93 protein-coding genes, 2 tRNA genes and 1 riboswitch (2 of these 96 cut by a window edge) are annotated in these 115,343 nt (G+C 53.4%); of the genes, 45 read left to right on the top strand and 50 right to left on the bottom strand.

What is annotated here, in order from left to right; genetic code table 11:
• The 3 genes from KO503_RS10500 to KO503_RS10510 form a co-directional block, all read right to left on the bottom strand.
• Window positions 1-414 carry the 5' portion of a hypothetical protein gene (locus tag KO503_RS10500; RefSeq protein ID WP_215991514.1) on the bottom strand. The gene continues 144 nt to the left of window position 1, outside the view, so the window shows 414 of its 558 coding nt (coding positions 1-414); it begins with the start codon at window positions 412-414; the stop codon falls past the left edge of the window.
• Window positions 415-423: 9 nt separating this feature from the next.
• Entirely contained in the window at window positions 424-1,464 is a 1,041-nt protein-coding gene (locus KO503_RS10505; protein ID WP_215991515.1) for a YHYH protein, read from the bottom strand.
• Window positions 1,465-1,845: 381 nt separating this feature from the next.
• On the bottom strand, window positions 1,846-2,322 hold the full coding sequence (locus tag KO503_RS10510; RefSeq protein ID WP_215991516.1) for a DinB/UmuC family translesion DNA polymerase: 477 nt from the start codon (window positions 2,320-2,322) through the stop codon (window positions 1,846-1,848).
• A gap of 351 nt (window positions 2,323-2,673) precedes the next feature.
• On the opposite strand from KO503_RS10510, the gene KO503_RS10515 reads away from it, so the two are divergent.
• From KO503_RS10515 to KO503_RS10540, 6 genes are all read left to right on the top strand, one after another.
• Window positions 2,674-3,948 carry a type II toxin-antitoxin system HipA family toxin gene (locus KO503_RS10515; RefSeq protein ID WP_215991517.1) on the top strand — a complete coding sequence of 425 codons (1,275 nt, stop codon included), beginning with the start codon at window positions 2,674-2,676 and terminating at the stop codon, window positions 3,946-3,948.
• A 464-nt stretch (window positions 3,949-4,412) separates the two neighbouring features.
• Window positions 4,413-6,281 (top strand): TniQ family protein, encoded by a 1,869-nt coding sequence (locus KO503_RS10520; RefSeq protein WP_215991518.1) that lies wholly within the window; start codon window positions 4,413-4,415, stop codon window positions 6,279-6,281.
• 253 nt (window positions 6,282-6,534) lie between these two features.
• Entirely contained in the window at window positions 6,535-7,818 is a 1,284-nt protein-coding gene (locus KO503_RS10525; protein WP_252731038.1) for a metallophosphoesterase family protein, read from the top strand.
• A complete protein-coding gene (locus KO503_RS10530; RefSeq protein ID WP_215991519.1) occupies window positions 7,818-11,252 on the top strand; it encodes a YhaN family protein in 3,435 nt (1,144 codons plus the stop codon). The genes KO503_RS10525 and KO503_RS10530 overlap by 1 nt, the downstream gene beginning before the upstream one ends.
• Window positions 11,253-11,316: 64 nt before the next feature.
• A complete protein-coding gene (locus tag KO503_RS10535) occupies window positions 11,317-13,257 on the top strand; it encodes an ATP-dependent nuclease (RefSeq protein WP_215991520.1) in 1,941 nt (646 codons plus the stop codon).
• Complete coding sequence (locus KO503_RS10540; protein WP_215991521.1) at window positions 13,254-14,996, top strand: UvrD-helicase domain-containing protein; 1,743 nt, start codon at window positions 13,254-13,256, stop codon at window positions 14,994-14,996. Before KO503_RS10535 ends, KO503_RS10540 begins: the two co-directional genes overlap by 4 nt.
• 223 nt (window positions 14,997-15,219) lie before the next feature.
• Here KO503_RS10540 and KO503_RS10545 read toward each other — a convergent pair.
• Both KO503_RS10545 and KO503_RS10550 read right to left on the bottom strand, forming a co-directional pair.
• Window positions 15,220-15,296: transfer RNA gene (locus KO503_RS10545), tRNA-Arg, on the bottom strand.
• 187 nt (window positions 15,297-15,483) lie between these two features.
• A complete protein-coding gene (locus tag KO503_RS10550) occupies window positions 15,484-15,795 on the bottom strand; it encodes an ETC complex I subunit (RefSeq protein ID WP_215991522.1) in 312 nt (103 codons plus the stop codon).
• A gap of 537 nt (window positions 15,796-16,332) precedes the next feature.
• On the opposite strand from KO503_RS10550, the gene uvrB reads away from it, so the two are divergent.
• Window positions 16,333-18,546: an excinuclease ABC subunit UvrB gene (gene uvrB, locus KO503_RS10555; RefSeq protein ID WP_215991523.1), complete on the top strand. Its 2,214-nt coding sequence runs from the start codon at window positions 16,333-16,335 to the stop codon at window positions 18,544-18,546.
• A gap of 2 nt (window positions 18,547-18,548) precedes the next feature.
• On the opposite strand, the gene KO503_RS10560 is transcribed toward uvrB, so the two are convergent.
• Window positions 18,549-19,517, bottom strand: coding sequence for an MrcB family domain-containing protein (locus tag KO503_RS10560; RefSeq protein ID WP_215991524.1), 969 nt, complete (start codon window positions 19,515-19,517; stop codon window positions 18,549-18,551).
• Between the two features lie 51 nt (window positions 19,518-19,568).
• Window positions 19,569-20,201, bottom strand: coding sequence for a rhodanese-like domain-containing protein (locus tag KO503_RS10565; protein ID WP_436836514.1), 633 nt, complete (start codon window positions 20,199-20,201; stop codon window positions 19,569-19,571).
• Between the two features lie 288 nt (window positions 20,202-20,489).
• Here KO503_RS10565 and KO503_RS10570 point away from each other — a divergent pair, with 288 nt between their 5' ends.
• Window positions 20,490-20,987: a HugZ family protein gene (locus tag KO503_RS10570; RefSeq protein WP_215991525.1), complete on the top strand. Its 498-nt coding sequence runs from the start codon at window positions 20,490-20,492 to the stop codon at window positions 20,985-20,987.
• A 50-nt stretch (window positions 20,988-21,037) separates the two neighbouring features.
• Here the strand turns inward: KO503_RS10570 and KO503_RS10575 are convergent, their stop codons facing one another.
• Entirely contained in the window at window positions 21,038-23,329 is a 2,292-nt protein-coding gene (locus KO503_RS10575) for a glycosyl hydrolase family 28-related protein (RefSeq protein WP_215991526.1), read from the bottom strand.
• A 322-nt stretch (window positions 23,330-23,651) separates the two neighbouring features.
• Entirely contained in the window at window positions 23,652-25,295 is a 1,644-nt protein-coding gene (locus KO503_RS10580) for a lysine--tRNA ligase (RefSeq protein WP_215991527.1), read from the bottom strand.
• A 206-nt stretch (window positions 25,296-25,501) separates the two neighbouring features.
• On the opposite strand from KO503_RS10580, the gene KO503_RS10585 reads away from it, so the two are divergent.
• Window positions 25,502-25,924 (top strand): tellurite resistance TerB family protein, encoded by a 423-nt coding sequence (locus KO503_RS10585; protein ID WP_215991528.1) that lies wholly within the window; start codon window positions 25,502-25,504, stop codon window positions 25,922-25,924.
• Between the two features lie 14 nt (window positions 25,925-25,938).
• Here the strand turns inward: KO503_RS10585 and dacB are convergent, their stop codons facing one another.
• The 3 genes from dacB to KO503_RS10600 all read right to left on the bottom strand — a co-directional run bounded on the left by dacB (window position 25,939) and on the right by KO503_RS10600 (window position 29,048).
• Window positions 25,939-27,468, bottom strand: a complete 1,530-nt coding sequence (gene dacB / locus KO503_RS10590; protein WP_215991529.1) for a D-alanyl-D-alanine carboxypeptidase/D-alanyl-D-alanine endopeptidase — start codon at window positions 27,466-27,468, stop codon at window positions 25,939-25,941.
• Window positions 27,469-27,585: 117 nt separating this feature from the next.
• A complete protein-coding gene (locus tag KO503_RS10595) occupies window positions 27,586-28,191 on the bottom strand; it encodes a nicotinate-nucleotide adenylyltransferase (RefSeq protein ID WP_215991530.1) in 606 nt (201 codons plus the stop codon).
• Between the two features lie 95 nt (window positions 28,192-28,286).
• Window positions 28,287-29,048, bottom strand: a complete 762-nt coding sequence (locus tag KO503_RS10600) for a hypothetical protein (protein WP_215991531.1) — start codon at window positions 29,046-29,048, stop codon at window positions 28,287-28,289.
• 105 nt (window positions 29,049-29,153) lie between these two features.
• Here KO503_RS10600 and ettA point away from each other — a divergent pair, with 105 nt between their 5' ends.
• Window positions 29,154-30,809 carry an energy-dependent translational throttle protein EttA gene (ettA, locus tag KO503_RS10605; protein WP_215991532.1) on the top strand — a complete coding sequence of 552 codons (1,656 nt, stop codon included), beginning with the start codon at window positions 29,154-29,156 and terminating at the stop codon, window positions 30,807-30,809.
• A gap of 88 nt (window positions 30,810-30,897) precedes the next feature.
• Window positions 30,898-31,839 (top strand): hypothetical protein, encoded by a 942-nt coding sequence (locus tag KO503_RS10610; protein ID WP_215991533.1) that lies wholly within the window; start codon window positions 30,898-30,900, stop codon window positions 31,837-31,839.
• A gap of 245 nt (window positions 31,840-32,084) precedes the next feature.
• On the opposite strand, the gene KO503_RS10615 is transcribed toward KO503_RS10610, so the two are convergent.
• On the bottom strand, window positions 32,085-32,423 hold the full coding sequence (locus KO503_RS10615; protein ID WP_215991534.1) for a hypothetical protein: 339 nt from the start codon (window positions 32,421-32,423) through the stop codon (window positions 32,085-32,087).
• A gap of 153 nt (window positions 32,424-32,576) precedes the next feature.
• Here KO503_RS10615 and KO503_RS10620 point away from each other — a divergent pair, with 153 nt between their 5' ends.
• Complete coding sequence (locus tag KO503_RS10620; RefSeq protein ID WP_215991535.1) at window positions 32,577-32,960, top strand: hypothetical protein; 384 nt, start codon at window positions 32,577-32,579, stop codon at window positions 32,958-32,960.
• A 24-nt stretch (window positions 32,961-32,984) separates the two neighbouring features.
• On the opposite strand, the gene KO503_RS10625 is transcribed toward KO503_RS10620, so the two are convergent.
• On the bottom strand, window positions 32,985-33,461 hold the full coding sequence (locus KO503_RS10625) for a DUF2938 domain-containing protein (RefSeq protein WP_215991536.1): 477 nt from the start codon (window positions 33,459-33,461) through the stop codon (window positions 32,985-32,987).
• A gap of 274 nt (window positions 33,462-33,735) precedes the next feature.
• Between KO503_RS10625 and KO503_RS10630 the strand changes: the two genes are divergently transcribed.
• Window positions 33,736-33,942 carry a cold-shock protein gene (locus tag KO503_RS10630; RefSeq protein WP_085848732.1) on the top strand — a complete coding sequence of 69 codons (207 nt, stop codon included), beginning with the start codon at window positions 33,736-33,738 and terminating at the stop codon, window positions 33,940-33,942.
• A gap of 144 nt (window positions 33,943-34,086) precedes the next feature.
• Here KO503_RS10630 and KO503_RS10635 read toward each other — a convergent pair whose 3' ends face one another.
• Window positions 34,087-34,596 (bottom strand): PhnA domain-containing protein, encoded by a 510-nt coding sequence (locus KO503_RS10635; RefSeq protein ID WP_215991537.1) that lies wholly within the window; start codon window positions 34,594-34,596, stop codon window positions 34,087-34,089.
• 149 nt (window positions 34,597-34,745) lie between these two features.
• On the opposite strand from KO503_RS10635, the gene KO503_RS10640 reads away from it, so the two are divergent.
• The gene (locus KO503_RS10640; RefSeq protein WP_215991538.1) at window positions 34,746-36,527 is read left to right on the top strand and encodes an autotransporter assembly complex protein TamA; all 1,782 of its coding nucleotides are present in this window, start codon (window positions 34,746-34,748) and stop codon (window positions 36,525-36,527) included.
• Window positions 36,524-39,862 carry a translocation/assembly module TamB domain-containing protein gene (locus KO503_RS10645; RefSeq protein WP_215991539.1) on the top strand — a complete coding sequence of 1,113 codons (3,339 nt, stop codon included), beginning with the start codon at window positions 36,524-36,526 and terminating at the stop codon, window positions 39,860-39,862. The genes KO503_RS10640 and KO503_RS10645 overlap by 4 nt, the downstream gene beginning before the upstream one ends.
• Before the next feature lie 20 nt (window positions 39,863-39,882).
• On the opposite strand, the gene KO503_RS10650 is transcribed toward KO503_RS10645, so the two are convergent.
• The 5 genes from KO503_RS10650 to gltX all read right to left on the bottom strand — a co-directional run bounded on the left by KO503_RS10650 (window position 39,883) and on the right by gltX (window position 46,570).
• On the bottom strand, window positions 39,883-40,329 hold the full coding sequence (locus KO503_RS10650; RefSeq protein WP_215991540.1) for a thioredoxin domain-containing protein: 447 nt from the start codon (window positions 40,327-40,329) through the stop codon (window positions 39,883-39,885).
• Window positions 40,330-40,423: 94 nt separating this feature from the next.
• Window positions 40,424-43,270, bottom strand: a complete 2,847-nt coding sequence (gene gcvP, locus KO503_RS10655) for an aminomethyl-transferring glycine dehydrogenase (RefSeq protein ID WP_215991541.1) — start codon at window positions 43,268-43,270, stop codon at window positions 40,424-40,426.
• 87 nt (window positions 43,271-43,357) lie between these two features.
• Window positions 43,358-43,717: a glycine cleavage system protein GcvH gene (gene gcvH, locus KO503_RS10660; protein ID WP_215991542.1), complete on the bottom strand. Its 360-nt coding sequence runs from the start codon at window positions 43,715-43,717 to the stop codon at window positions 43,358-43,360.
• Window positions 43,718-43,737: 20 nt separating this feature from the next.
• On the bottom strand, window positions 43,738-44,865 hold the full coding sequence (gene gcvT, locus KO503_RS10665; RefSeq protein ID WP_215991543.1) for a glycine cleavage system aminomethyltransferase GcvT: 1,128 nt from the start codon (window positions 44,863-44,865) through the stop codon (window positions 43,738-43,740).
• Window positions 44,866-45,022: 157 nt separating this feature from the next.
• Window positions 45,023-45,120: riboswitch (glycine riboswitch) on the bottom strand.
• A gap of 127 nt (window positions 45,121-45,247) precedes the next feature.
• Window positions 45,248-46,570, bottom strand: a complete 1,323-nt coding sequence (gene gltX / locus KO503_RS10670; RefSeq protein ID WP_215991544.1) for a glutamate--tRNA ligase — start codon at window positions 46,568-46,570, stop codon at window positions 45,248-45,250.
• Window positions 46,571-46,679: 109 nt separating this feature from the next.
• On the opposite strand from gltX, the gene KO503_RS10675 reads away from it, so the two are divergent.
• Window positions 46,680-47,093, top strand: coding sequence for a metallopeptidase family protein (locus KO503_RS10675; protein WP_215991545.1), 414 nt, complete (start codon window positions 46,680-46,682; stop codon window positions 47,091-47,093).
• 4 nt (window positions 47,094-47,097) lie between these two features.
• Here the strand turns inward: KO503_RS10675 and KO503_RS10680 are convergent, their stop codons facing one another.
• Both KO503_RS10680 and KO503_RS10685 read right to left on the bottom strand, forming a co-directional pair.
• A complete protein-coding gene (locus KO503_RS10680) occupies window positions 47,098-48,342 on the bottom strand; it encodes an Hsp70 family protein (protein WP_215991546.1) in 1,245 nt (414 codons plus the stop codon).
• A 120-nt stretch (window positions 48,343-48,462) separates the two neighbouring features.
• Complete coding sequence (locus KO503_RS10685; RefSeq protein ID WP_215991547.1) at window positions 48,463-50,121, bottom strand: NAD+ synthase; 1,659 nt, start codon at window positions 50,119-50,121, stop codon at window positions 48,463-48,465.
• 223 nt (window positions 50,122-50,344) lie between these two features.
• Here KO503_RS10685 and KO503_RS10690 point away from each other — a divergent pair, with 223 nt between their 5' ends.
• From KO503_RS10690 to KO503_RS10730, 9 genes are all read left to right on the top strand, one after another.
• Window positions 50,345-51,793 carry a 2-isopropylmalate synthase gene (locus tag KO503_RS10690; RefSeq protein ID WP_215991728.1) on the top strand — a complete coding sequence of 483 codons (1,449 nt, stop codon included), beginning with the start codon at window positions 50,345-50,347 and terminating at the stop codon, window positions 51,791-51,793.
• A 270-nt stretch (window positions 51,794-52,063) separates the two neighbouring features.
• A complete protein-coding gene (locus KO503_RS10695) occupies window positions 52,064-53,641 on the top strand; it encodes a 2-isopropylmalate synthase (RefSeq protein ID WP_215991548.1) in 1,578 nt (525 codons plus the stop codon).
• A gap of 181 nt (window positions 53,642-53,822) precedes the next feature.
• Window positions 53,823-54,800 carry a zinc-binding dehydrogenase gene (locus KO503_RS10700; protein WP_215991549.1) on the top strand — a complete coding sequence of 326 codons (978 nt, stop codon included), beginning with the start codon at window positions 53,823-53,825 and terminating at the stop codon, window positions 54,798-54,800.
• 210 nt (window positions 54,801-55,010) lie between these two features.
• Window positions 55,011-56,048 (top strand): rod shape-determining protein, encoded by a 1,038-nt coding sequence (locus KO503_RS10705; RefSeq protein WP_215991550.1) that lies wholly within the window; start codon window positions 55,011-55,013, stop codon window positions 56,046-56,048.
• A gap of 66 nt (window positions 56,049-56,114) precedes the next feature.
• The gene (mreC, locus tag KO503_RS10710) at window positions 56,115-57,020 is read left to right on the top strand and encodes a rod shape-determining protein MreC (protein WP_215991551.1); all 906 of its coding nucleotides are present in this window, start codon (window positions 56,115-56,117) and stop codon (window positions 57,018-57,020) included.
• On the top strand, window positions 57,013-57,552 hold the full coding sequence (locus KO503_RS10715) for a rod shape-determining protein MreD (protein WP_215991552.1): 540 nt from the start codon (window positions 57,013-57,015) through the stop codon (window positions 57,550-57,552). Before mreC ends, KO503_RS10715 begins: the two co-directional genes overlap by 8 nt.
• A complete protein-coding gene (gene mrdA, locus KO503_RS10720; protein WP_215991553.1) occupies window positions 57,549-59,474 on the top strand; it encodes a penicillin-binding protein 2 in 1,926 nt (641 codons plus the stop codon). The genes KO503_RS10715 and mrdA overlap by 4 nt, the downstream gene beginning before the upstream one ends.
• Window positions 59,471-60,619, top strand: a complete 1,149-nt coding sequence (gene rodA / locus KO503_RS10725) for a rod shape-determining protein RodA (RefSeq protein WP_215991554.1) — start codon at window positions 59,471-59,473, stop codon at window positions 60,617-60,619. The genes mrdA and rodA overlap by 4 nt, the downstream gene beginning before the upstream one ends.
• A gap of 18 nt (window positions 60,620-60,637) precedes the next feature.
• On the top strand, window positions 60,638-61,570 hold the full coding sequence (locus tag KO503_RS10730; RefSeq protein ID WP_215991555.1) for a 2-hydroxyacid dehydrogenase: 933 nt from the start codon (window positions 60,638-60,640) through the stop codon (window positions 61,568-61,570).
• 30 nt (window positions 61,571-61,600) lie between these two features.
• On the opposite strand, the gene KO503_RS10735 is transcribed toward KO503_RS10730, so the two are convergent.
• On the bottom strand, window positions 61,601-62,404 hold the full coding sequence (locus KO503_RS10735; protein WP_215991556.1) for an SseB family protein: 804 nt from the start codon (window positions 62,402-62,404) through the stop codon (window positions 61,601-61,603).
• Window positions 62,405-62,868: 464 nt separating this feature from the next.
• Between KO503_RS10735 and KO503_RS10740 the strand changes: the two genes are divergently transcribed.
• The 8 genes from KO503_RS10740 to KO503_RS10775 all read left to right on the top strand — a co-directional run bounded on the left by KO503_RS10740 (window position 62,869) and on the right by KO503_RS10775 (window position 73,652).
• Complete coding sequence (locus KO503_RS10740) at window positions 62,869-63,522, top strand: ABC transporter ATP-binding protein (protein ID WP_215943630.1); 654 nt, start codon at window positions 62,869-62,871, stop codon at window positions 63,520-63,522.
• A gap of 43 nt (window positions 63,523-63,565) precedes the next feature.
• Entirely contained in the window at window positions 63,566-65,320 is a 1,755-nt protein-coding gene (locus KO503_RS10745) for a capsule biosynthesis protein (RefSeq protein ID WP_252731039.1), read from the top strand.
• Window positions 65,321-65,607: 287 nt separating this feature from the next.
• Window positions 65,608-65,682: transfer RNA gene (locus KO503_RS10750), tRNA-Gln, on the top strand.
• Window positions 65,683-66,048: 366 nt separating this feature from the next.
• Window positions 66,049-66,627, top strand: a complete 579-nt coding sequence (locus KO503_RS10755; RefSeq protein WP_215991558.1) for an ImuA family protein — start codon at window positions 66,049-66,051, stop codon at window positions 66,625-66,627.
• Window positions 66,599-68,041 carry a Y-family DNA polymerase gene (locus KO503_RS10760; protein ID WP_215991559.1) on the top strand — a complete coding sequence of 481 codons (1,443 nt, stop codon included), beginning with the start codon at window positions 66,599-66,601 and terminating at the stop codon, window positions 68,039-68,041. Before KO503_RS10755 ends, KO503_RS10760 begins: the two co-directional genes overlap by 29 nt.
• Complete coding sequence (locus tag KO503_RS10765) at window positions 68,038-71,301, top strand: error-prone DNA polymerase (protein ID WP_215991560.1); 3,264 nt, start codon at window positions 68,038-68,040, stop codon at window positions 71,299-71,301. The genes KO503_RS10760 and KO503_RS10765 overlap by 4 nt, the downstream gene beginning before the upstream one ends.
• Window positions 71,302-71,945: 644 nt before the next feature.
• Complete coding sequence (locus KO503_RS10770) at window positions 71,946-72,932, top strand: hypothetical protein (protein WP_215991561.1); 987 nt, start codon at window positions 71,946-71,948, stop codon at window positions 72,930-72,932.
• Window positions 72,933-72,962: 30 nt separating this feature from the next.
• On the top strand, window positions 72,963-73,652 hold the full coding sequence (locus KO503_RS10775) for a hypothetical protein (protein WP_215991562.1): 690 nt from the start codon (window positions 72,963-72,965) through the stop codon (window positions 73,650-73,652).
• A 168-nt stretch (window positions 73,653-73,820) separates the two neighbouring features.
• Here the strand turns inward: KO503_RS10775 and KO503_RS10780 are convergent, their stop codons facing one another.
• The 4 genes from KO503_RS10780 to KO503_RS10795 are packed head-to-tail and all read right to left on the bottom strand — an operon-like array spanning window position 73,821 to window position 77,494.
• Complete coding sequence (locus tag KO503_RS10780; protein WP_215991563.1) at window positions 73,821-75,323, bottom strand: tripartite tricarboxylate transporter permease; 1,503 nt, start codon at window positions 75,321-75,323, stop codon at window positions 73,821-73,823.
• A 3-nt stretch (window positions 75,324-75,326) separates the two neighbouring features.
• On the bottom strand, window positions 75,327-75,776 hold the full coding sequence (locus KO503_RS10785) for a tripartite tricarboxylate transporter TctB family protein (protein WP_215991564.1): 450 nt from the start codon (window positions 75,774-75,776) through the stop codon (window positions 75,327-75,329).
• Window positions 75,776-76,732, bottom strand: a complete 957-nt coding sequence (locus KO503_RS10790) for a tripartite tricarboxylate transporter substrate binding protein (RefSeq protein WP_215991565.1) — start codon at window positions 76,730-76,732, stop codon at window positions 75,776-75,778. The genes KO503_RS10785 and KO503_RS10790 overlap by 1 nt, the downstream gene beginning before the upstream one ends.
• 27 nt (window positions 76,733-76,759) lie before the next feature.
• Complete coding sequence (locus tag KO503_RS10795; RefSeq protein ID WP_252731040.1) at window positions 76,760-77,494, bottom strand: GntR family transcriptional regulator; 735 nt, start codon at window positions 77,492-77,494, stop codon at window positions 76,760-76,762.
• A 77-nt stretch (window positions 77,495-77,571) separates the two neighbouring features.
• Between KO503_RS10795 and KO503_RS10800 the strand changes: the two genes are divergently transcribed.
• Together KO503_RS10800 and KO503_RS10805 are read left to right on the top strand one after the other, a co-directional pair.
• Entirely contained in the window at window positions 77,572-78,354 is a 783-nt protein-coding gene (locus KO503_RS10800) for an amidohydrolase family protein (protein ID WP_215991566.1), read from the top strand.
• A 457-nt stretch (window positions 78,355-78,811) separates the two neighbouring features.
• The gene (locus KO503_RS10805) at window positions 78,812-79,483 is read left to right on the top strand and encodes a YrbL family protein (protein WP_215991567.1); all 672 of its coding nucleotides are present in this window, start codon (window positions 78,812-78,814) and stop codon (window positions 79,481-79,483) included.
• Window positions 79,484-79,737: 254 nt separating this feature from the next.
• Here KO503_RS10805 and KO503_RS10810 read toward each other — a convergent pair whose 3' ends face one another.
• From KO503_RS10810 to KO503_RS10820, 3 genes are all read right to left on the bottom strand, one after another.
• On the bottom strand, window positions 79,738-80,724 hold the full coding sequence (locus tag KO503_RS10810) for a zinc-dependent alcohol dehydrogenase family protein (RefSeq protein ID WP_215991568.1): 987 nt from the start codon (window positions 80,722-80,724) through the stop codon (window positions 79,738-79,740).
• 82 nt (window positions 80,725-80,806) lie between these two features.
• On the bottom strand, window positions 80,807-81,715 hold the full coding sequence (locus tag KO503_RS10815; RefSeq protein ID WP_215991569.1) for a 2OG-Fe(II) oxygenase: 909 nt from the start codon (window positions 81,713-81,715) through the stop codon (window positions 80,807-80,809).
• Between the two features lie 64 nt (window positions 81,716-81,779).
• Window positions 81,780-82,568 carry an SDR family NAD(P)-dependent oxidoreductase gene (locus KO503_RS10820; protein WP_215991570.1) on the bottom strand — a complete coding sequence of 263 codons (789 nt, stop codon included), beginning with the start codon at window positions 82,566-82,568 and terminating at the stop codon, window positions 81,780-81,782.
• Between the two features lie 98 nt (window positions 82,569-82,666).
• On the opposite strand from KO503_RS10820, the gene KO503_RS10825 reads away from it, so the two are divergent.
• The gene (locus KO503_RS10825; protein WP_215991571.1) at window positions 82,667-83,578 is read left to right on the top strand and encodes a LysR family transcriptional regulator; all 912 of its coding nucleotides are present in this window, start codon (window positions 82,667-82,669) and stop codon (window positions 83,576-83,578) included.
• A 270-nt stretch (window positions 83,579-83,848) separates the two neighbouring features.
• On the opposite strand, the gene nadC is transcribed toward KO503_RS10825, so the two are convergent.
• Genes nadC through nadA form a run of 3 tightly spaced genes read right to left on the bottom strand, consistent with a single transcriptional unit; the run spans window position 83,849 to window position 87,329 of the window.
• Entirely contained in the window at window positions 83,849-84,697 is an 849-nt protein-coding gene (gene nadC, locus KO503_RS10830; RefSeq protein ID WP_215991572.1) for a carboxylating nicotinate-nucleotide diphosphorylase, read from the bottom strand.
• Complete coding sequence (locus tag KO503_RS10835; protein WP_215991573.1) at window positions 84,694-86,271, bottom strand: L-aspartate oxidase; 1,578 nt, start codon at window positions 86,269-86,271, stop codon at window positions 84,694-84,696. The genes nadC and KO503_RS10835 overlap by 4 nt, the downstream gene beginning before the upstream one ends.
• Before the next feature lie 8 nt (window positions 86,272-86,279).
• Window positions 86,280-87,329: a quinolinate synthase NadA gene (gene nadA / locus KO503_RS10840; RefSeq protein WP_215991574.1), complete on the bottom strand. Its 1,050-nt coding sequence runs from the start codon at window positions 87,327-87,329 to the stop codon at window positions 86,280-86,282.
• A 247-nt stretch (window positions 87,330-87,576) separates the two neighbouring features.
• Between nadA and KO503_RS10845 the strand changes: the two genes are divergently transcribed.
• Window positions 87,577-88,641 (top strand): AbrB family transcriptional regulator, encoded by a 1,065-nt coding sequence (locus KO503_RS10845; RefSeq protein WP_303504750.1) that lies wholly within the window; start codon window positions 87,577-87,579, stop codon window positions 88,639-88,641.
• 10 nt (window positions 88,642-88,651) lie between these two features.
• Here KO503_RS10845 and aroQ read toward each other — a convergent pair whose 3' ends face one another.
• The 5 genes from aroQ to KO503_RS10870 are packed head-to-tail and all read right to left on the bottom strand — an operon-like array spanning window position 88,652 to window position 92,586.
• Complete coding sequence (gene aroQ / locus KO503_RS10850; protein ID WP_215942502.1) at window positions 88,652-89,089, bottom strand: type II 3-dehydroquinate dehydratase; 438 nt, start codon at window positions 89,087-89,089, stop codon at window positions 88,652-88,654.
• Between the two features lie 45 nt (window positions 89,090-89,134).
• On the bottom strand, window positions 89,135-89,842 hold the full coding sequence (locus KO503_RS10855; protein ID WP_215991575.1) for a GntR family transcriptional regulator: 708 nt from the start codon (window positions 89,840-89,842) through the stop codon (window positions 89,135-89,137).
• 30 nt (window positions 89,843-89,872) lie between these two features.
• Entirely contained in the window at window positions 89,873-90,778 is a 906-nt protein-coding gene (locus tag KO503_RS10860) for a phosphoadenosine phosphosulfate reductase (protein WP_215991576.1), read from the bottom strand.
• Complete coding sequence (locus KO503_RS10865; RefSeq protein WP_215991577.1) at window positions 90,778-91,551, bottom strand: sulfotransferase family 2 domain-containing protein; 774 nt, start codon at window positions 91,549-91,551, stop codon at window positions 90,778-90,780. The genes KO503_RS10860 and KO503_RS10865 overlap by 1 nt, the downstream gene beginning before the upstream one ends.
• A gap of 6 nt (window positions 91,552-91,557) precedes the next feature.
• A complete protein-coding gene (locus KO503_RS10870; protein ID WP_252731041.1) occupies window positions 91,558-92,586 on the bottom strand; it encodes a hypothetical protein in 1,029 nt (342 codons plus the stop codon).
• 242 nt (window positions 92,587-92,828) lie between these two features.
• Between KO503_RS10870 and KO503_RS10875 the strand changes: the two genes are divergently transcribed.
• Genes KO503_RS10875 through KO503_RS10885 form a run of 3 tightly spaced genes read left to right on the top strand, consistent with a single transcriptional unit; the run spans window position 92,829 to window position 97,026 of the window.
• On the top strand, window positions 92,829-93,836 hold the full coding sequence (locus tag KO503_RS10875; RefSeq protein WP_303504745.1) for a glycosyltransferase family 2 protein: 1,008 nt from the start codon (window positions 92,829-92,831) through the stop codon (window positions 93,834-93,836).
• Window positions 93,829-96,057, top strand: coding sequence for a glycosyltransferase family 2 protein (locus tag KO503_RS10880; protein WP_215991578.1), 2,229 nt, complete (start codon window positions 93,829-93,831; stop codon window positions 96,055-96,057). The genes KO503_RS10875 and KO503_RS10880 overlap by 8 nt, the downstream gene beginning before the upstream one ends.
• Window positions 96,058-96,108: 51 nt before the next feature.
• Window positions 96,109-97,026 (top strand): hypothetical protein, encoded by a 918-nt coding sequence (locus KO503_RS10885; protein WP_215991579.1) that lies wholly within the window; start codon window positions 96,109-96,111, stop codon window positions 97,024-97,026.
• A gap of 56 nt (window positions 97,027-97,082) precedes the next feature.
• Here the strand turns inward: KO503_RS10885 and rpe are convergent, their stop codons facing one another.
• Window positions 97,083-97,784: a ribulose-phosphate 3-epimerase gene (gene rpe / locus KO503_RS10890; protein ID WP_215991580.1), complete on the bottom strand. Its 702-nt coding sequence runs from the start codon at window positions 97,782-97,784 to the stop codon at window positions 97,083-97,085.
• Between the two features lie 212 nt (window positions 97,785-97,996).
• On the opposite strand from rpe, the gene deoC reads away from it, so the two are divergent.
• From deoC to KO503_RS10905, 3 genes are all read left to right on the top strand, one after another.
• Entirely contained in the window at window positions 97,997-98,995 is a 999-nt protein-coding gene (gene deoC, locus KO503_RS10895) for a deoxyribose-phosphate aldolase (protein WP_215991581.1), read from the top strand.
• Between the two features lie 70 nt (window positions 98,996-99,065).
• On the top strand, window positions 99,066-101,399 hold the full coding sequence (locus tag KO503_RS10900; protein ID WP_215991582.1) for an aldehyde dehydrogenase family protein: 2,334 nt from the start codon (window positions 99,066-99,068) through the stop codon (window positions 101,397-101,399).
• Window positions 101,389-101,814, top strand: a complete 426-nt coding sequence (locus KO503_RS10905; RefSeq protein ID WP_215991583.1) for a DUF1801 domain-containing protein — start codon at window positions 101,389-101,391, stop codon at window positions 101,812-101,814. Before KO503_RS10900 ends, KO503_RS10905 begins: the two co-directional genes overlap by 11 nt.
• A 31-nt stretch (window positions 101,815-101,845) precedes the next feature.
• On the opposite strand, the gene KO503_RS10910 is transcribed toward KO503_RS10905, so the two are convergent.
• The 4 genes from KO503_RS10910 to KO503_RS10925 form a co-directional block, all read right to left on the bottom strand.
• Complete coding sequence (locus tag KO503_RS10910; protein ID WP_215991584.1) at window positions 101,846-102,490, bottom strand: DUF1523 family protein; 645 nt, start codon at window positions 102,488-102,490, stop codon at window positions 101,846-101,848.
• A gap of 9 nt (window positions 102,491-102,499) precedes the next feature.
• Entirely contained in the window at window positions 102,500-102,811 is a 312-nt protein-coding gene (locus tag KO503_RS10915; RefSeq protein WP_252731043.1) for a hypothetical protein, read from the bottom strand.
• A gap of 73 nt (window positions 102,812-102,884) precedes the next feature.
• Window positions 102,885-103,283 (bottom strand): hypothetical protein, encoded by a 399-nt coding sequence (locus KO503_RS10920; protein WP_215991585.1) that lies wholly within the window; start codon window positions 103,281-103,283, stop codon window positions 102,885-102,887.
• 74 nt (window positions 103,284-103,357) lie between these two features.
• Complete coding sequence (locus tag KO503_RS10925; RefSeq protein WP_215991586.1) at window positions 103,358-104,572, bottom strand: PLP-dependent aminotransferase family protein; 1,215 nt, start codon at window positions 104,570-104,572, stop codon at window positions 103,358-103,360.
• Between the two features lie 140 nt (window positions 104,573-104,712).
• On the opposite strand from KO503_RS10925, the gene KO503_RS10930 reads away from it, so the two are divergent.
• The gene (locus KO503_RS10930) at window positions 104,713-104,865 is read left to right on the top strand and encodes a hypothetical protein (protein WP_215991587.1); all 153 of its coding nucleotides are present in this window, start codon (window positions 104,713-104,715) and stop codon (window positions 104,863-104,865) included.
• An 80-nt stretch (window positions 104,866-104,945) separates the two neighbouring features.
• Here the strand turns inward: KO503_RS10930 and KO503_RS10935 are convergent, their stop codons facing one another.
• The 5 genes from KO503_RS10935 to KO503_RS10955 all read right to left on the bottom strand — a co-directional run bounded on the left by KO503_RS10935 (window position 104,946) and on the right by KO503_RS10955 (window position 110,261).
• Window positions 104,946-105,416: an Hsp20 family protein gene (locus tag KO503_RS10935; protein ID WP_215991588.1), complete on the bottom strand. Its 471-nt coding sequence runs from the start codon at window positions 105,414-105,416 to the stop codon at window positions 104,946-104,948.
• Between the two features lie 121 nt (window positions 105,417-105,537).
• On the bottom strand, window positions 105,538-106,341 hold the full coding sequence (locus KO503_RS10940) for a trypsin-like serine peptidase (protein ID WP_215991589.1): 804 nt from the start codon (window positions 106,339-106,341) through the stop codon (window positions 105,538-105,540).
• A gap of 55 nt (window positions 106,342-106,396) precedes the next feature.
• On the bottom strand, window positions 106,397-107,689 hold the full coding sequence (gene glcF / locus KO503_RS10945; protein ID WP_215991590.1) for a glycolate oxidase subunit GlcF: 1,293 nt from the start codon (window positions 107,687-107,689) through the stop codon (window positions 106,397-106,399).
• On the bottom strand, window positions 107,689-108,828 hold the full coding sequence (locus KO503_RS10950; RefSeq protein ID WP_215991591.1) for an FAD-binding protein: 1,140 nt from the start codon (window positions 108,826-108,828) through the stop codon (window positions 107,689-107,691). The genes glcF and KO503_RS10950 overlap by 1 nt, the downstream gene beginning before the upstream one ends.
• Window positions 108,825-110,261, bottom strand: coding sequence for an FAD-linked oxidase C-terminal domain-containing protein (locus KO503_RS10955; protein ID WP_215991592.1), 1,437 nt, complete (start codon window positions 110,259-110,261; stop codon window positions 108,825-108,827). The genes KO503_RS10950 and KO503_RS10955 overlap by 4 nt, the downstream gene beginning before the upstream one ends.
• A gap of 91 nt (window positions 110,262-110,352) precedes the next feature.
• Here KO503_RS10955 and KO503_RS10960 point away from each other — a divergent pair, with 91 nt between their 5' ends.
• Entirely contained in the window at window positions 110,353-111,048 is a 696-nt protein-coding gene (locus tag KO503_RS10960; RefSeq protein ID WP_215991593.1) for a DUF599 domain-containing protein, read from the top strand.
• A gap of 52 nt (window positions 111,049-111,100) precedes the next feature.
• Here the strand turns inward: KO503_RS10960 and KO503_RS10965 are convergent, their stop codons facing one another.
• Together KO503_RS10965 and KO503_RS10970 are read right to left on the bottom strand one after the other, a co-directional pair.
• Window positions 111,101-113,170 carry a hypothetical protein gene (locus KO503_RS10965; protein WP_215991594.1) on the bottom strand — a complete coding sequence of 690 codons (2,070 nt, stop codon included), beginning with the start codon at window positions 113,168-113,170 and terminating at the stop codon, window positions 111,101-111,103.
• Window positions 113,167-115,343, bottom strand: the 3' portion of a protein-coding gene (locus KO503_RS10970) for a DUF4159 domain-containing protein (protein ID WP_215991595.1). Its footprint extends 589 nt past the window's final position; only the last 2,177 of its 2,766 coding nucleotides appear in the window; its start codon lies off the right edge, out of view; the stop codon is at window positions 113,167-113,169. Before KO503_RS10970 ends, KO503_RS10965 begins: the two co-directional genes overlap by 4 nt.

Here is a 115,343-nt window from a genome sequence, read left to right on the forward strand (position 1 = left end):
CCAGTTTGAATAAACTCGCGAAATTTTAGTTCCGTTCACGTAGATATGTGCGTGGCCTTCGTTATCGACAGCCTCGCGGTTTATTGCGGCAGGGGTGAATTCATAGTTTTTGGTCAGAATTTGGATGTTGTAACCGTCCATCGCGTCTGGAAAGACAAGATGACTGACTGTCGGCACCGGCAGATTAGGTGACACGGATCGCAACGGGTGTTGGTGCATCGCGGCCATGTCGCTAATATTGGCGCTGCACATGTCCTCCATCATCATCCCTGACATCTCTTGGTCCGTCATCACAGTTTCACTCATGACCATGCCGTCAACCGGCTTGGTCATATCATGGGTGAACAACGGGATAAGTGTCATCACGACCACTGCAGCAGAGGCCCCGATGACGGCAAACGCTATTTTTTCCATGGTCTGGCCCTAATTTGGCGGCGCTGGCATTGCGGCGCGAATAGCATCTTCGCTGACGCCAAGGGCTGTGGCCGCTGCCGCAAAATCTGGAGGGCCACCACCGCCGAGGGCATCGAGTAATTCGGCCTCGGTGACGCCTAATGTTTCCGCCGCACTCGACAAGTCAGGACCGCCGCCATTCTCAGGGTTCTGCGCCCCGCCGGAGGCTGTCTCTGCGTCGACCTCCCCGTGGTAGCAATCGATCATATAAGGCGCATCATCTGCCGTCAGATGGTAGTGGTAAATGCCATCAGGGAATTCCGGTGTCGGCCCAAAGTGGCCGCTGCATTCATCCAATGCGTCATCGCCAATGATCTCACCGCCGGTGTCGTGGTTGGCATAAACAGGAAAGCCATCCACAAGAACCCCCAGCATGTAAGAATGCTCCCCCTCAACATCGAGCGCCTCTGTGATGCAAGTGGGAATGCCGTGATAATGATAGTTCGTGCCGTTGACCAAAGTGTGCCCGTTGCATTCATCAACGAACGCCACGTGATCATGGAAAACGATGTTGTCGTCCATCGCTGCGATTGTGCGGCCTGGGTCTTCGTAATCGTTGAAAATCTGCGCACCGCTTATGGCGACACCGATTTGACCAAGCGACGTGTCCGTTGTCGCGTCGATATAGATCGGCAAGGTCGTGATATCTTGGTCCAGCGGGGTTTCGGAAAAATACTCTGCCGAATATTCAACATCAAATTCATCCACTGTGTTGTCGCTGAACGGCATTGATCCGACGTTTTTAGGGATCAAGTAAGCCTCAGCGAACCCGTGACTCGGCATGCCATTGGATTGGTAGGTGAAGGTATCATCATCGTTGATGGTGATTGTGACGTTCTCACTCCAATTGGCGGCGGCGATGGCTTTAGCTGTATTGACGCTGTCATAGGCCGTCAGTTCACTGGTCTGTGCGTTTGCTGGCTGTGAGCCCAAGTGGGATGCACCATAAACGACTGCCAACGCAGTTATAGCAGATACCGCTGCGCTTCCGTAAAGTAGTCGATGGTTCATATTTTGGCCTTCAAGATGCTGTTGGGGATATGATCAATGTGAAGATAATGCCCTATTATATCTAACTTATCACTTTTACGGACGAACAACGCAAATCTGTCGCTCGAATTAGATAAAAATTCAGACACAAAAGCACATTTTCACGGAGCTGCGGCTTTTGGTTCTTACTTGGCCTCAGTATCCGTCCAAAAGCGGCAATTGGTGATATTCGCAGCATTGGCTACATTGGGCTCGAACCTGCCGTTAGCTGCGCTACGCCCCAAGGACCGGTTTGGGCCGATCACGTCGAGAAGGAAGATTACGGTTCCAGACTTTGCAAAGGTCGCTATCTGCGCATAGCTGACCTTGATGGCTGACGCAGCGAAGGTCTGGTTTCCGCCCTCACCCCCGATCAAAGAACCCCAAGTGCTCTTGCTGCTCACCATACTTTATGACGGTTTTGCCATACCGCAGATTAATACGGTCAATGGTGGCGGAGAGCGTTTCGCGTTTGCTGTTTTGCCCAGGGGCAAGCGGCAGGAAAAGGTCGCCGTTGCGTTCCGTTAACAGCACCAAGTTCGTGAGGTTAATTCCGATTGATGTGGCTTGGGTTCGACTGCTGGCAAACTGCGCCGTGAGGGCGTCAAAGATATCCAGAAAGTCACGCGTGTCTTGGCTTGGATTGAGCGTTTGTTGCCAATGATGCCCGTGCCGTTTCCAAAGCCCGATGTGAATGGAGATCCGCCCCGCGCAATAGCCGTCACGCCGCATGCGTGCTGCGGCCCGTTCGACCAGCCAGCGGCCAACGCGGGTGGCCATTGGGGCAGGGCGATACTTTGGCGCGAGCAAGGGCCCGCCAAAATAACCCATCGAATCCATTGATGTCAGTTGTGTCCACTATCCATTCTCGAGTCTGCTATCAACCTTGGCTCCTTGGAACCAGGGTTGCCGTTTTCCACCTCCGACTACAGATACTGCTTTAACTGCAATCGTAAAGGACAATCCAATGACCCTTTGCTTCCAAAAAAATTGAGCCGCAGCCCGAGGAAGTTCAGTTAAGTCAATAGGTTGAGCCTCAAAGTAGTAACTTAAAAAATCATAAGCCCCTGAAACTAATCAAAATTAGGCGTTGCGCGATCACTTCAGGCCCGATTACCGTAGCCGGAAATCACCGAGCTAGACTGCAGGCGGGATGCATCAATAGCCACAGACCTCTAGGACCGAACAGCTATGCCGAACTTCACAGGACGTATTGATGTCATGGCATGGTTGCCGGATCAAACCTCACCCGTCCTCGCGGGCCAAATCACGTTGGAAACGGCATCTACCCGACTTCTTTACGACACAGGTTATCTAAGTCGATCAAACGCGGTGTCGGTTTATGGCAGAGATATGGGAATCCACTCAGGTTCATTGGATGATAAAAGAAGTGACATCCTTCCAGCACCGATCCAGGACACACTTCCAGAGAGTTGGGGCCGCCGCGTGCTTGCGGCAAGTCTATATAGTCCGGACGGGGAACTGGTCCCGGCGGAAGAGCTCAGCGACGCATCCCTTCTGCTCAGCCCAGGTTCCGATCGTATTGGGGCTTTGAGTTATCATATCTCTGGTCAAACACCACACGCGCATGACGCTGAGGCTATTGAACTTGATCAACTCATGGCCGGTGCGGACCATGTCGAGAGAGGTGAAATGATCCCCCCTGACATGAGGCACATGATAGCGCCCCTTTCGTCTGTCGGCGGGAGCAGGCCCAAGGCTCTTTATACTGATGCTTCGGGTCGAAAATACATCGCCAAGTTTGGCTCTTTGGGCGACAGCTACCCTATCTTGCGTGGGGAATATATTGCTATGCGACTCGCTGATTTAGCAGGAATCGACGTGACCTCCGTCAAGTTGGTAAAGGTCGGCAGTCGCCCAGTTTTGCTTGTCGAGCGCTTCGACAGGGTTGAGGTTCAACAAAACGAATGGGCCCGCAAATCAATCGTATCAGCCCGGAACTGGCGACGTAAAAATGTGGCCAGAGCCGGCCAGATCTCTTACGTGGAGCTCGCAGATAACATCCGTGCCAATTTTGACGACGCAACTGCCGCGCAGGAGGAACTGTTCAAAAGGCTGGTCTTCAACATCCTTGTTGGCAACACTGATGATCATGCTGGCAACCACGCTGCATTTTGGGATGGACGCACGCTGAAGCTGACGCCGGCATACGATATCACCCCACAGCGGCGCACATTTTCAGAGGCGAACCAGGCTTTGCCTTTTACGGGCGGATCTCGGTCGGCGAAGTTAACCAATGCTGCATCCATTGCGCCCGCCTTCGGTATCACCAGCGCCCGCTTCGGACAGATTATGCATGAGTTGGTAGGAACGATTGTTGATCACTGGAATGACATTTGCGACGAGGCAAATCTATCTCGAAATGAGCGTCATAGGTTTGATGGCAATCAGTTTTTGAATGCCTATGCATTTTCGGGCTATGGCCGCCCGCCTATCCTGACCTGATATGTGGAGCTGCCGCCGAGATCACCAAAACAGTTGCTGCCTGACTCGCAGCAGCTCTAAGGAATTAATCTGGGTGATGAAAAGTAACACTGTTTTGATCTCGGTCAGTTGAAAACCAATCGATCAGGTCACCTGTTCCCAACACTATACTGTTTTGCTTACGGCCTTCGACTAGCTTATCAAATTCCCGCTGAGCAATCTGTCGCATTTTGGTGTAATCGGTCTTGAAGCGCTTAGAGTTTAAAACCTCCACGTCATCAAAGAAGAGTTCCTGTAAAACGCGGAGCAATAATGGGCCACAGAAGCGGCTGCGCATCGCAGTTGTAAGCTTGCGCCAGATCAGGCAGCTAGTTTACCCTAATAAGAACTTTGACTACGATAACAAAGGCTAACCTTTCAACAATAATGATCTTTCACTGAATCGTCTCGCATCCTCCTAAATTGAATTTGTATCGAAGTAGCTAATGACTGATCATATTTATAAATCTCCTCGACCCAAACCCCGTGAAACTCTTATATCCTTTCTATCACGGCTATCAGCGTCAAAAAGAGCAAGTGCGAAAGACTTTGCCTATGACATGGGCGGGTCCTTCAAACGAATTCTGAACCTTGACGAGGAGGCGTTGTCCCTGCTTTGCCAGTGGGGCAATCTTTCCAACTCAGATTTGAACGAACTTCTGTCGTGGACCGGTGAAGGCGTCGGTAACATCCGGATGCGGTTTCGCGGAGAGATCTTTGTCTCGCGGGCCTTGAGAAATCCAGTAATCCGAGGTTGTCCTGTCTGCCTTAGGGAAGATGTTCAAACCTATGGGATAAGCCCTCTCGAAGCGATGGCAATGCGGGGCGATTGGTTGCTGCGGGAGGTGGTTATTTGTGTCAAACACGAACATCCTCTAGTGCCCCTCTGGCGGGCTGACAAGGTCACGGACCGGGACGACATCGGCGCACGCCTGATGGAAATCTTAGACGAAATTTTAAAAGGTGGGTTTGACCGACCGAAAGAGAAAGCTTCGCCATATGACATATGGCTGGATGGGCGACTAGAGGACGGTCGGGATTCTACATGGTTGGTGGACCATTCCCTTTATGCAGCGTCAACATTTTGCCGGCTCCTGGGTGCGGCCATGCTGGACTTAACAATAGCCGATATTTCAAATAACGCACGCAATCTACGGACTGCCCAAGCGGAAGGATTCGAGATCGCAAGACAAGGAACACCACAAATTCGTGCTGCGCTAGATGCCCTTGTAGAACGAGCAACTGGAGTTCAGGATGGGCAGAGAAAGGTCTTTGGTCAGCTGTTCGTAAAACTAAGCCAAGATTATCTGGAAGAAGATACTTTTGCGATATTTCGTAAGTGCTTGCGTGATTGCATCCTCGCGAACTGGCCGATTAGTCGCGGCGAAATTGTGCTTGGAGAACTCGTTCCAGAACGCCTACTGCATTCCCTGCATACAGCTGCGAAAGAAACTGGGGTAGGCTTCAAAGTTATAAATCAGTTCCTAACAGAAGCAGGTGCTTTTGAGGACGACGACCGACGGGCGCCAAGTAAAAAGACTTTCGACGCCGGGCGGTATGCTACTCTTCTAGAAGAAATTCCGACATTGGTAGGTCCAATTGAGATGCAAACGTCCATGGGCGCAACCAGAGCAGAGTTCACTACACTTGAACGGGACGGTGTCCTTGCCCCCCGGACCCAAGTGTCAACGGTCAAATCGCCTTGGCGTTTGTCAGATGGATGCGCGCTGATTGAGGAACTTCAGTCTTTTGCAATTGGTGAAGTTATGGATGATTTACACTGGGAGAGTATCCAACAGTCCAGCAAACGAACCGGTAAGACTGTCGGCATGATTATTTCAGAAATCCGATCTAAAAATATCCAAGTCAGGCTCAAGAACAATATTCCTGGCTATCACGGAATTTGGATTCACAAGAGCGATGCGGGCAGCAGCCGCAGGTTGATGCTTGAGATGTCAGGCGAGTATACAACATCTCTTCGCGACACCATTTCGGCGTATGCTTTTGCGCGGTCAATAGGTTTAAGGGACAGAGGACTATTCAGGGCGTTCCTTGAAGAAGGGCACAGCCCGTCAATTCGAGTTCATAACCCCCGCAGCCAGTGTTCTCAGCTCCGGTTGACCGAGGACAATATTGCCACTTTCCATCGAAACTTCGTGACATTGAATACGCTTCAGGCTGAACTGGGGTTACACCGAAATACGATCTTCAGACGCTTAAAAGCTATTGGTGTCCCACAGTTCGCATTTAATGGTAAAAAATTTGGAGCAATCTGGTCGCGCCATACGATCTCGCCATTGTTCAAAGATGTCTGACGTTTTCTAAAGTTCTCTGCGTATGGATGCAGTAGTCCCACTAATTCGGACAGTTTGCGGCTTAGCTATGATGTAATCTGGTTGGTTTCATGCTACTCTTTGAGTTAAGTCCACTTCTGATTTTGCTTTGCCGACGAACAACGTGGAGAACCCTCACCTAATTCTTATATGTAGACCGCTTCTATTCTCGATTTTTGAGATAAGAAATCAGAAGCAGTTAGGAGGGAATTCACCATGAACTTAGACCTATGTCTTGAGCTTCGGTCCCGCGAATGCAAGTCTCTCACTTAGAGGAATTCCATTGATCCGTTTATTACACACCGCTGATATTCATTTAGATTCTCCATTAAGCTCCCTCGCGCTCAAGAATGAGGCGTTACGCGAAACAGTGGAAGCGGCCACGCGAGCGACCTTCTCGCGTCTGATCGATTTTGCCATCTCGGAGCAAGTGCTAGCTTTCCTGATTGCAGGAGATCTTTTTGATGGCAAGCAGCGCAGTGCCCGCACAGCTGCCTTTTTGACAGGCCAATTGGGTCGGCTCAGAGATGCGAAAATCCGTGTTTTCTACATCAAGGGCAACCATGATGCCGAAAACCCCATCACAGGGGCGATTGACCTGCCTGACAATGTCAAAGTGTTCGATGCTGGCGGCGGCAACGTGCAACTATCGGAGGATGTTTGGATACATGGCGTCAGCTTTGCAGATCGACATGCTCCGGAGAGTCTTCTTCCGAGATTTCCTAAACCTGTGTCAGGTGCCGTCAACATTGCCATGATGCACAGTTCGCTCGCCGGAACCTCAGGGCATGATGTATACGCCCCCTGTAGCGTCGCTGATATGGTTGGTATGGGTTTCGATTATTGGGCGCTAGGTCACGTCCATAAACGGCAAGTCCATTCAAAAGCGCCATGGATCGTGATGCCTGGTATGCCGCAAGGCCGTGATATCGGGGAAGCAGGTCCTAAATCTGCCAGTTTGCTGACGATTGAGAATGGTGAAATCACGGTTGAAGAAGTGCCTACCTCGGTCGTGGAATTTACCCAGACGTTGCTGGACGTAACAGGGGCAGACAGTGACGATACGTTGCGTAGCATCTTGCGGAATCATCTGGCGGAGGTTCAAACACAGAACACTGCTCCGACTGCCGTCTTACGTCTGACTCTTACTGGCCGCCCACCACGTTATTGGCAAATCCTGCGCGACAGAGATGTCTGGCAGGAACAGATCAATGACCTCGCGCAGATGGCCGGGGACCTTTGGATAGATAAACTTGTGTTCGATCTAGCGGCGCCTGTAGTCGAAACCGCCACGGCCAGTGCGACGGACGAGCTGGCGGCGACCATGTTGGATATCGTCACTGAGAGAGGTTTTACCTCTGTCGCACGGGCTGAGATTGACACCTTACTCCAAGACTTGCCGGTAGGCGTGCGTGCCCGGCTTATGCCGGATGAGGTTGCTGCAGACGCTCTGTCACACCGCTTGGCGAAATCGGGGGCTTACCGCGTTCTTGCACGGATGAAGGGGGTGGAAACCTGATGCGGATTAAAGAGCTTTCCCTTGACCGGTTCGGTCATTTCAATGACCGAAAGTTCGACTTTGGAACGTTGAGCGACAGGCCTGATTTTCATATTATTTATGGTCCAAACGAAGCGGGCAAGACCACAACAATGGAAGCGGTATTACGGCTTTTCTACGGATTTCCGAACAGGGAAGCGTTTGCATTCAAACATCAGCGCAACAACCTGCAAGTCTCAGCCAAGCTAAACATCGACGGGCAGTTGCGTGATTTTACGCGCCTTCCAAAGCGAAGCGGGGCCTTGGTGGATGCAAATGGCACAGCCCTGCCGGAGACTGCGCTGTCCGCCCATTTAGCGGGCTTGACCGAAGATGATTATCGCCAACTCCTATGTCTTGATGATGATACGATCGAACGCGGGGGCGAAGAAATCGCACAAGCGAAGGGTGATATCGGACGATTGCTATTTTCTGCAGCGGCAGGTGTCGCGGATCTGAGCACGGTTTTGGATGGTGTCCGTGAACAGTCAGACGGGATATGGAAGAAACGGGCGAGCAAAACCCGCATTGCGGAGCTGAAACGCGATCTTGCCGATGTAGAGAAAACTATCCGCGAGCGGGATATCTCGGCTAGCGCTTGGCGGTCCCTGAGAAAGGTGCTGTCAGAAGCGCAGGCGGCAGAGCGTATGGCTCGCGCAGCCCGTGATGCCCTGTTGATGAAAGCTTCCGAAGTTGACGCGCAGAAACGGGCGATTCCGATGATGGTTGAAGTAAACGGCCTCGAAGCCCAAATCGCTCCTTTTGCGGATTATCCGACGCGGCTGGATTTCGATCCGGAACGACTTGTTCAATTGCGCATCGACGATGCGACAACGCGTCTGGAAGTAGAACGTCTAACGGGTGAAATCGACAAACTGTCATCGGCACGCGATGGCATCACGCTTGACCCGAAACAGGAAAGTCTCGGCGGCAAACTGGATGCTTTGGAAGAATTGCGCATCCGTGATAGTGCGGCAGATATGGATTTGTCGCGCCGAGAAGATCAACAACGCAAGGCCGAAGAAGCCATGTCTTTCGCTGCACGCGATCTGGGTGTTCCGCCTAAAACAGACTTTAAATCCCTTGTTTTATCCCCCGTGGATATCATGCGTCTTGAAACTGCACGGGATGATCTGCGCAAAGCAGGTGATAGCGCGGTCGCAGAAGGCGAAGAGGTCGCGGCTTTGACTGATCGCCTAAACGCGGCGCAAGGTGATTACGATGTTCTTTCGGTAAAAGGGGCTGAGACGCCGAATGTAGGTGAAATCCTGTCGCGTTTTGATGTCGACCTCTTGGCCCCAGCCTTGGCCTCGGCCCGGCAAGCGCTGACCACAGCAGCACAAAGCGCCCGTGCGCATCTGCGTGGGCTGGCCGTGGGGTCTGTTGTGTTTGACAGCCTGCCAACCTGCCCCTCCAGCGTGATCAAAGCGCGGGACTGGGCGGAGCAGCATGCGGACCTGCGACATCAAATAATCAAAACAGCTGAGTCAAAGGCGGAGCATCGGGCGGAGCTGGCGGCGCGCGCAGCACAGGCTAAAGCGCTGACCATCAGCGGCACTCTCGTTTCCGATGCGACGACAGACGCCTTGCAAATGGAACGGGACAGCCTCTGGCAAGTGCATGAGGTCAAGTTGACTGGCGATACAGCAAAGACTTTCGCCTCAGCCATGCACGCATTTGATGACGCACTGAAATCCCGCGTTGCCCGCGCCAGAGATCTGGGCCAGTTGCGCCAGGTTGAGCAGGCTCGGGCAGAGGCACAGGCCCGCGCCGACCAGGCCGATACCCGTTTGAACGCGCTCCGCGACGATCTTGTCAAACTTGAGAACAGCGTGGACGCCGCGGCGTCCGGAGTAGGCCTTCCAAAGCCCATCACGCCGAGTGAGTGGCTGGACTGGGTCGAACGCCATACCAACGCAACCGATGCAGCAGAAACGCTAATCGCCCTGCAAGAGACCCATCAACCGGTTTTGGATCGGGCGCAAAAGCTGTTGGATATGCTAAAACCGCGGTTGCCTCTCGAAGACCCAGATTTCGAGGATGCCATTGCCGCCGCGCGCATGTTGGCAAAGGAGGAACGCGAAAGATCGGCTCAGCGGACCAAAGTGCATGAGGCCTTCAAACATGCAGAAAACGACCTTGCCGAGCGCCAGGGCAAACATCAGGCCGCGATGCAGGCCAAAGCTCAGGCTAATGGCGTATGGCAAGACTTGATACAGGATTTGCTGGGAGGTTCCATCGCATCGCACACAATGATGGCCTCGCTCGAACCTCTGCGCAACCTGCGCGAACAGGAGGAAAGGCGCGCCTCTGCGGCACAGCGTGTCGCAACCATGCAATCGGATCAACGTCGCTTCGCAGCAGAGGTTGTAACACTGGCGGCGACCCATGAGGTGACGCCGAAAGAGCCAGCAGCCACATGCTTTGAGGCCTTGCGCAGACTGTCGAGCGCAGCACAAGCAGCCCGTGAAAAACATGCTGAGGTGACCCAATCCATTGAGGCCGCCCAAGCCAGCCTAAATTCCAATGAAAAAATGCTGGCCGGCATCGTGCAAGAAGTTGCATCCATTGCCGCGATCTTCCCGGAAAGCACTCCGGTGGATAGCATCGACGCTATGCGCAGCGCGGCAGGGCAAGCGCAGCAAGTGATCACGGACCGCGCCGAAATCAACAAGCTGGAGCATAGGATATCATCAGAGCTGGGTGTTGCGGATATGAATGCAGCTCGTGAGGTGTTGGAGGATTTGACGATTATCAACCTCGAAGCTGCCGGGGAAACCGTCAAATTTGATCTTGCAACCGCTGAAAACGGTCTCACCAGCGCGACCGAAGCACGTGTGACAGCGGAGCAAGGGCTTGCACAGGTGACAGGCGATGCAGACATCGCAACCTTGACCGAACGTAAAACCACGCTTGAATTACAGTTGGAGGAGGCAGCCCTCGAACATCTGGAACTGTCTCTGGGCCATCAGTTGGCCTCTGAGGCCATCCGGCGGTATCGTGACAGTCACCGAAACGGAATGATGACAGCAACCGAGCGGTGTTTTGCGTCGCTCACGCAGGGCGCTTATCCGAAACTAACAACCTTGCCTGATGGGTCTGAGGAAATCTTACTCGCCGTTGATAGAGATGGCGCAACAAAGCGTGCGGCGGATATGTCCAAAGGCACTAGGTTCCAGCTCTATCTTGCGTTGCGCGCGGCTGCCCACGAGCAGCTGGTCACGCAAGGCACCTGTTTGCCGTTTTTCTGTGACGATATCTTTGAGACATTCGACGAAGAGAGGACCAGCGCGGCTTGCCGCATCATGGAGGATATTGGTCGGAAGGGGCAGGCGATTTACCTGACGCATCATCGCCATGTCGTCGAAATTGCAATGAAAGTCTGCGATACGCCACCGATACTACACGAAATATAATCAATTCTCTTGGAGGTTGTGAGCTCGAGAAAATTACGAAAAAATAGAATTTACGGGGAATTAAATGCACCTAAAGAAAGTCTTTCTAAAGAATTTCCGGTCTTTTGACACTGGGGAAGTTGGGCTTCAAGAAGATCTAACGATTTTCGTCGGAGAGAATAACGGTGGCAAAAGCAATGCGATTGATGCGATACGCCTTTTGACCCAGCCACTTGGGGGACGTCGCGAGATTTATTGCGAACCGACAGACGTGCGCTTCCAAAGCCCTAACGAAGGGTTCGAACTGGAGACCCTTTTCACTGGCCTAGACGCCGGGCAACAAGGGCGTTTGATAACAGCGGCAACCGATACCAGCATGACTGAAGCAAAGTTTGGGCTGCGGTTCAGCGGAACGATCGGAGATCGTCCTAGCCTCTGGGCTGGAAAGTTCGGTAACTCGCCAGAACCCGGATGCCACGACATGATCAAGCACGTGTATCTACCGCCGCTTCGTGACGCAAAACGGGCCTTGGCCTCTGGCAACCCAACCCGCGTCATGATGCTGCTCAAGCACTTTGTCGATGATCTAGGTGCAGCCGACCTCGAAGAGAAACTTGCACGCCCCACTTCGCATCCAGTCCTCGACAAGGTTGATGAAGCTGTCTCGCAAGGCTTGTCAGCGCTCACAGGCGGTGTCCGTCCACAAGCGGCCTCCCTCGGTTTTGCTTCGCAAGGGAATCTGGCCGAAATTGCCCGTGATCTTCGTTTCAAGCTTGCGGATCATGGTATTCTTCCGGAAGATCTTCGTTACTCGGGACACGGTTACGCCAACCTCCTCTTCATGGCGACGATCGCGGTAGAGCTGGAGAAAGCCCATCGATCGGACTTGACCCTGTTCTTGGTCGAGGAGCCGGAGGCGCATTTGCATCCGCAGCTGCAGGCTGCTGTTCTGTCCTTCCTGAGTGAACAGGCTGCAAAGTCTCGGAAGAATAAGCCAAAGCAGGGACCAGCTGGTCAGGTGCAAATAATTGTCGCCAGTCACTCCCCGAATCTTGCGGCTTGGGTTGGTAGCAAGCATCTCGTGGTGTTTAAGTCAGTCAAAGCGGGGCTATCGACGGTCGAAACATCAGAGGGAAAAAAGTCTCAGAATGTTCCAATGCCGGAAGATTTAGACGGAGGAATAATGGAAACATATTCGGATGAAGAGGCCGACATATCGGAAGCACCGATGATCGAGGCTCTTTCTCCGTCCCCGATAGCGTTGGCAGAGCGGCGTTCGACACGTTGCATTCCGCTCGCAGGGATTATTCTTGTCGAAAAGGATCGTCGGAAGATTGATCGCTATCTGGATGTCACCAAGTCAGCGCTTCTGTTTGGCGGTCGAGTGCTGCTCGTTGAAGGCATCGCCGAAGCGCTGCTCCTTCCGGTCATTGCCAAGCATCACACGCTAAAGGATGATCCCGACAAATTGCAAAAATTCCGTTCGACCGTTTTTTTTCCGATCGATGGCGTCGATTTTCTACCATACGTTAATTTGCTGACGACACCTATGAACGGCGCGCGGATCGCTGATCGAGTGGTTGTCATGACTGACGGCGACAAGGGTAAAGGCCAGAAAAATATCATTGAGACTGAGGTCACCGAAGACAAAGCAAATTCCTCGCTATTGCCAGGCGAGCTACGTAAGGCTGCGGTAGACAAACTTGCAGCGAAAAATGGTGCCTCCGATTGCATTGCAGCAATATCGTCAACCTACACTTTGGAAGCGGAGTTGTTGGATGTGGGTAACGCAGAAATTCTCCGCGAGGCGTTCCTTACTCTTCATACGCGTTCTGAGAAGAAGTGGGACGCTATGGTCAAACTGCAAGGGGACGATCGCGCCAAGGAGCTTGCGAAGGTCTTCGATACTACACGCAAGGGTGAGTTTGCCCATGTCCTGGCGGATCTAATCGCCTCTAAGGACCCCCACTATCCCTTTACCGTTCCTACTTACATTAATCGCGCGATTTTGGCGGTGGTCGAATGACAACATTGGCCTACGATCCGACGCCTGAGCAGATAGCGATCATCGAACATGAGGGCCATGCATTCGTGCGCGCTTGCCCAGGTGCTGGAAAAACGAGGACAATGGTTGAACGAGCGAGGGTCATGCGCGCTGACACATCTGATTTACGAAGCGTGGCGTTTTTGTCGTTCACAAATGCTGCCGTCGACGAAATGAAAATGCGACTGGCAAAGTTCGGCGCTCTACCAGCCCCAATATTCCCGAATTATATCGGAACCTTTGACGGCTTCCTCTGGCAATTTCTCATCGGGCCATTTGGTATCGACGGGTGTCCGGAGCCACCTCAGCTTATTCCTGACAAAAAGGATTGGGTCGTCAAACCGCCATACGATGCTGCCCGAGAGCTGACGCTGGAATGTTTTGACCGCCAGACAGGTGCGCTAATCAAAAACAAAGCCGATAAATTTAAATTCGAACCGAAAAATGGCCCTGGCGCATGGGAAGAAGTTGCACGCAACATGATTGCCCGATCCCTTGAGAAGGGGCTCTTAGATTTTGAGGATGTGCGGGCAATTGTTAAAGGACGATTGGTGGACAAAATTTTCGCTGATCGCGCCGCCACAGCGCTCACAGGGCGATTTAAGGAGCTCGTGGTCGACGAGGCACAGGATTGCAATCCAGCGGATTTGGACATTATCGACTGGCTTCGCCGATCAGGTCTAACCGTCAAGATAATCTGTGATCCCAATCAAGGAATATATGGTTTTCGCGGCGGTGCGACCAATGAGCTGGAGGCATTTTCCGCCAAGTTCGACAAAGCCGATCACCTACCAATGAGCGGCAACTTTCGCGCATCGCCGGCAATCTGTTCAGCAATCAGCCAGTTACGCCCTCCGACGACTCGGGGAGAGTTCGACCGAGCGGTAGGTCGCTACAAGAGCGAGGCGACGCCTGTTCATTTGCTTTCTTATGGCGGACAGGCCGTATCACCCCATATTGGACCTGCCTTTCTGGCGTTAACCGACAAGCTCAATCTCGATCGAAAGGAGTTGCGAATCCTCGCCGCTACTTGGTCGAGCGCCAGTAATGGTGCAGGTCGTCGCACTGTTGACCCTAGAAATAATAAGACGCTGTTGTTGGCACAGGCTGTCATGGGCTTCCATAGCGCCTTCGCGGCCGGCAACCCGCGCCATGCGCTCGGCAGCCTTCATCGTGCGGTATTAATGGTTCGGGGCCTGATCGCGACTGCTGGAGACTATGGCACGTATCTTGCTAAGCCCGAGATTGAAGATGGAGGTTGGCGGCCGGAGATCATTTCGATTGGGCAAGAGCTTCATCCAAATCCTGCAGAAGCAGCTGAACAGTGGCTGACCCGCGCCCGGAATCTTCTTGACAAGGATCTCGTTGGTTCCGCCTCGATTGGCACGCGATTAAAGACAAACTCCAATCTTGGCGCACTCCTGTCGACGGTTCAAGTCACTGACCTGCCCGCCCGCTCCATCCACGATGTGAAAGGTTTGGAATTTCCCGCCGTGTGCGTTGTCTTGTCGCCGCAAACCGCCGGGAAGATTATCGATGTCCTGTCCGGCACAAACGCTGGGCAAAAGGAGATCGAGGAAGCGCGCAAAATCTATGTAGCTGCATCCCGCGCTGAACGCCTTCTTGCCATCGCAACGCCTAAAAGCCGCGTCGAAGAACTCAAGGCAATTTTAGATGCTGGTGGACAGGCTGTCGTAGTTTCGCACGTTCCAACCGATTAGAAAGCAGAGGCATCAATAGGAAACCTGTCAAATCCGGGAAAACTGCATGCATCTGACAGCTGCAACCGGCTGAGATATGCTACATCTACGGCAATACCATCAATCTAGATTTTGCTTAATCACTACCAATGCATCAAGTTCAACGGTCCGTTTCCATAAAAACCAACTTTTGTCGAAAAGTCGGTCTTTCGATGTCGAACGACATCTACAACAAATGAAAAACTGGCGATCCCTTGAGGACTCGAACCTCAAACCTGCTGCTTAGAAGGCAGCTGCTCTATCCAGTTGAGCTAAGGGACCACTGGGGGTGTTTTTGCGTGAGTGGCGGCGGATTATCAAGTCAAAATCGCAACAATATACTACTCATCGAAGGCACAGAGGCATGCAGACGTGTAAGCTGTACATAAACGCCTCTATGCCTGCACGATTTCAACAACAAAAAAGGCCCTTTGAAAGCAAAGAGCCTTTGACGTCAGGTCGACCAGTTTTAATGCGTCCAAACCGTGCGGCGTGCCGTTGCGAAATTTTCGCCGTAGCCACCTTTGCGGATTTTATGAGCGCGCTTTTGAGGCTCAGACACAGTAAAGGCCATACCTTTATCTTCAGCATAGGCAATCGCGGCCTCTTTGCTGTCAAACTTCATACGCACTTGGTTTTGTGTATCTGTGCTAGAGGTCCACCCCATCAGCGGATCAATATTGCGCGCACTGGCAGGCGCAAAATCCAAAACCCAGTCTTTGGTCTTGGCTTGACCGGACTGCATTGCATTGCGGGCTGGCTGATAAATACGGGCGCGCATGGGAGACTCCTTCATGTGTTGTATCAGGTTATCACTGTTTCCGCGATGCATTTCAAGTCAAACCACGCATGTGGCAACGCGATAAACCCTCAACTCATACGATATGCGGGCCAAACTGGGCATGACAAAACCCAATGGAGCAAGGGCGACTGCCCGACCTTGACTACGAAGCGAGGGATAGGGCTACATTCAAGCTCAGGCAGTCTATTTGCTGCTTGCAAGATCAAGCTAAGATGCGACTCATTTCTCTGCAAGATAAAATATCGCATAGGTTGCATAAAAATTAAAAAAATCCGCCTAAAGTATATTTGTAATTTCAACCAATTTTGTAATTTCAGCCAATATCGCCCCTTCCACCAGAGACAACTTATATGACCCGACAACCTGCATCACTGTGATAAAATTTGGCAGCGAGCACCTGCACCGCACAGTTTCTTTGCACCTCGACACGCCTTACTGACAATTCTTGTCAGTCATAGCCTTGAACCTTTGCCGCCGGAGCGCAAGTATAAGGCAACCTCTAAAGGACTTTCCCGCATGGCCTACGCCCACAATGACAAGCGCACCCTCGACGACAATGCGGTTTTGTCCAACCCTGCCCCAGATATCGCCGCGCGCCCCAAACTTGAGGGCGGCAAACGATTCATCATGCATTCCAATTTCGAACCCGCAGGCGACCAACCTGCGGCGATCAAGGAAATCTCTGCGGCGATCAACGCCGGCGAACACGATCAGGTGCTTTTGGGTGCGACAGGCACGGGTAAAACCTTCACCATGGCGAAAGTCATCGAGGAAACCCAACGCCCCGCCATCATATTAGCCCCCAACAAAACGCTGGCCGCCCAGCTTTACGGCGAATTCAAAGGCTTTTTCCCAGAGAATGCCGTCGAATATTTCGTGTCCTACTACGACTACTATCAGCCCGAAGCCTATGTCGCGCGCTCTGACACGTTCATCGAGAAAGAAAGCCAAATCAATGAGCAGATTGACCGCATGCGCCACTCGGCCACGCGGGCTTTGTTGGAACGCGATGATGTGATCATCGTGGCCTCTGTGTCATGTATTTATGGTATCGGGTCTGCGGAAACCTACGGCGCGATGACGCAAGATTTAAGCGTGGGCGGCGAATACGACCAGCGCCAAGTCATAGCGGATTTGATCGCGCAGCAATACAAACGCAACGATCACGGATTTCAACGCGGTACATTCCGTGTGCGTGGCGACAGTCTTGAAATTTGGCCCGCCCACTTGGATGATCGCGCTTGGAAACTGTCGTTCTTTGGCGAAGAGCTGGAAAGCATCACCGAATTTGATCCGCTCACAGGCGAAAAAACAGACACGTTCAAACAGGTGCGCGTCTATGCCAACTCGCATTATGTGACACCGCAAAAGACCATCAAACAAGCCATCGTGAGCATCAAGAAAGAGCTCAAGATGCGGCTGGACCAATTCAACAACGAAGGCAAATTGCTAGAAGCGCAGCGCCTTGAGCAACGCACCAACTTTGACCTTGAGATGCTTGAGGCCACGGGGGTCTGCAACGGTATTGAAAACTATTCTCGCTACCTCACAGGCCGCGCACCTGGCGAGCCGCCCCCCACACTGTTCGAATTCATCCCTGATCGGGCGATTGTCTTTGCCGATGAATCCCATGTCTCTGTGCCGCAAATCGGCGGCATGTATAAAGGTGACTTTAGGCGCAAAACCACACTGGCCGAGCATGGCTTCCGCCTGCCCTCTTGCATGGACAACCGGCCTTTGAAATTTGAGGAATGGGACGCGATGCGCCCGCAATCGGTCTTTGTATCTGCCACGCCCAAAGATTGGGAACTGGAACTGACGGGTGGCGTGTTCACCGAACAAATCATTCGCCCGACGGGCCTTTTGGACCCCGTGGTGGAAATCCGTCCTGTGGACACGCAGGTTGATGATCTTCTGGACGAAGTGCGCAAGCAAGCCGCCAATGACAGCCGCGTTTTGGTGACCACATTGACCAAACGCATGTCCGAAGACCTCACGGAATACCTGCACGAACAGGGCGTTCGGGTGCGCTATATGCATTCGGAAATTGACACAATTGAGCGGATCGAGATTTTGCGTGACCTTCGCTTGGGCGCTTTCGATGTGCTGATCGGGATCAACCTATTGCGCGAGGGTTTGGACATTCCCGAATGTGGATTGGTGGCGATTTTGGATGCCGATAAAGAAGGCTTCCTGCGCTCTGAAACCTCGTTGATCCAAACCATCGGCCGTGCTGCCCGCAATGCCGAAGGCCGCGTGATTTTGTACGCTGATAAAATCACCGGTTCGATGGAGCGCGCCATGGGCGAAACCGAACGCCGCCGCGCCAAACAGATGGCTTACAATGAAGAGCACGGCATCACGCCGATGACGGTGAAAAAGAACGTCGAAGATATTTTGGCGGGCCTTTACAAAGGCGACGTCGACATGAACCGCGTCACCGCCACCATCGACGCGCCGCTTGCAGGGGGCAATCTGGCGACAGTTCTAGAAGGCCTGCGCACCGACATGCGCAAAGCCGCTGAAAACCTAGAGTTTGAAGAAGCCGCCCGCCTACGCGACGAAGTGAAACGTCTGGAAGCGGTGGAGCTTGCCGTGGCCGATGACCCGCTGGCAAAACAAGCCGATGTTGAGAAGGCTGTTGTAGATGCCAAAACGGCTTCGGGAAGATCAACCGGAGGCCGTGGCGGAATGCGTGGTGGGAATGCTGGACGGCGGGGGAAGAGGTAGGCCTAATAAACTTCTCTCATGTGCTTAAAGCGTATCTTTCGCTTCAAAGCACCCAAATCAGAAGGGTTGTCCATTTTGTGTATCATTCGATGGCAACTGGGGCACAAAACTAAAAAGTCTTCAGGGACTCGATACCTCTTCGCTTCTCCCTCCGCCAATTCAAACAATGGCTTACTATGATGTACATCAAGCGGGATTTGTTCAGGCCTGCCATCAAAGCTATAATCAATCTCCGGCATCAATCCGCAGGCTTCACATTTAGGGGGTTTGACAGCCAAAACTGCTCTACGAACTTTGGATGAACGTTCAATACGTTGTGATAGAACTAGCTTCCTTGTTTCTTCAATTGTTTGTCCTTGCACCTCACTTGCCATTACATCGCTAGGCGTCAATCCTCCACGGTTTACGAGTACCTCATAGATGTGAAGTATCTCTCGTAAATCCGTTAGGCATTCATCTTCAGAAAGCATGCTAGATGCATATCGCTTCCCAAAAGCATGCCCAGCTTCGTAGCCAGCAGGCAAATCTTCGGTTGACCCTAAATCAATGGGATCCCTTGAAAATGATTGAATTAGGTCAGCGACACGATCAGACATATCTATAGATCGACGCTTCATAACTTCTCGACCGCGCCGCCTTCCAAATTCTTCATAAACAGCTGTTGTGCCCTGGTTCATTGAAAGGAAAATCGAGTTATCTTGGGCATTAATCAGATAGACAACATAAAATCCTTTTGTCGCAGTTGTCGTTATCAAAGGATCAAAAAATGCCAACCACGGTACAGCGGCCCACTGCCCGTTCCCAACACTCGCCTTTAACTCTAAATCAAACGGCCAAAACGACAAATGCCTTTTGGCTTCCTGTACCAAATCCCGCCGAACGAAATTTCCGAAATCACTATTTGAAAACGGCTTCCCTCGTTCAAAAGCCATTTCGTTGGCAACACGGTTTAACATTTTTGAAAGAGACATAGTCCATCCTTCTTGTAGTAATATAAACGAAACATCTAATATTTTCGTGACCTACTCCGTCACCGTCAGCCCCAGCATACGCCAGACCTGCATGCCGCCGCGGTAGTAAGAAATTTTCTCTGCGGGGAAACCGGCTTTGATCATGCGGCGGGCGGCGGTGGGGGATTGGCCGCACCACGGCCCGTTGCAATACAGCGCCACGGATTTGACCGCATCGCCGTCACAGATGAATCCATCGAAATCAAGTTCACAGCCCAGCTCGTCCAGACGATCCGCAGCTTGGGTATAGGGGATGTTCACAGCGCCTGGGATTGCGCCTCCTTCAAAGTTGGCCTCAACACGGCTGTCGATCACCATTTGGCTCGGATCTTGCAGCATCGCGATCAATTCCAACTCGCCGATGGTAGTGACACCCTCGGCTGGGCTCATCGGTTGGATGCAGAAATTCGGACAGGGGCGCGAGGTGCGGGCCCATTCGCCCGTGACCATATTGGCCTCGTCTTGAATGCGCGAAATGCTTTGGGGGCCTGTGTCCGTTGGCACATCAAACTGCATGATTTCTGGCGTGATACCGACCGAGCCTTCGATTGTGCCTTGGGCGTGGGCCACACTCATAGATGAGGCAAAAGATGCCGCAAGTCCAACGGCCATCAAGCAGGTCATACCCTTTGAAAGTCGTGTCATAGAAAGCTCCTCCCTGTTGTCGTGTCATTCATTGTGAGCGACTGAGATGAGTATGCGACACATTTGAATGAAAAGCACTACGCGTCAGTTGAGGCCCATATGTACCGCCAGCGCCCCCGCGCTCGCGGAAACAAACGGATGATATTCACCATTATTTTCAGAGCACTACCTTAACGCACTTTCGAAATTGAGCCCTCGTGCAAAACCGCGCAACAATAGGTTTAACTGATATAACGCACAGAAAATCCTGATCGTGACAGGGATAGCCGCGCAGAGTATGATCTGAGCATGACAGACAAACGCCCTTCCCCGATCCGTGAAACCGACGACACCGCGCGCAGAACAGCCCGCGAATTAATTGAGAATACACGTCACGCAGCGCTGGCCGTGTTGGATGAAACAGGCGCGCCATCTGTGACACGGATTGCATTTGGGCAGTCAGGAAGCGGGCAATTGTTGTCGCTTGTCTCAGATTTATCAACACACTCAAAGCGCCTGAAAGCCGATCCTCGGTGCAGTCTGTTGATCGGTGATCCCCCTGCCAAAGGCGATCCGCTTGCCTTTGCACGCTTGTCCATCACGGCTGAGGCACAGTTTTTGTCGCGCGATGATCTTGACCATGCAAAGCGCCGCGCAGAATGGTTAACGACCCACCCGAAATCAGGTCTTTATGTTGATTTTACAGATTTCAATTTCGTGCGATTTACACCCTTACGCGCTGATTTGAATGGCGGATTTGGCAAGGCCTATCAGTTAACTGCTGACGATCTCGCAATGGGCGTGTAAAAACACCGAGACCCTTTCGCGCCTCGGTGCATTTTTTATATCGACCGCAATCAAATGGGCCGATCCATCCGCACGTTGATTTGAACAGCCCCTTTTGTCGCCTGCGGGAAACTCAATCGCACTTGGTTTGAATTGGTTCCGTAGTTGTTTGTGACATAGGGCATGGTGCTGACATTGTTGCCCGAATTATCGGTCAACTGCTCACTGAACACCACAGTTTCAACCGTACGCGCCCAGCCATCAAAGGGCAGATAAGCGCTCGGATCCAAGGTCCAATTGCTGGCCGTCGACGACTGCGTGAATTCAAGCGTCACAGGGTTAAAACAGGGTTCAGACACCGCATTAAAGCTGTTGCCAGCAAATACGATATTGCGCATCCGCGAATTGTCCAGCGTGGCAAAGGTTGTGTCCACTTTCTCTGCCCGATTGATACTGCCGTTCAGTGACTTAAACGTATTGCCCTGCACTGAAAGACCTTGGATGAAGTGGCCGCTTCCATAAGGTTTTACGACGATCCAACTGAACCAATCCGCGCTGTCATTGACAGTAAAGATATTGCCAGTGATGGTCAGCCCACCAAAGGAATATTCAGACGCAAAATCTGGTTCGGCATCGTGTTCATTGGTCATTTCGATAAACGAGTTATCAATATAGTTGCCCGTGATGACGGATTTCACATTCGGATAGGTGAACACAAGGCCCGCCATACGTGGGCTATCTGTGTCAGTGTCGCCTTGGAACCAATGATTGCCGGTAAACAAGTGACCATTCCCGAATACGATGCCCGTATGACCAAACCGTTGGAAACGGTTGTCGCGTATTTTGGCGTCATTTGCATTCACGTTGAATGCGATGGACTGACGCGTTTCGGCACGGATCGATTGTTCGCTAGAAACAAAGAAACAGCGATCAATGATCAAATCCTGACAGCCTGACCCCGACGATGTGATGCCGCGATTAAGTGGTGATTTGAAATGACAATCTCGCATCTGAAAGACCGAGCCGGACAATCCAAGCATCACGCCAGATGCACGACCGTTACACAAGAACTCGACATCATCGATGATCAGCTGCGACAGTTTTGAGAAGCCGCTGAAATCGAAGATGTATTTATAACGAGTAAAGGTATAGGTTTGGTTGGCGCTTGCTCCATAAAGCGGTTGGCTTAGCTCCAATGTCTGCGCCCCGACATTCACCGACGTCACATAGACTTCACGCCCAACGCCGTTCCCCGTGACATGACTGCCCGGTTGAATGTTGGCGATGTTAGACACATTGCTCAACTGGCGCTTGCTGGCAACGGAATAGGACGCGGAAGACGTCGAAACATCCAAATCCCAATCCGTTGAGTCCTGACAATTCAATTGACCATTGCGGATCACGCGACGCACTTCTGACGTGGTTTTATTGTCCACCGCCGCCTGCATATCGATCGGACCGTAAAGCTCAATGCGACGACCACACAGATCAAGGCTGTCGTGATCGGAGAAATTCAAAAGAGCTTGAAACGCCTTTTTAAAGGCCAAGACTTCATCCCCGAAGGCATCGATATAGGAATTCAAATGAAATTCGCGACGCAAGGCCAGCCGTACGTTATCGGCCATGGTCATGGTGCCTTCAAAAATGGCCTCATGCACCAAGGTCACATTGCTGATCAGCAGATATGTACCTTCTGGAACAAGAATTTTGCGCCCGTTTGCCGCGGCATCAGCAGCCTCAAAGGCATCAGAACAATCCGTCGTGCCATCGCCAATCGCGCCGTAATCGCGCACATCAATAATACCGATACTGTCCGCCAAAAAGTATGACGACACATCTTCGATTCGAATGTCATCAATGCGAATGGACCCACCATTTGCTCCCGTTAGATCAATACCGAAATGTCCATAAACGGCATCTAAACCCCAAGCCATATCGACGCCGCCGCGCGCCCCTGTGCCAACAATAGCCGAGACCTCGACAACTTCGCCGTATGACGTCAACGTCACCTCGGGGCCCGTTTCGATTAAACCCGTCACATGATCCAGCGAAGCATCGCCAGCCCAGCCCGCAATCCGCACAGTTGGCAAATTGCCCGACACACATTTGACGCGCGCAGTGATCTGCAAATACATTCCGGGCTGCAAAGGTGTTTCGCCCATATAGCGCAGTTTCGTCGTGGTGCTTTGTTTCACGATCTCAAGCGCACCGCCGAAATCGGCATCTGCCGCGACAAAGGCAGCGTTAGCAGCCCCGTCATAGGTTGCCGAGCCCGACGTCCCGTCTTCGCTGGACCATACGCCCAAACCGCTCGCAAACGCTGGTGGCATAAGCACCAGCCCTTCAGTAATGGCCTTGTTCATCCGAACCCCTTTCACACATCTCATAGGTCACATGCGCAACTGGTCCGGCAAAACATTTGCCAGTCCAAGGAAATCACTCTCACTTTGAAAGCCGTGGCAGCGCATGCCCAGACACCAACAGTCTTACCGCAGGGGGATAACAGTGCGCTTAATGAGGCGTGCGCTTAAGCCCTTGTACACGCAACGCAAAGCCGTTCTGACACCCGCAATCGGGTGCCCCGAGGCGAGACAGGCTTGACACAAATATAAAAACCTCCGGTGCGATGAGACAGTCTCATGCGCGCCGGAGGTTCATTTCAAATCGACAGTTCTTATGCGTGGATTAAATCAGTTCGCCACTCAGGCCTTGGTCTATCAATGCGATGCTTTCATCCACGCCATAAAGCGCCATAAAACCACCAAAACGCGGCCCTTGAGAGGCTCCCAAAAGCACCTCGTAAAGCGCCTTGAACCAGTCGCGCAGATTGTCAAAGCCGTGATTTTTACCAACAGCAAATACGATGGATTGCAAAAAGTCGCCGTCAGTCATGTTGGCTTCAGGAAGCGCATCGTCATTCCCCATCATCGCGTTTTTCTTGGCGATTTGTTCAAGCGCCGCTTCGGGCGATGCCAAGGCTGCTTTCAAATCAACCAGCGCAGCACGTTCTTGATCAGATGGGGCGCGGAAGGTTTTTTCAGGCTTCACGAAATCGTTGTAATAAGCCACGGCATAGCCAACAGCCGCATCCAAACCAGGATGCGTTTCAGGCGAGGCATCAGGCGCATAGCGCTGCATAAAACCCCACATTTGATCTTTTTCTTCAGCATTGGCCACCGATGCCAAGTTGAGCAACATCGTAAACGGCACAACCATATCCGATGTTGGCACGTCTTTGCCATGGATGTGGAACACAGGGTTTGCAGCTTGCTGATCTGGCGTTTGTGTTGGGTAAGCGCGCAACTGCTGATGATATTCATCCATCGCACGCGGGATCACATCAAAATGCATCCGTTTTGCGGTCTTTGGCTTTTGGAACATGAAATAAGACAAGGATTCGGTCGAGGCATAGGTCAACCATTCATCAATCGTCAGACCATTGCCTTTGGACTTAGAAATTTTTTCGCCATTGGCATCCAAGAACAGCTCATAGCTAAAGTTCTCGGGGCGCTTGCCACCCAAGATGTCACAGATGCGGCCATAGATCGGCGCGTTGGTCGAATGGTCTTTGCCAAACATTTCGAAATCCACGCCCAAAGCCGCCCAGCGCGCACCAAAGTCAGGCTTCCACTGCAATTTCACATTGCCGCCAGTGACAGGCACGGTCCATTCCTTGCCGTCTTCATCGTCAAATGTGATGGTGTAATCGTCTTTGTTGACGGATTTCATTGGCACATACAAAACGCGACCCGTTTCAGGATGGATCGGCAAGAAAATCGAATAGCTCGCCGCACGTTCCTCGCGCAAAGACTTGAGCATGACTTTCATCACGTCGTTATATTTGTCGACAGCTTTTTTCAAAATTTCATCAAACTGGCCTGACTTATATTGCTCAGTCGCGGAATAAAATTCGTAGTCAAAGCCGAAGGTGTCCAAGAACCGGCGCAGCATGGCGTTGTTGTGATCGCCAAAGCTGTCATGCGTGCCAAACGGATCGGGCACAGCCGTCAAAGGCAGCTGTTCAGCGGCTTTCATCATCTCTTGATTGGGTACATTTGATGGCACCTTGCGCATGCCGTCCATATCGTCTGAGAAACAGATCAAACGGGTTGGAATGTCTGAGATCACTTCAAACGCACGACGGATCATCGTCGTACGCAGCACTTCGCCAAAGGTACCAAGATGCGGCAGACCTGAGGGGCCATAGCCCGTTTCGAACAGCACATAGCCTTTTTTATCCTTGGATTGCTCATACCGTTTCAAAACCTTACGAGCCTCGTCAAAAGGCCAAGCTTTGGAAGTCATACCAGCGGTGCGCAGGTCAGTCATGAGAGCAATCCTTGAATCGATTTTAAAAGGGGCAATCAGAATATGCCCCGTGCAAGCCAGCTACCTATTGCGCAAGGCCCATGGGGTCAAGAAAATGCTCGCACAAAAGCAGTAAATCCGCCGCAATTCTACGGGGCAATACTTGTTCTTGGGACCGCTTGAGCCTAAGTTCAAACCTATCACAAGCCAACCGGAGCACCGTGACCATGACCGACACCGCACATTCCCTATCCGCCCAAGATTGCCTCGTGGCTGTGATGATCGCTGTGTCGATGTCAGACGCCAATGTGCGCACCTCTGAACTGATGGCGATTGAAACATTCATCAATCACTTGCCTGTGTTTGTTGATTTTGACCCTGACCGGATCAAAACGGTCTCTGCCATCGTGATCGAATTGTTTTCTGAAGAAGACGGACTGGACGCACTCTTTGGCTTGATCCGCGATAACCTACCAGAACGGCTATTCGAAACAGCATATGCCTTGGCCTGTGATGTCGCCGCCTCGGATGGCACCATTCGCGAATCCGAGCTGCGCCTGCTCGAAGAGATCCGCTATGAACTGAACTTGGACCGCTTGCATGCTGCAGCGATTGAACGCGGCGCACGGGCCCATTACGTCACGCTCTGAAACGCGCCCCATATTCAGCTGCCGTACACAACAGCCCAGCGCCGGATCATTGCCTGCTGCAATCGCTTAGCGCGCGCATTGAACGTTTTGGCCCCCTTCGGGACTTCGTTGCCCTGTGCCTTGGCCGCTCTGCGTGCGGGCAAATCAGCGGCAAATACCGCAAAGGTCAGCCTTTGCCCATCAGGTGCCGTCACATAGCCTGCAAGCGTTGACACAAAATCCAATGTACCTGTTTTGGCATGAATATCGATATCAGGAGATGTGATCACCTTGTAATCGCCGTCACGCGCAGCGATGGGTTTCAGCAAAGGCCCCAAAAGAGGCTCGATCCCTTTGACGGACAGCAAGCGCACCATGTCTGACGTTGAGACAACAGACGCACCGCCCAGCCCTGAGTGATCGACAAAGTCCAAGTGACGCGTGCCAAGGCGGTCTTTGGCCCAAGCCGACATCGCTTGGGCAGAACTGCTCAAATCCATCGGATCAAGCCCGCGTTTACGACTTGCAGCAAGCCCTATGACCTCTGCCGTAAGATTGGTCGAGTATTTCAACATATCGCGCACGATCTTGGTCAAATCGATACTTTGCAATTGCGCCAAACGCATGACGTTTGCGGGCAAAACCTCTAGACGTTCTGGATTTGGCAAAGACACCCCCTGCCCGCGTGCGACAGCTGCAAAGACTTCCCCCGCATAAAGCGCAGGCAAACGCACAGGCAACCAACGCGCGCCGCCATTGCCCAGCGCAGATCGTGACACCGTCCAATCATCCCGCCCGACACCCGCCGTATGATCAAACACCGGCAAGCCGCGCTCTGCGATTTTCATCTGCGCGATACGTACCTTGGGCGCAAATCGTTTGGCCCGTGCATCCATCACCAAATCGAACGCATCGCCGCGTTTTTTCCATTCAAAATGCACACGGTTGTAATTGATGTTCAACCCTGTGATCGTCGGGTTATAGCCTGCGTATTCTGTTTGTTGATGATCGATATGCTCAATGCGCGGCAAGGCAGCGCCAAATACATAAAACTTGCCCGTGATACCTGTCACACCCATCGCTGCAAGCTGTCCTGCCAAATCGCCAAGACGATCTGTGTCGAGTGTCGGATCACCGCTGCCCGCCAAAATCACATCGCCTTGAATAACGCCATTTACAAGCGTCCCTGTCGCGAAAACATCCGTGGCAAAAGTGAAATCCCCGCCCAGATGCTCTAACGCGTAGATGGCCGTGATCACCTTGGCCACCGATGCAGGCGGCAAGCGCAGCACAGGTCCATGCGCCTCTAATATCTTGCCCGTCTCATCGGCAACGGCATACGACACAGCACCAGAAACTTTGGATGCTTTGATCAAAGCCTCGCCCGATGGCACCGATAATTTATGCAGATCTTTCGGACGCGCAATGGGATAGGGCGATGAGGTGACAACAGGCACGCCAGCGCTTTGCGCCATTGCCGCACCCGCAGCACCACCCAAAAGCAACCCAAGGGCTGCGCGGCGACTGTAGGACGGGGCTGAATGCGTACAAACTTTATCGGACATATGCGGAGTTAACCTTGATCTCAAGGCCTCTGCAAGTCGCAGGCGTGGCGAAATTGTGTAATTCTTCGTGATCTACAGCAGGACACTCAGCGGGATCACCACAGGTCCGCAAAGGCCTCAATCGCGCTTCCACGCGCCTGCGTTGCGAATTTCCGTCGATGACGCGTCATTCATCGGCACATTTACAAAACACCACGCCGGCGTACCGATGCGCCCCAATAGATGCGAAGCACGCGCAGGCACACGCGCGCGCTCGAAAATACTTGCCGCCACAGAGGTGCGCGCCGCAATCCGTTGACCGGGCCGTGCGATCACCCCGATGGGCGTGGTCGCCAATATGCCTTGCCAGTTTTGCCAATGATGAAACTGCTTCAAGTTATCCGCGCCCATCAGCCACACGAACGTCACGCCGGGGTAGATTTTATGCAGCTTGTCCAGCATTTCAGCCGTATAGGTCGTGCCCAAATGCCGCTCAATATCTGTGACCTCGACGCGGGGATGCTGCATCACCTGACGCGCATGCTCCATCCGCTTTTCAATCGGCGCGGGGCCAACGGGTTTGAGCGGATTGGCAGGGCTGACCAGCCACCACACACGATCCAACCCGAACCGTTTCAGCGCCGCCTTGGTGATATGCACATGGCCTTCATGCGCAGGATCAAAAGATCCCCCGAGCAAACCGATCACCTGACCAGCACGAGCATATGGCAAAGCATGACGCATGAGCGCAGGTTGTGGTGGGGAAATGCTTTTGTGTCAATTGGGTAAAGACACGCTTCGCGTGGTAATACGTGGGAGTAAGTAACACAGTTCACCCATCACTCATTCAGAAAGAAGACTGGCAAGCTGGCCTCTGAATTTCGACCGACATACGCATTATCAATGTTATATTTCACATCTTTGGAAATGTCTTTTCCCAAAAATTCGATAAAAACGATTATAGCAGCGTGGTGGAACTCAGTAACGGCATCATTTGCAGCGCTAACCACCCAGTCGAGGAACGCATTATATTTTTCATCGTTTATCTCGTCATTCCCCCAATGTTCATTCAAGCATGCTGCAAAAACAAGATCGTCTGTGCATGAAAAATTCGAGTTTGCTTTTGTGGCATGGAATAGGAATCGGTCTTCTGCATTTTCTGGAATATGCGGCAACCACGCTTTGACCGATTGAGGCACTAGGTGACCACTGAGTTTATTCCTAATTTGTGTAGACAAAGAATTGTGAGGCGAAGATTTCATCTTGTTTTCGTAGGCATCAAGGCGCTCAAGCACCTTTGCTAATCCAGCCGAAGCCCTCATTTCTCTTCTTTTGAGCGTTCTTGGAAATTTCCGTGCAGCATACCTGAATTCATGTAACTTGTGATTCAGCATCCTGATCAAAAAGTTCGAACGACTACTTGATGACTTCATAAAAATGCTATCCCCAGACGGACGCCTAAGTGACATGATGAGTAAATGTTGAAGCTGCATTATCTCTTCAGCGTAAAATGCCATTGTTAAAAATACTGCGGTTAGATCGTCACCCAGAAGTTTACGATCTTCGGCAGTCAAACGGCATTCTGTAAATGAAATTTCCATTGATAAACCCTCTTTCGTAAAAACATAAGCAGACTAAAATTGCGCTCACCTCTGTAACAGGTTATCTGATTTTCAAAACCATTTCCCTCCAAAGGAGCGTCTCCCATGGCAGCTAATAAATTCGTTTACTTCATGGACGGCGTGTCCAAGTCCTACCCTGGCGGGAAAAAGGTGTTTGAAAACATCCGTCTCAACTTCCTACCCGGTGTGAAAATCGGTGTGGTTGGTGTCAACGGCACGGGTAAGTCGTCCTTGATGCGCATCATGGCGGGTCAGGACAAAGAGTACCAAGGCGAAGCATGGCTGGCCGAGGGCGCAACTGTTGGCTATTTGCCGCAAGAACCCGTGCTCGACGAAACGCTCGACGTGCGCGGCAATGTGATGCTGGGCGTTGCGGCGAAAAAGGCCATTCTGGATCGCTACAACGAGTTGGCGATGAACTATTCTGATGAGACCGCCGAAGAGATGGCGCAGCTGCAAGACGAAATCGACGCGCAGAACCTGTGGGATTTGGACAGTCAGGTGGACGTGTCTTTGGAAGCGCTGCGCTGCCCGCCCGATACCTCTGGCGTTGCTGATCTGTCTGGTGGTGAAAAACGCCGCGTTGCTTTATGTAAACTGCTGCTAGAAGCGCCTGACATGTTGCTGCTCGATGAGCCGACCAACCACTTGGACGCCGAAACAATCGCTTGGTTGCAACAGCATTTGATCGACTACAAAGGCACCATTCTGATCGTCACCCACGACCGCTATTTCCTTGACGACATCACAGGCTGGATTCTTGAACTGGATCGTGGCGCGGGCATTCCTTACGAGGGTAACTATTCAAGCTGGCTTGAGCAAAAGGCCAAACGTCTGGCGCAGGAATCCCGTGAGGACAAGTCCAAGCAAAAGACACTTGAGCGCGAACTTGAGTGGATGCGCCAAGGCCAGAAAGCCCGTCAGGCGAAACAAAAAGCGCGTATCAACGCCTATAATGAACTCGCAGGTCAGTCTGAGCGCGACAAAGTGGGCCGCGCACAGATCGTCATTCCAAACGGTCCACGTCTTGGCAATAAGGTGATCGAAGTGAACGGCCTTAAGAAAGCCATGGGCGACAAGCTTTTGGTCGAAGGTCTCGAATTCTCATTGCCCCCTGGCGGTATCGTTGGCGTGATCGGCCCGAACGGCGCGGGTAAAACCACCCTGTTCAAAATGCTCACTGGCCAAGTGCAACCCGATGAAGGCACAGTCGAATACGGCGACACGGTTAAACTGTCTTACGTTGATCAAAGCCGCGACGACTTGGACCCGAACGCCAATGTGTTCGAAGCCATTTCTGACGGCCAAGACATCATCATGCTGGGCGACGCAGAAGTGAACGGACGCGCCTATTGTTCGACGTTCAACTTCAAAGGTGGCGATCAGCAAAAGAAAGTCGGCGTTCTGTCTGGCGGTGAACGCAACCGTGTGCACATGGCGCGCTTGCTGCGTTCTGGCGGCAACGTGCTGCTGCTCGATGAGCCGACCAATGACTTGGACGTTGAGACACTTCGTGCCTTGGAAGACGCGCTGACGGATTTTGCAGGCTGCGCCGTGGTCATCTCGCACGACCGCTTTTTCCTCGACCGCATCTGTACCCACATCCTAGCCTTTGAAGGCGATGCGCATGTGGAATGGTTCGAAGGCAATTTTGAAGACTACGAGGAAGACAAAAAACGCCGCCTCGGCCCTGACGCCCTAGAACCAAAACGCCTAAAACATAAGAAATTTGCAAGGTAACAAAACGCAAACGCGTTTTGTTACGGTGGATACGAGGCAGCTAGTTTTCAAAGAAAACTCGCGTTCGTATCCACTAAAGGTTCCAAACGTGACCCTTGCGTCAACCGACCTAAACAGCAAAGATAAAACGGCCCCGTCTATTTTAGCGGTTTTTTACATCATAATTTCTAAAACAGTTTCAAAGGTGCTCAACGTGGCAAAAGAAGAAAAACCTAAGGTATGTGGCATAGTGATGCCAATTTCCGAATGCGCCGGACTTGGCGACACTCATTGGCACGATGTTAAGTCAATAATTGAAGCTACGGCAACAGCAGCAGGGTTCGATGCGCGCCTAGTAAGCGAAACCTTTGAATCTAATTTAATTCATACTGAAATCCTTCAAAACATTTATGGTGACGACATCGTTATCTGCGATGTCAGCGGTCAAAATCCCAATGTTTTCTTCGAATTGGGAGTAAGAATGGCCACACAAAAACCCACTGTCATTATCAAAGACGATCAAACCAACTACCCATTCGACACAGGCCCCAACAGATACATCCAATATCCACGAGATTTGCGCCATCCCTTGATGGAAAAATTTAAAGCACAACTTAAAAATGCTTTAGAACAAACTATTGATCAACCATCAGAGAAAAGCTTCATCGGCCAAATTGGAAAGTTCAAAGTTCCCGATGTTGAAAGTACGGAATTGCCCGCCCAAGAGTTCATTTTGGACAAGCTACAGAGCATCGAGCGAGAGCTAAAACGGAACGCTATGCCGCGCTCATCAATGCGCCGTCCGAAAAATATTAGATTCACATATTTGAATTCAGATAACGTAAAAATATGCATACAAGGGTATGATATCGCGCAAGTAGAAAACGGCATAAAGGATTTTAGGAGCTTTTCAGACTACGATAAATTGAATGTTAACCTTGAACGCAGATCACCAACCCACACCCATGTAGAAATAACTGGTCGTCAGGTTGAGCGTAATAGTTTTGAACGCGATTTTGAAAATCACATTGACGAAGCCATCCCATTCTAACCCCCGCGACTGACCCGAGGGTGGGAGCGTGAAACGCGCCCTCCCATGGGGGAGGGTCAGGCGCGTCAAAGATGCAAGCATCTTTGAAAAAGAGAAGTGGGACGACACCCGACATCGCGCTTCCCCCTCAAGTCAGGCGCAAAGTTTCCACATTACAAGTCGCCCACAAGGCACCTCAGACACAAAAAAGCGCCGAGAGCCATAAAACCCTCAGCGCCTTTTCAAACATCTTATCCGTTTATCTCTTAAGCCGTTGTCGCTTTCGTCTGCTCAACGACTTCGGCCTTGACCTCTTCGCTCACGTCTTCCGCAGCAGCTTCCACGACGTCTTCGGCGGCCTCCTCAACCACTTCAATCTCTGGAACAGGCTCTGGCGCGGGCAAAGCCAGCGCTTCGTCAGGGAACTGCTCTGGCAGCGCAAAGCTGATCTCATTGGTCACAGGGGTCACCGTCACGGCAGGCATTTCGGGCAATGATGCGATGGCCTCGTTCAGTTCGCCCACAAGACGTTCAAAGGTTTGGCGCTGGGTCTCAATAACCGCTTCTGGTTTCTTGCCGCGACCGAATTTTAAAAACTTGAACATCTTTTTCCTCACAGATTGTCGTTGGTAGATTCTCTTTGCATATGCAGCATTATGCAGAACCATCCGTTCACGCACGGTGAATTTCGCGTGACATCACTCAGTTTCAGATGCGCGGCGGGATTTCGCCGCCTAGAGATAGGGAAAGGAGACATCATGCACATTATTTTAGCAACAGCACTGACAGCCCTCGTAGCCCTCATCGCGGGGATCACCGGCATCGCCACTCAACTGGGTGCACATCCATGGTGGGCGAGCCAAGTCGTCATGGTCGGCGCCCCCATCGGGATCGTTTTGGGGTTGGCGCTATGGGCGCTGCGCCTCAATCGCGTGTTGCGCCTGTGTATTGCAGTGATCGCACTGGCCGCTGCCTTTGGTGTGGCGAAATACGGCCAGATCGGTTTCGCCAATTCCTACGCAGAAGATCAATTGGCGGGCAAACTTTGGTACATGGGCTGGATCGCAACATCGGTGGCGGGCAGTGTGTTGCTGATGGCCGCCGCGCGATCACGGACGCGGGTGTCTCGCGAGGCGTCATGAGGTTTCAGTCGAGGGACGTAGCGATCAGATCACGAGCGCTGTGCCCCAAAGACCAATGCCAAAGACCGTATGCGCCAGAAGGCCGAAACAACGGTTTTTCCACGGGGTCGGCGTTTTGGACAAGGCCCATCCCAAACCAAGGCCGGGATGCAACAAAAACCACCCCGCACCGATGGTCACAATGGCAAAGACCCAAGCAGGGAAAAATGTCGGAGCGGCAAGCCAGCTTGCCCCTGCGATCATCACGAATATAACGCCGTAAACAAGGCCAACCATATAGTGAAACACCCAACCAATGGTGGTCTCGCGCGGCACGGGCGCAGCATTTGAAATCGCGCTGTGAAACACGGTGCCGTTGCGCAAATGGGCAACCCAACGCCCGACATTGCCCCAATTCGGCAAAGGCAACCCGAGCAACCGATTCAGAGCAAGCGCCCAAATATCCATCGCAATAGTACCGCCAAGCCCCATCGCAAGCCCTGCAATCAATAACGCGCCCATGTTTCCTACCCTTCGAAACTCTATAAATAGTGGTCTATATCGCTGTTTTCACAAGATCATGCAAATCGCGCAAGATCCAATATACGCAATCTTGCTCATACGAGCTATGCATTCGAAATGTCTTTCCTTACGCGCGGATCTGTGATCTATAGGCGGTGCGACGTTATCTCTATCGACCCTTCTGTTTTCCCTTATCCGGCACTCAGTCTTCGATCAGACACCTGACACGCCGATCTGCCGCAATATCGTGGGCAGTGATTAAGGAGAAAATACAATGGCTAATGGCACAGTAAAATGGTTCAATTCCACTAAAGGTTTCGGCTTCATCGAGCCAGAAGGTGGCAACAAAGACGTGTTCGTACACATCTCTGCTGTTGAGCGTTCCGGCCTTACAGGTCTTCGCGACGGTGCGAAAGTTACTTTCGACATCGAAGCTGGCCGTGACGGTCGCGAATCTGCGATTAACTTGACTGTAGAATAATCTACACTCTCGTTTGAGATAACGCTCGGTGCTTTGGCATCGGGCGTTTTTTTATGCTTGATCACTCTGATGATATAAAAATGGCGCGAAGTTTCCCTCGCGCCTTTTGTATAGATCACTCGAAAATAGTCTGCTGTGACACCGTCACTTCTTTTTGACGAATTCTGTCAAAATCACGATACGCTGACTTTCCACGCGTCCCTCGATATGCCCTGCATTATCTGCAACCAACGAAATACCACGCACAGCCGTGCCGCGCTTGGCGGTAAACCCACCGCCTTTGACGGGCAAATCCTTGATCAACACAACCGTGTCGCCCGCTGACAAAACAGCGCCGTTGCTGTCGCGGTGAATCACATCAGGCCCGCCAGATTTGGCCCATTCCTCGACCTCTGGTTCAAGGTAGAGCATATCCAGCGCGTCCGCAGCCCAAGCTTCTTCAGCAAAGCGCGTCAGTAAGCGGTAGGACAAAACTTTAACGGCATCAGATTCAGACCACATCGATCCGGTCAATGCGTTCCAATGCCCGTCTGGCACAGCTTCGCCTCTAAGGCCGCCTGCGCAGACGTCACACAGGGCCACAACATCATGACGAGGTGCCACGGACACCTGGGTCAAAGTGCCTGTCGCACCGCAAATTTCACATTCAGACATATTGCTCTCCTTGATTTGGGCGAACCCTAGGCCTGCGCTCTAACCAGAGCAAGCAACAAACCGCCATTTTAGGCGCTTGGCACTGGAAACTGGCTCACAAACAGACCATATTAAGTGGGTGTTCCGCGCATCAAATTGGATCAAAACCTATGACCCTTCACACCACACTGATCGCGGCAGCTTTATGCGCGACTGTGTCCACGCCCGCTTTCGCATTCAATGCCCGCTTGGAAGGCGACGCGACAGAAACCATGCGAGATCGGCTCTCATCCGCATCGGCTATTTTAGAGGCTGAGCGTGACGGAACCACCGAGCCATCCGACATCATCGCCGCCGTTCAATCAGACTATCGTACTTTGCTGGGAACACTCTATCGATCAGGGTATTACGCCCCCGTCATTCGCATTTTGGTCGATGGCCGCGAAGGCAGTAGATTGTCGCTGATCACTTTACCAAACAGCGTGGAAGACATCGTTATATCCGTCAATACAGGCGATAAATTTACATTCAAGACAGCAACCGTCGCGCCACTCGCGCCGCAAACAGAGCTGCCCGCGGGATTTTCCACGGGACAGACTGCAAAGTCTGGCGAGATCGGTGCAGCCAAAGATAGCGCAATTGACGCATGGCGTGCGGCATCATACCCAAAAGCAGCCCTGTCCTCACAATCCATTGTCGCGGATCACAACACCAAAACCCTCGACGTTGCCCTTGGTATCGCACCAGGCCCCAGAGCTGTCTTTGGGCAATTGAGCTTTGCTGGCACCAAACGCGTATCGCAAGAGCGGCTGACGGAAATCACCGGCGAGATCGAAGGCAAAGCCTTCAATCCTGAGACGCTTGAAACCGCAGCGGCGCGTCTGCGTAAAACCGGCGCTTTTCGATCCGTTGCCATAAGTGAAGCGGAAACACTGAACGCCGACGGCAGCTTGGACGTCACCGCAACCGTCACCGACGCCGCCCCGCGCCGCGTCGGATTTGGCGCAGAGATCAATTCCCTCGAAGGCGGCACGCTGTCGGCTTACTTCATGCACAGAAACATTTCGGGCAATGCTGATCGCCTGAGGTTCGATGCCGAAGTTGCCGGACTTGGGTCTGATACAGGCATCGATTACACAGTTTCGACGACCTACCGCAGACCCGCGACAACGCGTCCGGTCTTGGCGCTCGTCGCCGAAGCAGAACTGGCGCGTATAGATGAGCCAAGCTATCTGTCCACCTCGGCCACGGTGTCGGTCAGCGCCGAAGTGACTCTGTCTGACACAACCTATTTCATCGGCGGCATCGGATATCGTTACTCTGATGTCTCGGATGACCTTGGTGATCGTACATTTTCGCATTTCATCCTCCCCATTGAAGGCGCGCGCGACTCGCGCAACAATGCTCTCAACCCAACATCTGGCACATATTTTGCCGCCGAAATTATGCCGTTCATCGGCTTTTCAGGGTCAGCAACCGGCGGACGCCTGTTTGCGGATATGCGCGGATACAAAGGGTTCGGAGACGACGACAGATTTGTGCTTGCGGGCCGCTTCATGGCCGGTTCTATCATCGGCAGCGATGTCACAGAAACACCACCTGACTTGCTGTTTTACTCAGGCGGCGGCGGCACCGTGCGCGGACAGCCCTATCAATCGCTTGATGTCGATTTAGACGATGACACCTCGACGGGTGGAGCGAGCTTTATTGGCCTATCGACCGAATTGCGTGCAGGGATCACCGACAAGATATCGTTGGTTGGTTTCGCAGATGTCGGTGGTATTGGCGAGAATGCGACACCAGATGACGAAATGAGCTGGCACGCGGGCGCAGGGCTTGGGCTGCGTTATGATACCGGATTTGGCCCTATTCGCCTCGACATCGCGGCCCCTATTTCGGGCTCGACAGGTGATGGCGTGCAATTTTATGTTGGAATTGGACAAGCGTTTTGAACACTCGTTTTGCACTCATAGCTATCGCGTCTTTGCCTTTGATGACGGCGGCGCAGGCTCAAGATACATCGGACGATACATCACGAGATCGGTCCTTGATTGTCGGTTTTCTCGAAGACAATCTGTCAGGCGCAGGCCGTGACATTCGGATTGATGGCTTCAAAGGTTTATTGTCTTCCACAGCTACGATGGACAATCTAACCATATCCGATAGCGACGGCGTTTGGTTCACGTTGAACGATGCGGTGTTGGACTGGAACCGATCGGCTTTGTTGGCAGGTCGTCTGGAAATTGAACAGGTTTCAGCCGCCTCTATCGAAGTTCTCAGACGCCCCATATCAGAAGAGTCATCCGCCGCCCCCGAAGCCAGCGTTTTTTCTTTGCCTGAATTGCCTGTCAGTATCGACATTGGTGAAATCACAGCCGAAAGCGTCAAGCTGGGCGCAGATATTTTGGGACTTGGCGAAGCAGTAGAGCTGTCGATTTTGGGCGCAGCCACGCTGAAAGATGGCGATGGGTCTGCCGAACTGGACATCCAAAAAAAATCTGGCACTGTTGGCGCATTCACTCTAAACGCCGCCTATAACAACGCAGACGCCTATTTTGATCTCGACCTGTCGCTGACTGAAGGGCCAAACGGAATTATTTCAACGCTGATCGGCTTACCGGGTGCCCCCGATCTATCGCTGATCGCCAAGGGCTCAGGCCCGCTTGACACCTTTACCGCTGACATCGAATTGGCCACTTTGGGCCAGCCACGACTGTCTGGCACGATCGGGCTATCGACGGTGATTGAAGCCACTGTGACAAATCAAACAGGATCACAAAGCGCGACCACAGACGACATAGAGGCGGTCCAACCCAAGGCCCGCGCCTTTTTCGCGGATATCAGCGGCGATGTTACTCCCCTGTTCGATCCTGCTTATGCACCATTTTTTGGAGCCTCTTCCGCATTATCAGCAAAAGGGACGTCCTTTCCCGACGGGCGCTTAACGTTAGAAGCCTTCTCGCTTGCAACCGACACTCTATCGCTGGACGGTGCTGTGGCCATTGGCACAGATTCCCTGCCCACATCGTTTGACGTGTCAGGTGTGATTGCCAACACATCTGGTGCCCCCACCCTATTGCCTATCGCTGGCGACAAACAGTATTTACAGCGCGCTGAAATCTCAGCCCAATACGACGCATCAAGAGGCGACACATGGACTGCCACAGCGCGTGTGCTTGACTACACCCAACAAAATGTCGCCATCGGCGATGTGTCTTTGGACGCATCCGGCACTATTTCGCGCAGACCAAATCCTCAAGGATCGACCCTGTTGCGAGCCTTTGATGCCAGCCTCAAAATCATCGCGGACGGGATCGATCTAGATGACACCACCTTGATGTCGACCGTTGGGTCCACCGTGTCGGCACAAACAAAATTGGCATGGCGCGATGGGACTCCGTTGGCACTTGAAGCTGTCTCGATAAACGCAGGCGATGCATCCATGACCGCAGATGGCACCATTTCCGGCTTGGACAGCGGCTTTACGTTCAAGGGAAACCTTGGTGTCGATGCAGCCCGCTTGTCACGATTTGCGGCCATTACAGGCCTGTCGTTACAAGGCAGTCTAAGCGGCGATGCCTCTGGGTCGTTCACACCGCTTGGCGGCAGTTTTGATGCCGAAATCACAACTCAAGCTCAAAACGCACGCATTGGCATTCCCAAAGTCGATGCGTTGTTAAGCGGGCAAAGCCAAGTGAGCCTGCGCGCACAACGCGATGAAACCGGCCTGACGCTTGAAGCATTTGATGTCGAAACATCTGCGATAACCGCGCAAGGCTCTGGCGTCTTAACCAGCACGACAGCGGACTTGAACCTTACGGCACGATTGGATGATGTGGCCCGTCTCGACGCAGGTATCAGCGGCCCTTTGACGGCTGTCGCTAGCGTGTCAAAGGCAACCGAAAATGGAGCGTGGCAAACCTCTGCCACGATGACTGGACCTGGCGGATCTACCGCACGCCTCTCTGGCGATATTGCCCAAAGCTTTGACACTGCTACGCTGCAAGTATCAGGCTCAGCCCCCCTTGGGCTTGCCAACAGCTTGACCACGGCGACTTTGCTGCAAGGCACCGCCGACTTCGATTTGCGCCTCAACGGACCGTTGGCGTTAGAATCCTTGGCTGGAACGATATCTGCACGCACGGACACCCGTGCCGTTTTACCCGCAACAGGGCTTGCTTTGACATTCAACCAATTGCGCGCGACTTTGGCCAATGCAAATGCGGATATCTCGGCGAATGCGCGCGCAGACACGGGCGGCAGTATTTCGGCCTCAGGGCGCGTTGGCTTAAGCTCTAATTTCGCGGCCGACATCAAGGTGATTTTAAACAACCTTGTCGTAACTGACCCTGATCTTTACACCACATCGGTGAATGGCGACCTTGCACTGGTAGGCCCCGTGTTGAGCGGACCAAAAATCAGCGGCACGTTAAATCTGGGGCGCACAGATGTACGCGTTGCAACTGTTGCAGTGGGTGCAGGTGGCGATATCCCTGCGATAACGCATAAATCCGAACCTGCATCTGTGCGCCGAACCCGCGCTCGCGCAGGGGTTTTGTCAGACGGACAAGCCTCTACAAGCAACGGCAGCAGCGCCATCGCCCTTGATATCACCGTGAACGCGGCCAATCAGGTGTATATTCGTGGTCGCGGCCTAGACGCGGAACTTGGGGGCAAACTGCGCCTGATTGGCACAACGGATAACATCATTCCTGTCGGGCAATTCTCCTTGGTCAGGGGACGTTTGAACTTGCTTGGGAAACGCATTGAAATGGAAGAGGGCCAGTTGGCCTTACAGGGCGATTTTGACCCTAGTTTTTCTCTTGTCGCCGCCACGACGACCGATGATTTGACAATTACCATCACAACATCCGGTCAAGTGAGCGCGCCCAAAATCGAACTGTCCTCTTCACCAGAACTGCCTGAAGACGAAATATTGGCGCAGCTTTTGTTTGGCCGTGCGATCTCTGAAATCTCTGCGTTTCAGGCCGCACAAATGGCGGCAGCCGTTGCGACTTTGACGGGTGGCGGCAATGGAATCGTCGGGTCTATCCGTGACGAACTCGGCATAGATGATCTGGATGTGACCACATCCGATGAAGGGGAAGCCGCGCTGAAGGTTGGTAAATATTTGTCGGATGAAATCTACACCGACGTGACCATCGACAGCTCAGGTCAGTCTGTCATCAACCTCAACTTGGATGCCTCTGATACGGTAACATTCAAAGGGTCTGCATCACCGGATGGGGCGACCAGCCTTGGGGTGTTTTTCGAAAAAGATTACTAAAGCGAGCCTCAAATATCGCTTTAGGCTGGCTTTTTCGCATGTTTTTGCACAAATCCAACAATGTCACGCGCGGGACGCGCCCCTGCCAATCGCGCAATTTCCTTGCCGCCTTGATACAAAATCAACGCTGGGATGCCACGGATATTGTTCTTTTGTGACACGATAGGAAAGTCTTGGGTGTTCACTTTGGCAAAGCGCGCGCGCCCTTTCAAAGCAATCGCAGCCTTGGCGAAATCAAGTGCCATCTGGCGACAAGGGCCACACCACGGCGCCCAAAAATCGACAAGCAAAGGCATGTCATCTAGCTTGGCTGCCTTGGCCAATGACGTCGGGTTCAATTCGGCCACTTTGTCAGAAATCAAAGCCCCGCCACAGGTGCCACACTTGGGGCTCGAGGCCAGTTTTTCAGCGGGCACACGATTGGCCTGACCACATTTGAGACAGGCAAGTTTGACAGAATAGGTCATCGTGTGATCCCTCAATAAAGTCATTATACAGATTATATTTGTACCTAAGACCAAACAATCAAGGCCCCGATCTATGGATCAGGGCCTATGTGTTTTAGTCAAGTGCTTCAACATAGTTTTCAAGCGGTGGACATTGACAGATCAAATTGCGATCCCCGTGCGCGTTGTCAACACGTCCGACAGGCGGCCAATATTTATCAACGCGGAAAGATCCAGGGGGGAAGCAACCTTGTTCGCGGCTGTAAGGCCGATCCCAATCCGCAACCAAATCATTGACCGTATGCGGCGCGAGTTTGAGCGGATTGTTGTCTTGCGGCAGTTGGCCACTTTCGATCTGAGCGATCTCGGTACGGATCGACAACATCGCCTCGATAAAGCGGTCCAACTCGGCTTTGGTTTCCGATTCAGTCGGCTCGATCATCAAAGTGCCACCGACAGGCCAAGACATTGTCGGAGCATGGAAGCCACTGTCCATCAAACGCTTGGCTATGTCTTCCACAGTCACATGCACACTTTCATCAAAGGCACGCGGATCGATAATACATTCATGCGCCACCCGCCCCTGCCTGCCACGGTACAGCACAGGAAAAGCGTCATTCAAACGGGCCGCGATGTAATTTGCATTCAAGATCGCAACCTTTGTGGCCTGCGTCAGACCTTGCCCGCCCATCAACATACAATAGGCCCATGAAATCGGCAGAATAGATGCAGAGCCATAAGGGGCCGCAGACACAGGGCCTGTTTCGCCACCGGTTTCAGGATGTCCCGGCAAGAACCGTTCAAGGTGTTTTTTCACCCCGATCGGTCCCATGCCCGGACCACCACCGCCATGGGGGATACAAAAGGTTTTATGCAAGTTCAGATGGCTGACATCTGATCCGATCTCACCCGGTTTTGCCAAGCCAACCATGGCGTTCAAATTCGCACCGTCCAGATAGACCTGCCCGCCAAATTCATGGGTGATGGCGCAGACCTCTTTGACGGTTTCCTCAAACACGCCATGGGTTGACGGATAGGTGATCATACAAGCGGACAGGCGATCACCAGCCGCTTCGGCTTTGGCGCGGAAATCGTCGATATCGATATCGCCATTCTCGGCAGAATTCACCACGACAACCTTCATGCCACACATCTGCGCCGAAGCCGGATTGGTGCCATGCGCGGACATAGGGATCAAGCAGATGTCACGCGCGCCTTGCCCGTTTGCACGATGATAGGCGGCGATGGCCAAAAGCCCCGCATATTCGCCCTGTGCACCAGAATTGGGCTGCATCGACATCGCGTCATAGCCGGTGATCTCGCACAGCTTCGCGGACAGATCGTCGATCATTTCCTGATAGCCGATGGATTGATCCACAGGCGCAAAAGGATGGATCGTATTAAACTCAGGCCATGTCACGGGCATCATTTCAACCGCGGCGTTCAGCTTCATCGTACACGACCCAAGCGGGATCATTGTGCGGTCCAGCGCCAAATCGCGATCTGCCAAACGACGCATATAGCGCATCATTTCGCCCTCGGCACGGTTCATGCCAAAGATTGGATGGGTCAGATAGTCCGTGTCACGCACAAGGGTCTCGTCAAAGCCCAATGCCGTAGGTTCGCTGCCAGCTTCAGCGTCATGGCCAAAGGCACGCCAAACCTTTTCGATGACCTCAACGTCCACCATTTCATCGACAGAAATACCAATGCGATTTTTCCCAATGGCGCGCAGATTGATGCCTTCGGCCACAGCAGAGCGCAAGATCACCCCCTGCATCGCACCCACATCAACGGTGAAGGTGTCATAGAAATTCTCAGGTGCAATTTTAAAGCCGGAAGATTTCAGCCCTTCTGCCAAACGCACGGCGTTAAAGTGGATCTGCTCACCAATGGCGCGCAGCCCTTGGGGGCCGTGGAAGACCGCATAGAACGAGGCCATAACCGCAAGCAGCGCTTGCGCGGTACAGACATTCGAAGTGGCTTTTTCGCGGCGGATATGTTGCTCGCGGGTTTGCAAAGCCAAACGATATGCCCGCCCGCCATTGGCATCAATCGACACGCCAACAATACGCCCCGGCATGGCGCGTTTCATCGCGTCTTTGCACGACATAAACGCAGCATGAGGTCCGCCAAACCCGATGGGCACGCCAAACCGCTGCGCGGAACCGACAGCGATATCAGCATCCATCGCACCAGGATCTTTGAGCATCGTCAATGCCATAAGGTCTGTCGCCAAAATCGCCACAGCTTTGACCGCATGCAGCGCGGCAATATCAGTGCTGAAGTCGCGCAGATCACCATTGGTCCCAGGGTATTGATAGATCGCGCCGAAAACCTTGCTTGGATCGATGTCTTTGGGGTCGCCGATGATCACATCAATGTCCAAAGGCGCGGCACGGGTTTTCATCACTTCGATGTTTTGCGGGTGGCAGTTTTCATCGATGAAAAAGCCCTTGGCTTTGGATTTTGACACGCGCTGCGCCATAGTCATCGCCTCGGCGCAGGCGGTGGCCTCGTCCAGCAGTGACGCGTTGGCAACGGGCAAGCCCGTCATATCCGACACCATGGTTTGAAAGTTCAACAGCGCTTCCAAACGACCTTGGGCGATTTCGGGCTGGTAGGGCGTATAGGCCGTGTACCACGCGGGATTTTCCAAGATATTGCGTTGGATCGCGGGCGGGGTCGCGGTGGCGTAATACCCCTGCCCGATCAAAGAGGTCATGATCTTGTTCTTGCCCGCGACTTTGCGCATCGCGCCCAAAACTTCGTGTTCTGTCATCGGCCCCCAAGAAAGAGGCTCAAGCTGACGGATGTTCATAGGCACGGTTTGATCGATCAAACTATCCAAAGAAGAGGCCCCAATCACATCCAACATTTCGCGCATTTCATCAGGCGAAGGGCCAATATGACGGCGGTTGGCAAAGTCGTATGGATTGTATGTAGACGGAGTGTAGGCCACGAAAAGATCCTTTTGAACGATCAGGGAAAAGGCGCCACAGATGATGGGCGCGCATGAGGGCCAAGGCAGCGCCAAGGCCCTTTAAAGTTAGCCAACCAAGGCTTTGTATTCAGCTTCGTCCATGAAATCGTCGAGCACGGATAGATCATCGATTTTCATTTTGAAAAACCAAGCATCGCCAATGGCGTCCTCATTCACTTTCGACGGATCATCGACCAAAGCCGAGTTCACTTCTACGATTTCGCCATCAAGCGGTGCCAAAATATCGGAGGCTGCCTTCACGCTTTCGATCACACAGACCTCTTCGTCCTTGGTCACGGTGATGCCTTCTTCCGGCAGTTCGATAAAAACAACATCGCCAAGTTGGGCGGCGGCGTGTTCGGTGATGCCGACCACAACAAGATCGTCTTCGACGCGCAGCCATTCGTGTTCTTCGGTGAATTTCATAGATCTTATCCTTGGATATTTTAGCGTTTGTAAGTGGATGGACGAAACGGCATAGGCGCGACTGTCACAGGCAGGCGCTTGCCACGCAGCTCGGCGAAAATTTCGACGCCATCGGCGGCAAAGTCAATGGGCAGATAGCCCATGGCAATGGGCCCCGCGACTGAGGGGCCAAAACCGCCCGAGGTGACGGCGCCAATTTGATCGGTGCTCTCAGCGGTGGCAAACAATGGCGTGCCTTCGCGCATCGGCGCACGACCTTGCGGCAACAATCCAACCCGCAGCTTGTCTGCACCTTTTTCTAATTCAGCCAAAATACGTGCCGCACCAGGAAAACCACCAGCACGCGCGCCGCCCTTGCGCCGGATGCCTTGGATCGCCCAAGCGATATTGCCCTCAACGGGCGATGTGCTGGCATCGATGTCATGGCCATAGAGGCACAGCCCAGCCTCTAAGCGCAGGCTGTCGCGCGCGCCAAGGCCAATCAGTTCGACTTCGTCCATTGCGACCAATTGAGAGGCGACATTTTCAGAAATCTCAGCAGGAATCGAAATTTCAAACCCGTCTTCGCCTGTGTAACCAGAGCGCGAAATCCACCATTGGGCGCCATCCACACTGACACGGTGGCTGTCCATAAATCGCATGGATGTGACATGCGGCACAATCCGCGCAAGGGCGGCTTCAGCTTTGGGGCCTTGCAGGGCAAGCAAGGCACGATCGGTGATTTCCGTGACAGTGACATGATCCGGTAAATTGGCACGCAAATGGGCAATGTCTTGGGCTTTACAGGCAGCATTGACGACCAAAAACAAATGATCGCCCGTGTTGGCAATCATCAGGTCATCCAAAATACCGCCGTCATCATTGGTGAAAATACCATAGCGTTGACGATCTGCTTTGAGGCCGACGACAGAGACAGGCACCAAGGCTTCAAGCGCCAGCATGGCCGCCTCAAGACCCTGCGAGGATGTCAGCGCGACCTGCCCCATGTGCGACACGTCGAACAATCCAGCAGAGTTGCGCGTGTGCAGGTGTTCTTTCATCACCCCAAGTGGGTATTGAACGGGCATGGCATAACCGGCGAAAGGCACCATTTTGGCGCCATTTTCCACGTGAAAATCATAAAGGGCGGTACGTTTTTGATCCGTCATTTTATCCTTTCCAAGCGCATCACACGCTGAATATCAAAACCGGAACACATACCGGCATCACGACAAAGCCATCCTTTGTCTGATGCCCCCTCTGTCCTTAGCGCCTGAGATCGTTATCCCTTCGGCGGGCGCATCCACGCCTCTCTCCAGAGTTTTATGATCTTCGAAGGTCCGTTTGCCTGAGAGTTTACCGGGGCGGTTGCTCCTTCGGCACAGGTACACATACGATGCGCCCCGTTCTCCCAACGAAGATGTTGCTTGATCATTAGGCCAGCTGATCGATTCCAGCAAGAGGGGCTGTGCGAAAAAGCAATCCACGCAGAAATAAACCCGCCAAACGCATCAGCGTGGCGGGTTTTCAAACACTCAATGTGCTTTGTGATTACAGAGCAGGCGCTTTTTGCAACAACGGCATCACGTTGGACATATCGGGTCCGCGCTCCAAACCGGTGACTGCCTTGCGCAGCGGCATAAACAGGCCTTTGCCTTTGCGTCCCGTCGCCTCTTTCACGGCTGTGGTCCACTCTTTCCACGTCTCGCCAGTATAAGGCAAAGCGGGCATCATAGCGAAGGCTTGGGCGACAAACTCTTTGTCTTCATCCGCCACCAGCGGCGTGGCACCATCGCGGAACAGATCCCACCAGCCCGCCATATCGGCCTTAACCGTGATGTTTTCGCGCACGACATTCCAAAACAACTCGGCCTTGTCAGCAGGCACGCCCAAGGCTGCGATTTCATCTGCCACATCCGCAAAAGGACGCGCCAAGTTGACTTGTGCAGTCAGCGGGAACAGGTCTTGTTCGTCGAATTTCGTCGGCGCTGAGCCAAAGGTCGAAATATCAAAGCCCTCAATGAGGTCTTCCATTTTGGACCGCACCTCAACAGGTTGCGATGATCCAGTGCGGGCCATCAAAGACATCAGCGCCATTGGCTCGATCCCTTGTGCGCGCAAATCACGCAACGACAGCGTGCCCAAACGTTTCGACAGTGCTTCGCCTTGCGGGCCGGTCAACAAAGAATGGTGCGCAAAATTTGGCACGGCGCCGCCCAAGGCCTTGATGATTTGAATTTGAGTCGCGGTGTTTGTCACGTGATCAGACCCGCGCACAACATATGTCACGCCGTAATCAATGTCGTCACACACGGACGCGGGCGTGTACAAAAACTGCCCGTCGGCTTTAACCAACACAGGATCAGACACAGAGCCACAATCGATAGAAATATCGCCCAAGATGCCGTCAGTCCATTCAACACGTTCAAGATCAAGCTTGAAACGCCAGTGACCATCGCCGCGCTCAGCGCGCAAGGCATCTTTTTCAGCGTCAGTCAGGTTCAGACCAGCCCGATCATAGACCGGCGGCTTGCCCATGTTCAGTTGCTTTTTACGTTTCAGATCAAGCTCAACTGGCGTCTCGAAACACTCGTACAAACGCCCCGCGGCTTTCAGCTCTTCCATCGCCGCCGTGTAGCGATCAAGCCGTGCAGATTGGCTTTCTGTGCGATCCCATGTGAGGCCAAGCCATGTCAGGTCCTCTTTCAACGCATCGATGTATTCTTGCTTTGAGCGCACAGGATCGGTGTCGTCGATGCGCAAAATAAATTGCCCACCCGCTTTACGCGTGATCAGGTAGTTGAAAAGCGCCGTGCGAAGGTTGCCGACGTGAATATAGCCTGTGGGGCTTGGTGCAAAACGTGTGACGGTCATGGTGATCTCCTGTTGTGCTTGCTCTTTCATATTGCGCACAAAGAGTCCATATCTGTGCGCGTGCTTGCCTCAGATGTGAGTGCAAAACCTGCCCTATCTGGAGCCCCCCATGTCCGATACACTTTTGAACGCCACTGCCCCTGATCTTGCGATGTTCGAACAAATCGCCCGCGCCACGATTTCTGAACTGCCGCCTGCGTTCAAAGTTTTGGCAAGTTCCGTTGGCGTCACAGTGATGGATTTCATCCCTGAGGATTTGATGGCTGAAATCGGCTTAGACGACCCCTTTGCGCTGACAGGGCTTTATACGGGCATCCCAATGACGGAAAAGTCCACAATGGATCAAGCCACAGCGCCTGACACCATTTGGCTGTTTCGCAGGCCTATTTTGGACGAATGGTGCCTGCGCGGCGATGTGACGATCCAACAAATGGTCGCCCATGTCACAGTGCATGAATTGGCGCATCATTTTGGCTGGTCAGATGAAGATATCGCCAAAATCGACAAATGGTGGGACCACTAACCCCTTAGGCGGCAATCGACCTTTGCCCTGCCGCAATCGCCAAACCATCAACCACGGCAGTGAAGGCTTCGGACTTGATCGACCGTGCGTCTGGCACCACCGCTTTGATGGCGTCTGGCACGATGGACATCAAGCTGGTGCCGCCGACATAAACCACCGCGCCGATAGCATCGGGGGACACGCCCGCCAGCTTTAGAGTCTCGGCAGCGGCCTCCGTCAACTCGGCCTTGTAGCGTTCCAATGATGCGCTCATCCCCGTCTCATCCAACTGGGCACTCAGTCCTTTTTCAACCAATCCAAGCTCAATCACGCCCTGCCCGTCGGTGTTAACTGCGATTTTGCCCGCTTCAACTGCAAAGGCGACATCATGGCCCAGCTCGGCCTCGATCACCTCATAGAGACGTGCCAATTTATCGGGCTCAACCGCATGACGTTGCAAGTCTTTGACCAAACGTTCGGTATCTTTGGTGTAAAGAAACGGGATTTTTTGCCATGTCGCCAAATCATTAAATAGCGTGGCAGGCACAGGCAAAAGCCCGTCAGCCAAAGCACGGCGCACCTTGGTGCCAGCGCCGAACAGCGGCATCACATGATCCAGCGATAAGGCGCGATCCAAATGGGTGCCACCCAAACGCACACCGTAGGACGCCAAAATATCAGCCTTGCCGTCGGCTTTGCGAAACACGGTAAAATCCGATGTCCCGCCACCGATGTCCACGACCAAACCGATCTCGCCTGCGGCCAAATCTTGTGCGGCCAAAGCGGCGGCTTCGGGTTCGGGCAGGAAATCGATATGCTTAAAACCAGCCCGCTGGTAAGCCTCTGTTAAATCGACCAAAGCCTGCGCGTTGGCCGCATCATTGCTAGAATGAAACCGCACAGGGCGCCCTGAGACAACACCTGTCACAGGCTGGCGCACATGATCTTCTGTACGCTTGCGCAGCTCGGTCAGAAATTGCGTGATCACATTTAAAAGGCTTTGCCGTTTGGGGCCGATCATCCGTGTTTCGCGCAGCAAAGGCGTGCCCAAAACCGATTTGAGCGCACGCATATAGCGCCCCTCATCGCCCGCGATCAGCGCGCGGTTGGCAGCAGAACCAAGACGCATATTGCCCCGCGCGTCAAAAAATACAGCCGTGGGCAAGGTTTTCGCGCCCTCTTCAATGTCCACCAACCAAGGCTGACCATTCACGGCCAAACCCACAGCCGAGTTGGAGGTTCCGAAATCGATTCCGACAGTGAGTTCCATAGACGCGCGCTCTACCTAATACCGTAAAGAGCGTGGTGATACGGCATGAGTTGGGCGTGTTCAAGAGTACAAATCGGCGCAAGTCCACTTGGCGGCGCCGACGATCTTTTATCCAGTGATTTAGCCCTGATCCCGCCAGCGATTGGCAATCGGATACCGACGATCCAGCCAAAATGCGCGCGGCGTCAGACGCGTACCTGGGGCTGATTGGAACCGTTTATATTCAGAAATATAAAGAAGGTGTTCGACCCGCTTCACCACATCGCGGGCGTAGCCTTGTGCTTCGATCTCGGCAACGCTGAGTTCGTGATCCACCAAGCCTTCAAGAATCGCATCCAGCACTTCATAGGGCGGCAAGCTATCGTCATCGCGCTGATCTGGGCGCAGCTCGGCTGAGGGGGGTTTGTCGATGATCGACACCGGAATGACCTCGCCCGCAGGACCAGCCATCCAAGGCCGGTGATTGGCATTGCGCCAGCGGCACTGTTCGAACACGCGTGTTTTGTACAGGTCTTTGATCGGGTTATACCCGCCGTTCATATCGCCATAAATCGTACAATAGCCCACGGCGACTTCGGATTTATTGCCCGTCGTCAGCAGCATTTCGCCAAATTTATTGGACAAGGCCATCAACAAAAGCCCACGCAAGCGCGATTGCACGTTTTCTTCGGTGGTGTCGGCCTCGCGCCCTTCAAATAGCGGCGCAAGCGTGTCGGTGATTGCATCACGCCCCGCTTTGATCGGCACAAAATCATAGTGACAGCCCAAGCGATTGGCGATGTCTTTGGCGTCATCCAGCGAGCTTTGCGATGTATATTCAGAAGGCAACATCACACAGCGCACGTTGTCAGCGCCAAGCGCATCAACAGCAATCGTGGCGACGATCGCGGAATCGATCCCGCCAGACAGCCCCAACAGAACCTTTTTGAAACCGGTTTTCCCCATGTAATCCCGAAGGGATTCAACCATGGTGCGGTAGTCTTGTTCCCATTCATCAGGATGTGTTGTGATCTCACCTTGCTCGGCCACCCAAGCCCCATCCGTTTGCACAAAATCGACGTGGCGCAAGGCTTCGTCGAACACAGGCAGTTGATGCGCGATTTTGCCGTGACGGTTGAGCACAAAAGAGCCGCCATCAAAGACTTGATCGTCCTGCCCACCGACCATATTGAGATAAATCAGCGGCAGATCGTTTTCGGTTACACGGGCCACCATATGGCCCAAACGACGATCAAATTTATTGCGGTAGTAAGGCGAGCCATTGGGCACCAACAGGATTTCTGCGCCTGTTTCGGCCAAAGCTTCGGACACATCTGCATGCCAAGCATCTTCGCAAATCGGTGTGCCGATGCGGATCGGACCAACACGGTACGGCCCATGCACATCACCGCTTTCATACAGGCGCACTTCATCAAACACGGTCTCGTTGGGGCGGTGATGTTTCAGCACGACAGTTTGCACTTTGCCCTCAGACAAAATCCAATAACCGTTGTACAGCTTGTCGCCATAAGCATAAGGCCCGCCGATGCCCATCGCAGGTCCATCAGCGGTCAAAGGGGCCAGTGCTTCAATCGCACGCATGGCGTGGCTGGTGAAAGCGGGCTTCATCACCAAATCTTGAGTTTGGTAACCGGTGATAAACATTTCCGTAAAGGCGATCATATCAGCGTTTGCAGATTTGGCCTGCGCGTAAGCCGCGCACGCGGCGTCAGCGTTGGCGTCAATCGCACCAAGCGACGGGTTCAATTGTGCCAACGTCAGGCGGAATTTATCGGTCATTTCACAGGCCTCTTACACTTTGAGACAGGTTTAGCAGACTGAGCGGCAAGGGAAAGCCGATGACGCCAAAAACATTTGCTCACAGCCGCCAGACTGCCTAGGTTAGCGGCAACACTTGGCCCGCCCTTGGGCCGTAAGTTCGACAAACGCGTTCGATTTGGACGCACCTGCCACAGACCGCAACGGGAAGACCAAAGTGACCAATATCAAACGCAGCCTTGCCATGCTCAGCCTCGCGACCGCTCTGGTCCTCCCCTCTGTCACCCTTGCGCAAGACGGTAAAGTGCAAACACGCCAATATGACGAAGGCGGATTGTATGAGGGCACGTTCCAAGACGGTCAACAACATGGCACGGGCACCTACCGTTTGCCCAATGGATTCGAATACACGGGCGATTGGGTCATGGGCGAAATCAAGGGCCAAGGCGTGGCGCGTTATCCTGACGGCGCGGTCTATGAGGGCGCCTTTGAGAAGGGCAAACAGCATGGGTTCGGCAAGATCACCTATGCAGATGGCGGCACCTTTGAGGGCGATTGGGAAAACGGCGTGATCACCGGATCGGGCGTGGCCCATTACGCCAGCGGCATCACTTATGAAGGCGGTTTCTTGAACAACAACCACCACGGCCAAGGCCGTATGGAAAGCCCCACCGGCTATGTCTATGAGGGCGCATGGGTCAATGGCGTCAAAGAAGGGAAAGGTACGATCACTTACCCCGAAGGCGCTGTTTACGTCGGCAACTTGTCTCTTGATGTACGGCATGGTTTGGGCGTTTTAACCCTGCCTGATGGCTTGAAACTGGATTGCCAATGGGTGGCAGGCCAATGCAACGGGGTCGGCACCATCAACCAACCCAACGGCGATGTTTACACTGGTATGCTTGTGGATGGAAAACGCCAAGGCGAAGGGCAAGTCACCTATGCCAATGGTGATCTGTATGTTGGCGATTTTGACGATGATAAACGCCACGGCACAGGCACATTCACGGGCACCGATGGCTATGTTTACACTGGCGCATGGGTCCAAGGCCGCATCGAGGGCAAAGGCCAAGTCACTTACCCTGATGGCTCAGTCTATGTTGGCGATTTCTTAGACGATTTGGCGCATGGCATGGGCAAAATCACTTACCCTGGCGGCACGACCTATGACGGCGCATGGCAATATGGCGTGATTGAAGGCATGGGGCGCGCAGAATACGCCAATGGGTTGATCTATGAAGGCATGTTCAAAAACGCCCAAAACCACGGCAAAGGCAAAATGACCTACACCGATGGGTTCGTTTATGACGGCGATTGGAACAATGGCGAACGTTCAGGCAAAGGCATGGCCACATACGCGGATGGCACGACCTATGACGGCGATTTTCTGGGCGGCAAACGTGAAGGCACAGGCACGCTGACCATGACGACAGGCTACACTTACGTGGGCGAATGGAAAGATGGCGAAATCAATGGGCACGGCACGGCAACTTATGCCAATGGTGATGTTTACGTTGGTCTGTTTGCGGGCGGCAAACGCCAAGGCAGCGGCACGATCACCTATGCTTCGGGCGAAATCGCTTCGGGCGAATGGGCAGACGGCGCGTTGATTACAACTGCTGAACCAGAGGCCCCAACGACACAGGCCCCAACAACACAGGTAGAGACGCCAACAGAAGCACCAGCGGAGTAAAGAGGCACCAGCGCAATAAAATGGCATAATCGCCAAAGAAATAATTCTCATTTTGGGGTTTTCTTTACCCGCCCTGTGATTATAGTCGCCCCATGACGAACCAGACTCATATTTCAACCCAGTCCCTGCGCGACAGCGCAGCGCTTCGTCACGACCTACTTCTTCTTAGCTGCTTCTGAGCGTGCCTTTGGCGCGACCGCTCAGAAGTGAACAGCGCGCCAAATCGAACACACCCAAAACAGAATAGCTAAGAACATCGAGAGACTTCACATGACATCTGTATCTGACAAGAACCAAGTATTGATTTTCGACACGACCCTGCGCGATGGCGAACAATCCCCCGGCGCCACCATGAGCCATAACGAGAAACTGGAAATTGCCAGCTTGCTTGACGAAATGGGCGTCGATATTATCGAAGCGGGTTTTCCGATTGCCTCGCAAGGCGATTTTGACGCGGTTTCGGAGATTGCTAAGAACTCTAAAAATTCCGTGATCTGTGGTCTGGCGCGCGCCAGCATCGGCGATATTGATCGCTGCATGGAAGCGGTGAAACATGCCGCACGCCCACGCATTCACACCTTTATTGGCACCTCGCCTTTGCACCGCGACATCACGGCGCTCAACATGGATGAGATGGCGGATAAGATCCACGACACTGTCACCCACGCGCGCAATTTGTGTGACAATGTGCAGTGGTCACCGATGGATGCGATCCGTACAGAACATGATTACCTGTGCCGTGTGGTCGAAATTGCTATCAAAGCAGGTGCCACAACGATCAACATCCCCGACACTGTTGGCTATACCATTCCGCGCGAAAGCTCTGACATCATCAAGATGCTGTTGGAACGGGTGCCTGGCGCTGACGATATTATCTTTGCCACCCATTGCCACAACGATCTGGGGATGGCGACGGCCAACTCTTTGGCCGCAGTTGAGGCTGGCGCACGTCAAATCGAATGTACGATCAACGGCTTGGGTGAACGCGCGGGCAACACCGCGCTGGAAGAGGTCGTGATGGCGCTGAAAGTGCGCAATGACATTATGCCTTACGCGACAAAAATCGACACCACAAAGATCATGAACATCTCGCGCCGTGTATCGCAGGTGTCTGGTTTTGTGGTCCAACCAAACAAAGCCATCGTTGGCAAAAATGCCTTCGCGCATGAATCTGGCATCCACCAAGACGGTATGCTGAAGAACGCCGAAACCTTTGAAATCATGCGCCCTGCCGATGTGGGCCTGTCTGGCACATCTTTGCCTTTGGGCAAACATTCGGGTCGTGCTGCGTTGCGCGCAAAACTCGAAGAGTTGGGTTACGAGCTGGGCGACAACCAGTTGAAGGACGTGTTCGTGCGCTTCAAAGAACTGGCAGATCGCAAAAAAGAAGTGCTTGATGACGACGTCGTCGCTTTGATGCAAGACACTGGATCTGAGGGTCAAAACGAATTCATCAAGATCAAGAAACTGCGGGTAATCTGTGGTTCGGAAGCGCCACAAACCGCTGACATTATTTTGGAAATCGATGGCGAAGAACAGCATTGCACAGCCGAAGGCGACGGCCCTGTGGATGCGACATTCAAAGCCATCAAAACGCTTTACCCGACCAAGGCGCGTTTGCAGATTTACCAAGTGAGCGCTGTGACCGAAGGCACCGATGCGCAAGCGACTGTCTCAGTGCGCTTGGAAGAAGACGGGCGCATTGCCACGGGCCAAAGCTCGCACACTGATACTGTGTTTGCCTCAGCCAAGGCGTATGTCAACGCGGTCAATCGCTTGATCGTGCGCCGCACAAAATCTGCGCCGGGGGCTGACACCAAAGAAGTCAAATACACCGACGCGGGTTAATCTGACTATAATCGAACCGTGAAAGGGCGTGTCATCTGGCACGCCCTTTTTTGTTGAGCCACACGCCCAGTGCATGGACGATATGCAATCGCATTTTTACCTTGCGTCACAGATGGATAGACCTTGAAAACGCACGCGCCATGAGCACATGCAAAGACAGATACACAAAAGGATTCCTGCTATGAAAAGCGCTGCACACACCACCTTTGGCGACCCCGTTGATGTCATGACATCTGCCGATATGCCTTTGCCCGAACCCAAAGACGGCGAAGTGCGCATCCGCATGATCTTGTCGCCTATTCACAATCACGATCTGTGGACGGTGCGCGGCGAGTATGGCTACAAACCAACACTGCCAGCCATCGGCGGGTCCGAGGCTGTGGGCACGGTTGAGGCCGTGGGCGCAGGCGTTGATGCAGCCATGATCGGCACGCGTGTGGCCGCAGCAGGCATCCACGGCACATGGGCCGAGTATTTCATCGCCCCCGCTGCAGGTGTGATCCCCCTGCCAGACTCAATCGCAGACGAGGCAGCGGCGCAGCTGATTGCAATGCCATTCTCGGCCATTTCATTGCTTGATTTCATCAACGTATCCGAAGGCGATTGGGTTGTTCAAACCGCAGCCAATGGCGCTGTGGGCAAAATATTTGCACAGCTTGCCCGTGCCAAGGGCATTCACACTGTCAACTTGGTACGCCGCAAAGCGGCCGTAGCAGAACTGGAAGACATGGGTCTTGAGAACGTGATTTCAACAGATCAGGACGGCTGGAAAGACAAGGCGCAAGCGTTGATCGGCGAAGCTGGCGCGAAAGCGGCGATAGATTCCGTGGGGGGCACAATGGGCGAAGACTTGGTTGACTTACTGGGGTGGCAAGGCGAGTTGATCACCTTTGGTACCGCCACTGGCGCGCCTTTGACGCTCAATTCCGGCGCTTTGATTTTCAAACACATCACTGTGAAGGGCTTCTGGGGCTCCAAAGTATCTGAGATGATGGAGCCAAGCAAACGCGTGGGTTTGATCACGGAACTTGTAACGCTGGCGGCCACTGGCAAATTAACACTGGACGAAGGCGGTGTCTTTGCCATTGACGAGATTACCCAAGCGGTGAGTGCCGCGCAAACATCTGGACGCACGGGCAAAATTCTGATCCGTCCGTAATACGCGCGACCTAAGACTTTTATGATGCAAGCATGGTCATATTCTGTGCTTGCATCCCATAACAGCACATTTATCCACGGCAGCCTCGTCACAAAGGCGAGACTTTGCCTGAGGTGTGCATCCGCCCCTTTCCCAAGGACGCTCAGAGGCATATAAGGCCATTTACGGGGGATTCTCCCGTTTTTGAGATTGACGAGGAATGTAGAAACTATGGCGGGCTTTAGAGGACTTTTCTCTTCGGATATGGCAATTGACCTTGGGACAGCGAACACGCTTGTCTATGTCAAGGGCAAGGGCATTATCCTGAATGAACCATCCGTCGTGGCCTACCACGTCAAAGACGGGCGCAAACAGGTTTTGGCTGTCGGCGAAGACGCCAAGCATATGCTGGGCAAAACGCCGGGTTCGATTGAGGCCATTCGCCCAATGCGGGACGGTGTGATCGCGGATTTCGACACGGCTGAGGAAATGATCAAACATTTCATCCGCAAAGTGCACCGCCGGACTTTGTTTCCAAAGCCCAAAATCATCGTCTGTGTGCCACATGGCGCGACACCTGTTGAAAAACGGGCCATCCGCAACTCTGTTTTATCCGCAGGTGCAGGTCGCGCCGGTTTGATTGCAGAACCTATTGCCGCAGCCATCGGCGCCGGTATGCCGATCACAGATCCCACAGGTAACATGGTTGTCGACATCGGCGGCGGCACGACTGAGGTGGCTGTTTTGTCTTTGGGCGACATCGTTTATGCGCGTTCTGTACGTGTCGGCGGTGACCGCATGGATGACGCCATCATCGCCTATTTACGCCGTCAACAAAACCTGTTGATCGGTGAAGGCACAGCTGAGCGCATCAAAACCACCATCGGCACAGCCCGTATGCCTGACGATGGACGTGGCGCAGCTATGACCATTCGTGGTCGTGATTTGTTGAACGGCGTGCCAAAAGAAATCGAAATTTCACAAGCTCAAGTGGCCGAAGCCCTGTCTGAACCCGTTCAGCAAATTTGCGAAGCAGTTATGGCTGCACTTGAGACCACGCCACCCGATTTGGCGGCAGACATCGTGGATCGTGGTGTGATGCTGACCGGTGGTGGCGCGCTTTTGGGCGACCTTGATCTGGCCTTGCGTGAACAAACTGGCTTGGCGATTTCGGTTGCTGATGAGCCGCTCAACTGTGTGGCCTTGGGGACAGGCAAGGCTTTGGAGTATGAAAAACAGCTCCGTCATGTGATTGATTACGACAGCTGATCGCTGGCCACTTGGGTGCATCTTATGCGCTCATTGCCCGCGATCCTTTAAAGGTTCGAAGTAAACGTGGCCAAAGACGCGCACACATCTGACGACTATATTCGACCTCTGCGCAGATTGCTGTCTGCGTTGTTTATTATTTTGCTGTTTGGCATTTTCATTTTGTGGCGCATCGACAGCCCTCGCGTCGAACGCGTCCGCGCGCAGCTTGTGGACCGTGTTGTTCCCTCTTTTGAATGGGCTTTGGTGCCTGTGACCAAGACTGTCGATATGGTCGAAAACTTTCAAAGTTACAGTCGCATCTATGAACAAAACCAAGAGTTGCGCCGCGAGCTGCGTCAAATGCAAGCGTGGAAAGAAGCGGCATTGCAGCTGGAACAAAAGAACGCCAAGCTGCTTGATCTGAACAACGTCCAACTTGATCCCAAATACACCTATGTCACCGGTGTGGTGATGGCCGACAGCGGGTCACCGTTTCGTCAATCCGTACTGTTAAACGTCGGATCGCGAGACGGGATTTTGGACGGTTGGGCGACGATGGACGGGATCGGCCTTGTGGGGCGCATTTCGGGCTTGGGCGAAAACACAGCGCGGGTTGTGCTGCTCACCGACAGCAATTCGCGCTTACCAGTGACCATTCAACCCTCTGGCCAACGTGCGATTTTATCAGGCGACAATACCGCGCGCCCGCCACTTGAATTTATCGAGAGCCTCGAATTGGTGCGCCCCGGTGATCGGGTCGTATCCTCAGGCGATGGCGGGGTTTTCCCGTCAGGTTTGGTAATCGGTCAAGTCGCGCTTGGCGCGGATCGACGCTTGCGGGTTGTCTTGGCTGCCGATTACGAACGGCTCGATTATCTGCGCGTGCTGCGATCGCTTGAAGGCGAGCGCATCACCGACCCCGGATCATTGATTGTCCCCGAAGCACCACTTTCGGCCACAGCTGAACCTGCGGGGGCGTCCAATGGTTGAACCTTGGCTGATCAGACAGTGGATGTATCGCGGCGGTTTCGTATTGATCTGCACGATTGCACTGTTCTTTTGTATTCTACCGCTTGAGGTTGGTGCAGGGCGTTGGCCTGGTCCCGATTTAATGCTGGCTTTCGCTTTCGCTTGGGTGCTGCGCCGCCCTGCTTATGTGCCTATGGTCTTGGTGGGCCTTACGTTTTTAATCGGTGATTTTATCTTCATGCGCCCCCCCGGTCTTTGGGCCGCGCTTTGCGTCATTGCGGTCGAATTTTTACGTGGTCGCGAAGGCATGTCGCGCGATATGCCCTTTTTGATCGAATGGGCAACAGTCTCTGCGCTCTTACTTGGGCTTGCCGTGGTCTACCGTATCTGCCTGGGCATTTTCATCGTTGAACACACCTCGTTTGGCTTGGTAATCTTACAACAAATTTCGACATTATTGGTGTACCCCATCGTCGTGCTGATCTCCACTTTGCTGATGGGTGTGACGAAAATCACAGCAGCAGAAGCCGAACAGATCGGATACGCACGATGAGAAGATCCCCCGCAGATACCGCCGAAAGCGCTCGAAAAATATCACGACGCGCCCTGTTTTTGGGCGGCACACAGCTGGCCTTTATGGGGGTGCTTGGTCTGCGCATGAGATTCATGCAGGTGGAGCAAGCCGACGAGTTTCGCCTGCTCGCCGATGAAAACCGCCTCAAGGTGCGTCTTTTGCCCCCTGCCCGTGGGTTACTGTATGATCGCAACGGCGTGATTTTGGCCGAAAATGAACAGACCTTTCGGATCGTCATTCGCAAGGAAGACGCAGCCGATCTTGATATCGTTTTGGAAAAACTCGAAAAGCTGATTGGTTTGACGCCAGATGAGCAAGAGCGCGTACGCAAGACAGTCAAAAGCCGCGACACCGGCCCCTCTGTGCCCGTGACCATCGCAGATCGATTGACATGGGAAGCCTTTTCCACAGTCGCAGCCAACGGGCCAGCTTTGCCTGGCGTATCCCCCGAAGTGGGCCTGACGCGGTTTTACCCGTACCGCGATGATTTCGTACACACCGTCGGATATGTCCGCCCTGTGACCCGCGACAAGTTGGATCAGATGGAAGTCGTCGACCCGATTTACCGTATCCCCGATTTCCAGATCGGTCTCACGGGCGTCGAAACCAAATTGGAAGATCTGCTCAAAGGGCGCGCGGGCACCTTGCGGGTTGAACAAAATGTTCACGGGCGCACCATTCGCGAATTGGACCGCCAAGAAGGCGTAGCGGGCTCTAACATTCAATTGACCTTTGATCAAAAGGTTCAAAACTTCGTCCAAGCACGCCTAGATGGTGAAAGTGCCTCAGCGGTGATTATGGATGTGCGCACGGGCGATGTAATTGCTGCGGGATCCACCCCTGCCTTTGATCCCAACAAATTTGTGCGCGGGATTTCCGGCGCGGATTACAAAGCGTTGCTGGAAAATATTTACCGCCCCTTACCGTCGAAGTCTGTTCAAGGCGCCTACCCGCCTGGATCGACCTTTAAAATGGTCACGGCACTTGCCGCGCTTGAGGCTGGGGTTGTGACCCCAGACGAGACCGTGCGCTGTACGGGCCACGTCGAGGTTGGCGGACGTCGGTTTCACTGCTGGAAACGCGCAGGACACGGTAACGTCAATCTTATCGGCTCGTTACGCCATTCGTGTGATGTCTACTATTATGAATTGGCACAGCGCGCTGGGATTGAAAAAATTGCCGACATGGGCCGCAAGCTTGGACTTGGCGACGACTATGGCTTGCCGCTTCCGGGCATGTCCACGGGGCTGATGCCTGACAAACAATGGAAACGCGAAAAGCGCGGCGCGGATTGGGTGATCGGCGACAGTTTGAATGCCGCCATTGGCCAAGGCTTTGTGCTGACGACTCCGATGCAACTGGCCGTGATGACATCGCGACTGGCCACGGGGCGCGCGATCACGCCACGCCTTGTCAAAACAATCGACGGTGTTGAACAACCGATCCAAGACGCCGGCCCATTGGATATCAACGAAAATATGCTGCGTGCTGTGCGCACAGGCATGTATGAGGTGTTGAACAGTTCACGCGGCACGGCTTACCGTTCGCGGATTGTGGAAGACGGTATGCAAATGGCGGGCAAGACCGGCACCAGCCAAACCCGCAACGTGGTTGTGAACAACAATAACGTGCCATGGGAAGAACGCGACCATGCGCTGTTTGTCGCCTTTGCGCCTTATGATGATCCCAAATACGCCGTCTCAGTCGTCGTCGAACACGGCGGTGGCGGATCGACGGCTGCTGCTCCGATTGCGCGCGATTTGATGCTATTTGCTTTGCATGGCGCTGTACCGCCTTTGGCCTCTTATCCACAATCTCAACGCGGGACGATTAAAAACCGTCTCGAGGCTTTGCCCCTACGCCCTGATGATGAAGACGCCAGCACAAGGAGCAACGCATGAGTTATCTCGAGCAAAACCTCAAAACAGTGCCCACAGGCCTGTCCAAAATCCTTTACGTCAATTGGGCTTTGGTGATTTTGCTTACGGCGGTAGCCAGTGTCGGGTTCATCATGCTCTATTCCAATGCAGGCGGATCGTTCTCGCCATGGGCGGAACCGCAAATGAAACGGTTTGGCGTGGGCCTAGCGCTTATGTTAATGATCGCAATGGTCCCGATCTGGTTTTGGCGCAATGTGGCTGGCATCGGTTATCTGCTGTCTTTGATTTTACTGCTGGTCGTCGAATTTTTCGGCGATGTCGGCATGGGCGCGCAGCGTTGGATCGACCTTGGATTTATGCGATTGCAACCATCTGAATTGATGAAGGTGACCTTGGTGATGTTGCTGGCTGGCTATTACGACTGGCTGGACATCAAAAAAGTCTCGCGCCCTCTCTGGGTCGCGATTCCTGTATTGTTGATTTTGGTGCCGACAGCATTGGTCCTAAAACAACCTGATCTTGGCACCTCGCTTTTGCTGGTTTTTGGCGGGGCGATCATCATGTTCGCAGCCGGCGTTAGTTGGTGGTATTTCGGTGCGGTGGCGGCCATGGGCGCAGCTTTGGTGACATCTGTGTTTTCATCGCGTGGCACGCCTTGGCAATTGCTCAAAGACTATCAATACCGGCGCATCGATACGTTTTTGGACCCCTCATCTGACCCTTTGGGCGCGGGGTATCACATCACCCAATCCAAAATTGCCCTCGGCTCAGGCGGCTGGACGGGGCGCGGATTTATGCAAGGCACGCAATCGCGGCTGAACTTTTTGCCCGAAAAACACACCGATTTCATCTTCACCACCTTGGCCGAAGAATTCGGCTTTTTGGGCGGGTTTTCCCTGCTCATGCTCTATGCGGGCGTGATCGTGTTTTGCCTGATCTCGGCGATGAACAACAAAGACCGCTTTGGCGCGCTGGTGACCATCGGCATCGCCGCGACATTTTTCTTATTCTTCGCAGTGAATATGTCGATGGTTATGGGTCTTGCCCCTGTTGTGGGGGTGCCTTTGCCAATGGTATCTTACGGCGGCTCTGCCATGCTGGTGTTGATGGCTGCCTTTGGCATCGTACAATCTGCGCATGTCCATCGTCCACGCAGTAAATCGTAACAAACACCGAGGCGTGACATGACCGTAAATATTCTTTTTTCAGCACAAAACGGCCTATGGGATACCTATAAAGACGAACTGCCCGCAGCGCTGTCGGCGCAAGGTGTCACTGCACAGATCAGCCCAAACATGCCCGCAGAGCAAACCGATTACATCGTCTATGCTCCTAACCCTGAACTTACAAACTTTGCCCCTTTCACGCGTACAAAAGCGGTTCTGAGCTTATGGGCGGGCGTGGAAACGATCGTCGGAAATGCCACTTTAACGCACCCTTTGTGCCGCATGGTGGACGAGGGATTAGAGCTTGGGATGACCGAATGGGTTGTGGGTCATGTGATGCGCCACCATCTGGGGATGGATCCTCACATTCACGGATTGAACGGCCTTTGGGATCAAACCACACCGCCGCTGGCACGCGACAGACATGTCACTATTTTGGGGCTGGGTATGCTCGGTGGTGCTGCAGCCACGGCTCTGGCCTCACTTGGCTTTAACGTCACAGGCTGGTCACGCAGCCCTAAAGACATCAAGGGTGTCACTTGTTTGCACGGTGTTGATGGGTTGAAACACGCCCTTCAGAGTGCTGAGATCTGCGTGCTGTTGTTGCCCAATACAACCGAGACAGAAAACACTCTAAACGCTGAAACTCTGGCGATGATGCCACGCGGCGCTGTCATTTTAAACCCTGGGCGTGGGGTTTTGATTGATGATAGCGCCTTGCTTTCAAGCCTTGAAAGCGGCCAAATTGGCCACGCCACATTGGATGTGTTTCGCGTCGAGCCCTTGCCCGAAACACATGTGTTTTGGCAGCACCCAAACATCACGGTAACACCGCATATCGCGGCAGACACGCGACCAAAGTCAGCGTCTCAGGTGATTGCAACCAACATCAAACGATCTGAAACGGGCCAGCCGTTGTTGCATCTTGTGGATCGCACAGCAGGTTACTAGCACACAAGCAAACCATCTCGAAACTCGACCTTAACGCAAAATAGGCGGCTTGTTTGGGTCCATGCCGGGTGCAGATGGCCCCGTCGATTGCGGCTCTGGCTGCGGCAGATCAAAGCGCAACCCGTGACGTGCAAGAGCTGCACAAAGCGGGTCGCTGGGGGCAAAAAACGCAACATCCAAAGCGCCCGCCTCAATCCCTGAAAACGTCAAAGCCTCGGCCACCAATTGCGCCAACGCGCCTTCTGAGCCGGGCATGTGATCGACATAGGCCAAAAGATGGGTTTTCGTGCCACCTTCATAAGTCACGCCCGCCAAATAAGCAACACGCGCCAAACCACCTGCAATCGCCAGTTTTGTATCAAGCGCTGTGACCAGAGTTTCAGGCAGACCATGTGGCGGAGTAATTTCTTCCGGTTTGGCTTCGGCCTCGCTCGGGGCGTGGGCCAGCGTGTTTTTAAGCCAATCCATCGCCTCAGGCGGCAAAAGCATCTCAGACGGAGCGACTGTCAAATTCAACCCAAGACCAATACCCTGCCCCGCCAACATATCGGCCAAAACCCGTCCCGACAGAGCGGCATAGGGCGCTTCCCCTGCGAATTCTGCCAAGCGTTCTTCACGGTCAAACACCAAAACATAGCTTTGGTCTTCGACGGGAAACACACGTGGCTCAATCGGGCCATCACCAATAGGTTCGGCATCCAGCAACAAAAACAACTCGCAATCGGCCAGCCGCTCAAAGAACCGCAACCGCAATGCGTCATCGTTTTGGGCTGCCTCCATCGCAGCGTGGGCCACGTCAATTGGCGTAAGATCAGGCGTGGTTTGATCGGTCATACAAGCTCCTCTACCGACGCGAAACTAGCCCATCACAACATAGGCCCAAACGGATCGGTTTGTTCGGTACAACCCGTATTGTTCTCAGGCCGAGGAGGCAAGCAAAACTGCATTCACATCGAGCACGCAGATTCTATTGCTTAGAGCACACCAAAAAGTTACGAACGATCTGCACTTTTTCATGACAACCGCGTTTGCGATTATTTTGACAGATTGTATCCTTTACAGACACAATGTGCCGCAATCGCGCTATGATTCTTCAGAATTATTTTTCAAGCGGTATCAAATTAACGCAAGCAGTATCAAATTAACGCAAGTTTACCCGCTTTATGACAAAGAATGATGTTCTGATGTGGATTAACCGCCTTTTGCGCGACATAATATGAACAAATTGAGTGCGTAAGACTCTCTTTAAGAAAAGTCCGTTAAGGATAAAATGAGCAAAGAAGTTTCGAGGCGTAACGATGCTCGAGTTTGATAATGTCAGCAAGTCCTTTTGGACAGGCACACAGCGCAAGGTGATCCTTGATCGGGCCTCCTTTCGGGTAGAGCTTGGTAATTCACTTGGCATTTTGGCCCCCAATGGCACGGGCAAAACCACGATCATCAACATGATGAGCGGGTTGGAAAAGCCTGACGAGGGCGATATTCGCCGCGGCTGTCGCATTTCCTTTCCTTTGGGCTTCATGGGCGGACTGATCGGCAAACATACTGGGCGCGAAAACGTCCGCTTTATTGCGCAGCTCTACGATCTTGACCCTGATTACGTCGAAGCCTTTTGCAGATGGCTATGTGACATAAACGAATATTTCGATATGCCTGTAGGCACCTATTCGTCTGGCATGCGCTCACGGCTGTCATTCGCGCTGCTGTTGGCACTCGACTTTGACATTTACCTGATCGACGAAGGCATGCCATCCACTGCGGATGTCAATTTCAACCGCAAAGCTGGCGCAATCTTGCGCGAGAGGCTAGAGAAAGCCACAATCATTGTGGTGTCTCACCAAGCCTCCACATTAGAAAAATTCTGTCGATCCGCTGCAGTCCTACGCAAAGGAAAGTTGCATATGTTCGACACATTAGAAGAGGCAAAAGTGCTCTATGACTACGAAGCCTAAAGCCCAAAAGTTTCGCGTCCGCAGGTCTCCGCGCGCAGTAAGCATGTCTGACGCAGCTGCACGCGTCGACGCGCCGCAAACTCCCGCAGCGGCACCAGCCAATGTATCGACGCAACACCCAACAACAGCTGCTGCGCAAACGGCGCCGCCTCCCACGCCTCGCGCACCTGTTGATGACTCGCGACTGTTTGATAACGGTGGCGATGATGATGGCTTTGGCAACGTCCCATTTCCGGGTGCAGCTGCCGCACAACCACGCCCTGCGGCCACGCAGCGCCGTACATCCCGCGGCGCTATTTCGGACGCTTTGGCCTCTAACGCACAAAAAACCGCCGCAGCCACTGGCGATGTCACACCTGCCGATGAAATGTCCGTGGACCAAGACATCGACACGATTAAACGCGAGGGTCTGACGGGGCGCCAGTTACGCATGGCGCGGCGCGTGGCGCAAAAGCATGGCCTTGCACCGACATCCGATTTCGATGCCGTGCGGTTGCTGCGCCAAAAGGGGATCGATCCCTTCCAACGCTCGGCCATGCTCGACATGGTCACCACCGAAGATGACGCAAATCTTCCCGCGACCACGGGTAACAAGCTGCCCAAAACCATCGAAACCGCCCCGATGCCGTCCGCTGACGTTATGGAACGGTTATCGCGCGAAAGTGAAATTTCACAAATCCAGCTCGATATTGCGAAACGACGTCGCCGTAAAACGATGCTGCTTGTCTCTCGTCTGGCTGTATTTGTCGGCATTCCCACATTTTTGTCCGCGCTCTATTTTTACACGATCGCCACGCCGATGTACGCCACAAAATCAGCCTTTGTGATCCAACAAGCCGATTCTGCTTCGGCTGGTACTGGCGGTCTTTTTTCAGGATCACCTTTAGGTGGGTCGCAAGATTCCATTGCCGTTCAGGATTACCTTGAAAGTCGTGACGCCATGTTGCGTCTTGATGCCGACGTTGGTTTTAAAAGTCATTTCGCCTCAGAAGCCATCGATTCCATCCAGCGCCTGCCCGAGAACCCGACCAATGAGAAGGCCTATAAAGTCTACTCAAAACGCGTCAGCATTGGCTATGATCCGACCGAAGGTTTGCTGAAAATGGAAGTGGTCGCAGCAGATCCGAATGTGTCGAAACAGTTCAGTGACGCCTTGATCAAATACGCAGAGGAACGGGTGGACAATCTCACACAGCGCAAGCGCGAAGACCAAATGAAGGGAGCGCGCGAAAGCTTGGAAGACGCCGAACTCAAAATGGATGAAGCCCAAGAAAGCGTAGTGCTCTTGCAAGAACAACTGGGCATCATTTCACCAGAGGCCGAAACCGGCGCGTTGATGGGACAGATTTCGACGTTTGAAACCCAGCTACAACAAAAGCAATTGCAACTGCAGCAACTTTTGGACAACGCCCGCCCCAACCAAGCGCGCGTCGAAGGCGTCAGAGGCGACATTGGCCGATTGGAAGGCACCGTAGCCAATTTACGCGCGCAGATGACTGAGGCGACAGGTTCGTCAAGTTCTTTGGCCCGTATCTCGGCTGAGTTACGCATGGCAGAAGTTGATCTTCAAACCCGCCAAATGATGGCACAACAAGCCATTCAATCGCTCGAGGTGGCCCGTATCGAAGCCAACAGGCAAACACGTTACCTGTCGCTAAGCTCTAGCCCTGTAGCGCCAGATGAGCCCACCTATCCGCGCAAGTTTGAAAACACCATTTTGGCGTTCTTACTGTTCTCAGGCATCTATCTGCTGGCCTCTCTCACCGCTGCAGTGCTGCGTGAACAGGTTTCGGCGTAAATCTAATAAATTTTGATAATAAACATTTAAGGGCGCCCATCGTGGCGTCCTTTTTTATGGGGTATTGTTTTGCGAGCTGATTTATTTACAGCCCTCATTAGACGTCAACGATCAACACATTCCGCCCTTACCCTTCTCACGTCTCAGAATTCGGTGCATTTTGGCGCGCCGAGGCCGCACAAAGCCGGTTCCATCGCCGCCTTTGAAAATTTTCTTATTCGAGTTTCCAAATTTGTGCAAAAAGGGGTTGCACAGCCCGCAACGACAGACTAATCAACGCTCCAAGTTGGGGTGTAGCCAAGTGGTAAGGCAACGCTTTTTGGTAGCGTGTACCGTAGGTTCGAATCCTACCACCCCAGCCATTTCCACCACGATAATATGGCATAGACCCCGCAGACTAGCCTGCTGAGGAATGCCCCAGATTTATGCCCCTGTGGTCTGTTACTTCTTCTTCTACTAGGAGGGAGGGGGAATAGGTATAAGTAATGAAGTAGAACGGGTGTGTAGAGGGACTGATAGCTCCAGCATCCTCATCCAGCCCAATGAAGGCGTTCGAGGTCTTCAAGCAGGCACCAAGAGCCGCCTCAGATGCTAGGGCCATGGCCTGCTTCAGTTCACCGACACGGGTATCGTCAACGATGAAGCTATCATGCACAGACAAGACAGGAACACCCTGAGCCGTAAAATGACACTGATCCTCTGCCCCTCGTTCATGTATAGTCTGAACCATGACGGCCTTCGAATCTCACTTCCCCCCAATGCCTGCCCGCACCCATGAGGTTTGCGGCTCCTCGGCGCATGCCTTTGCCCTTGCCCTTGCGGGGCAAGTGTCGCGTGCCAAGGGGAGCTCGGTGGTTTGGGTGCGTGAGGCGTGGAATTCCGTGCAATTGAACCCCCTAGGGTTTGAGACCTACCTCGACCCGCATCAGCTTTTGGTCGCGCAGGCACCGAGCCATATTGATGTTTTGGCGTCGGCGGAAGAAGCGCTGCGTTCGGGGCGTGTTGCCTTGGTGGTCATGGAATTGAGCAAATCCGTTGGCCTGACCGAAGGGCGGCGGTTGCAGCTTGCCGCGCAACAGGGCGGGTCGATGGGCCTGTGCCTTCTACCTGAGGGCATGGGCAGCAATGCAGCGCAAAGCCGCTGGCACTGCGCCCCGCTCTTTGATGCGACAAACACATCGGAGGACTCGACTCTTCAACGATGGAAAATTATAAAGAACAAATCAGGAACATTAAGAGCGTGGAATGTGAAGTGGAATGCGCAAGCGCGTCGTATCAATGTGGTTTCAGAGGCTGCCCAGCGATAGGGCTTTGCGCGCATGTGCGCAGGTCACAGCCAATGACAACCGTCCTTTTGTGCTCACGCATCACGAAAAAAACACTGACCGCATCTATTGCCTGAATCGCTCTGCCGAAGCGCAGGGATTGCATCGAGGCATGGGGTTTTCTGACGCGCGTGCCTATTGCCCCGAGCTACAAAGCCAGCCTGCAGATACCGTCGCCGATGCGCGTTTTTTGCAGATGCTCGCACGGTGGAGCAAGCGGTATTGCCCTTGGGTGGGCCTTGATGGCGCCGATGGGCTGGTGCTCAATATCGCGGGGTCGGCGCATCTGTTTGGTGGAGAGGCGGCGATGCTTGATGACATGCGCCATCGCCTCGCCCGCGCAGGGTTAAACGCCCGCATCGCGGCGGCAAACACACGCGGCGCAGCCTGGGCGCTCACCCACTACGGGCGTGGCGCTGGGGATGATATCCGCACCCTGCCCGTCACAGCGCTGCGTCTTGATGCCAAAACCGACATCGCGTTACAGCGTCTGGGGCTGCGTAGAATATCCGATCTTGTCGATCTACCCCGCGCCACGATTGCGCGTCGTTTTGGCCCTGATGTGGTGTTGCGTCTGGATCAGGCTATGGGGGCGCAAGACGAGGTCATCGCACCCTTGGGCGAGGTGCCACATTACGGTGTGCGACTGACATTTCCCGACCCGATCGGCTTAACGGAAGACGTGATGATGGGGACAAAGCGCCTCTTGGCGCGGTTGTGTGAAAAGCTCAAAGAGCAAGACATGGGCGCGCGCAAGTTGCAACTCACTCTGCGCCGTGTGGATCAAAGCGCGCAACAGGTCGAGCTGCGTCTGGCCGCCCCCATGCGCGATGCCGCACGGGTTTTGCCCTTGTTCGAACGCGGGGTGAATGCGGTCGATGCGGGGTTCGGTATTGATCAACTCCGCCTTGAAGCCACACAGGTAGAGCCGCTTTTACCCGCGCAAATCACGACAACCACGGCGGCACGTCCCGATGGGCTGGATGACTTGGTCACGCGCCTCGGCAACCGCATCGGGCTTGAGAATATCCAGCGGTTTTTACCAGCCGACAGCCATATTCCCGAGCGCAGTTTCCAGATCGCACCGGCGGCCTATAGCGAAGCGCAAGGCACATGGGCGCGCCATCGTCCGCGCCCGCTGAAACTCTTCGTCCCCGAGCCGATTGCGGGCGTGGGATCGCAGCCCCCCGTTCGGTTCCGCTGGCGACGGATGACGCTCACAACTGGGCGCAGCACGGGCCCTGAACGCATCGCGCCACAGTGGTGGCTGCCTGATGAGGCGTGGCGGTCCGGCGTACGTGACTATTGGAAAGTTGACACCTGCGAAGGACGGCGATTGTGGCTGTTCTACACGCCGCAAACCCCTGGATGGTTTGTGCATGGGGAATTTGCATGAGTGCTCGTAACCCATCCCTTAATCCCGGATATGCCGAGTTATGCTGCACGTCCAATTTCACCTTTCTGCACGGTGCATCACACCCCGAGGAGCTGATCTCCCGAGCAGCAAACCTTGGCCTTACCGCCATAGCTATCACAGATCACAACTCGTTGGCCGGCGTGGTGCGCGCGTATTCGGCGCTCAAGGAACTGCGCCGCGAGCACGGCGAGAATATCCCCCTGCCCAAGCTGATCATCGGCGCCCGCCTGATCTTGCGCGACAGCGATACGCATTGGATTGCCCTGCCCCATGATCGCCCCGCTTATACGCGATTGACGCGGCTGCTCACCCTCGGCAAACGGCGCGCACCCAAAGGGGCCTGCCATCTCGACCTGCGCGACATAGCGCAGGGCTGCGCGGGAATGAGCCTCATTGCCCTGCCCCAACAAGCACTAAAGGACAGCGCGACTGAGATCATCACGCTCAGAAAGCACTTTCCGGCGGATGTCTTTATCGGCGCGTCCCCGCGCTATGATGGCAGCGACCAGCTCCATTTCGATGCCTGCGCCGCTCTCGCGCATCGCACCGCTGCTCCGATGGTGGCGGTCGGGGATGCGCTGATGCATCACGGATCGCGCAGGCAATTGGCCGATATTTTGACTTGCATACGCGAGGGCATCACGATTGATAAAATCGGCACCCGCGCCCTCCTCAATGCCGAGCGCCGCCTCAAGGGAGAAGCGGATATGGCGCGGCTCTTTGCCCGCCATCCCGCCGCCCTGCGCCGCACTGTGGAGATCGCGGCGCGGTCGAGTTTCTGCCTGTCCGAGTTGAGCTATGAATATCCCGACGAGATCGCGGAAGGTGAACCGCCCCAAGAACGCTTGGCGCGCCTCGCTGCCGAAGGGCTGAAAAATCGCTATCCCGATGGGGCACCCCAGACCGCCATCGCGCAGATGAAGAAGGAACTGACGCTGGTCAAATCGCTCGGCTTTCCCGCCTATTTCCTCACCGTTCATGACATCGTGCAATTCGCACGGTCTCAGGGCATCCTGTGTCAGGGGCGCGGGTCTGCGGCCAATTCCATCCTGTGCTATCTGCTCGGGATCACCGATGTTAGCCCAGAAACCATCACGATGGTGGTGGAGCGCTTCGTCTCCGAGCATCGCGGCGAGCCGCCTGATATTGATGTAGATTTCGAACATGAACGCCGCGAGGAGGTCATTCAGCATATCTACGCCAAATATGGCCGCCACCGCGCGGGGCTATGTGCCACGGTGATCCATTTTCGTTCCCGCGCCGCGATCGCCGAAGTGGGCAAAGCCATGGGGCTTTCCAAGGATGTCACCGCCAATTTGTCGGCGCAGATCTGGGGATCGAACAATAGGGGCGCAGACCCTGAGCGCGTCAAGGAGCTTGGCCTTGATCTCTCGGACCCTCGGCTGGCCCAAACGATCAAACTCATCGGAGAGATCATCGGGTTTCCCCGCCACCTCAGCCAGCATGTCGGCGGCTTCATCATCACCAAAGGACGGCTCGATGAGCTGTGCCCGATTGAAAACGCCGCAATGGAGGACCGCACGATCATCGAGTGGGACAAGGACGATATCGACGCACTCGGCATTCTCAAGATTGATATTCTCAGCCTCGGCATGCTCACCTGCATTCGCAAAAGTTTCGATCTGATCGCACAGCATGGCGGCGCGCGCCTCTCTATCGCCACCGTGCCGCAAGCCGACGCGCCGACCTTCGATATGCTCTGCGCAGCCGATGCCATTGGGGTATTTCAAGTCGAAAGCCGTGCGCAGATGAACTTTCTGCCGCGCATGAAACCACGCGTATTTTATGATCTGGTGATCGAGGTCGCCATTGTCCGCCCCGGCCCGATCCAAGGCGGCATGGTGCATCCTTATATCAATCGCCGCCAAGGCAAAGAGCCCGTCGCATTTCCGTCAAAAGAGCTGGAAAAGGTACTCGGCAAGACACTCGGCGTGCCGCTGTTTCAAGAGCAAGCCATGCAAATCGCCGTGGTCGCGGCGGGTTTTTCCCCCTCGGAGGCCGACAAGCTGCGCCGTTCCATGGCGACGTTTCGGCGGATGGGCACCATCGGCCAGCTACGCGATAAATTCATCAACGGCATGTTAGAGCGCGGCTACGAGTTGGCCTTTGCAGAGAGCTGTTTTTCCCAGATCGAAGGCTTTGGCGAATACGGCTTTCCCGAAAGCCACGCCGCCGCTTTTGCCATGCTTGCCTATGTCTCGGCTTGGCTCAAACGCCATCACCCTGCCGTCTTCGCCTGCGCGCTGCTCAATTCCCAGCCTATGGGATTTTACGCCCCTGCCCAAATCGTGCGTGACGCCCGTGAACATCAGATCGAGCTGCGCCCGATTTGCGTAAACAACAGCGACTGGGACAATACACTGGAGCGCCGCGCCGATGGATCACTCGCGCTCCGGCTTGGGTTTCGTCAAATCAAAGGATTTCGCGAAGAAGATGCCGCCTGGATCGTCGCCGCGCGTGGCAACGGCTACCCTGATCCCGAAGCGATATGGCTGCGCGCAGGGATTGCGCCCGCAACTCTCGAACGACTGGCCGAAGCGGATGCCTATGCGGGCCTCGGCATGGGGCGACGTGATGCGCTTTGGGCGGTGAAAGCCATCGGCGGTCCCAAGCCGCTGCCACTTTTCAATGATCCGATTGAGGGCGAAGGCATACATGAACCACTTGTGACCCTGCCCGCAATGCACCTCGGTGAGGAGGTCGTCGAGGATTACGTGGCCATGCGCCTATCGCTCAAGGCCCATCCGATGGAGTTGTTGCGCCCCAAGATGGAAGGACTGACGCCACACGCGGCCCTGCCCAACGTCCCACTCGGGCCTTTGATGAGGAAAAGCATTTCGGTTTGCGGTTTGGTCATCACGCGCCAACGGCCGGGGACAGCATCAGGGGTCGTATTTTTAACCCTTGAAGATGAAACCGGCGTCTCGAATGTGGTGGTCTGGAAGACGGTCTACAAACGATTCCGCCGCGCGGTCATGGGCGGGCGGCTGCTGCGCGTCACCGGATATGTGCAACGCGAAGGTATTGTGGTGCATGTCATTGCACAAAAGATCGAAGATGTCTCGCACCGCCTCAGCACCCTCGGCCATCCGATGGATGAAGCCATTGGCATTACTGAATCCCAAGCGGACGACGCTCCTCGCCCGAAAACCCAACCCCGCGCCACGCACCCGCGCGACCAAGCAAAACGACTGTTTCCAAGTCGGGACTTCCACTGAGTGTCAAGCGAGAGCGTGAAGCGTGCATTCGCTGCAAGTGAGTGGCCCGCCGGAGAACACGAAAGCGGCTTTTCATGGGCTGAATATTCCTTCCCTCCCAATGTTACCCCCTCCTTCTAAGTCTGTGAGGCTAGGAAAGACGACCACATCGTATCTGTTGCCAACCACGGATGGACCTTAATCAACGGCATAACATCTGAGATGGGTTTTGAGTACAAATGGCGGGTTCCAGTTTTGCCCGAAACAGGTTTCACGTCATTTAGGAGGTCCGAAATAAAATGATTATAAATCAAGTACTTAATACCCAAAACGTCCAACACTCACCAAACGCCAAAACCACTTATGGTGTTCGGTCAAAATTGGAACCCTGAACAGGCAAGGCTGGGGGCTGAGGTCAGACGAACCGTTTTTCTTTATGAATTGTTGAGTTTCTGCCGCACTGACGTGACATGCCAAAATTCACACGTTCTGAACTCGAGCGACCGCGCGCTCAGCGTAAATTGCGCGGCTTTACAACCATCGCACACCTCAATCGCGCAGAGCCGTTCACCTCAAACTCAGAGTCTTATGACTAGACATTGATATCAAACCTGACCACCATCTGACGGCGATCGACATGAGCGTACCAAAGGGGATAAGTAAGAATGAAATTTGGTGTGTATCTTGTTTTTGCAGGCGCTTTTGGAATTACACAAGCGCAAGCGGGATGCCCACAAGGACAAGAGGCCTTCACCTCGTGCCAGATTGAAGGACGCGAGACGGAAGTCTTCGTGTGCTTCGACGATCAGATTGCAACCTATAGCTATGGGCCGATTGGCGGCGCACCTGAATTGCAGCTGTCTGAACCTATTGAGCGTGTCGATTTCGAGCCTTGGTCGGGGGCGGGACAGTCGATCTTTGAGAGCGTCACCTTTTACAATGGCGACTACGCTTACAACGTGGGCGGCGGTTTTGATCGTCCGTTTTCCGAAGAGGACATGGAGCATGGCCCACGGCGTTTCGGGTGGGTCGAGGTGACGGAAAGTGGTGAACACGCCGCCAGCCTTGAGTGTATCCCAGAGACAGTAAGCTATGGTTTTGGCGGCGGAATCCACGACATTAAAGTAGCGGCAGGCCAAACCTGGGATCCTTATTCCTACACATGGGTGTCCGACCGTATTCAGCCAACGGCGACGTCGACCTTGCAAGAGACCAGCTACGAAAGCGTTATCGAGTATTGCCTACCTGCGAGCGAATTCAATCTGGGAGGCGTGCATATGGGCGATCCGCTCGGCACACTCGGCAAGCTTGGCTCACCAGAAACCATTGAAGACCCTGATGGGCGTGGCGAGGCGATTGACCGCATGATGCTTGTCGGGATGGATATCGATATTTTCCAAGATGCCGTCTTCGCCATGTCCACCACATCGCCCCACTGGGAAATGCCGTCAGGCCTGAGGGTTGGGCTGACGCGCGGCGAAGTGATCCGCCTGTTGGGTCGCGTGCCCAACGGCTATACGTCCACATCGCAAAGATTCACGGCTTATGTCTGTTCGGACATTCCGGTTCCTGATCCCGAATGGACCATGATGATCGACTTCGGACAGGACAAACGGGTGAGCCGCATAGATTTTGTAAGTTTGGCATATTAGCATCGCGTTGAGTTTGGGAGAACGACCGTTTTGAAAACTATACCGACATTCGTTGTTCTCCTATTCTGGATCAGCAGCTGGCTTTCCACGTCGCCCGAAAAAGGCGCTGTATTCGGGGCCGTTTGCTGCATCCTAGGTTTTATTGCAGCGCATTTGGCTGCAAAACCTCAGAGCAAACGTGCCAGTCCCTCAAAAGCAACTGCGGTTCTCGCCACAGCCCTCCTCATCATCGGCGCGCTTCTCGCGTTGATGACATGGGCAGAAGGCACATCAGCGAGCGGGGCCATCATGCTCTTTTATGTTTTTGGGGTCGTGGGTTATCTCTTGCTGCTCAGTGCGATCATGTCGCCCAATCAAAACAAGCGGGGGTATCGATGCACGGGGGCTTTGGTTCTATTTCTCATGGCCAGCTGGTCATGGGGCTCCGCGATCAGCATGTATGCACATCGCGGTGTAAAAACACACACTGGTACTGCATGCATTCTTGTGCCCAATCCAAGTGAGTACGACACTGAATTAAACTCCATATGGGAAATGCGCCTGCCCCAAATCCGATCGCAACGGACAAGTCCCAGCGGCAGCTATATTTGGGAATATCATGCCATACTTGTCGCGCAAACTGATGGGCGAACCGAACACTACAACTGGTCAAAGAAATGGATGCGGTTCGAACACCTCGATCCTGTGCGCAATCCGTATTTGCCGAAAACCTGTCCATAAGTTTGCTCATGTAGGGGAGCAGAAAGGGCTAGAACCGGACATTCGAGACGCTCAACATAGACGGCAGCAAAGGGCCGTTTTTACAACAGCTCAAGGCTCTATGATCACACGCATCGCAGCGGTGACCAACCGCCTATGTAAGGTCTTTACAACAACAGGAACGCCAAATCAGTCGCTTTTCGTAGCAATTGCTCTCTTGCGGCGCACGGCCTTAATCAATGGCCAAGCCACCACAAGCACGGTGGCCACAGCAAGCGTGGCGGAGATTGGGCGGGTTAACAGCTCTGTCGCATCGCCGCGGCTGATCAACAGTGCACGTCGCACGCTTTGCTCCGCCATTGGACCAAGGATCATGCCGAGAATGATTGGCGCCAGTGGTACGTTCACTTTCTCAAGGAAATATCCGGCAACGCCCGCAAGCAGCATGACCCATAAGTCGACAGGTCGCCCGTTGATGACGTAGACGCCGACACACATCAGAGTCAGGATAGAGGGAACCAGTAAAACACCGGGGAGGCGCTGGAACTGGGCAAATACGCGGGTGGCAACAGCCCCGCCAAGCAGCAGGATCAATAAGGATGTGATCAACATTTCCATCATGAACCCGCCGACAAGGGTGGGATTTTGGTGGAACAATTGCGGACCAGGTTGCAACCCGTGAATGGTCAACGCACTCAGCACGAGGGCCGCAACCACATTGCCCGGAATACCAAGCGCTAAAGCGGGGATCATAGACGCTGCGTTGTCCGCGTTATTGCCACACTCAGCAGCGGCGACGCCTTGAGGGTTGCCCTTGCCAAAGCTGTCAGGATCATCCGATGCGTTCTTGGCCGCGTTGTAGCTAAGGAAAGCCGCGATGTTGCCCCCTGCACCGGGTAAGATGCCCACTCCGATACCAATGCCAGAAGACCGGATCCACGTCGGGATCAGCCCGCGAATTTCCCCTTTATTGAAGGGGGTATTCGTCAGTTTCAATTGTGCTGCTGATAGCCCTTTCAGGTCGCATTTTTCAGCCAGTTGAAGGACTGGCGGTAGGGCATAAAGGCCCACGAGAACAACAATTAGGTCAAGACCGCCAAGCAACCAAGTTTGCCCGAATGTAAATCGGGCTTGGCCTGACAGAGAATCAATGCCCATCGTGCCGATCAGCAGCCCGATAACGGCGGCCATAATGCCTTTGATCGGATCAGACCCGACCATGACACCAACAGACGCCATGCCAAAGATAGCGATCCAGAAATATTCGGCGGGCCCGAAGAACAACGTCACACGAGCGAGCAACGGCCCCATCGTCATCAACGCAATTGCAGATACGATTCCCCCCACAGCTGAGGACCAACAGGCGATTTTCAGTGCTTTGGAGGCTTCGCCTTTGTCGGCCATCGGAAAGCCGTCGAACGTCGTGGCGATGGACGCCGGAGTACCAGGAATACGCAGCAGAATCGCAGGGATAGCGCCGCCGTACATCGACCCGTTGTAAATGCCTGCGACCATCCCAAGGGCTACCAATGGGTCCATTGAGTAGGTCAGCGGGAGTAATAGCGCGATTGCCATAACGGGATTCAGGCCCGGCAATGCGCCGATGAATACACCTAAAAGTGTGGACCCGATCATGGCAATCAAAGGCCAGAAGGTCAAAACATTGCTAAGCGCCTGAGTATAAAATTCCATCTCTTATACTCCCAAGCCGAATAAGGGTGCCAAAGCTTCGCTCGGCAGCGGTTTTTCAAGCAGCACCGAGAAAACAAGGTAGACAACGGTCATAAAGACCAATGCGACGATCAGCGCATAGATACCCTGTCGGAATCCTAGCGCGATGGGCAGCGCCAGCATCAACAAGAACGACGACGTATAAAAGCCAAGTGGCACAACAAGTGTGACGTAGATCGCGGCGATAACAACCGCCGTGATCATTTTTACGGGCGCATCCACGAGCAAACGGGCCTTGTTGGCCCCTTTACGCACCGCCCGAAGGGCGACGGTCCCGCCAAGAAGCGTCAAAATTACACCAAGCACCATCGGATAGGTGCCCCCCGCGCCGCTATAAGATGTTGCCATCCAAGCCGCTGCAATACCAAGCCCCACAAAGATGAGGCCTAGCGCGATATCCTGACGCCGCTCCATTATTGACCGAGGCCGAGGCTGGCAGAAACTGCCGCCAATGCGTCAAATTCGGCCTGCAAACGTGCGCCTAAGTTAGCGCCAAGCACGACATTCGGAACTTCGCCCTTTGTGGCGAGGAACTTGACGTAAGACGGGTCATTTACCGCCGTTTCGATAATGGCACCCAGCATTTCAACAATTTCTGGGTCCATGCCTTGTGGCCCGAGGATCGCACGCCACAAAAGTGTTTCATTTTCTGGCATACCTACGGCAGCCAGACCAGATGCCTGCTCAAGTGCCGGAACATCAGCAGCGGATGTGACGAGCAAACATTTCGCTTTGCCGGTTTCGACATAAGGCAGAACTGTGGAGATGGAACCGCCGTAAATGTCGACGTGACCGCCTAGAAAGTTCTGCAATGTCTCGCCAGCGCCGCCAAACGGAATGGCGATTGCCGAAATCTCACGGGCTTGGAAAATACGTTCTGCCGCGAGCTGCATTGTGCCGCCGATGCCGTCATTACCATAGGTGTATTTGTCAGGGTTTGCTGCAAGTTCGGCCAAGAACTCCTCGCCTGTTTCCGCCGGAAAGTCCGCGTCAACGCAAAGTGTATATGCAGTTTCAGACGTAGATGCGATCGGGGTGAAGCTGTCGAGCGTATAAGCAACGTTCTGCAACTGTGGCACAGTTGTCAGCGGGCTGTTCCAAGTTGCAAACAGAGAATAACCGTCCGGTTTTGCCTGCATAAATTGCGATGCCCCCACAGAACCACCGCCGCCGCCAACGTTCAGAACCGCGATAGATTGGCCGAGTGCTTCTTCCAGCAAAATTGCCAGCTTACGTGCGCTAGTATCGGTGCCGCCACCTGCGCCGGCTGGAATAGTCAGTTCGATTGCACGTTCTGGGTATTCGGCAAACGCCGGTGTCGCCATGGCCGCCGCCGCGGTTAGGCTGATGAGTGTTGTTTTGATTTTCATCGTCTCTCTCCCTTGGTGTTTGGTAATTTAGGTAATTTCAGTGCGGTAACGGAATTGCGCGGCACTCCCGCGCGCAATTCGCCACTCAACCGGATTGCCTTCGATGTCGAAAGCCGTTCTGCGGATGACGGCAATTGGATCGCCTATCTTCAAACACAACTGTGATGCGGCGACTTCTGACGCCGTATCAAAAGATAATTCATCCGTGGCGCGCTTTACGAGAACACCGAAGTGTTCGAAATACAGCGGATAAAGCAGGGGCCCCATGTCAGCTTCTGGCAGCACTTCAAAACCGGAGAACTTTGAGACTGGCACATAGATTTCTTCGAACAGCACAGGCACGTCGGACAGGCTGCGCAAGCGGACGGTTTTGATGACGTCCGTCGTGCCAAGTGCGGCGACTGCCTCGCTTGGGGCTTTGTTGAGGCTGCGCAAAATCAACTTGCTGGACGGAATGGACAGTTGCACACCATCCACATCACGCCATTGAAAAAACCGGAACAGGGTCGCATCAAAGGATGGCGCCTTAACATAGGTGCCCGATCCTTGGCGTCGCTCAAGCAAACCTTCGCTTACCAAGCCGTCAACGCCCTTGCGCACCGTGCCGACGGACAAGCTGTATTCTTGCGCCAAACGTGCCTCAGAAGGAATGGGTTGGTCGGCCGTCCATTCACCATTTGCAATGCGCGCCGCAAGCGTGTCGCGCAGTCGTGCATAGGCCGGAAGCCGTGCGTCAGTGGTGCTTAATTCTGTATTCATCATATCCTCCCCTTTCTGGCATAGTACATATTGACCCATTCAGTCAACTGGTCATATATATGAATTAGGAGAGCGAATTGATGATAGACTTTGATTGCCATGCGCATGTTTACGAAACTGTCGCGGCTGTTGCGGGCGCACGATACTGCCCTGCCACCCCTGCGCCTTTGCAAAATTGGCTTGATCTTCAAGATCGACATGGCTTGAAGGGAGGCGTCATAGTTCAAGTGAGCTTTCTCGGCACAGACAATTCCGAACTTTGTTCCGCCTTAGCCAAATTGGACCTGAACCGTTTTGCTGGCGTCGCGGTCGTGCCCATGGATATCTCTGATGCAGAGCTTGATCATCTTGTTGACGCAGGTGTGCGTGGAATCCGTTGGAATCTTGTGCGCGGCAAAGCCATCCCTGATGTGAACGCACCTGAGGTCCAAGGACTGTTGGCAAAATTGCGCGCACGCAACCTTCACCTTGAACTACACCTCGAAGGGGCGCGCCTTGCGCCTGTTCTGCCACAATTGGTGGATCAAGGCCTTCGCATCGTAATTGACCATTTTGGATTGCCATCCGAGCCCAATCCGATGTGTGACCCTATGATCAAATCCACCAACAGCTTGTCAGACGCCACATCGCTTTATTTCAAATTCTCCGGCCATTATCGAACCCCCTTTGATGTGACGGGCCACGCCCAAGAAATTCGATCCAAGATAGGTGATCAACATATCGTCTGGGGCAGTGACTGGCCCCACACCCAGCACGAAAAAGAGGTAAATTTCAGTGCAGTAAGACAGGCGCGCAATGCTTGGAGCATTGGATCAGATGGTACAGCGGCGTCTGAGCTCTATAATATCAGCCTTGAATCTTGATTGTCCGCGAGTTGAAAGTCTTGTTAGATATAAATGCCTTCGCGAACGGTCATTGAATTTTTTAAGCTGGCGAGAACCGGGGCCTCAACTCCGAAAAAGCAAGCATCGCCTTGATCTCAGACAGCGATAGCGGCAAACGAAAGCCGGCATTCGTTTACGACCTCGTGCCAACTCCACAACGAGTGCAAAGCAATGTGACCGACTATCCTACTGCAGAAATCCAAACATCTTGGCGCACCACGGCGGATGCTACGGGGAACACCAAAGGTGAGCGTTTGTAACCCAGCCAAACCACCTATGGGGTCTAGAGGGTCAGAAAACAGTCTAGGGGGCAATTTTTCCGAAGGCCTGCCTAGGTGACACCAGTGATTCCATTATGGGTCTCTAGTCGCTCCGGACACCAGCAACACGCTTGCCCTCTATTGCAGTTTCACTCGCGCACTGTCATAAAACTGTCATGATAGGCATCACATTAAATAAAGAAGAAAAAGTCACCAGCGGTGGTCAACGAGATGTATATCTGCACCCATATGACAGCACGAAACTTGTAAAAGTTCTCAAACCGTCACAGGACATTCCGCGTCGCTACAACTTTAATGGTTTGGCCACTCGCTTTTTCCCCAGCACCCGCATTCGTCAAATTCGCAAAGAATATCAAGAATATCTACGCGTTTGCTTGAACCATCCCTCTGCAGAGTTCAATGCGCCGTTCAGTCATATGCATGGTTTTGCCGCCACCAACCTAGGGTTGGGGTGTCTGACAGAGCGCGTCATGGCGCCCGATGGAACCCTTGGCAAAACTCTGGGTGAAAAAGTACGTACGGGCGATTTTACGGATGCTGATTTAGATTTGCTCAACGACTGCATTGGTCGAATTTATGACTACGAAATTCGTGCGAGTGACCTCAATGCAAATAATTTCGTTTTTGGGCAGCGTAGTAACGATCAGACGCTCGGCCCAGTGGAATGCGTTCTCGTTGACGGGATTGGGGACATCCATGCCATTCCAACACGATCGATGGCGCGTTGGTCAAACCGACTTGGCCTAAACGACAGCTGCGCACGACTTGCACGTAACACACACCTTCACTGGGACAATCGGCAGCGCAAACTAGCCCGCTCAACGTGATCGACATCTCTAAAAACAGGGCTTAGGGCGAAAATGTTAAAGCTGTCTGATGTACGTCTTTTGGGCTGTCTAAGGTTCTGGTTCACGATCATCCCCCTACCCGTCACCACGTCCCATCGACCATATGCGACACCCAAAAAAGAATTCAAACTGCCCTCGGTAACCCCATCAGGGCTTGCCGAGATCTCTGCCATTGAAGCAATCGTATTTGATCAACGATCCCACGTTTTTGTTCTTTCAGTATTCCGTTTTAGTTAGACATCAATGACAACTTTGCCAATGGCCTGTCCGCTTGTCAGGCGATCATAAGCATCTCCAACATGATCAAGGTCGAAAATCGTATCATCAAGCAAAGGCTTCAACGCACCTGCGTCGACAATTTCAGCGAGTTTTGCCAAAATCTCACCGTGCTTAGCGCGACCTTGCCCGCTCAGCATTGGCAGCAGCATAAAGACGATGTGCAAGGATAGGCCTTTGAAATGTGCCGGTGACAGATCAATTTCCAAAAGCGACACAGTGGAGGCGATATTTGCATTGAGCGCCGCAGCTTCGAAGGAATTGGCCATATTGGCCCCGCCAACAGTATCAAAGATCAGATCAAAGCCCACGCTATCAGTATACTCTGCCACGTAGTCAGCAATCTTTTCCGAGGTATAATTGATGGGAGTGGCTCCGTAGCCCTTGATGATCTCAATCTGTTGAGCTTTGGAAACGGTTGCATAAACGTCCGCACCAAAATATTTGGCCAGCTGCACGACCAAATGGCCAACACCGCCAGCGCCACCTTGAACAAGAACTTTTTGGCCCGCTGAGACACCTGCCCGCTCAAGTCCTTCAAGGGCAGTGATGCCAACCAAGGGCATTGCTGCGGCTTCGCGCATCGAGATGGATTTAGGTTTATGGGCGATCAATTGGGCATCCGCCAGCATGAACTCAGCAAGCGCCCCTTGGATATCGGCCAGACCACCTGCACAGCCGTAGACTTCGTCACCAACGGCAAATTCGGTCACACCGTCGCCAACAGCCTCGACAACACCCGCGAAGTCCATACCCAAAACTGCGGGCAACGCGGGGGACAAAGGCAGATCAGCGCCCATTGAGCGGATCATGGTGTCGACGGTGTTCACGCTGCTTGCGGCAATGCGCACGACCACGTGGCCTGCGGTCGGTGTAGGTTTGGGAAGATCGGCGATTTCAAAGGTGGCGACCTCGCCGTAGGCGGTAATGGTTGAAGCTTTCATGAGAAGTATCCTTGAGAAGGTTTGAAGGGTTTTGTGGGAGAGGGCATTCCGCCCTCTTGATGAGTACGGGGATGCTTGCGCCTTAAAATGGGGCGAAAGCGTCTTTGGGAGTCGTTGGAACGGACCAGCGCTCTTTGGCGTCAATCGCGCGATCTGATGCGCCAAAATTCGGCACCTGCCCCTTGTCACCATAGAGCCAAAGGACAAAGTTTGTCCTCTCGCCTTCGGTGATCGGCATGGACTCATGGGGCACGCTGCCGTGGTGGATCAGGGCTTTTCCGGAGGCAAAACTCAGTTCCTCCACTCGACGGGTTTCGCGGTCAAAGAACTTCACGCCTGAGCCGGAAAAGGCTTCGTCCGGAAGATTGAGGTTGATGTTCAACGTCACCGACGATGCATCCGTATGGGCGCGCAATGACCTGTCCGCATCCGCTTGCCACTGGATTGAGAAGCCGAAGGTTTGCGTGTCGTATCCGACAGTATCGGGAAACAAGAGCCGCGAGATGGGCCGCATGTAAGTGTCCATCAAGTCACTGTAAAACGCTTGAAAATTCGGCGCGGCAAGATAGCCCTCCGAGCGCGAGTCGAGCATCGCGCCACCACGGTTGAGCGAAATGCCATAGGGCGGGCGCAGCGGGATACCCGCGTCGGCAACATTTTCAAGATAGTCACGCAAAATCGACAGGCGGGCGGGGTCAAAAAACTGCGCCTCGTAAACACCGGGAAAGACTTCTGTCCAAAGGTCTCGCACGAGGGTTTCTTTGCTTGGATCGGCCCAAGCCTGCGCGATGGCCTCGCGCAATTGAGGGTCATAAAGGCTATTGTCCAGAATGGGCGCTTGGCCGGTGCTGGCCTCCCATTGCATCCATGCGTCCTGAAACAAGGGCGTGTTTTGCGCCCAGAATGTCTGAACGGACGGGCTGCGTTGCAACATTTCGTCACGCGCAGGTCGATTGATCGCGCGGGCGCGTTCGAGGGCGTTGGCTTGCATTGTCTATGCTCCTGATGTGGCCGTGCACGGCATCGGCCTTAATGAGAGGGGTCTTCGTATGAACTTAGCCAAGCATGGCTGCGGCCTCATCGAGACCCCGCATCACCTCGGCGCTGTGGGTGGCATCAAGGGCTGCTACATGGGGCTGGGCGAATTGCTGACTGTCATTGTCAAAATATTTACCACTCGCCTTGGAAAAACTTGCGCCCAAAGCCGCTTCGCATAGGATACTCGCGCCAATACTCAGGTCGTTGCCCGCAATACCAAAGCCCTCTTTGACCATTTTGGACGCCAACAAAGAACCAGGATTAACCGCGATAATTACAGGTCCCTCCGGCAATGTTTTCGCCATTTCGCGCGACCAGATGGTGAGCGCGAGTTTGCTTTGTGCATAGGCGTCCATATCGTCCAATGCTTTACCGCCGTGAAAGGCATTCAAATCAACGGGCGCTTGCGCCGCTGAGGACAGATTCACGACGCGACCGTCTTTTGCGATGATCGGCAAAAGGTCGCGGGTCAGCACATAAGGGGCAATGGTATTCACCATAAAGCGCAGATCATAGCCGCCTTTGGTCACGGTGTTCGGGGCTTTCAAGATGCCTGCGTTGTTGATCACCACATCGATCTGGCTGTGCTTGGCGCGAATGGCATCGACCAATCCGTGCACGTCAGCCATATGCGACAGGTCGGCCATGTATTGCTCGGGTGAGCCTTTGATGGTGTGCGCTGCTGCCTCTAACTTGGCCGCATTGCGCCCGTGTAAAAGGACAGTATGCCCCTCTGCGGCAAGGGTTTGCGCGGTCAAAAGGCCGATCCCGTCAGTGGACCCTGTGATGAGAATGGTCTTGGTCATTGGAAGCTCCTGTATCTGGCTTGCAATCAGACTTATCACTTCCAAAAATTATATAAATAAGTCATATTTTAATTCAGTATTCCGAAAAAGTATAAAATATGGACACGCAAACCCTTCGACTTTTCGTTCTCGCCTGTGAGACATTGAACATCAGTGCCGCTGGTCGCGCACTTGGCATGGCACCTGCCGTCGCGAGCACGCGTATTGCAAAGTTAGAACATCTTGTCGGCGCGGACCTGTTGCACCGATCAACCCGCAAAGTATCGCTGTCCTTAGAGGGGCGTGATTTTTTGCCCTATGCACGCGAAATGATCGCCTTAGAGGAAACTGCGCTCGCAGCCCTTGGGACCGGGCGGACAACAATCAGCGGCACATTGCGCTTTGCCGCCCCCAGCACGTTTGCCCAACTCTATATCGCGCCGCTGTTGCCTAAGTTTATGGACAAATATCCTGACCTGCGGCTGGACCTGCATCTCTCAGATTCCGAGTTCGATCTGATCGAGGGCAGCTATGATCTTGCGTTGCGCAATTCTGCACTTGCCGATAGCAGCCTTACCGCGCGCAAGCTCGCCGATGATACGCGCATCCTGTGTGCCTCTCCGGCCTATCTTGAACGCTACGGCACCCCCAATACCGCTGAAGGTTTGACGAAACATCGGTTAATAGCGTTCAAAAATAATGAAGCCAGATCGCTGGCCTCACATGACGGCACGCAAATGCAGTTCGACCCCAAGGCTGCAGCCCATTACCTGACCGTGAACGATGGGCTGACCCAAAAACTCACGACTCTCGACGGTGGGGGCATTTCCATCAACTCGCTCTGGGCTGTGCAAAAGGAAATTGCAGAGGGGACCTTGGTGCGTGTTTTGCCCGACTACGAATTGGCCAACAAACCGGCGCTTTGGCTGATCTACCCCAAAAGCAACGTCGTCTCTGCCAAGGTGCGTGTGTTCATGGATTTTCTGATCGAACATTTCGGGCGTCAGAATGTATCACGTAAGACATCCTGATCCGAAGTCTTACATGATCGACAAATTTTGCAGTTCAAAACAATGGCAGGCGTTATGATATGGCTAAAAGTCGGCAATGGGCCGAAACAGCCCCCAAACGGCCCCAGTCGGTCACTGCCCCAATTTTTCAGATCGTCCCCAAAAACGTTACAAGTCTTCTGCCGTCAAGGCCTCCGACCACCTCAGTCAGTTTTTCGATCATTCTGCCTTAAAACAGACGCCTCAGCATCTTATTTAGCATATTTCAACACTGACATCTTAGGCTGTGGCTTAGAAGTCGAGCCCAAGATCAACTGTGCGCGCAGAATGCGTGAGCGCGCCAGAGGAAATATAATCCACCCCAGTCGCTGCAATTGACGCGATACGATCAAGGGTAACATTGCCGCTGGCCTCAGTCAGCATCCGGCCTGCAACCATCGCCACAGCTTCGCGCAGGGTGTCGTTGTCCATATTATCAAGCAACACAACGCTTGCGCCGCCGACCTCTAGCACTTGTGCCAATTGATCCAAGCGATCCACTTCGATTTCAACGGCCATCATGTGGCTGGCATGGGCTTTAGAGGCTTCCAAAACTTCGCGCACGCCACCTGCGGCGGCGATATGGTTGTCTTTGATCAAGATGGCATCAGACAAGGAATAACGGTGATTGAACCCGCCTCCGTGCAGCACCGCCAGTTTTTCAACCAAGCGCATGTTCGGCGTGGTTTTGCGTGTACAAGTAATGCGGGACTTGGTGCCTTTAGCCTCGGCCACAAACCCAGCGGTTTTGGTCGCGATCCCTGTAAGACGCCCCGCGTAGTTCAACGCCACGCGTTCGCCCGACAGGATCGACGCAGCAGCGCCCTTGATGGTCATCAAAGTGTCGCCCTTAGCGCAAGCCTGTCCATCGGCGATATGCACCGCAATCTCAAGGCTTGGATCGATCAGGCGAAATGCCAAGGCGGCCACTTGCATGCCAGACACAATCGCGTCTTCACGGGCATTGATGCGGGCATCATATTGCGTGCTCGCAGGGATCACAGCGCGGGTGGTGACATCACCATAAGACCCTAAGTCTTCAAGCAAAGCATTGCGCACCATCGGTTCAAGCACGAGATCGGGAACGGTGGAAAAACTCATACTGTGTCCTTAGCAATTTTGGCCCGCAAAGCGAGCATATCTGTCAATTGTGCTTTAGAGCGAATGCCCTCGCCCGCATCCGTATCAGGGAAATCAGAACGCTCATGCGCCCCGCGACTTTCACAACGCAGCAGCGCACAGCCCGCGATCAATGTGGCCGTGGCGCACATGTTCATGAACGAGGGGCTGTCAGAATGAGCTGCCTCAAGCGCATCAATTTTGCGCAAGGCTTCTTTAAGGCCCGCTTCATCACGCACAACGCCAACCAGCGAGGTCATCGTTTGGCGCAGGCTCATGACGGCGTCAGGATCAGGCGCGACACCGCCCTGTTCAAACTGAATATCCAAAGGCGTGGTGATGGCCGAATTTGTCGTTTCTGGCACCATAGCACTGATGTCGTCGGCGCAAATGCGCGCGTAAACCAAGGCTTCTAGCAAGCCGTTAGAGGCCAAACGGTTCGCCCCATGAAGCCCCGTTGAAGACGCTTCGCCGCAGACCCACAGGCCCTCAAGGCTAGCACGCCCATCGGTATCGGTGGCGATACCGCCCATGTGGTAATGCGCAGCGGCAGCCACGGGAATGGGCTCAAGCGCGGGGTCGATACCATTGCGAGCGCAGGCCTCGGCCACGGCAGGAAACTGCGTTTTGATACGCTCACCCAAAGCCGCGCGCGTGTCCAACATAGGACGCATGCCCGCTTGCCACTGCGAAAAAATCGCCCGTGCCACAACATCGCGCGGGGCGAGTTCGGCGTCGGGATGAACGGCTTGCATGAACCGCGCACCATCTTTGTTGATCAAAATGGCGCCTTCGCCGCGCAGAGCTTCGGTCGCCAAGGGCGCTGGATCTTCGCCCACATCCATCGCAGTCGGGTGGAATTGCACAAACTCAGCATCGGTGATTTCGGCACCAGCACGCGCCGCCATACCGATCACTTGCCCACGAATGCGTGGCGGATTGGTCGTGATCGCGTAGAGCCCACCAGAGCCACCGCCCGCCAAAAGATAAGCGGCCCCGCGCAACATGACAGGCGATGAGCGCCCAGTGGCAGAGTCTTGGATCGCGATGCCAGTGACCTTGCCCTCTTCTGTGTCCAGACCCGTTGCCATAGTGCCTTCCAGCACTTGAATGGATGGCGTCTCGCGCACTTGTTCAATCAAGGCCTTCATAATCTCGGCGCCCGCTTGGTCGCCTTTGACCCGCACAACGCGGGCAAAACTATGGGCTGCCTCGCGCGACATGACATAGCCGCCATCAGCTGTGCGATCAAAGGGCGCGCCCATGCGGGTGAGGTCCAAAATATAGTCGCGCGCGTGGCGTGTCACCAAATCAGCCACATCCGCATCCACAGTGCCTGCGCCCGCTTTCACTGTGTCGGCCGCATGGTTTTTCGGATCATCCAAAGGGTCCATCGCCGCTGCAACACCACCTTGCGCCCAAGCGGAACTTGCCCCCTCGCCCAAGACTTCGGGGGAAATCATCACAACGGGCCGCGGTGCCAACTTGAGCGCTGCATAGAGTGCCCCAAGGCCGGCACCAACAATGACGATACGATCGGTTGTGATCTCTTTCATGGCGTGGCTCACAGACCCAGTTTGCGAGACAGATCAATCATCCGCGTCACAGACAGCTTGGCTTTCTCGGCCATATCTGGATCGATCTCGACTTGACCTTCCATCGTGTGCAGCGCGTATAAAATCTTCTCTAGCGTAATTTTCTTCATAAACGGGCAGGCGTTACAGGGCTTGGCAAATTCGACCTCTGGCAGCTCATCTGAAATATTAGACGCCATAGAACATTCCGTAATCAACATCGCCTTGGCAGGCTTATTGTCATGGACCCACTTGATGATACCGCTCGTGGAGCCAGTGAAATCAGCTTCGGCGACCACTTCAGGCGTACACTCAGGGTGTGCGATGATTTTCACTTCAGGATCATTTTCGCGGTAGGCACGCAGATCATCGGCTTTGTACAATTCATGCACGATGCACGAGCCCTCCCAGAAAACGACCTTTTTCTTGGACAGGTTTGCTACGTTCTGCGCAAGGAATTGATCGGGGGTCATGATGACCGTATCGCTTTCCATCGCATCAACGATTTGCACCGCATTTGACGACGTACAGCAAATGTCAGAGGCGGCCTTCACTTCGGCGGTGGTGTTCACGTAAGACACCACAGGCGCACCAGGGTATTTGGCGCGCATCTGTTCAACACCCTCTGCTGTGATGCTTTCGGCCAAGGAACAGCCAGCTTCCATGTCAGGCATCAGTACGATTTTATCAGGGCTGAGAATTTTCGAGGTCTCGGCCATAAAGTGCACGCCGGCTTGCACGATCACGTCAGCTTCGACTTCGGTGGCTTTGATCGCAAGCTGCAAGCTGTCGCCCACAAAGTCAGACACGCCGTGAAAAATTTCAGGTGTCATGTAGTTGTGGCCCAAGATCACCGCGTTGCGCTTGACCTTTAACTCATTGATCGCCTTGACGTATGGGGCGTATATGGCCCAATCGACGGGGGACACAACACGGGACATTTTGTCATAGATATCTTGCATATTCGCGGCCAATTCGGGGGAAGGCGCAAGGTCATAGTGATCCGCAAGAACAGTTTTGACATGAGTAATATCGAGCACTGAAACAGTCTCCGTTGAGGACAGGTTGTGGTCAAATAATGGGTTTTTACGTTAATAACCACAAATAAAAGGACGCATTGCGCAAGATGCCTCACAAAACTTTAGCTCTCAGCTGATCGTATTTGTTCTCTCACACCCAGAATGCTCACCAGTCCCCCAGCGTATCCCCTGAGACAAAAGGGGGTTTTAACTCGCATTTCCAACGCACAGGCTTATAAACATCTCAAAATCAACATCCGGTCCCAATGTGAAGCTCAACCACACTCTGCCCTCTAAAACAGCCCCAATTGCATTGGCTTTGGTCATTGGCACAACGGGTGGCCTTGGGTTTTCACTTATGGGTCTGCCTTTGCCATGGATGCTGGGGGCGATGTTCGCCAGCTTTTTGGCCGTCATTGCGAAAGCGCCTCTGCACGGGCCTGGCGCTTTGCGTCCCTATGTTATGCCAGTGATCGGCGTCATGCTGGGCGCGGGCTTTGACACGCAAACCTTTTCGCACTTGCAAGAATGGGCGTTCTCACTGATCGCTTTGGTCGTTTACATCGCCGTTGCAGGCGCAGTGGTGGTTCCGCTTTACATCAAAATCGGACGACTTGACCCTGTGACCGCGTTTTTCTCTGCCATGCCGGGCGGCTTGAATGAAATGACTATTATTGGCGGCGAACTGGGTGGCGATGAGAAGCGGATCATCTTGTCACATGCCGCGCGTATTGTTGTCACGGTGTCTTTCATCGCCGTCTATTTTCGCCTCGTTTTAGGCTATGACGTGGGTGGCGCAGCCATAAACAACGGCGCAGAGGGTGCGTTTGATTTTAAGAGCGCCGCAATTCTACTCAGCTGCGCCCTATTCGGTTGGATGTTGGGCAAAGCTTTAAAATTGCCAGCGGCGCCGCTTTTAGGTCCCCTAATTTTATCCGCTATCGCACATATGACAGGCATTTCACACTCAGCCCCGCCCCCCATTTTGGTGATCTGTTCGCAAATCATTTTGGGCACAATGATGGGGTGTCGCTTTATGGGAGCCTCCTCAAGGCTTATCGTCGAGACGCTGGTGCTGAGTACCATCGCCACCACCGTGATGCTGGCTCTGTCTTTGGGGTTTGCCGTCGCATTGCACAGCTTGTTTGGTCAAACGGTCCAACAGGTTTTGCTGGCCTATGCACCAGGGGGATTGACCGAGATGTCATTGGTCGCCATCGCGATGAACGGTGATGTCGCCTATATCGCCTTGCACCATCTGGCGCGCATTGTGATTTTGATTGCGATTGCCCCGAGTATCTTGTCGTGGCTTGCCATGCGCCTGACACGCTAAGGCAACACTATCAGCCCAGCACGACAGCCATGCGACGCAAGGCCAACTCATAGCCCTGAACACCAAATCCAGCCATCACCCCGTCAGCACGCAATGAGACATAAGAATGGTGACGAAAGGATTCGCGTTTGTGCACGTTCGAAATATGCACTTCAAAAACAGGACCATCAAAGGTGTTGAGCGCATCCAAAATCGCGACAGATGTATGTGTGTAGGCCCCCGGATTGATGATGATGCCCGCGGCCTGTTCGCGCGCATCGTGGATCATCTCGACGATGCCGCCCTCAAAATTCGATTGTTTCAAATCGATTTCCAGACCAAGCTCAGCCCCCAAGGCGGCGCAGTTGGTCGCGACATCCTCAAGCGTATCGTGACCATAAATTTCAGGTTGGCGTTTGCCCAAAAGATTTAGATTTGGCCCATTGAGGATGAAAATCTTTTTGGTCATTTGGATAGCCCTTTTAAAAAGTCGTGCCGATGATGGCCGCAGCCTTTATGACGCGTTTTCAAGCTGTTCGGCAAGGGCTGCGATTTCTTTATCGAAATGCTTTTGCAGGGCAAGCGCGGCCACATCAGTGTTTTCGTTCAAGACATAAGACGCAATTTCTGCGTGTTCGCGCCATAGATCGCTGTAGGATCCACTCGGCGGCGACAGTTGACGTCGATACCGATCGTGCAGGTCATGCAAATTCATACAAAAGGCGATCAACATTGGCATCTGACAGCCGCTGACCAGCGCTTTGTGAAATTCCGTATGAGCGATAGACCAGATTTCGTCGAAATGGTCGGCCTCCGCAGATTGTGACGCAGAGTGCAAATCAACCGCTGCCGACCGCAATTCCGACCGCCATGCCGCCCCACCGCACGCTATGGCCGTGCGCAAAGCAAGCACATCGACTTCGCGGCGCAATCGCCCGATTTCTGACAACTCACAGAGGGTGAGCGGCGCGATTGTCGAGCCACGTTGATCTTGGGTATGAACCAAACCATCGATAGATAGGCGTGAAATGGCTTCGCGCAGCGGTGACAAAGAAACGTCATATTCTTCACGCAAGCGATCCAGATTGACCTTTTGACCAGGTTTGAGATCTCCGCGTAAAATGGCAGCACGAAGCCGCGCCGTCAAAAAGCTGGCGCGGGTTGTTTTGGCATCGGGCGCGTCAGGATTGCGCCGAATATACGCTTTGTAATTGTCTAACACCACTCACCCATTTCACATCAAGCGACGTTATCAGCCACTCATTTTTTTATGCGCCACCCTCATCGCCTTGCGAAATTTAGGCCCGCCACGCCGCGCAAGAACGGCCTCACAATAGGTTGCGATAAGCCAAGGACGCCCCTTTTTTTCAAGCCGATCAAGCATCTCGCGTTGAAACCGTGTATCTTCGCGTCGTCCACGTAGCATTTTGTAAAAATCTGGTTCCGTCAACGTCCCTGCAATGGATTGCTCAACAATCGGTTTTAAAACGCCTATGCGCGTCCACATCGACGCGATGCGATGCCCAAAATAACGACACTTAAACTTAACAACATTTTCCCCTCTAAACAGGGCCGCATGCATGGCATCCAGCGGCGAAAGGGGGTCATAGAATAAGAACACCTTTTCGGCCGTTGCCGTCATCGCGGGCGCAAAGCCATAGCGGGTCGAAAAGTCGCGTTTCCATGCTTTGCGGTAACGCGTTTCCCAACTGGCATCGTCACGCGACAATGTGGCTTGCGGAGAAATCACAACCACTGTGGCACCAGGGCAGGCCGCTGAAAATGCTGCTGCCGCATATCCGCCCATAGAAGCGCCATAAAACACCACGCGCTTAAAGCCGTCAAAAAAGCCTTCGTCGCGCAACCGGTCGAAGAACTCATATACAGCCTCATCGCGGTACCATGTCCAATCATGGGCCATCATACCAAGCATAGACCAACCGCGTTTCTCGACGAAATCAAATCCCCATGGCATTTTTTCATCGCTGTTCTCGAATACATGGTCGAGATTTTCAAACGTGACGATAAGGGTATCGCCGTTCTCAACATAAAGGGCCGTATGCTTGGGCCCAAGCTCTTCGTAAAAACCGCGCGCATCCCCTATTGCACGCAGGGATTGGCGCCAATCTGATTTGGTATGAGTGGTCTCAGCATCCATTACATCAGGACCTTTGCAAATGTTTGGTTTACCATTTCATACATTTCAAAATCTGGCTCGAACGCCATTTCAAGGTTTTTGATATCTCTCGAACTCAACGTCTCGACCATCTTTTGTAATTCCGTTCTGCGGTCCAAATCGCCGCCTGTATCTACGCTATCTCCAAGTGCTTCTATCCCGAAAATACGTTTCACAATATGATCCATCGAAGGTTTAAGTGTGTCGACAGTCCCGATGTAATCAAAGTCAATTTGATCATATGAAATTTCTTTTCGCTGTGAGCGCCAATGACGATCCAGCTCACGGGCGCCCTCATCATTCGCAAGTAGAGCAATAAACTGTTTTAGCGTGATGTTACTGTCATGAGGTCTGCCCAGATAGGTCATCAAACGCGTCTTTTGGCTTTGGCCACTTAGTACTTTATCTGCATAAGCTGAAACGGTGCGCGAAACGGGATCACGCACCACTGTAAACTTAAAAACCTTCGGATCATTAACAGCTGCAATAACGCGCGCCTCAGATAGTCCGCGCGCCCCCGTAAGCAACAACGACTTAGAGGGGGCGTGCACTGCGTCCATCGACAAAGTCACGCCTCCCCCTTGAGGCTGTTCAAGGTTACGCATCAAGATCGCAAGGATAGTCGTGCAAGCAGCTTTATGATTTTTCATATATAAAAAATCGCCGCCCTTTGGGGTTTGCGTCGGAAGATTGACCGTCTGTAAAAAATGACGCCGATGAGGATAATTCCTCAACATCTCATCAAAAACAGACATTTTCATTTATTCCTTAAACAAGGATGCTGCGTTATCTCTGATTTTATCACGACACTGGCGCACAAAACGACGCTCGACAGAATATTTCTTTGCAATTTGCCCAAAGTTTAAACTTTCTTTCAAGCCTTCAAGGCCAATTTGGGCCTGAAACTCGGCGTCATGCAACTCGGGTACGTCTTGCACTTGGCGTGGCGGAAGAGGTGCTTTTTCCGGGTCGATACCGTGTTTAATCAACAAGCTGCCCAGTAGGCTTTTGGGGTGTGGCGCCCCCCCTTCACGTTCGACCAAACGTTTACGCATCCGGCGGCCATAAAGGTGCACAGACATGGTGTTTTCTGTCACATAAGGCGATACATCAAAGTTACGTTTCAACATCATTCTGCGGTCTTTGAATGTGAATGGATATAGAACTTCTTGCGCAAAGGAATGCTTACTTTCGCCTGTTTTATGCAAGAAATGCGTCACAGCATGCGGCCCCCAAACACCCCATGGCTGCTCTGATGCATGCACAGGCGTGCCTGCGGCTTTTTTCTCTTCCAGTTCTTTCGTATATTCATCACCGTAATAAGTCGGGATGGAAAATTCATCAGATGTAAACGCCAAAAGTTCTTTGAGCGTATCACTATCTTTCGGCAAGCCAAGCACACCACCATTGATATGGGAACCAGACTCCCAGCCGTGAAAATGGCCGGTTTCGGTTACAAACGGGCGCATACAATAGGCGTCGGTATCAGCCCAAATAACGTTGTCGCTTTTCTCAAGCATTTTGTAACGGAAAAGATCTGAGTGCAGTGCGGGGCTGCCGGTGCGTTCATGCGTCAAGAAATTGGATTGCGGCAGGAATTCGTTGGCATCGCCAAGCTCGATTCCTTCGGGAACATTTTCGAGCGGACCGTAATGGTAAAGAACAACCTTATGACCGGCATCCAGAAAAGATTTCAAGCAAAGCTGTTCTAAGAAACTAAGCTTGCCTTCCATCCAAAGCGCACCGATGACTGGAAGTTTTGCGCCTTGCGCATGCGATGAAACTGTCATGTTCATTTGCCTCATAATGTTTTCGTCTTATTGCACAAAAATGCCAATAAGAACATATATATTTGCGCAAAGCGAAGCCCACAAGAGAAGAGGCGTTGCCTTGACTTCACAGGGGGGGCATGAAATGATTTTGTAAATATTTCGGGCAAAAAGCCTGATCAAGAGCAAGTATTCAATCATTATCCACCGCCAGCCCCTTTAAGGGGGCCACGGGTGAGCTTTTGGCCAAAGGTAGGTTTAACGTGAGCACAGTTGGGATCACATGCATCCGCGACGAGTGTCCTTGGATTCTTGATTGGATTGCTCATCACCAAGCGGCGGGCTTCGATCACTTCCTCATTGCTTCACACGACTGCACGGACGGGACTGATACGCTTTTGGACGCGTTGCAGGCCGCTGGCCTTGTGACCCATATTCCGTTTGAACCCGAAGGCGACGCGCCAGTCCAATGGCAAGCTGTAAAGATTTTGACCCGACATGATCGCTATAAATCAGCGGATTTGGCCTTGTTCTTTGACGTCGACGAATACCTCGTTTTGGATGGCTTGCAGATAGATCAGCTGATCGGGAATGCCGATGCCGTGCCTCTGCGCTGGCATTTATTCGGCCACTCAGGCCAAAGCACTTATACCGATCAACCTGTGACGACGCGCTTCACGCGAGCAGCCCCAGATGGCATCCACCTGCCCTTGGCGCATTTTTTCAAAACATTGCACAGACCGCAGGCCTTTCGTGAATTGGGCATTCATCGCCCTAAAGGCAAAGATGCGCAGTGGTCTACGGCATCAGGCAAACGCTTGCCACCAGAGTTCGCCGCACAGCAATCGCGCATCAACCTATATGGCGTTCCGCATCAAGGCGAGCGAGCGTGGCTCAATCATTATTCGATCCGCTCTGTCGAAGAATTTGTGCTGAAATCTGCACGCGGTTTGCCCAATCATATGAATAAACCCATAGCTGCAGGCTACTGGGCCGAGCGCAATTTCAACACTGTTGAAGACCTGCGCATCGCACCTATGCAAGAGCCCGCACTGGCAACCCGTGACGCGCTCGCTCAGTTCGATCCGTTGCACGCCGCAAGTGTTGCGCACCACCGCGCAGCCCTCGCCTCGCTTATATCCAAACGCCCCGTCATAGAATTCATGTGGCAACTTGAATTGCTGGCAGGCTCGACACCGCCAACACAAGCGCAACTTTCTGCGCACATAACGCGACTTAAATCTCTTGTTTCTGAGGACCAAAATGGCTGAACTTATCACGCAGTGTATCGAAGCGCAGGTCTTTGAGAACGTCACCCTTTTGGACGCAATCGCGGCCCCCAATGGCAAGGCTGAACTGTTCTTTGATCACACAAGCCTTTTGCCCAAACCTGTCGCAACAGATATCTTTGACGACGGCGAATTTCGTTCTGTCGGCAATGCGCCATGGATCGTCGGCACGCCAAAATCAGAAATCATCACGGCGATTTTGGCTGGAACCCCGCGCAAAATCACGCCGGTTCAATCCCAATCTGAACTGATGGCAGGGCGCGATGTGGCTTTGGCGACACGCAATGGCGAGACGGCAGAGACTGTGCTGGAGTGGCTGGCTTTTCACGTCAAGCACCAAGGCTTGACTGGGGCGGTGATTTTAAACAGGGCTGCTCCGAACACTGATTCCGATTTTTACGGCGGACTAGAGGTCGGTCTGGCTGCAATGCAAGCAGATTTGCGTGTGCTTGTTGTGGAATGCACTGTCCCCTTGGGCAATCGCAAGTCCCCCTCCGAGAACCACCCCTTCGCCACCCCAGGCGCGCCCGGCAAAGACCGTATGGCCATCCCGAATCCAGAACCATGGTCGTCGCCTTTGGCCGATGTCTTAATCTACGAAATACTGCGGCGCAGATATTTGGAAACAGCGCGCGCTATTGCCAACATCGAAGTTTACGATCTGATCCCGCGCAACGGCGACACGTCGGTGTTCGATCTGGCGCAAACGGCTGAAAACGGCGTGGTGCAACTTGTTGGCAGTCAGTGCTATCCTTGGCGGACTCGCGACCATAAGGCAGCGCGGTTTGCCGATCACATTTGCGTTCAATTCGACGAGAAAAAGAAACGTGGGCGCTGGTGTGCGGCCCCTGCCAAATTACCTGATAACGCCGTGTTTCGCCTCATCCGCATCGGTGGTGCTGATGCAAATGTGGGTTATCCGTTTTTCCGTTATATGGGCCTGCGTCATGTGGCCAAAACAGTGTCTAAAATTGTTCCCAAAGCCTCTTTGATTGAAAACCCTCAGTTGATCGAGATGGCCGACAAAGAATGGGGCTACAAGCCCGTATCAATGCCAAAAGAAGGCGTTGCCAAGCCGCCCAAGGGCGACAATTCAGTGGCCATCGTGACCTGCATGAAAAACGAAGGACCGTTCATCTTGGAATGGATCGCCTATCACCGTGCCATCGGGGTGACAGGATTTCTAGTCTACACCAATGATTGCACAGACGGCACGGATACCCTGTTGGAATTGTTACAGGAAAAGGGATTTTTGCAACACCGCGACAACGCGTTTCATGGTACAGGCCTCAAGCCACAACACCACGCGCTGCAACAAGCAGAAAAAGAAGACGTCTATAAAAAATCCGACTGGGCGATCTCTATGGATGTGGATGAATTTATCGACATCAAAATCGGCGACGGCACTCTGCCCGCCCTTTTCGAAGCCTTGCCCGATGCGAACTTGATTTCATGCACATGGCGCCTGTTTGGCAACAACGACGTGCATGAATATGAAGATGCCTTTTTGCTAGATCAATTCACCAATTGCGCGCCTGAATTTGCCAACAAGCCACACCAAGCATGGGGTTTCAAAACCCTGTTCAAAAATGTCGGATTGTTCAAAAAACTCGGCGTGCATCGCCCCAAAGGGTTGAAGCCTCAGATTTGGGACAAAATCCGCTGGTATAATGGCTCAGGTAAGCCGATGCCACGCGAAGAATATCGCAATGCGTGGCGCTCAAACGCGGACACTTACGGCTATGATATGGTCCAACTCAATCACTACGCCGTGCGCTCAGCTGAGAGCTTTCTGGTCAAACGCGATCGGGGCCGCGTGAACCACGTCGATCGGGACCAAGGTCTCGCCTATTGGTTCCGCATGAACAACAACTACGTCGAAGAACGGTCGATCCAGCGCATGATCCCCAAGCTGCAAGTCGAATACGACAAAATGCTGGCCGATCCTGACATTCGCGCCCAACATGAGGCATGCGTCACGGCGCACCGTGAAAAGATTGACGCCTTGCGTGCGACCGAAAACTATTCGAAATTCTACGAAGAGTTGACGGGCGACCGCATGGAAAAACTGGCCCGCATGCATCATCATTTCGGCGCGAACATCTTTTTAATGGGACCAGAAAGTGTGCCTGATGATGTCGTTCAGGCAGATCATGACGAAAAATTCTTCTTCACGGTTGAGCGTGGTGAAACAGCGCATTAAAAAAGATGCGCAAAAACGCTTACAATCGCGGCTCGTAACATAAGGATTACAATGCGTATCACGCTACATATTGGCGCTCATCATACACGCACACCGCGTCTCGTTGCTGCAATAAAAGCTGGTGAGAGAGCATTCGGACGTTTGAATATCGCAGCCCCTAGCCCAACCCATTATCGACCTATTGTTGCTGCGGAATTGACGCGACTTGATGGCTTGCCACCAATCTTATCCGAGGAAGATGCCGTTTTGGCTCAAATCTTGGATGACAAATCTGACGCCCAAAGTTTGATTATGATCAACGAAGACTGGGCCGGCGACCGCAATATGATGTTCAAAGGCGGGCAGCTATATACTGGCATCGGTGCATCTGTCACACGGGTTGCAGAGCTGTTTTCCCAACACGAAGTGCACATCACGATGGCCATTCGGAATCCGGCCTTTTTGGTCAACGCAGCGCTGACAGCCCCCGCCACGCCTGCGTCATTGAATTGGTTTTTGAAATCCAACGACCCTATGAATTTGTCTTGGCTGGCCCCAGTTGAACAACTGCAACAAGCACTGCCCAAGGCGCACATCACCCTGTGGTGCGAGGAAGATACGCCGTTGATTTGGCCTCGAGTTATCCGTCAAGTCGCCAACGTCTCGGACGACACCCCCATATTCGGCGGATTTGCCGCCATCTCAGAGTCCTTGCAACCCGAAGGCACTAAAAGATTTCGCTCGTTCATGCGCAATCATACCATGACATCCCCTGCTCAATATGAACGCGCTGTTCTGGCGTTTTTAGATAAATATGCGGATGAAAGCCTCATGAATGCCTCATGCAATGTGCCCGGATGGACAGCCGAAACAGTGTATGACTTGTCCTTAAACTACGAAGACGACATCGCCGCTTTGGCTGCGAAAGACAATGTGACCTTTATCTTACCGACGACCCAAGAAGAATTGACACCCGCCACTGACGGATAATTCAATCGGACTGCGCAACCGCGTCACAAGATAAAACTCACCGGCGAAACGTTTTCTTATGCTGCCTGTTCGGCCGCTTTGCGGATAGCGGCGATATTGGCCCCATATGGTGTCGGGCTCTCGACAGATCCGCCTTTGAAGGCCGCAGACCCTGCGACCAAGACATCTGCACCAGCAGCCGCCACAAGAGGGGCAGTTGCCGGATCAACGCCACCATCGATTTCGATATGAATGGGGCGATCTCCGATCATGGCACGCAGAGTACGGACTTTTTCAACTTGCGAATGGATGAACTTTTGTCCGCCAAAACCGGGGTTCACTGTCATAATGCAAACCAAATCAACCATATCCAAAAGATAGCCAATATCCTCAACAGGTGTACCGGGATTAAGGGCCAGACCCGCTTTTGCCCCTGCCCCGCGAATGGCTTGCAACGTGCGATGGATATGCGGGCCTGCTTCTAAATGCGCGGTGATATAATCTGCGCCAGCATCAGCAAAGGCATCGATAAACGGGTCAACAGGCGCGATCATCAAATGCACATCCATCACGGTTTTTATGTGCGGACGGATCGCTTTGCACATGGCAGGCCCAAATGTGATATTGGGCACGAAATGCCCGTCCATCACATCGACATGGATCCAATCCGCGCCTTGGGCCTCAACGGCTTCGATTTCTTGGCCAAAGTTTGCGAAATCGGCGGCCAAGATTGAGGGTGCAATCTTGATGGACCGATCGAAGGACGTTGGATTAGACATAAGTCACCTGTGATTTTTAGCTCTCTGATCCGAGGCTTTACTTTGTTTGGGGCGTCCTGTCACCTAAACTTGCCTAAAATGCACGTCTTGCTGTGACGTTGCGATCATTTTCGCCCAAAGCATTTGACCAACGGGTCAAACATTGCCAAAGCTCTCGCATCATGCCAGCGTAGGCGCGCAGACAGATAGACAGACGAACGGGGCCCGCACCGATGACATCAACTGAAGTGACCAAAACGCAACTGAACGCGCATCTGCCGCAAGTGCATGAGCCGCGCAACGCGGGCGTGCCACTCGATTTGGATTGGGCGCTTGGCACGCAAGCGAATACATCCGCTATTGAGCGCCGCTGCGCCACCTTGCCCGCACGACGCTCGGTCAAGAAAGATCACCAAGCGGCTTGGTTGCTCAAGGCGATTACCATGATTGATCTGACAACTTTGGCGGGCGACGACACAGCAGGACGCGTCAAACGCCTGTGCGCGAAAGCCGCCAATCCTGTGCGCCGTGATATCTTGGACGCGCTGGGAATGGACCGCATCACCACGGGCGCGGTCTGCGTATATCACGATATGGTTGAAACCGCTGTCGAGGCTTTAGACGGCACGGGCATTCCTGTGGCCGCTGTGTCCACCGGCTTTCCCGCTGGCCTATCGCCGTTTCACTTGCGTGTGCAAGAGATCGAAGAAAGCGTCAAGGCAGGTGCGCGCGAGATCGATATCGTGATTTCCCGTCGTCATGTTTTGACTGGCAACTGGCAAGCCCTTTACGACGAAATTCGCGCCTTTCGTGCAGCTTGCGGCGAGGCCCATATCAAAGCGATCTTGGCCACAGGCGAACTGGGATCGCTGCGCAATGTCGCACGTGCGTCTTATGTGTGCATGATGGCGGGCGCGGATTTCATCAAAACATCAACGGGCAAAGAAAGCGTCAACGCGACCTTGCCCGTGTCTTTGACAATGATCCGCACGATCCGCGATTACCATGCGCGTACAGGGTTCCGCGTCGGCTACAAACCTGCGGGCGGCATTTCCAAGGCCAAGGATTCATTGGTTTACCTAAGCCTGATCAAAGAAGAGCTTGGGGATCACTGGCTACAGCCCCATATGTTCCGCTTTGGTGCCTCAAGCCTTTTGGGCGATATTGAACGGCAGTTAGAGCACCATGTGACAGGCCGCTATTCTGCTGCGCATCGACATCCCATCGGTTAAGCCGTCAGCGAAGACACTCACTCAGCCATTCAAGAATAAAGATAAACACGACAGCCATTGAGGCCCCCAGATGACAGTAAAAGACATATTTGAGACCATGGATTACGGCACAGCCCCTGAAAGTGCAGCCGAGGCCCTGCGCTGGTTGGTTGATAATGGCGATCGTTTTGGTCACTTCATTGATGGCAAAATGACAGACCCTGCTGCGACTTTTGACAGCAACAACCCAGCCACCGGCGAGGTGCTGGCGCAGGTCAGCCAAGCCACGCAAAGCGATGTCGATATGGCTGTGGCGGCGGCGCGCAAGGCCCAAGGCAAATGGGCCAAAATCGGCGGTAAAGCGCGCGCTAAGTACTTGTATGCCTTGGCCCGCTTGGTGCAAAAACATGCACGGCTATTTTCGGTACTTGAGACCTTGGACAACGGCAAACCCATTCGCGAAGCCCGCGATGTGGATATCCCGCTGGTCGCGCGGCATTTCTATTACCACGCAGGCATGGCACAACTCATGGACGAAGAGTTGCCCAATCGCGAAGCCCTAGGCGTATGCGGGCAGATCATTCCGTGGAATTTCCCACTGTTGATGCTGGCTTGGAAAATCGCACCTGCGATTGCCATGGGCAACACAGTTGTGTTGAAACCTGCTGAATACACGCCCCTAACAGCGCTGCTGTTTGCGCAGATTTGCAATGAAGCGGGCCTACCCAAAGGCGTTGTGAACATTGTCACTGGTGATGGCGCTGTGGGTGAAATGATTGTTACCCATGACGGGATCGACAAAATTGCCTTCACAGGGTCGACGGGTGTAGGCCGCCGCATTCGCGAAGCCACAGCCGGATCGGGCAAGGCGCTGACCTTGGAATTGGGCGGCAAAAGCCCCTATGTGGTGTTTGAAGACGCCGATATGGACAGCGCCGTTGAGGGGCTGGTGGATGCTATCTTTTTCAACCAAGGCCAAGTCTGCTGCGCGGGCTCGCGTCTTTTGGTGCAAGAAAGCATCGCTGATGATTTTCACACACGTTTGGTTGCACGGATGGCGAAATTGCGCATCGGCGATCCTTTGGACAAAAGCATAGATGTCGGCGCTATCGTCGATCCTGTGCAATTGACACGAATCACAGCGCTGGTGGCACAGGGCGGGCATGAGGGCATGGTGCATCAGCCTGTGCCGGCCCCCGATGGCTGTTTTTACCCACCAACTTTGATCACAGGGATGCACAGTTCCGCGCAATTGATGCAAGACGAAATCTTTGGCCCTGTGCTTGTGTCGACCACTTTCCGCACGCAAGCCGAGGCTGTGCAGATCGCCAACAACACCCGCTTTGGATTGGCCGCCAGTGTGTGGACTGAAAACATCAATCTTGCCTTGGACATCGCGCCCAAATTGACCGCTGGCGTGGTCTGGGTGAATGGTGCGAACATGCTGGACGCAGCCGCTGGTTTTGGCGGCCTACGCGAAAGCGGATTTGGACGCGAAGGTGGCTGGGAAGGCTTGCAAGCCTACACTAAAGCCACTGGCAAACCCACGGCCATCAAGCCCGCAAAAACCTATGGCAAACCCGAAGACATCGACGTCGAGGGGTTAGACCGCACCGCGAAAATGTACATCGGCGGCAAACAAGCCCGCCCAGATAGCGGGTATTCCAAGGCGATCTATTCCCCCAAGGGCAAGCTGTTGGGCCATGCCGCCGTTGGATCACGCAAAGACATCCGTAACGCAGTCGAGGCCGCCCGCGGCGCTGTGGGCTGGACGAAAGCGACAGCGCATTTGCGAGCGCAAATCTTGTATTACATCGGCGAAAATCTGTCTGCGCGCTCTGATGAATTGGCGACGCGTATTCAGGCCTTGACCGGAACGACAGCCAACAAAGCGCAAACAGAAGTGTCTGAGGCCATAGACACATTGTTCACCTTTGCCGCGTGGTGTGACAAGCTGGATGGCGCTGCTAAACCTGTGCCGATGCGTGGCGTGGCTTTGGCCATGAACGAAGCTGTCGGCGTAATCGGAGCATTTTGTGATGATCGCCCCCTTGGTGGCTTGATCGATATCATCGCGCCTGCGATTGCTATGGGCAACCGTGTTGTGGCTGTGGCCAGTGATGCTTATCCCCTTGCTGCGACGGATTTCTACCAAGTTCTGGACACCTCTGATCTGCCAGCAGGCGTGGTGAATATTCTGACAGGGCCGCATGAGGATCTGGCCAAGACCATGGCTGGACATTTGGATATTGATGCGGTCTGGAGTTTCTCAAGCGCAGATATTTCCAAAACCATCGAGCATGAGAGCGCAGGCAATCTTAAACGCACTTGGGTGAACAACGGCCAAACGCGCAGCTATGCTGCCCGTGATTGGTTGGCGCAGTCGGTCGAGGTTAAAACGATTTGGGTGCCTTATGGCGAGTGAGGCGCCACAGCCTCAATCCTATCCCATTGAAAATCCGGCGGTGGCGCAAGTCTTGGCCAACGTCCCACCAGCTGAACGTGCGGGTCTTTTGGACTTGCGCCAACTCATTTTTGATGTGGCCGCGCGCGATCCTGACATAGGCCCCCTTGAGGAAACGCTAAAATGGGGTCAGCCCGCCTATTTCACCGCTGCGACGAAATCAGGCACTACACTGCGGCTTGGCTTGCCCAAAACTGGCGGCTTTGCGATGTTGTGCCATTGTCAGACGACAGTGATCTCAGATTTTCGTGCGCTGTTCGGCGATGATTTTATTTATGACGGCAATCGCGCGGTTGTATTTTCAGCAGGTGAGACTTTGCCAACCGACAAAATCGCGCTGCTGATCAGTGCGGCTTTGAGATATCATCTGAAATAGGTATTTAAACCCTTTAGCGCCAAGGCCGCGCTTACTTGCGCAGCCCTGCAAACCAACCTTTGATGCCCCGTGCTTTGTCGCGTGCGCTGTCTTTGAAGGCATCCGCTTTGTCATCCACAGCATCCCACGCCTCGCCAGCATCTTCGACCAGTGGGTCAATCGTGCGTTCACGAAACTGCACCCACATGCGCCAAATAAGCAAAATCACGATGGTTAAGAACGTCAAAATAATAATGTTCACCCAAGGCACGATTTTGGCATCAGGCCCAGCGACAGGTTTGATCGCGATGGCATTAGGAAAGATCGACAAAACTTCGTTGCGCCAGCCATAATGCGTCATCGAATACCATTCTGGGTTGGCTTTATCTGATTCCGCGTCCGAGGCCTCAGTGTACAAGCTTGAGGTGTCGAATTTGAAATAAGGCGGCCACCCCCAACCCGTATCCTCGTTGCGGTATTCCATGGTTTTGCCGTTGGCTTTGACCGTCTGAATGAATTGCACGTCCCGCGAGGCTTCGCCAGATGACCAAAACATCGAACGATTGCCTGGAATGATCGTGCGTTCCGTATTGGTGCCGACGACACGCACGATATCATGCTGTGGCAAAGTGTAGTGCACAAAGCTGCCCACGATAAGCACGATCAAAGCAATCAGGGTCCATTTAACATAGCGCATTGGGCGGCCTCACATGAAATTTGTCATATAGAAGATCACGCAAAAGGTGATCAGCGGAAGGATATAAACTCCAAGCAGTAACTTGGGGCGCAGGGACTGCGCGTAATCGTCCAATCCCTTTTGTACATAGTCATCGCGGCGCCCAATGGAACCCTCGTCTTCCCAATCTTGTTCAAGACGTTCGCGAACAAGCGAGCGCACATAAATCGACAACAGACCATATAGAACAGTCAGTCCTGCAAATCCGATGACGAAAAATTTAAAAAAACTGAGCATGACGATCCATTGAGCAACATCTTGGGCGATGCCAAGCTTACGCATAGAGTACCGTTTTGTGACACAAAGCACGAGAGGCTTTGTGTGATTTATTATGGGGGGCAATCTTGATACCTCGCTATTTGGCAGCCTTCCTGTCGGCCTTGCGCCCCACCCCGACACGCACGCCGTCCTTGCCTTTGAGACGCTCAATTCTTTGCGCCATGCTAAACCATGCCAAGGCCAAAAGCGGCCCCCAGACCAACGCCGTCAAAACTGATCGTTTGAGAAAAAACAACGCCGCATGGACGGGCGTATTTAAAACAACATGCCCAACATCCGTGCCCTCAACGGCATATAAAACCGCCATAAACACAGCGCCGATGATCAAAAGTATGAATGCAGATAGACCAACACTGATCCTCAAGCGTCCCTGCGACCGCGTGTTGCGTGGCGTGATCCACAATGGCAAAGCAATCGCCAAAGCGGCCAGCACACAGATAGGTAGCACAGTGGACGCCAAAAAATGCGTATTCATACGGATCACCCCCAACCACATCCATCATGGCTTGCAAAACATATAGTGCAAAACCTCTACCAAAGCGTAGAGTTTCAAGCCGTTGGTGTAGCGCGGATCACATTCGCCAGTCGTGCGATGCCTTTATCTATCACGTCCTCATCAGACATAGAAAAGTTCAAACGGATGGTGTTGGTCGTCGCCCCATCGGCATAAAATGCAGCACCTGGCACGAAAGCCACCTTTTGCATCAGTGCGTGTTCAAGCAGATTTTTGCCACTCATCGATGTTGGCAATGTGACCCAAACAAACATGCCGCCTTCGGGAGATGTCCATGTAACCCCATGCGGCATGTGCGCTTCCAAAGCCGTCAGCATTGCGTTCAAACGCGCGCCGTAAACCTTGCGCAGGCCCGCGACATGCGAATCGAAAACAGCACGCGCCACATGATTGACAGCTATTTGGTTGATCGTCGCGGTCTGCAAATCAGCCGCTTGTTTGAGCAGAACCATCTGCGCAATCACCGGTTTGGCCGCCACAACCCAGCCAACGCGCAGACCTGGTGCCAGCGTTTTTGAAAATGAGCCGCAATATACGGTACGGCACAAGTCGATATCGCCTTTTTCTGCCATTTCAAGCGCAAGCAAAGATGGGATGTCTTGACCAGTATAGCGCAGCGATTGGTAGGCTCCGTCTTCGATCACAGCAATATCAAGCGCTTCGGCTTGCGCCAGAACCGACAGGCGCTCTGTGCGCGTCAGGGTCTTGCCCGTTGGATTGGCAAAATCCGGCGACAGATAGGAAAACTTCACCCGTCCGCCCTGCGATTTTGCATCAGAAGCAATTTCTGTCTCTGTGCGATTTTCACCGGCGTTCAGACGATCAAACTTTGGCTCATAGGCATTAAACGCGCCCAGCGCGCCCAAATAGGTCGGCCATTCCACCAAAGCGGTATCGTTTTTATCAAGGTAGAGCTTGCCCAGATAGTCCAAGGCTTGTTGCGATCCAGCCGTGATCAAAATGTTATCTATGCCGCAAGCCACGCCAAGTTTGGACATGTACTCTGCGATCCATTCACGTAAAGGAACATAGCCCTCAGACGCCGCATATTGCAAAGCGGTGCCTGCCGTTGCCTCGGTTAAGGCAAATTGCATCGCCTCAGCAAAGGCGTCGCGCGGAAAATACGCCGGATCAGGAATGCCGCCAGCAAAGGAAATGATGTCAGGTTGGTCCAACAGCTTGAGCAGCTCACGGATTTCTGAGGCTTTCATGCCCTGTGCGCGATGGGCAAATAGGTCGGTGTGGTTCATGACTCTCTCCCTCTGAGCGCCACAGATGCACGATGCAAATATTTATGTCAACCATACTGACTTAAATATCCACTTCACAAATTTGAAACAAAACCATGCGTTCTCGTGAACCTTAACAATCTTACTGGCTTCATCTGCAGTTGCGGCACGCCGCAGCCAAGCTTGGTAGCGGCTTGCCAACTGTGTCCAACGAACAGATGCGTGATCTGATCCCAGACCTCAAATCGCACAACGGCTACGTTGTGGACATGATCGAAGGCAAGCCCCTCTTTTGGTCCATCGGAAAAATGTAAGCTTAAAGCTGCATAACAGCCAAATCAAAAACGCCCGAGAGTGTATCTCGGGCGTTTTCTATTTTAGACGTTCAGTCGGCTTAAACCTCGACTGTCTCAACGACCTGCGTTTCAACGTCTTTGTTTGATGCAATCGCGATCCGACGCGGTTTCAACGCTTCGGGCACTTCGCGCAACAGATCGACATGCAGCATCCCATTGGCATGGGACGCTTGCGTCACTTTCACATGGTCTGCCAAATGGAACCGGCGCTCAAACGCCCGCGTTGCGATCCCGCGGTGCAGATAGGTTTTACCCGCCTCTGTTTCATCATCGGGTTTTCGCGCAGCAATGATCAACGCGTTTTCACGCTGCTCGATCACGATGTCATCTGTCGAAAATCCAGCAACAGCCAGCGAGATGCGCCATGCGTCGTCTCCGGATTTTTCAATATTATAAGGGGGGTAGCTGGGTTGTGACACATCTTGTCGGATCACACGGTCCATCAGGTCCGTGATTTGATCAAAGCCAACAGTTGCACGGTGCAGCGGTGTCAGGTCAAAATTTCGCATGGGTATCCTCCATTGAGCGATCCAAATAAATGCCTTCCCTTCGGGGACAGGCTTGTGTCGGACCCGCTATGCAGCGCCCGACACAATTTACTTGGGAATAGAGGTTCGGCCTTTCAAGGGGCTAGTCTTCGATCCGTCCGACGACAATTTCGACATTGCTTAATTCGTCTTCGATGGGATCGGCTTCCGCTTTCTTAAAGAACTTGCGCCCTGTTTTGGCCATGGCCAGAAGGTCTTCCAGCGGCCCATCCAAAGAGGTTCCCACCGAGACCTTTTGTCCGCGAAAATTTGCCTTTGCAGAGACAACAGAAACAATTTTCGGCTTGCCATTTGTCATCGAAAAGATCGGTGCACCGGAAGATCCGTAATCCACATCGCAAGAGGTCACCAAGACACCACCTTGACGCGCCAAAACATGGCATGTCTCTTGCAAAGACGGGCTATTGGCACGGTCATGCGCATAGGACACAACGCCTACAGCTTGGCCTTTATTGGGACGACGGGATGTTGGAAAGGGCAACACCGACGAGTCATTCACCGGACGGTCCAATTCGATCAACGCGATATCACTGGTCAATCGATCATGCCGACTGCCGTTGTTCAACGCAAAATCTGGGTGGACAAAGTAACGCGCGACGCTGCGATAAGCTTGTGCGTGTCCGTCTCGCCATCCTGCACGAAACTGAATGACTTTCGATTTGTGCAGTTTCTTTGTGTCGATGTCATACAGACAATGCGCTGCGGTTAAAACCAATGATGGTGAAATCAATGATCCAGTGCAAAAGCTACGTCCTGCAAAGTCAAGACGACCAACGGCTTCCCACCCGCGACTATCGTCACCAGTTCGAAACGCTTTCAGCTGGCTATCCGCTTGTGCCTGACCTGCAGTGCAGATCAGAAAGAGGATGGTCAGTAAGTTTTTCATGTTCGTCCCCAAGTCCTATTTCTGGACTAATAATTAACGGCAGTTCAGGGCATGATTATGTCCGATTCGTGGACAATTTTGGTGATTTTTTCCCCCCTGTTGCCCAATCCAACAGCTCAACAGTGTGAACAACTGGCAATTGAGTGCCCGATCCTATCTGCATGATGCAGCCGATATTGCCTGCCGCCACTACATCTGGGGTCTTCACCTCTAAACTTTCGACCTTCATTTTTTTCAATTTTTGTGAGATTTCGGGCTGCAAAAGGTTATATGTGCCCGCTGAACCGCAACAAAGGTGACTATTTTTGGGTTCGACAACGGTGAACCCCACCCGTTTAAGCAACGTTTTTGGATCAGATTTGATCTGTTGCCCATGCTGAAGCGAGCAGGCCGCGTGATATGCCACAATCATGTCTTGTTTGCTGGTGGGTAAATCCAATTTCATCAGAATCTCTGTCACATCTTTTGCCAAATGCGAAACCGTTAACGAATCATTTGCTAATTCTGTGTTACGCATCATGTGTCCATAGTCTTTCACCGTCGTGCCACAGCCAGAGGTATTGATCACAATCGCATCCAGACCCTTGCCGTTCTTCTCGGCCATCCACGCGCGGATATTGCGCGCTGCTGACGCATGTGCCTCGGATTCGTGGCCCATATGATGCGTTAGTGCACCACAGCATCCTGCCCCTTTGGCCACAACCACCTCACAACCGTGGCGCGTCAAAAGGCTGATCGTGGCGTCGTTGATATTGGTGTCCAAAGCCTTTTGTGCACAGCCCGTCATCAAGGCCACTCGCATTTTGCGCGGGCCAACAGCAGGGAACACTTGCGGATCATCGTTGCGCGACACTGGCGGAATGGTTTTCGGCGCCATATCCAACATCGCACGCAATCTTGGATCAGGGATCATATGGCGAAACGGTCGCCCGATTTTAGCGCCCAACAAAGCCAATCGAAACCGCCCCGGATAGGGCAAGATTTTCGCAAGCGTCCAGCGCAGCAATCGATCCATCAACGGACGTTTATAGGTTTTCTCAATATGAACCCGCGCGTGATCAATCAGGTGCATATAGTGAACGCCTGAGGGGCAGGTCGTCATGCAAGACAGACACGACAGACAGCGATCAATATGTTTAACCGTCTTTTCATCCGCAGGACGATCATTTTCCAGCATATCTTTGATCAGATAAATACGCCCGCGTGGGCTGTCCAATTCATCGCCCAAAACCGCATAAGTCGGACAAGTGGCAGTGCAAAAACCGCAATGCACACAGGCCCGTAAAATCTCGTTCGAGCGCGCCGTAGACGAATCCGTCAGTTGTTCAGGTGTAAAGTTTGTTTGCATCAGCTCATCATCCCGCGATTGAATTTTTGCATCGGATCAAATTTGCTCCGCAGTCCTGCACTTATTTTGGTGACCACAGCATTCTCAGGGTGGAACACGCCAAGGGCTTGTTTGGTCGTGTCACTGGCGCGCACCAGCGTGGCATGCCCTGCCCCCATGTACGCGCGCACATCTGTGTCAGGTTTGGTCAAAAGCCAAAGCCGTCCGCCACCCCAGTCATAGATGACATCCTCTGGCTGTAGGTCCGTGACCAGCTTTGGCGCATCGGAAGGTTTAACCGACAGGCGCCAAACATCGCCCGTCATATTTTGGAAGCGTGTGACATCACGGATGGATGCCCAAAGCCTTGCGTTCTCGCCGGCATCCCAGATCACATCACTTGCGCCATACCCCGTCAGCGCATTTTGCAGGGCTTTCGCGCGGTAAATCACAGAGTGCTCAAACCCTTCGATACGGATCAGCGTGCGTGCGGGAGCGCCACTTGCATCTGCCCGCAAGTGCGCTGCCCCCGTTACACTATAAGGTGTTCCCAAAGCGGCGGACATGGCAGCCACAGCGTCACCTTCAAGCAAGCCCTCAACCACAAGCGTCACGATCATTTCAGGAATAGGCTGCGTTTTAAGGCTCACTTCCGTGATCAACCCAAGCGTGCCATGGCTGCCAGCCATCAGCTTGACCAAATCCAGTCCCGTGACGTTTTTCATCACACGACCACCGTTTTTAATCACACGCCCCTGCCCGTCGATAAATCCTACCCCAAGGCAGAAATCACGACATGCACCGACCGTCACGCGGCTCGGACCAGAAGCGTTGGTTGCGACGAGTCCGCCGATTGTGCCCTTTGAAGTGCGCCCCAACATAGGGGCCAAATTGGGCGGCTCAAACCCAAGTCGTTGGCCTTCTCTGGCCAAGGTCGATTGGATCACATCAACCGGCACCCCCGCAGATGTGGTCAAGGTCAAGGCACTGGCGTCATAATCCCACGCTTGGTCAGGGGCTTTCAATGCGACACCTGTTGTCAAACCAATCCGGCTTGACCCTGCACCTGTGATCAAATGCGCATCGCCTGCGCGCACCTGCGCTGCCAGTTGTGTTTCCCACGCTGCGACAGCGGGGTTGTTCGCGCCCAAAATGCTCATAATTGCCCCCTGCGCGTTGTAGACGCCGCAAGCGGAAACACTTTCGCAGGGTTCAAAATCCAGCTTGGATCAAACACGTCTTTCACATTCATCTGCGCATCCAAATCATCCAGTGTATATTGATGGGTCATGAGGTCGCGTTTTTCGATGCCCACACCATGCTCGCCTGTCAAACAACCGCCGACATCAACGCAAAGCCGCAAGATGTCCGCGCCCAAAGCTTCGCATTTCTCTAGATCGCCCTCTTTATTGGCGTTGTACAAAATCAGCGGGTGCATATTGCCATCGCCCGCATGGAATACATTGCCGACACCCAAGCCATAGTCTTTCGACAGCTCACCAATGCGTTTCAAAACATAAGGCAGTTCGCCCACGGGGATCGTGCCATCAAGACACATGTAATCACCAAGCTGCCCCATTGCGCCAAAGGCCGATTTGCGCCCAAGCCAAATGCGCGCACTTTCCTCGGGCGATGTGCTTTCGCGAATTTCAACGGGATTATGCTGTTCTGCAATGGCAACAATACGCGCCAATTGGTCGTCGATTTCAGCGTCCGAGCCTTCGACTTCGATAATCAACAAGGCTTCGCAATCGGGGTATCCCGCTTTGGCGAAGTCTTCAGTGGCACGAATACATGGCCGGTCCATGAATTCGATCGCCACAGGAATAAGCCCTGATTTAATGATGTCAGACACGCATGCGCCCGCGACTTCACTGCTGTCGAATCCGATCAACACAGGACGCGCGCCTTCGGGTTTGGGCAAAATACGCAGGGTTGCTTCTGTCACGATCCCAAGCTGACCTTCAGAGCCGCAAATCACGCCGAGCAAATCCAATCCGCTGGCGTCCATATGATCGCCGCCAATCTCGACGATTTCACCATCGGCCAGAACCATTGTGACGCCCAAAAGGTTATTCGTGGTCACACCGTATTTCAAACAATGCGCCCCGCCCGAATTCATCGCGATATTGCCCGCAATGGCGCAGGCCAATTGGCTTGAGGGATCAGGCGCATAAAAGAAGCCGTCGCTTTCCACCTCGCCAGTCACTGACAGATTGGTGATGCCCGTTTGAACCTTGATCACCCGATTGGGAAAGTCGACGCCCAAGACATCACGCATTCGCGCCACACCCAAAATCACGCAATCGGCAGTCGGCAAGGCCCCGCCGGCCAAAGACGTGCCCGCGCCACGCGGCACAACAGGCACGCCCATTTGCGAACAAATACGCAGCACCTGCGCCACCTCTTCAGTCGTGCTTGGCAGTACCGCGACAAGCGGCGGGCAACGGTAAGCCGCCAGCGCATCGCATTCATAGGCTTTCACCTCTTCAGGCGCATCGATGACACCCTGCGCCCCCAAAACGGCACGTAATTTCGAAACCAACTCAGATTTTCGAGATAAAACCTCGGTATTTGGGGCAGGCATTTGCATGGACGACTCCACAATGTCATTTCTATTGGTAAGTTTTTATAACCAATTTTTCCGTATGACAAGTTAAACTCAAACAGGTATGTTTCGGCTCATGGAATTACTGAACCAATTGAGCTATTTCACCCTGCTCGACGGCATCGCTGTTGGCTTTTTGTTACTGACTTGGCTTGTACTGGGGCATGTCATTGAGAACCCGCCGAAATCGCGCATTTCGACCTCTGTCATCATGGCAGATTACAGGCGCAAATGGATGGTTCAGATGATCACACGCCAGCCACGTATTTTTGATGCAACGGTTCTGGACACCCTGCGTCAAAACTCCGCCTTTTTTGCCTCAGCCAGTATGATCGCGATCGGGGGAGGGCTGGCCGCGATTTCCAATCCTGACCGTCTGCGCGGCGTGGCCCAAGACCTGACGATTGATGTGCCTGAAATTATTTGGGAAGTTAAAATTCTTGTGGCACTTATCTTTATCACCAGCGCCTTTTTGAAATTCATTTGGGCCAATCGTTTGTTTGGCTACTGCGGTGTGGTTATGGCCTCGGTGCCCAATGAAGTGGATGCACAAGAAGCCCTGCCACGCGCGAAAAAGGCAGGAGAGCTGAACATCGCAGCCGCGCGCGCGTTTAACCGTGGTTTGCGCTGCATCTATTACGCCCTTGGATCATTGGGATGGTTCTTAGGGCCCGTAGGTCTCATTGTTGCGATATTGATCACTGTGTTCATTTTGGTGCGCCGTGAATTCACATCAGCTTCGCGTGCCGTGCTCTTGCAAGACGAAACCTAGCCAGCCACTTCCCAACTGAGGGCTGCGTTAAGCCATTGATAAGGTCAATTGGTCATCTGCGACCTTCGCGCAGCCACGTGAATATGATCCATCCCGTTAGTGCGATCATCCAAAGCCACGCAGGTATCAACGGCATTTTAGAACTGGACACAGCAGTGTAGGCCTCGCGCGGCGTGATGCCCATCCAAGTTCGTCCTGCAGCGACGCGCCCGTTAGAAACACGGCGCAAATCAGGCATCCCACCAGATAATGCGAACACACCGCCGCGCGTCTCACGCACAGCATTTTCCATCAACGCACCTGTTGCGATGGTTTGCTCAAATTCTTTTGGCGCGGCAGGCCCCAGAACCACGACAGCCGAAAGACCATCCTGTTCGAGACTGTAAAGCCCGATGTCGTCGCCTGTGATGACCGTTTGAAACAGCCCCGGGCGCGTTTGCGTCATCTCAACAATCTGTTGCGTCCCATCTGGTGTGGTGATCGTCACGCTGCGCGGCGCATCCGTCAAAGAGCGTCGCGTCACTGTGATCTCATTCCCTGTGGCGCTGGCTGCCAGAGATTCCTCTTCCAGTTCGGGTTCTTTCATCATCCAATGAGCAAGACGTCGCAAGAGTTCCAGTTGAGGACCACCGCCCTCGATCCCACGCGTCCACAGCCACGCATGATCCGAGGCCAAGACCGCCACGCGTCCTTCGCCCACATGATCCACCACCAATAATGGCCGTCCTTCATTGCCCGTCATGATAACATCGCCTGTGGTCGCAGCGGGATCGAGATCAATTTGGCGGAACCAACGCCCCCAATCAGGTGCAACATCTGACCGCGTGACGCCACCCAGCCCTTGGGTCACAGGATGGCGCAGACCGAGCTCTGATATTTGTGGTCTATAGGCCTGATCAAACACCCGCCCCGTCGGCTGTGTCGGGATGACACGCGCCAAAGCGGATCGATATAAACTGTTGGCAGAGGCAAAATCAGGCCCTGCTGAAAACAACACTGCGCCGCCATCTTCGACATAACGGGCGATGTTTTCAAAATAATTGGCATAAAGAATGCCGCGTTGTTTGTAGCGGTCGAAAATGATCAAATCAAAGTCGTCTATTTTTTCCAAGAACAACTCACGCGTCGGAAAGGCGATCAACGACAATTCCGTCACGGGCACCCCATCTTGTTTTTCAGGCGGGCGCAAAATCGTGAAATGAACCAAGTCAACTGAAGTATCTGATTTGAGTAAATTGCGCCAAGTGCGCTCGCCATTGTGCGGCTCGCCTGACACCAATAGCACCCGCAGGCGATCACGCACGCCGTTGATCTGTATCACCGATGAATTGTTGCGATCTGTCAGCTCACCCTCGGCCATTGGCACAGAAAATTGTAAAACATTCATGCCACCATGAGGCAATTTTAGCGGCACTTGCACCGCACGGCCCACTGGCATCTCCAACACGATATCTTCGCCGCCATCAATCGACACGATTAAAGGCGATGTCACGGACAGGTCGGCTGGCACAGCGCCTTGGTCTTGTATTTTCAACGTCAGGGTGATTTCTTCGTCCAAAATCGCAAAAGCGGGCGCGTTTTCAACGATAAGCCTGCGATCCCAGTCATCCGGTTCCCCAGTCAACAGCACATGCAAAGGCGCTGGCAGATCCGGTGCAAGCCCTGAGTCATGTATTTGACCGTCCGTGATAACGAAAACACCTGCCAAACGCCCCTGAGGCTCATCCGCCATCACGCCACGCAACCGCGTCATCAGCAAAGTTCCTTGATTGTCCGCAGCATCAGCCACGGAGACAATCCGCAGTTCCGTGTTGGGCATCCTTGCTATTTGCGCCTCAAGCCGCGCTTGCGCCGCCTCGGTTTGATCCGCACGTGCAGACAGGTTTTGCGAGGCGGTTTTGTCAACCAAAAGCACGATGATATCGGTCAAAGGACTGCGCTCTTCGCGCAAAATCGATGGGTTCGCCAAAGCCAAAAGCACCGCACCAAAGGCCAGCGCACGCAAGGGCCACCCCTTAAATCCACGCAAGGCTGCAATGATCAGAACCGCAGCCAAAATGGCAGAAACACCTGCCAAAAACGGCCAAGGTACATAGGGTTCAAATGCCATATCTAAAGTCATTCGCCCAATCTTTCCAAAAGCGCAGGCACATGCACTTGATCTGATTTATAACTGCCAGTGAGCACATAGAGGATCAGATTGACGCCAAAACGATAGGCCATCTCGCGCTGCATCTCGCCAGTATATCCGCTGCCGACCGGTCGCAAGGCACGCCCGTTATCGCCTACGGCCCAAGCCGAGGCCCAGTCATTTGCGCCGATGATCACCGGACTCACATTGTCGTTGAGATTACGAAACGGCATACCTTCGATCTGGGCAGTTTCCGCTGCTGATTTTTGCACCCAAACATCAGCGCCATCGAAACGCCCCGGGAAACCTTGTAGCAAATAAAATGTGCGCGTCAGCACATGGTCTTGCGGCACAGGTTCCAGCGGCGGCACATCCAGCGCATAGGCAATATTGCGCAGTTTGATGCCCAGCGCAGTCTCGCGCCCAAAGGCTGAAATATCGCCATCACGGGTGTCAAAAAAGATCATGCCACCGGCCCGCATATAGGCGTTGAGCTTGGCATAACTGGCCGCCGACAAAGGGGGCTGCGCCTCTGTCATTGGCCAATACAATATCGGAAACACACCGAGTGGATCGACTTCTAGATCGACCCCCATCGGGGCTGAAGGTTCCACAGATGTACGATAGGCCAGAACCTGAGACAATCCTTGCAATCCTTGCTGCGATATCCTGTCGATCGCCTCATCACCTGTTATCACATAGGCCAAAGTCAATTCTGAGCTGGCCAGACGCAGGACTCGATCTGCATCCTCTTGCGCCTGCACGGACTGTGTCCCTGCGAGGCTTACCCCCAAAATAAGACCGCCAACTGCGGAAATGGCACGACCAAGCGTGACGCGGCCTGAGAGCACCAAGGTCGCTATCAAATCCAATACGAGTGCCATCAAAGCAGCCATTAACAAAACGGGTTTCAAACTGACCTCACTCGCGTCTTGCACCCCAAGCATTTGCACCGAGTTGGGCCAAACGGCAGGCTCAAGCACGCTTTCGCGCCCAAAAACATTTAAGGCCACAGCACGTTGCTGCGTCTGATAGACCCCTGCAGGCGTTGCCTTGGAGGCACGGGATCCTGCAAAAACTTCGCCATCAACGGAAGCCTGCAACCCAGCGTCCAGCAATTCCCCGAACCCGTTCAAAACCGTGACAGGCGTCAAGGTTTGTCCAGACAAGTCATTCGCCTCAGCCCCTTGGGCATGTGAAACGGTGGTCAATCTTTGCAGCATAGACACAAACACCCCCGACAAGGGCAAAGTGGACCATTGCGCATTGGCCGTAACATGGAACAACACGACTTGCCCCTGACCAATTGCTTTGCGTGTCACCAAAGGTGTGCCATCCGCCAAAGTCGCGATCACGCGCGCCGCCAATTCGGGGTCGGGTTGCGCCATGACTTGCGATGAGACTGTGACATCACTTGGTATCTCAAGACCGTAAAACGGCGAGGTCTCAGCAAAGGGGCGTAAACCTTGGGGAGCCCCCCAAGTCATCGCTCCACCGACAGAGCGCCCGCCAGCACGCAAACGGACAGGCAACAAAGGATCAACGCCTTCACGCGCCACATCTGATGCTGCCAATTTTGGACCTGAAAAACGCAACAAGACCCCGCCTTTTTGCGTCCATTCCAACAGATCAGCCGCCTCACCGCCCGCAAGTCGCGCAACGTCGGCCAAAACAATCACATCTGGATTGGCGGCAATCACGTCACTGAAAGCACCTTCGATCACATCAGAGGTCGGATCAAAGGCGGCGCGCAAGTAATGCAAATGCGACAAGAGCTGCGCGTTGCTGCCGTCGTCTTCGCCAGAGATCAGCGCAACTTCAGGGCGTTTCAAACTATCGGCAATCAGTTGCACGGCTCCCGCCGAGCGGATATTTTCAATTTCAAACCGCGTGACACGATTGCGCAGTTCCGTGCGCAGGGCGATGCTCACGACTGTCTCGCCCGCCTCGACTGAAAGACTGGTTTGTCCCAACACCCGCTCGATGCCAGACGGATCAGGCCCTATGGCCGCAACTGTGACATCCGTCTTGACCAAGCCACCAATGCGATGCACAACAGACGATACGCCTTGTTCGGTTCGATTGACAGGTCCAAGGGCAAAAATGGGTCTTTGCAGCTCCAGAACACTGACAGCGCCCTTGCCTTGTAAAGCCTCCAAAACCT

Source organism: Pacificibacter marinus, assembly GCF_018860505.1.
In the GTDB taxonomy this organism is placed as follows: domain Bacteria; phylum Pseudomonadota; class Alphaproteobacteria; order Rhodobacterales; family Rhodobacteraceae; genus Celeribacter; species Celeribacter marinus_B.

Coding starts and splice junctions, on each gene's coding strand:
- KO503_RS10505 (WP_215991515.1), bottom strand. CDS start 1,464: ATGAACCATCGACTACTTTACGGAAGCGCAGCGGTATCTGCTATAACT.
- KO503_RS10510 (WP_215991516.1), bottom strand. CDS start 2,322: ATGGATTCGATGGGTTATTTTGGCGGGCCCTTGCTCGCGCCAAAGTAT.
- KO503_RS10515 (WP_215991517.1), top strand. CDS start 2,674: ATGCCGAACTTCACAGGACGTATTGATGTCATGGCATGGTTGCCGGAT.
- KO503_RS10520 (WP_215991518.1), top strand. CDS start 4,413: ATGACTGATCATATTTATAAATCTCCTCGACCCAAACCCCGTGAAACT.
- KO503_RS10530 (WP_215991519.1), top strand. CDS start 7,818: ATGCGGATTAAAGAGCTTTCCCTTGACCGGTTCGGTCATTTCAATGAC.
- KO503_RS10535 (WP_215991520.1), top strand. CDS start 11,317: ATGCACCTAAAGAAAGTCTTTCTAAAGAATTTCCGGTCTTTTGACACT.
- KO503_RS10540 (WP_215991521.1), top strand. CDS start 13,254: ATGACAACATTGGCCTACGATCCGACGCCTGAGCAGATAGCGATCATC.
- KO503_RS10550 (WP_215991522.1), bottom strand. CDS start 15,795: ATGCGCGCCCGTATTTATCAGCCAGCCCGCAATGCAATGCAGTCCGGT.
- uvrB (WP_215991523.1), top strand. CDS start 16,333: ATGGCCTACGCCCACAATGACAAGCGCACCCTCGACGACAATGCGGTT.
- KO503_RS10560 (WP_215991524.1), bottom strand. CDS start 19,517: ATGTCTCTTTCAAAAATGTTAAACCGTGTTGCCAACGAAATGGCTTTT.
- KO503_RS10565 (WP_436836514.1), bottom strand. CDS start 20,201: ATGACACGACTTTCAAAGGGTATGACCTGCTTGATGGCCGTTGGACTT.
- KO503_RS10570 (WP_215991525.1), top strand. CDS start 20,490: ATGACAGACAAACGCCCTTCCCCGATCCGTGAAACCGACGACACCGCG.
- KO503_RS10575 (WP_215991526.1), bottom strand. CDS start 23,329: ATGAACAAGGCCATTACTGAAGGGCTGGTGCTTATGCCACCAGCGTTT.
- KO503_RS10580 (WP_215991527.1), bottom strand. CDS start 25,295: ATGACTGACCTGCGCACCGCTGGTATGACTTCCAAAGCTTGGCCTTTT.
- KO503_RS10585 (WP_215991528.1), top strand. CDS start 25,502: ATGACCGACACCGCACATTCCCTATCCGCCCAAGATTGCCTCGTGGCT.
- dacB (WP_215991529.1), bottom strand. CDS start 27,468: ATGTCCGATAAAGTTTGTACGCATTCAGCCCCGTCCTACAGTCGCCGC.
- KO503_RS10595 (WP_215991530.1), bottom strand. CDS start 28,191: ATGCGTCATGCTTTGCCATATGCTCGTGCTGGTCAGGTGATCGGTTTG.
- KO503_RS10600 (WP_215991531.1), bottom strand. CDS start 29,048: ATGGAAATTTCATTTACAGAATGCCGTTTGACTGCCGAAGATCGTAAA.
- ettA (WP_215991532.1), top strand. CDS start 29,154: ATGGCAGCTAATAAATTCGTTTACTTCATGGACGGCGTGTCCAAGTCC.
- KO503_RS10615 (WP_215991534.1), bottom strand. CDS start 32,423: ATGTTCAAGTTTTTAAAATTCGGTCGCGGCAAGAAACCAGAAGCGGTT.
- KO503_RS10620 (WP_215991535.1), top strand. CDS start 32,577: ATGCACATTATTTTAGCAACAGCACTGACAGCCCTCGTAGCCCTCATC.
- KO503_RS10625 (WP_215991536.1), bottom strand. CDS start 33,461: ATGGGCGCGTTATTGATTGCAGGGCTTGCGATGGGGCTTGGCGGTACT.
- KO503_RS10630 (WP_085848732.1), top strand. CDS start 33,736: ATGGCTAATGGCACAGTAAAATGGTTCAATTCCACTAAAGGTTTCGGC.
- KO503_RS10635 (WP_215991537.1), bottom strand. CDS start 34,596: ATGTCTGAATGTGAAATTTGCGGTGCGACAGGCACTTTGACCCAGGTG.
- KO503_RS10640 (WP_215991538.1), top strand. CDS start 34,746: ATGACCCTTCACACCACACTGATCGCGGCAGCTTTATGCGCGACTGTG.
- KO503_RS10650 (WP_215991540.1), bottom strand. CDS start 40,329: ATGACCTATTCTGTCAAACTTGCCTGTCTCAAATGTGGTCAGGCCAAT.
- gcvH (WP_215991542.1), bottom strand. CDS start 43,717: ATGAAATTCACCGAAGAACACGAATGGCTGCGCGTCGAAGACGATCTT.
- gcvT (WP_215991543.1), bottom strand. CDS start 44,865: ATGACGGATCAAAAACGTACCGCCCTTTATGATTTTCACGTGGAAAAT.
- gltX (WP_215991544.1), bottom strand. CDS start 46,570: ATGACCGTCACACGTTTTGCACCAAGCCCCACAGGCTATATTCACGTC.
- KO503_RS10675 (WP_215991545.1), top strand. CDS start 46,680: ATGTCCGATACACTTTTGAACGCCACTGCCCCTGATCTTGCGATGTTC.
- KO503_RS10680 (WP_215991546.1), bottom strand. CDS start 48,342: ATGGAACTCACTGTCGGAATCGATTTCGGAACCTCCAACTCGGCTGTG.
- KO503_RS10685 (WP_215991547.1), bottom strand. CDS start 50,121: ATGACCGATAAATTCCGCCTGACGTTGGCACAATTGAACCCGTCGCTT.
- KO503_RS10690 (WP_215991728.1), top strand. CDS start 50,345: ATGCTCAGCCTCGCGACCGCTCTGGTCCTCCCCTCTGTCACCCTTGCG.
- KO503_RS10695 (WP_215991548.1), top strand. CDS start 52,064: ATGACATCTGTATCTGACAAGAACCAAGTATTGATTTTCGACACGACC.
- KO503_RS10700 (WP_215991549.1), top strand. CDS start 53,823: ATGAAAAGCGCTGCACACACCACCTTTGGCGACCCCGTTGATGTCATG.
- KO503_RS10705 (WP_215991550.1), top strand. CDS start 55,011: ATGGCGGGCTTTAGAGGACTTTTCTCTTCGGATATGGCAATTGACCTT.
- KO503_RS10715 (WP_215991552.1), top strand. CDS start 57,013: ATGGTTGAACCTTGGCTGATCAGACAGTGGATGTATCGCGGCGGTTTC.
- mrdA (WP_215991553.1), top strand. CDS start 57,549: ATGAGAAGATCCCCCGCAGATACCGCCGAAAGCGCTCGAAAAATATCA.
- rodA (WP_215991554.1), top strand. CDS start 59,471: ATGAGTTATCTCGAGCAAAACCTCAAAACAGTGCCCACAGGCCTGTCC.
- KO503_RS10730 (WP_215991555.1), top strand. CDS start 60,638: ATGACCGTAAATATTCTTTTTTCAGCACAAAACGGCCTATGGGATACC.
- KO503_RS10735 (WP_215991556.1), bottom strand. CDS start 62,404: ATGACCGATCAAACCACGCCTGATCTTACGCCAATTGACGTGGCCCAC.
- KO503_RS10740 (WP_215943630.1), top strand. CDS start 62,869: ATGCTCGAGTTTGATAATGTCAGCAAGTCCTTTTGGACAGGCACACAG.
- KO503_RS10745 (WP_252731039.1), top strand. CDS start 63,566: ATGTCTGACGCAGCTGCACGCGTCGACGCGCCGCAAACTCCCGCAGCG.
- KO503_RS10755 (WP_215991558.1), top strand. CDS start 66,049: ATGACGGCCTTCGAATCTCACTTCCCCCCAATGCCTGCCCGCACCCAT.
- KO503_RS10760 (WP_215991559.1), top strand. CDS start 66,599: ATGTGGTTTCAGAGGCTGCCCAGCGATAGGGCTTTGCGCGCATGTGCG.
- KO503_RS10765 (WP_215991560.1), top strand. CDS start 68,038: ATGAGTGCTCGTAACCCATCCCTTAATCCCGGATATGCCGAGTTATGC.
- KO503_RS10770 (WP_215991561.1), top strand. CDS start 71,946: ATGAAATTTGGTGTGTATCTTGTTTTTGCAGGCGCTTTTGGAATTACA.
- KO503_RS10780 (WP_215991563.1), bottom strand. CDS start 75,323: ATGGAATTTTATACTCAGGCGCTTAGCAATGTTTTGACCTTCTGGCCT.
- KO503_RS10785 (WP_215991564.1), bottom strand. CDS start 75,776: ATGGAGCGGCGTCAGGATATCGCGCTAGGCCTCATCTTTGTGGGGCTT.
- KO503_RS10790 (WP_215991565.1), bottom strand. CDS start 76,732: ATGAAAATCAAAACAACACTCATCAGCCTAACCGCGGCGGCGGCCATG.
- KO503_RS10795 (WP_252731040.1), bottom strand. CDS start 77,494: ATGATGAATACAGAATTAAGCACCACTGACGCACGGCTTCCGGCCTAT.
- KO503_RS10800 (WP_215991566.1), top strand. CDS start 77,572: ATGATAGACTTTGATTGCCATGCGCATGTTTACGAAACTGTCGCGGCT.
- KO503_RS10805 (WP_215991567.1), top strand. CDS start 78,812: ATGATAGGCATCACATTAAATAAAGAAGAAAAAGTCACCAGCGGTGGT.
- KO503_RS10810 (WP_215991568.1), bottom strand. CDS start 80,724: ATGAAAGCTTCAACCATTACCGCCTACGGCGAGGTCGCCACCTTTGAA.
- KO503_RS10815 (WP_215991569.1), bottom strand. CDS start 81,715: ATGCAAGCCAACGCCCTCGAACGCGCCCGCGCGATCAATCGACCTGCG.
- KO503_RS10820 (WP_215991570.1), bottom strand. CDS start 82,568: ATGACCAAGACCATTCTCATCACAGGGTCCACTGACGGGATCGGCCTT.
- KO503_RS10825 (WP_215991571.1), top strand. CDS start 82,667: ATGGACACGCAAACCCTTCGACTTTTCGTTCTCGCCTGTGAGACATTG.
- nadC (WP_215991572.1), bottom strand. CDS start 84,697: ATGAGTTTTTCCACCGTTCCCGATCTCGTGCTTGAACCGATGGTGCGC.
- KO503_RS10835 (WP_215991573.1), bottom strand. CDS start 86,271: ATGAAAGAGATCACAACCGATCGTATCGTCATTGTTGGTGCCGGCCTT.
- aroQ (WP_215942502.1), bottom strand. CDS start 89,089: ATGACCAAAAAGATTTTCATCCTCAATGGGCCAAATCTAAATCTTTTG.
- KO503_RS10860 (WP_215991576.1), bottom strand. CDS start 90,778: ATGGATGCTGAGACCACTCATACCAAATCAGATTGGCGCCAATCCCTG.
- KO503_RS10865 (WP_215991577.1), bottom strand. CDS start 91,551: ATGTCTGTTTTTGATGAGATGTTGAGGAATTATCCTCATCGGCGTCAT.
- KO503_RS10870 (WP_252731041.1), bottom strand. CDS start 92,586: ATGACAGTTTCATCGCATGCGCAAGGCGCAAAACTTCCAGTCATCGGT.
- KO503_RS10880 (WP_215991578.1), top strand. CDS start 93,829: ATGGCTGAACTTATCACGCAGTGTATCGAAGCGCAGGTCTTTGAGAAC.
- KO503_RS10885 (WP_215991579.1), top strand. CDS start 96,109: ATGCGTATCACGCTACATATTGGCGCTCATCATACACGCACACCGCGT.
- rpe (WP_215991580.1), bottom strand. CDS start 97,784: ATGTCTAATCCAACGTCCTTCGATCGGTCCATCAAGATTGCACCCTCA.
- deoC (WP_215991581.1), top strand. CDS start 97,997: ATGACATCAACTGAAGTGACCAAAACGCAACTGAACGCGCATCTGCCG.
- KO503_RS10900 (WP_215991582.1), top strand. CDS start 99,066: ATGACAGTAAAAGACATATTTGAGACCATGGATTACGGCACAGCCCCT.
- KO503_RS10905 (WP_215991583.1), top strand. CDS start 101,389: ATGGCGAGTGAGGCGCCACAGCCTCAATCCTATCCCATTGAAAATCCG.
- KO503_RS10910 (WP_215991584.1), bottom strand. CDS start 102,490: ATGCGCTATGTTAAATGGACCCTGATTGCTTTGATCGTGCTTATCGTG.
- KO503_RS10915 (WP_252731043.1), bottom strand. CDS start 102,811: ATGCGTAAGCTTGGCATCGCCCAAGATGTTGCTCAATGGATCGTCATG.
- KO503_RS10920 (WP_215991585.1), bottom strand. CDS start 103,283: ATGAATACGCATTTTTTGGCGTCCACTGTGCTACCTATCTGTGTGCTG.
- KO503_RS10925 (WP_215991586.1), bottom strand. CDS start 104,572: ATGAACCACACCGACCTATTTGCCCATCGCGCACAGGGCATGAAAGCC.
- KO503_RS10935 (WP_215991588.1), bottom strand. CDS start 105,416: ATGCGAAATTTTGACCTGACACCGCTGCACCGTGCAACTGTTGGCTTT.
- KO503_RS10940 (WP_215991589.1), bottom strand. CDS start 106,341: ATGAAAAACTTACTGACCATCCTCTTTCTGATCTGCACTGCAGGTCAG.
- glcF (WP_215991590.1), bottom strand. CDS start 107,689: ATGCAAACAAACTTTACACCTGAACAACTGACGGATTCGTCTACGGCG.
- KO503_RS10950 (WP_215991591.1), bottom strand. CDS start 108,828: ATGAGCATTTTGGGCGCGAACAACCCCGCTGTCGCAGCGTGGGAAACA.
- KO503_RS10955 (WP_215991592.1), bottom strand. CDS start 110,261: ATGCAAATGCCTGCCCCAAATACCGAGGTTTTATCTCGAAAATCTGAG.
- KO503_RS10960 (WP_215991593.1), top strand. CDS start 110,353: ATGGAATTACTGAACCAATTGAGCTATTTCACCCTGCTCGACGGCATC.
- KO503_RS10965 (WP_215991594.1), bottom strand. CDS start 113,170: ATGACTTTAGATATGGCATTTGAACCCTATGTACCTTGGCCGTTTTTG.